Here is a 115,343-nt window from a genome sequence, read left to right as displayed (position 1 = left end):
AACTCTCGAAGCCATTGTGGGATATAGTAATGATTGTTAAAAACTTTTGCACTTCGTTCAATGAAATCCAAAACATTATTTGGTGATTTAGGGGAATTATTAATTGTTACAAGAGATTGCTCTGTAATGGTTGTTTCTCGAACCTTCAAGTCTCTCCCAAGTCCATACATGGATGGGCAACCAATCGCAATATGATCTACGCCTTCTTTAAATCCTAGTTTCGTTAAATAGCGTGAGGTAATATCTCCCCTCACCCCGATTATGCTTGATTTCTTTAAAACAGCCTTAACGAATGCTTTTACTTCCTCATCAAATGGGTAGGCTTCATCTAAGTTTGGTTCAAAATCCGTACTTAAGCCAACTCCAATTACATAAACTGGGATATTCAACCGATTAATCAATTCTGTATATTTGGCCAACTTCGATGCAAATTTAGGGCGAAAAGCATCTGCTAGCGGAATAATATAGCCATCATAGGTTTTATTAATATAGTCTGCATTTTGGGGTTCAATTTTATAATAATCTGGAGTCAATTTTACATCATCTGTAGAAAGAGTACGGTAAATGCTATATGCATAGACAAGGTTTCCAACATTACTGCCAATTGAGTTATTGACAATTTCATATGCAGGCGTAAAGTTGTCAAATGGTGACAAACCTGCACGTATTAAATAGTGTTTCAAAAAATGATTCTCCTTCCTCGTTTCCAAAAAAATTACAACTTTTACTGTAAAATCACCATAACATCAATAATGAGAATTTGTCTAATAGCCTAAATTAGTATAATACTCCGCATCCGTTAATTAACACATTTTTCCAAAAACACAACTAATAATTATACAAACAACAGTATAAATAGTGAATAAATATTCTTTTTCCTGAATTAATTTTAATGCAATTACATTTACATTACATTTTTATTTCTAATAATAAATTTATTAATTTTTGATGTCATGCTCAACATACCTTAATTAAACTATTAAGAATATGAACATTTTACGGTTATTTTTAAGAATTTCATATGAAATTAAGTATAATAATCATCATCCTATGTACTAATTTACCCAGAGGAGAATCTACTTTTTTACCTCGAGAATTTTACCAGTTTGTTTGATGCCAAGTAAGCCATTCTGTCTATTTCTTTTGGAAAAAAATAAAAATAAAACACCTCTAATTTGGAATCGGGTATAGATGAACTAGTTCCAAATTGAGGTGTATTTTTATAGAGATCCGACTTTCTAATGCTATGAAGTTACTACTTCTACAACAACATTTTCAAATATTTTTCAAAGTTAACGCCTGCTTCTTTCGGCGTTTCCGCCAAGGAAGTGTCATGGATTGCTGCAGTTAGAAAGTTTTCTGCAAGTTGGACGGATTTTCTTAAATCTTCCCCTCGCATCATGCCTCCCATAATGATCGACGCAAATAAATCTCCTGTACCGGAATAGCTTTTACCGTTGTACGGTATTGTACTATAAAATGTACTATCTCCATCCAAATACATATTTCCGATAAACTGTTCATCCGAATGGGATATGGGCAGATTTACTCCCGTTATAATGACTTGGGCACGCGTTTCTTGTTGCAAAGTCTTACCAGCTTCTTCTATTGCTTGAATAAAGTCTTTTTCATTTGAGTAATTATGTAGTTTGTCATAAGATAATCCCGTTAATAGACAACATTCCGTAACGTTGGGAGTAATCACATTAGCACACTTCACAAGTTCCCTCATTCGTAGGAGCAATTCATCTGTAAAAAGCTTATAAGCTTGCCCCATATCTCCCATTACTGGATCAACAAGTAAGCGTGTTTCTTTTGTTTGAAATGTATCTAAAAAACGGAAAATATTATTAATTTGCTCTCGGCCCGTAACGAAGCCTGTGTAGATACCGTCAAACGTTACATCCATCTTGCTCCATTCATCCTCAAAATAGTGCATTTTATCCGTAAAATCCTCGCAAAAAAAGCTTGGATAACCAGTTTGCGCAGACAGTATAGCAGTCGGCAAAGGACATGCCTGCACGCCCATTACCGAAAGAACCGGAATAGCAGCCGTTAATGAGCATCTTCCAAAAGATGATAAATCCTGTATTACCGCAACTTTTTTCATTGTACCAGTACCCTCCAAAAGGTGTATCGTGTTCCAACTTAAACTTTATTTATCGTATCATAAAAAAAGAATGTGGAAAATCCCTAATAAGAGATAAATAAGACGATATCTATTTAGCAAAAAAAAGGGTATTTAATGACACAACTATTACCTTTTTATTTACTCATTTGAGTTAAAATCATCAAAAATAGTATGGCCAGTATATGCATAATGGTCAACATTCCATAAAATAGTCCATCCACATTAATTACAAATAGATGTAAGGCAATAAGTAAAATAGTTTCCAATCCAAATAAGATGATTACAATCCCAATACGTTTTGCCATTAGTTTTTCGTTGTTTATCCTATCTTTCGCATATCCCGCTAAAAATGAAACACTACCTTTTCTCCAAATAAAAATTCCAAGAATGATAAAAAAACTACCAAGAAGAACACCAAAACCAAATTGTGCAAGCATATAATTCTCTCCTATCCTTAAGAAAATGTCTTAAACAGATAAGACTATATTCCAGTAACTAGGAATCACTTATAATTATTATATGTTGATAAAAAAGGGCAATCAATGCTTGAATTATATTTGGTGCTTTTCTACCGTTTTGCCAAAAAAATAACAAATTAGTATTTAAAAACATTTTTATTTTCTATATAATGGCAAATATATATGTGTGTAATAATTCAAAATACTCAGGAAAGGGTGATTATTATTGGATATAAACTCCCGTCAACCAAATAAGTCAATAGGATTATTCTTTATTACCCTTACGGCCTTTTGGTTTATTTTAATTTTTTACACTATCATTGCTGCCATTCCTACATCAGCAATTCCACTTGATTTGGAAAAGAGAACGCTTATCAGAACCATTTTAGATGTATTTAACAGTGAGATTGTAGCGTATTCGATTGGAGATTGTCAGGACACAACATTTGTATTGGATACACTGTCTCAAATCGATAATTTACCCGAAGGATGTATTCTTCATAGCGATCAAGGTTCAGTTTATACGTCATATACGTATCAAAGAGCAGTAAAAGCAAAAGGCATTACCATGAGCATGTCCCGTAAAGGAACGCCCGCTGATAATGCCCCAATTGAATCGTTTCATGCGACGCTAAAGTCAGAAACGTTCTATCTCGACGGATTAACTCGCACTACAACGGCCATTGTAGAGCAAACCGTACGAGAATATATAACTTATTATAACAATACTCGAATCCAAATAAAACTAAACAACCAGTCGCCGATTCATTATCGACAACTGGTTGGATGATGCTTTTTTGAGACTGTCTCATTTAAAGGGTTCAGTTCCACATATCTCTTATCTTTTTGTTTTTATTTGAAAATACACCAATTGTCAAGATAGATTCTTTTGTGAGTTCAATTAATCATTACTTTTAAAATCAAATATCCTTATTTGTATTTACATATTACTTTTCCAATCAAACCAAACAAATTTATGCTTAATCAACTTCTTTGTGGAGATCTTGCATATAGTGTATTACAAAATTAAAAGGAGGGGTCATGATAGTGAAACACGGAAATGCAACACCTGAACAATTTGAAATTCTAAGGGAGATTGGAAAACATCCAGATGGAACAGCACCTGGAATAATTTATAAGCATTTCGATTCACAGACATGGGAAGTTTTAAGAAGAGCAGAACATAACAATCCTGAAGAATTCGGTTCGGGTCAAGTATTTCAATTGTTATGTAAATTGGTGGCAGATCCGAAAATTTTCGAAAAAGTGGCAGAATCAAAAAAACATAAACGAATCACTTCACTGCCTGCCAATATACCTGAAAACGAGTTGGATCAAATTATTGAAGATGCGATTATTACCATGAACGAGGAAATCCAAAGTACAATTGAAGATATTAGTCAAAAAGTATTCAATGAAGTAAAAAATAAAATAAATAACGCCATATCAAATAAATAAAATTTGCAACTCGAATAATATGTCTCCAAATTTCTCGCAAAAGTAGAAAAGTAAAATTTCCGCTTTTGCGAGATTAATATTACTGATCTTCCAACTCTCCAATGACAAGTACTTTCAAAGTAAGATTCCCCTAATTCCCATTTTTTAAACCGAGTGCTAAAATTACATAAAAAAATTTCTATCATAATTTAACACTATACAAAACAGCTAACTGTTCTCACGAATCAGTTAGCTGTTTGAGTACTAATTAGTAATCATCTTTGAAAGGTATTATCTCCTTCTCACATACAAAACCTTAAACCACTGATTCACTAAAAACGGCATAAAGGATAATACATAAATAAAACCTAATTGAAGTCCACTAAGTTTTGCTACTTCAAACACACTTGTGAGCCCTGGCATAAATAATACTAAATGTAAGCACACAACCCCTATTATAAATGCTAGCCAAGTATATTTATTTGAAAATACCCCAATTGTGAAGATAGATTCTTTCGATCTGGAGTTGAAGCCGTGTACTAATCTTGACAAACATAGTGTTGTAAAGGCCATGGTGGTTGCTGTTATCGTATCGCCTGTGGCCAATCCCATTCGAAAAGCAATGATTGTAGAGATGGCAATTAATAAACCTTCGAGAAACACTTGGGTCGTAAATTTTTTATTTAGTAAAGGCATGTGAATATTTCTTGGCTTGTCCTTCATGATTTTTTTACTATGTGGCTCTAATCCTATGGCAATCGCTGGCAAACTATCCGTCAGTAAGTTAATAAATAATAGATGCACCGGTGCAAAAGGAACTGGAAGACCTAACACAGTTGCATATAGAACAACAAAAATCGCACCTGCATTCCCGGATAATAAGAACATGATGGCGTTTTTAATATTCGCATAGAGGCTTCTTCCATTTGAAATTGCTTTAACAATCGTAGAGAAATTATCATCCGTTAAGACCATGGAGGATGCATCTTTTGCTACCTCCGTACCGGCGACTCCCATCGCTACCCCGATATCGGCTTGTTTTAGTGCAGGTCCATCATTGACACCATCACCCGTCATCGCTACAACATTTCCTTTTTCCTGCCATGCTTTCACGATACGTAACTTATGCTCTGGTGATACGCGAGCGTAGACAGAGATATCTTGAACCTTTTCTTGGAGTTGTTCATCCGTTAATTCTTCAATTTCATATCCTTCGATGGCTTCGGATGGATTTTTTAAAATACCGATTTGTTTAGCTATTGCAGTTGCTGTAATTTTGTGATCACCAGTAATCATCACTGGTTTAATCCCCGCTTTTATACAGCTTGCAACGGCTGCCCTTGACTCCTCTCTTGGAGGATCCATCATTGCTATTAAACCAACAAAGGTTAAATCTTTTTCATCTTGTATATCAATTGATTGCTTTGCAATGTTCTTGTACGTAATAGCTAGTACGCGTAAACCGTTCTTAGAGAAGTTACGATTTACTATTTCGATTTTTTTACGATGTTCTTCTGTAAAATTACTAATTCCATTAGATGTCTCAATTTTTACAATTCTTGATAATAGAACATCTAATGCCCCTTTTGTAATCATGATATTTTGCTGATTGATACGATTCAATGTACTCATCAGCTTTCGATCTGAATCAAAAGGAATTTCAGAAATTCTTGGGTTGTTTTCTCTCACTGTTAACTCACTCAATTGAAACGCCCTGCCTAATTTGACAAGTGCCATTTCTGTAGGGTCACCAATTTCTTTTTGATCGCTTGTCACAGCATTATTACACAATAATGCTAATACTATGCATTGTTCCTGGATAGCATTGGATCTATTTAGTCGATCATATGGAATGATTTGTTGATCCACAAATACCTGCTGAACAGCCATTTTGTTTTGAGTGAGTGTCCCTGTTTTATCTGAACAAATAACAGATACACTTCCCAAACTTTCAACAGCGTAGAGCTTTCGTATAATGGCATTTTCTTTTGCCATTTTCTGTGTCCCAAAAGCTAGCACAATGGTAACGATTGAGCTTAAAGCTTCAGGAATTGCTGCAACTGCAAGCGATACAGCAAACATAAACGATTCTACTAACGCACGTCCTCGAACAAGATCAATCGTGAAAATGAATAAACAGATGATAGTTATTGCTAAAGCTAATTTTTCACCAAAATTATCTAAACTTACTTGTAATGGTGTTTTCTTCTCTTTTGCAGTATCTAGTAAATTTGCGATTTTTCCGATTTCGGTATCCATTCCAATTGCCGTAACAATAACAGTACCTCGTCCATTCGTGACAAAGCTTCCAGTGAAAACCATATTATTTTTATCCGCAATAGGTACATTGTCTTCGCTAATTGGATCAGTACTTTTCGCTACAGCTAATGATTCACCTGTCAACGAACTCTCATTTATTTGAAGATTATGGCTTTCTAATAATCTTCCATCAGCACTAACATAATCTCCAGCCTCTAAAAAGAGAATATCTCCTACTACTATTTCTTCCGAAAGAATCTCTATGATTTGATTATTTCGCATCACTTTTGCCACTGGGGAAGTCAATGCTTTCAGGTTATCCAAAGACTTTTCTGCCTTTATATGTTGAACAGTGCCAAGAATTGCGTTTAAAATAACGACAATCATAATGACAATCGTACTTCCCACTTCACCTAATAGAAATGAAATGGAAGCGGCGATTAATAAAATAATGACTAATAAATCTTTAAACTGACCAAAGAAAACGGCTAATATACTTGTTCTTTTACTTTCCTCCAATTCATTAAATCCATATTCTTCTTGTCTTATTTGGACGTCATAATCACTCAAGCCTTCATTTGTCACATCCAACAAATCCATAACTTCGACTGATGATTGTTGATGAAATTCTGACATATACTTCCCCTTTCTTTGTGATCATTAGAATATCTACGAATGAAAGAAAATTACAGCAGATACCCTAGTAGCTATAGATTCTAAAAAAATTCAAATGCATCATGGTGAATTCGCAAATTGATTGGAAGGAAGTTAACTATTAAACGATATACCCAGAGCAGTAGCATGCCAGTCCAATTGATTTAACGAAACCGTATCTTTGTTATTCACCTAAAACTTCACAATATTAAGTTGAAAGAATACTTCGATTAACTAATCTTTCAATTTGTAATCTGGAAGATTTCTATTATGTGGTTTACTTCTCTACCCCCAAATCACTGTAGCTCTTATACTATATTCACTGTATTCTTCCAGTATGATTAGAATAGATATAGATAAGAAATTAATTAAAATTTTGAATTGATATACTCCCATCTAACAAAGGTTTCGTATATTTTGGACACTACATTTTGACGGGGGACTTTTTGAAATGGGGTTAGCGATACATTAGCACATGGGCATTTATGCAAGATTATGTAAATGATTTTTACAACAATAAAAAATCCCCTCTGGATGTAGTGATTCATTCAGAGAGGATTTTTGTATAGAGATTAAATCATAAAGTTTGTACAGGTGATAGTGTGGAATTAAGTTTGATCAAAAATACCTTAGTAAATCATCTAATCTTTATTTACCTTAAGCCGCTTCTAATCTCTATCAATATTATCCCATATCTCCAACATAAGTTATCGATTTCTTATTTCTAAGACCATATTCTATTAAGAACGGTATTATTGCCTTTGGATAAAGATTTGTTTTTGGAAGGTCTTCCAATGGCAACCATTCAAGACTTAGCTGATCAGAATCAAGCTTTGACCCCTGTCCGAAAGAATTATCGTCATCAGGATACGGGCATTCGAAAAGATGAACAACCACATGCACTTGATTATCCCACTTAGCATGTTCATGGTTTTTTCCAATATACTCACTTACAAATAGCAGCTCTCCTACTTGAACTTTTAACCCAGTTTCTTCTATGCATTCTCTAACAACAGCTTCCTTTAAAGTTTCCCCTGGCTCTTGGCCACCACCAGGTAGGATGTTCATGAACTTGTTATAATCATATTTCTTAATCGTTAATATTTTGTTTTCATTAATTATAACTGCCTGTACCGAACTTCTAACTTTCACTTATAACATCCTCTCTTCTGACTTTCTGGATAATGTCTGTTATAAATTATGCGATTGTTTTTCTTTATGTATTTCTATCAGCTTCACTATAAAAAACTTCTTCTATTAGATAACTATATTTAAAGGGGGAAAACGAGGAATTTTTTACAAACAGCATATGGGGCGTCAACCTACACCAAAGCGAAAGGTGTATGGGCTCCATCCAACCTCCATCCACCTTTCGCTTCGCATTTTTAGGATTGGTAGCTTCTGACGGAAAAAGATTAGTAACAGGCATAGCTAATCCGATTATTTATCTAATCATCCATAATCCTTTTATCTTATGCAAAAACGCTTAATTTTTCATTCAATTTTTGGTAGATGATTTTCAAGTATGGTTCGCTGCATTTTTCAACTGCTTCGTCCAACGTCATCCATTGAATGGCGCTATTTTCATCGGGTTTGATTTTCGTTAGTTCGTTTTCATCTGCTTCGATTAAATAGGTCACGTTCAGGTGTACATGTGTAGCTACATGCTTGCCCTTTTTCACATGTCCGTCTACTCCGAGAATTTCCATCGAGTAGATTTCTTCAGATAAAGGTTTGATATTCGTTAAACCCGTTTCTTCTCCCGTTTCCTTTAGGGCAACGTGCAAAAGGTCGGGATCCCCATCCGCATGTCCCCCTATCCAAGACCAGGATTGATAAATATTATGATATGCCATCAAAACTTTTGTATGATTGTGATTCACAATCCAAGCAGAAGCCGTGAAATGGGCAAATTCATTTTCTCTCGTTAAAATATTGGAAAATGAATCGATATACTGCACCATAACTTCCCGTTCTTTTGCTTCTTGCTCATTGTAAGGTTGATAAGTAACTAGTTGATTTCTTAAATTCAAATGTCTCGGCCTCCGTTGATATTTCTTTATTATCGTTTTAATTGTAGCTTTGGAATAATATTTGGTCAAAATCATCTTGCTGAGACTCGTGAACTCGTGAGTACTAAAAAGGTTATCGTGAAACTGATTTAATAACAATAAAGCCCCATACCTTCTAATAAGGTATGAAGCTTTATTATCTATTCATTTGCATATTGCGTATCCAAACATATAATAATATTAAAACAAGATATATTATCATATATCTCTTTCTAAATTTAATTTTTTTAGAATAAAATATATATAAATATATAATAGATAAAATACCTAAAAATAATGGATACAGATCAAATAATTTATTCATTTTTACTGCCTCATTTTATCTGGACTTAACTGAATACACCAAAGCCGCTCTTAATGTTTAAGCTCATTCTCATATATTCATGCCATTCATCCTGAAGACATATAAACTTTTCTATAGTAAAATTACAGTTTTTTTACATATATTGACTTAATATAAAGGGCGCCAAATCCATCAGCTTTTCCTTCTAAATCATGTCCGTCTACATCACAAAAACGGATATTTTTTACTTTCGTCCCTACTTTAATATTCGAAGTTGCACCTTTGACGTTTAAATCTTTCACAACGGTTACGGTGTCGCCTTCTGTTAAAGGATTGCCTACGCTATCGCGAATAATGCTCGCCTCTACTGCTTCTTGTTGCTCATGTGCTGTCCATTCATGTGCACATTCCGGACAAACGAATAATGCTCCATCTTCATAGGTATATGTCGATTGACATTGTGGACAATTTGGAATTTGTTCCATTTACTTTCCTCCAATTGATTCTTTTTCCCCTCTAGCTTGCCATAAAATGCTCATTTCTACAATCTAATTCTTCAAACGTCATAAAAAAGATATAATTTCCGCTAAATAACCTATTTTTTTCAGAGTTCTTTAATAAAAATCATCTACAACATCTAATTTACTTGGCTTATTCATTGGGTAAAAAACTTAAATCTTTGAGTTAGGTAATATATTATTTAGAAATTAGTAAATACAAAAATCAAACTATTAGTCTAAAACAATTTTTTGAAATTTAAAGCATAAAACACAAGAAAACCTCAGTTGGTGAAATTGTCTTATACAACTTAATTAACGGCCTCTTTTATAAAAAAGGTCGAGTAACTCCTGCAATCACATTACAATGTGAATTTATGACTGGCGAGATCATCACTTTTGTTGGCCAAGATTCAATGATTTTGTTGTTACCTAAGTAAATAGCTACGTGCCAGATCGTATGTGTACCTGGTTGATAGTAGAAAATGAGATCACCACGTTGCCGTTGACTATATGGAACATGTTTAAATTGCTTTGATGCAAAAAGTTTACGACTATTCCATTCGTTTCCAGGGTGCGCATGTTGAATACTTGAAACAGGTACTGGATTTATCCCTCCTGCATAGAGTGCTTGAGTGACTAACCCACTGCAGTCAAGACCATAACTTGGGGATGAAGCTGCTCCAACAATATAAGGATTGCCTATATATTTATACGCTTGGCGAATCATGGCTTCGATATGTTCAGAACGGCCATCCCATCCATTGGCTTTTAGCGGTGCAATATAATTGTCTATGTTATACCATGAATTTTCACTAAACCCCAGTTTAATCCATGTTTTTAAATCCACATTTCCTGTAACCGGTAATTTATGCTTTGCTTGAAAGTTTCGAACAGCATAATATGTTGAATTATTATATTTTGCATAGCCATGTGTACCAATTATCCCTAATCTACGCATCACTTTCCATGTTTTTATACCCTCATAACCTCGTGATAAATTATAGCCAACTTTACCTGTTGGTTTGATCTGTTCGTATTGGACTTGGAAATATTGTTTTGGATTTTGATATCCTTTTGTTTTTACGATAAATTGTTTGTTTGCTGTAATATATTGACCGTTTGTTAGCTGTAAACGAGGTGTACCTTTTTCTGTTTCCACTACCCCTTTTACATGTAAATAGCTACCTTTTCTTAATATCTTATCCTTTTCTTTAAGCTCAACATCCTTGAATGAATAAATTCCAGATTTTACTTTTACAATTTTCGGATTACTATTATAATAGGGTGATTCTAATGCTTCTGCATGTACATTTGAGTGAGATATCGTCACACCCAATCCAATGACAGCTATTACTGCTAAACTTTTCATCCATTTGAAACTCATTTGTCTTACCCCTCTGTATTTTTAACTTATTAATATATGAAAAATTAGTATGAAAATATTAAAAGAACTATTTCACTCAAAACTAATATGCTTTCTTTATTCTAATTCTCTCAGAATCATTCTAATAACTAATTGTACGATACTTATCATCTTTACGATGTTGTTCTAAAGCTTTAATAGACATGCTGCTTTTTTTGCCAGTCCATGGATCATTGTAATAAGCCCTAGTGCTTGAATAGCCCGTTATAGTTAAGGCATGATTGATGAAGCCATCTACACCTGCAACCCATACGACAACTGGATGATTACGATTGATTTGTTTTTTTATAGATGTGAAGGATACTCCTGTCATATTAATTGAAGTACCTGCATGTTTTTTTACTAAATTCATCAATGCAGGTGGGAAAATCCACCATCCTGTAGTTTTATAGGGATTGCCCACAAAGCCAAGATTACCATCTAATGTGGCTGTTCTTGGCATTTCTTCTGCCAACTGAATTTTATTTACTTTTGTACCTGCATACTGCAACATCATAGTTACTGCTGTAATTTCACAACCCGTTGGCAATTCTGGACGTTGATTGATTACTTTAACATTTAATTTTTTGTAATTGGAGCTTAACCCGTTCCCTTCAATCCACCCTAGGTATTTTCCTTTATAAGAAATGCGGAACCAAATTTTACCGTTCACTTTTGCTGTGCGACTTACGAATACTTCTTTACTTTTATAATTGAAACTAAAATAACTTGGTTTTAGTGATTTAGCATCTACGTTATAAGGGTTATTTTTATAGATTGGGTAATTCTTCTTTTGGATTGTTTTCACCTGTAAAAAATAGTTTACTTTTTTCTCATTTTTTTTCTTATAGTAAATATGAGACGGTTTTTTATTATTTTTTTTATTATTCTTTTCATTATTATTCTTTTCATTATTATTTGGTTTGCTCTGATCAACTTCTTCGTTTTGAGGTGGTTTGTTGCTTACGTTATCATCCGTTGATTCGTCCTCACTAGACTCTTCATCACTTGTACTATTATCCGTTGAATCATCCTCATTAGACTGTTGATCATTGCTTGTACTATTATCTGCAGTGGCACTTGTTGATGCACGATCTAACAATTCCTTTTGACTACTATTCTTCAAATCCTTAATTGCTTGTGTATTTTGTAAAATCCTCTCTCTTTCTTTGTCACTTTTTGAATAATTAATTTCATTTTTTGTATCAGTTTTGCTAGTTGCTTTTGCCACGTCAACTCCACTGATGAGTGACTGAACTAACATCGCGATACTCAATATTAATGCTGTAAACCATTTCTTATTCACTACAATATCCTCCATAAAACATAATTATTATCTTATTCTTCTGAACTTTACATACATAATTTTTAACTATTAAAATCGGAATATAAATTATATACTTTTAACTTTTTTAGATTAAATTCCATCGCTACTATTCATAACATCGTTAATTATCTTTATGTACAATATATTAATATGTTTTTCAGGGAAAATGCTCTGCCCTGTCAGCGCGGAAAGCGAAACGTCTACCCACAGTAGGAATCACAAGTCTTATTTATCTGAATTATTTGTAAAATAAAAGTATGCAGGATACCTTCTGAATACTTTTGTGTTAAGATAGCTCGATCTAATCCATCAAATACATTATTTGTGATGACAATAACGTTATTGGCTCGTTATTATACTTACTCCAATTATGAGTGAATCCTTGATTCGAAAGGCCTGAAGTATCTATATTAAGCCTTCTTTGTCATGGCCATCGAATATCACAATCAACAAAGTAGATTGCTCCCAACGTTTAAAAATTCTTTTCTTACACTTCCTACTATTAAATTAGTTAAAATGAACCCCTGCCTTTCTACCTAATGATAATGCATATAAACCCCAAATTCCATAGTTTTTTATTGTCACAATTATTGCTACCCTACAATTTCCTTAGTATAACTTACATTTTCAGTATGTTCTCTATAATGTATATAGATGCGTAAATTCATCCCATATTCGATCAAATTTCCTAAATTAGATTACCAAATTTGCTCAGGAACTCTTAAAACCGCAAAAGCTCTGATTCCTCCATCCGGGAATCAGAGCCTTGTCTAATTTTCATTTTCACTTTTATCAACAATCGCGGCACCAACAATATCCCCTGTTACATTACATGTTGTAAAAATCATATCGGTAATTACATTCACGCCAGCAGTTAACCCAACAATTTCAATAGGCAATCCTGCTTGTGTAAATACAATCGAGAGGCCAATCATCCCTGCACCTGGAACTCCTGCAGTTCCAATGGCCGCCAATGTTCCTGCTAAAATGATGCCAATTATGGCACCGACACTAAATTCATAACCAACAACATTCGCAGCAAGAACAACACCGACTCCAAAATGAATGGCGGATCCATTCATATTCACCGTTGCACCAATCGGTAAGGTGAAATTCGCAACTGTATCACTTATACCCGCTTTCTTCGCGGATTTAAGCGTGACTGGCAATGTCCCTAAACTACTACAAGTCACAAAAGCTGTCATCATAGCTTCACGAACATCTTTGAAAAACTTAAAAACGGGAACTTTAAATAAGAGCAGTATGATAGGAAAAATAATCATTATTTGAATACCTACACCTAAATATGAGGCACCAACATATTTAGAAAGCGCATACAACGCTTCAAGACCTTGATTGCCAACTGTAGAAGCTGTGATCCCAAGCACCCCAATTGGAGCATATTGCAAGACTCCATTTAAAATGCGAGAACTCAATTCACTCCCTGCTTCCATCAACTTCAATAAAAGATTGCCCCATTCAGCAACGGTTGTCTCTTTAGAATGTCTCATGAATGAAATGGCAAAACCCGCAATTACCGCAACAAACACAATACTTAAAATCTCACCCTTTGCTAGCGCGTCAAAAATATTGGTCGGTACAATATTCAAAATGACATCGATTAGCGAAGGTGCATCCGGTACCTCAACTTCTGTATCTTTCGGTAACGTTAATCCCTCTCCAGGATTAATGAATATGGCAACCAACAGACCAATCCCCACAGCTAATGCTGTAGTGAGAATGTAGTAAGGAAAAATCTTCCCACCAATACTTCCCAGTTTCTTAGGATCCGTGGTATTGACTGACACCACCAAGGTGAATAAAATTAGCGGAACCACAACCATCTTCAACAGATTTAAAAAGAGTTTACCAAAAGGTGATAAAACACTTGCAGATGGACCAAAGATTAACCCAATAATAATACCGACAATAAATCCAATCGTAATCTTTAATGCAAATGATTTCTTATAATACCATTTCCATAATAATTTTATGGATTGTCCTCCTTTCAATTTCATGATATAAAGCTTTTGTAAATTTTTGTGAGATATCTAAAAATCAAATGAATACAGGATGTGAGATTTTTGTGAATGAGGTAAAGGGTTTAAAGTAATCATATTAAATATGATAGAAATTCATGACAAATTATTGAATATTTCATGAAGAAAAAAACACAGCTGATAGATCATCAGCTGCGTTTTTTTGTAGGTTCAATTATAACCAGTTGTCAAATAACATAGTTTCACTATTTAAGCAACGGATAGTTCATATTAATAATAATGAATATTCTCCAACACATATTGCCCGTTTTTTAATTGTGTAAATCTAAAATAAATTGTGACGGTATTCATTGGACTATAGTTTTCGGGTTGGAAATCGTATGAAAAATTAGCCCATCCATCTCCTTTATGTGCATAACTATTTTTCACTTTAGAAGTAGTTACTTTCATTACAGCTTTCGAGTATTTTGATATGGAATCTTTAGAATTTACTTTTCTGGTTCCTTTTACTTTTTTGCTGTAATCATCTTTTGTATATTGATGTCCAAGTAAATAGTCTGTTTTTGTATGTGGTGCTACGTGTTTGTTAACATATGAATTAAAAGTTGTTGTTTTTCCATCTTTAAGAGAACCACCGTAAATTTTAATCAGTTTTGCAGCTTCCGGTTTTAATTCGTTTTTTACTGTACTCGTTTTAAAATTTTTTGGAAGTGTCAGTACTCCTTTTTTCGAAACAGAAGTCGCTACAGTTTTTGTACTCGTAGATACAGCTGTTGCGTTCACTTTGTTTACTTCGACGGTTTTTGCTTCAGCCCATGTTGTGCCAAATAAAAGGCTACCTGCAACAATCGTAGAAATTAGCATACTTTTTTTGAATAAATTATTCCTTTGTTTAAACATGTTTTAATCACTCCTATTTTCCTTATAAAATCCCATTTCATTAAATATTTATTTATTTTATCACAAAAAATCTATTTTTTTACATTTTTAATAAAATAAGTATAAATTACTCAATTATTTATTTTTTATATGAATCGATGTACTTGTTTTTATTTCATCAAAAAATATATTTTTCAATGTCCATCGTCCAATTTTCTTATCTTCAGTTACTTTTCTACCAACCAGCACTTTATAAACCTAGAATTTTTTGATAAAAATATGAATTTAGTCATAAATTAAAAGTTATTTTTACCATTTCATTATCTTATTTTTACTAAATAATTTATCGAACAAAAGACTTTTTTTCATTTTATTCAATGCAATTCGAGGTATAATATTACTATATATTTCTAAAAAAGGAATGAGTACTTTATGTTAAGAGAACAAACAAGATATTCTCGTCTTGCGAATATAACGAAAATGATCAACACGAAGCTTGATTTACGTGAAGTGCTAAATCAAGTAACGGTCGCCATATCTGAAGAAATTGTTCAATGTCATTCTGTCTGCATCTATTTACCACAACAAGATGGTTCATTTAAGGGGTATGTAAGAAATGGTCATAAAATAGGTCTGCAAATAATTAATCCTGATAGTGATTTACTAGTAAAAGAAGCCATTGTAACAAAGAAAACAATCTATATTCCGGACACATCAAAGGATCATCGACCTGACCCACGAGCATTAGAAGAATTTCAGATTCAATCTTTATTAGTTCTACCTATCGCTTTTGAAGAAGAATTATTTGGTCTCGTTTTCTTATTCGATGATGGAATGCCTATGTGCTTGACTGAAACAGAAATCCAAACGATTGAGGCCTATGTGAATATGGCTGCTGTTGCTATTCAAAATGCAAACAATTTAACTTATAAAGAACATCTTATTAAAGAAAAGCAGTTACTGCTTGATGCAACAAGTGATTTATCAATGTGTTCAACCATGCAAGAGAGTATTGATAAATGTTTTTTCTATTTAGCGCAAGTTTTAGATACAAATAATATCGGTATTCATTTATTTGATCCGGTGTCTAGAAAAAAATTCAAGCCAGCAACCATAAGTAAAGATGGTGACTGGACTGAAGAAGAATGGCTCACTATACATAAAAAAGCAGATGTTGACCTAAGCAACGATGCTGTAATGCAAGAAGTATTTAAAACAAAAAAAGCGCTTTATATTCCTGATGTCTATAAAGATGAAAGGCCGAATCACTATGCTTGTCGTGAATTTGGTATGAAGAGTCTACTAATGCTCCCTTTAAACTCAATGGGTGTGAATTTAGGACAAATATGTGTTGGCATTCTTGAAGAAGAGGAAATTTATTATTCAGAAGCTGAATTTCAACTAGCACAGTCTATTATCGATGCGACAGCATCCACTTTATCAAATCTTCTATATATGGAGAAGCAAGCGGTAATTATCGAGGAAAGTACATCGGAAATAATTGTGAAAAATCAAGAACTTGAAAGTGTTGTAGCAGAATTACAACGACTAAGTCGAGAGAAAGAATTACTACTCAACTCTGCAGGTGAAGGAATCTTCGGATTAGACCTTAACCGAAATATTACATTCTGCAATCCAGCAGGAGCACATATGTTAGGTTACGAAACAGAAATCGAATTAATCGGAAAATCTGTACGCACTATTCAGGGAAATCAATCAGAAAGACCCAAAAGTATTTTAAAGCTTAACCCGAATAGTTGTATGAAAGAAGGGAAATTTTTTAGAAAAGACAATTCCAGCTTTCCTGTTGAATATGTTGTCTCTTTAATCAAGGAAAAAGGTGAAATTGTAGGCGAAGTTGTTACATTTAAAGATATCACGCGAAGAAAGCAATTAGAAAAAGAGATCACGTACCAGGCACATTTTGATAGCTTAACAGATTTACCTAACAGAATTCTATTAACAGAAAGATTAACGCAAGGAATACTGTATGCACAAGAGAACGCGGAAAAAGTAGCCGTGTTGTATCTTGATTTAGACCGTTTTAAATATATAAATGATTCGCTTGGTCATAGTTTTGGAGATCTATTACTAAGTGAAGTCGCTAGTCGTCTACGCGAATGCGTACCGAACTCAGCAACATTATCGCGTCAAGGTGGAGACGAATTTGCTATCTGTTTACCCCATATTCAAAGTGAAAATGATATTTTACAAGTTGTTAATCGGATTATAGCTACTTTTTCTAAGCCCTTTAATTTACTAAACAATGAAATATATATAAAAACGAGTATTGGTATCAGTCTATACCCTGATCATGGCGAAACGACTGAAATTCTAATCAAAAATGCCGACACAGCTATGTACAAATCAAAAGAAACAACAGGGACTAGTTATCATTTCTTTAGTAAAACAATGGATATGAAAACCTTTGAAAATATTAAATTAGAAAATGATCTTTACAAAGCTTTGCAACAAGATGAACTTGTTCTCTTTTATCAGCCACAAATTAACTATAAAACAAATCATCTTGAAGGCGTTGAAGCTTTAGTAAGATGGAATCATCCAGAACAAGGAATAATTTCACCAGATAAGTTTATTCCAATTGCGGAAGAAACAGGTTTAATCGTTCCAATTGGTGAATGGGTTCTTACAGAAGCTTGCAAACAGATAAAAGCATGGCATAATCAAGGTTTTCTATTAAAAAGTATGTCAGTAAACTTATCAGTACGTCAGTTTGAACAAAACAATCTATTTTCTATCGTTAAAAACGTATTAGACAAGGTGGGACTTTCACCTGAGCATTTACATCTAGAGCTCACAGAAAATCTGATTGTTAAAAATACAGTGTTAACCTTGCAAACAATGAAACAATTAAATAGTTTAGGAATTAACTTAGCGATTGATGATTTTGGCACTGGCTATTCATCTTTAGGATATCTAAAAAATTTGCCCATCTCTACTTTGAAAATTGATAAATGCTTTGTACAAGACATGATAAGGGATGAAGCTGCGATTACAAATACAATCATTACCTTAGCTCGAAATTTAAAGCTTGACGTGATTGCTGAAGGTGTCGAAACAAAGGAACAAGCAGAATTTTTATATACTCAAAATTGTTATTTGATGCAAGGGTATTTTTTCAGTAAACCATTGGCTGCGGAGGATTTTGTGGAACAATATTTTTCGAATAATTCTAAATTGATTAAAATATGATTTATTTATAAATGAAAAATACGAATATTATTTGCCTGATTTAGAACAAACGATCAGCTCTTCATTCCGCTACAGACGGACGCTTTCCGCGGGCAAGCATCAGATGTTTTCCTGCATCGAAAGTGTAACGGCAGATGCAAGCCTCCTCGGGCCAACACGATGTTGGTCACGAAGCCGTTGCCACATGATGTGGCGTTCTTAGGCTTTGTTCCTTAAAACCGTTCGTGCGGGGTCTTGATTCGCTTGCTTTTCCCGCAGGACTATGAATGAACCTCATTGAATTAACATCGCACGAAGGAAATGCGAATGCATTTTCGAGGAGTCGCCGTCTTTCGCTCCATTAGAAATATTTTATAGGATATGGAATGAAACAACGTTCATTCAAATGTATTAAGTTCATATTTTTACGGTAAACATCGAATTATGAAATTGATTCAATTATTAATAAAACGAAATAAATCATGAAAGTTACTCGGGATTCCCCTTCTCTAAATGATTCTTTGCAAGCAAAGGTACTGGCTACAAAATTAAACATTAGAAAACCTCACCATATCTACTTTTGCTGGTGAGGTTTTCTAATATACTTTTCATGTGAATACTAACTTCTATCAAATACAAGCGTGTTGTTTAGGATAAAATAGAAAGAATGTTCTTCTGTAATCTTACTTTCAAGATGCTTGTGTCTCATTGTTTATTGATTGTAGCGGAGGATCGCTCGACTCCCGCGGGAATAGCGTGACAACTGAGACCCTGCACGTAGCGTAGCGAAGGAAGCGGCTCAGCGCACGCCCGCAGGAAAGCGAGCGATCCGTAGCGGGTATCGGTTGATCATACTTTTTTAATGAATAATAAACACGCATGATCAAGATATAAATTAATTTGTAGTAAGGTTTACTCCTCTTATATCAAATATAGCTATAATTTTGCTGTTGTGATGCTTCAATTTTAGATGATAGTTCATCTGGTGATAAAGGTTTACCACACAAGTAACCCTGAATATAATCACAATCAAGTTTAGCTAAAAATTCAAATTGATCGATTTCTTCCACTCCTTCAGCAACGATTTTCAATTTAAGGTGCTTTGCCAAAGAAATAATCATTGAAATAAGTAACGCGTCTCTATCATTCGAGTGGATATTTTTTACAAACGCACGATCAATTTTCAAACAATCAATAGGAAAATCCTTCAAATACGATAAAGAAGAATAGCCAGTTCCAAAGTCATCGATTGCGATTTTAACACCTAACTGCTTTAAATTATGCAATGTCTCAATTGTATAATGTTTATCCATCGTCATACTTTCCGTAATTTCAAGTTCTAAATAATCCGGAGACAAATGCGTTTTTTCCAATGTATCTTTTACAATCTCTACTAAGTTATGTTGCAAAAATTGCCGAATGGATAGATTAACAGCCACACCTAAATTTGAATTTCCTTCATCATGCCATTTCTGGGTTTGTTTACAAGCCGTCTCTAATACCCATTCTCCAATTGGCACAATAAGACCCGATTCTTCTGCAATTGGTATAAAAGTAGCTGGAGAAATCACCCCTTTTTTTGGATGTTTCCATCGAAGTAAAGCCTCTACAAAGTCAATACGCCCTGTACCTACATCAACCTGAGGCTGATATTCCAAAAAAAGTTCACCGTTTTCAAGTGCATAATGCAAATCATGTTCAAGCAACAGACGCTCTTCAAGATGTTGTTCCATTTTTGGTTTATAAAATTTGTAACGTTTCACATCTTTTTTCGCTTTACGCATGGCAATTTGTGCATGTTTTAAAAGCTCTTCAATGCTTTGTCCATGGTCAGGATAAATAGTAACACCAATATTTAAATTAACTTTTAACTGAAAATGCTGTATCTGAAATTGTTCTTTCATAGCCTGATGAATTTGATTGCAGACAGTAAGAACATCATCTTGAGCTTTTATTTCATGAAGGATGATTGTAAATTCTCCACCACTTAATCTACTAATAAATATTTCGCTTGGAAGTGATTCCCGTAATCGAATGGATACTTCTTTTATAACTGTATCTGTAAATGTACTACCAAGTGATTCATAGATGACCTTAAGTCGATCTATCTTTAGCATTAGAATAGCTGTTTTCGTATCTTTCTTCTGAAGATCTGTTGTCAGTACTTCATTTAAGAACCTTGAATTTGGTAATCCTGTCAATTCATCATGATAAGCTGTATAGTGAAGAGATTCTTTAGAACTTTCCAATTTAGCTTTTGTCTCTATTAACAACTTAAAAGGCTCTTCCACTGATGAATAATATAGTGCCTTTAAGAAATAGTGGTAGCTCACTAATTGAATTACATGGCCGATAAAATTTCGTATATCGTATACATTATTATATGTAGTAAACATCACATCACCAAGAATCATAAAGATTGATCCTATTATGATCATTGTTTTTTCAATTGGACTTGAATTTCTATTTTTCCACAAATACACAATCAATGTAATTTGCAATAGAAGAGATAGAAATTGAAGGGACTTCTTTAATAAGGTTGGACCCACACCATCGATGAACAGTGGTGGGAGAAAATGGTTTGTGTTGAAAACCAAAAGCATCCAAATTGCTGCGTATAAAAATGCAAAACCATATGTAATTCTACGTTGGGCAGGCCTAACCTTTTTGGGCTTTAATATGTATATAATCAATAAACCAATAGGTAATGTTAAACGGCCAATGATATAGAACCAAGTGGCTGAATATGGTGAACTGTTTTCTATAAAAAATGGCATGCCTTTATAGGACAATGTATGAATAATTTCTATTAGTCCTAAAGAGAGAAAAAGAGCTCCAATATACAATCGTCTATTCGATAAAATATAAGGAACAATCAACCACGCCTGAATAGCAATCGAAAATGAAGCAACGATAATAAGTATCTCCATCATTAAATGAATAGCAACATATTTTTTTTCTCCAAAGATACTATAAAATTGATTATTATATATAAGGACTAGCGCAAGAAGAATAAGTATACACACTAGTTCCAATCGGTATTTTTTTAAAAAATCAAGAACGTCCATATTATTTGTTTATCTCCTTCACCTTCGCAAAATACAAAACGCCAATTAATCACAATTCATTAATTGAACATAGACATTTATCCCATATAGATCACTTTAACCAAATACATTATACCTATAAATAATACAATATTATATAAATAATATAATCATTTTCTTCATTTACTTATTTTATTCACGTTTTAGTCATTAATTAGCCACTAAATGATACTTGGTTTTAAATTGTAAATCATTCATGAGCTGTTATCTCCCAACTCAGGCATGAATAATTTTATAGTCATATCTCAAATGTTGGGGTAAGACATCAAATTATCTAATGCATCTGTTCCGGTGAATGCCCCCTGACTGGCTGACAAGCCTCCTCGGGGCAACAGGATGTTGGTCACGGAGTCGTTGCCACAGGACGTGGCGTTCTTAGACCCCGTTACTTAATTGCTCCTACGGTTACTCGTCGCGAAAATCCTTTCACACAGGTGTAACTTTGTAAAAAAGATTGATCATTTAAAATAACCTCTTCGGATAACTTATCCGTAAGAGGTTATTTTATTTTTTCTGAAAATGAGAGGTCGTTCTATCTTGTCTAATGAATTCGAGTGGCTACATTACAAATTAGAAGAAGGTGCATTAGTGCTTTTGAAAAAATTTTTTTTGAAACATTTGATGAAGACTATAAAAATTCCACTGTAGAGAATAGACACAATAGCTCTCTGTGCATGTCATAATCATTGCTTAGTAGTCTAGATAAGCCAATTATTGTTATCTATACCCCTCACCTTTTCTCCAATTCTGTGCTTTAAAATCTCAATGGGACGCATCATTTCGTGATCTTCATGCTCCAACATGTGACAATGCCATACATAACGCCCGGTGAAGGGTCCAAAACGGGCTATAAAGGACGTGACGTAACCAAAAGGTGTCCGAATTGTATCCTTTAATCCCCTTTCATAGGGATTAGGAGGAATGGGTGGTCCTGTAAAAATAAGGTTTCCGTTTTTTTGGAATTGAGAAACATCAAAAGGCTGGCGATCAAGAATTCGAAGGTCGACCAAATGGAGATGAATGGAATGAGGGTTATCATCGATTAAATTAATTATTCGCCAAATTTCAACGGTATCTACTTCAATTCTTTCAGATATTCGGTCTATCCACATTTTCCCATCCAATAAATTCAAAGATCGACCATATTCATCCTTGGTTTTGATAAGTGTCAAATCTCTTGTTCTTTTTGCCATACTTCTTGAAAGTTGTTTGATTTCCCCTAAATATAAAGGAAGGGAGCTGGTATCTGCCCTTTTTAAGGGAACGGATACTCTGAATTGCATGACATCTGTTGTTTCAGGAGATGCACTCTTGGTGACATTTTTGAGAGTAATAGTTTGACCGTAGTATTGAGAAAAATCAATGATCACATCTACTCGCTCGGCACTCATAAGAATAAATTCATTAATTTTCACTGTTGTTTCAAGTAAGCCACCATCCGTGCCAATTTGATAAAAGGGCTGATTAGTGTCCATTTTTAATGTAAGGGTTCGACTATTGGATCCGTTTAAAAATCGAAATCGGTATTTTCTTGGTTCAACGTCCAGAAATGGATAAACCTTCCCGTTTACTAGAATGAAATCTGCATCAAAAGGAGGGACAATAGAGGGATGAGGAAGACCTAGGTCGTTTTGATCCGGTTTATTGGGGTAGTAAAGTGATCCGTCTGGGTTGAACGAGCGGTCCACAATGAAAAGAGGGATTTCATATTTTCCTTTAGGAAGATTAAGTGATTGTTCATGCAAGTCGCGAATGAGATAGAATCCCGCGAGTCCCGCATAAACGTTTAATCTTGTTATTCCCACCGTGTGGTCGTGATACCATAGTGTAGTTGCCCGTTCAATGTTCGGATACGTATATATTTTCCTTTCAAACAAAGGTCCCGTTTGTTCAAAATTTCTCGTGAACCACGCTTCAGGGTAACCATCACTATGGGCAGGCGTCCTTCCTCCATGTAAATGTACAACGCTTCTCCCTTCTGGAAGAGTGATTTCGGACCCATGAATCGTTGTATCGACAGGAAGAAAGTGCTTATTGGGCAGATCATTCATCCATTTAACAAACACTGTTTCATTTCTCATCACTTCGAAGGTAGGTCCCGGAAATGTTCCTTCATAACCCCATAAACGGGTTGGTCCGAGGTCCCTGTGTAGCTTCTGAGAAAACTCCTTCATGTTCACTTCGTAATATGAACTATTATTATATCGCGTCTTAGGAGATAAGATGTTTGGAATAGGCAGTTCATCCACGAACTTTTGCAGCTTTATCTTTTCAGGCATAAGAATATAGAACCTCCTTACTGGTAAGAACTACTGAGTAAATATATGAACGTGAACTTGTTCATTATGTCTATACAAATGTTCCTTATCCTACGTACATTGGCTTTAGTTGAATAAGGATATCTAAAAATAACCAAACTTTATTATAAAGCTACATTCGGGGGCTCGGCTGCCAGTTTTTCGGCAGGTGCGTCAGGGCAAACACCCCCACTTTTATTCACAGAAAAAAACCGTTGATGCTTATCCATCAACTGTCAGTGATAATAGTTTGTTTCGAATTGATCGGCAGAAAATAGTGTAAGAACATCATCCAACTATAGTTAAAGAATGATTTATTTCATTCTTTCATTGCAGATGAAGTTGGAAATTCACTTATATTTTAGACTAAAGAAGATTATGATAGGTACCAACTCCGATACAGCTTATCTCTTTAACCAGTGGTAGACTTAAATTCTTCCTTTCTAATTCTTCTGAGCCATTAAAAAGTTCCTTCCAACCTTTACCAACTTCAACTTTCTTGATTATCCGTTCTTTTTAACAAACAAAAAAGGCACCCTATAAGGATGCCTTTTGTACTTAACGAATAAACGTTTTCGTAAGAATTAAAGTTTAGTTACGTTAGTAGCTTGTGGTCCGCGGTTGCCTTCTTCTACGCCAAATTCAACTTTTTGACCTTCTTCAAGTGATTTGAAACCTTCACCTTGGATAGCTGAGAAGTGTACGAATACGTCGTTTCCACCTTCAACTTCGATGAAACCGAAACCTTTTTCTGCGTTAAACCATTTTACTGTACCTTGTGTCATTTAAATGACCTCCATTATTGTTTATTAATAATTTATCTTCCAATAGATAAAAAAATCACCTATCAAATGCGATCGATACAAATACGATCACTTTTAACAGGTGAATGCTTTGTTTCCGATTAGCCGAATTAATTATTACATTCATTGTATAGCAGATATTACCATGAGTCAACAGTAAAATGAATTTTTTTTTTGCCAAATATAATCTTTTTTAATAAGGCTACTCTTTCTTCACTATAAGTATGAACGATTGATATTCATTTATTCATTGTTTGAATACATGAGTGCCAATTAGAGCTGCTCTAAATATATTTTATCCCGATGTTAATTGGGTAAGAGAACTCATCAAAAAGGGACTAAAAAGAATATCCTTTTTAGTCCCCACCTTCTCAATGTTTTGTAAAGCTGCCAATATCAGTACCTTTGACTTCACTCAATGCTACCCAATTTATAAAACTTGTTCTTATTTAGGTTTGAACGTTTTACAACAAGTATCTGCAGAATGACTAGCTTCTTTAGAAATAGCGTGGAAGTCAAAATCTGAAGCAAACTCTGTATTCATATTTTTGGAGCTGTAATCCATCTCTACTTCAATTTTTTCAGCCCCACAGATATTATCTTCCTTATGGAAAAAACAATCTGATACAGTACAGTTTACCTTTACATTTGGCATAGCGATCCTCCTCATTGATTTTCATGAAAAACATAGAAAAGAATTTTAAATTCCTCTTCCATATTCCTCATAATGTATTTTAACCATTCGGAGTTTTTTTATTTTCAACTGAATCAATTTAATAAATCCATTTTCAGTTTTTAAATACGAACATTTTAACAAATTTATTTTTTCATATTTAGCTTTGGCTGTTCCGCTACAGACGGCGCTTTCCACGGGCTTGGCTTCAATCTCCTCGTCACTACGTTCCTGCGGGGCTTTCAGCTCAAGCTTTTCCCGTAGGAGTCGCCGTCTTTCGCTCCACAATTAACAAAATTGAATAATATTAAATGTTCGTATATTTTATATGAATTTTGCATTATAAAATTGATTAAACTATATGAAGTTTTTTATGTTGAACACTACCAATTCCGTACAAAACATGAATTCGTTGAAATTATCAACGTATGCTTGAATGACCCCAAATTTACTTTCTTTCAAAAGTCTTTACTTATAGCAAGCGCACAATTCGAATCCAAAGTCGTGATTAATGTTACTGGTTTACGAGCGTTATTTCTTACATCATTCAATAAATCTAATACCATTGTTATTTGCCGTATTAATTAGAACATTGTCTATGAAGCGGAAGATGGCGACTCCTGCGGGAAAGCGAGACAGTTGAGACCCCGCAGTGAAGCACGGTACGTGCTTCCGAGGAGGCTCAACGCTCGCCCGCGGAAAGCGCCATCTGGAGCGGCATACTAAGTAAATACTGAAAATGAAATATTATCTGAATTATTGAGTTGTTATAAATTAGAAAACATTCATATTTTTTAACTAAAAAAGCATTTATGAAATTGACCCATTCAATAACTAAATATAAACAATTCTATTAGTACTAAATTACTTCTGTTTCCCCTTCATAAGAAACAAGAACAACGACCCTGATTTTGTCTAATTAGGACGAAAACAAGGTAAAAATTAACTATTAAATTAATTTTTAACACCACTTTAATATTAAATATGCTATATTCTATTTTGAGTTAATAGTCTCAAAATTGGCAAAAGGATGGGTGGAAGAAATGAAAGGCAATAAGTCAAAAGCTTTTAAAATTTTATCAAGTACACTTGCAGTAAGCATGTTGTTAGCGGCCGTTGCGTCAAGTGATGCAGATGCTGCTTCAAAACCTTCTAAAACCAAGGTTCAATCACCAGTCAAACTTCGTATTATGGAAACAACAGATGTGCACACAAATCTACTAGACTTTGATTATTACAAAAATAGCGTAGCACCTAAATTGGGTTTGGCTAAAACAGCAACGCTTGTAAAATCAGCGCGATCTGAAGTGAAAAATTCAGTATTAGTAGACAACGGTGACTTGATTCAAGGTACTCCTCTCGGAACATATGAAGCGAAAATTAATCCGTTAAAGGATGGAGAAGTTCATCCAGCCATTAAAGCTATGAATATCATGAAGTATGACATGGCGACACTTGGAAATCATGAATTTAACTATGGATTAGATTATTTAGATGAAGTATACGATGACGCGAAATTCCCTTTTGTGAATGCAAACGTATATGTGGATGATCACGACAAAAATCCAAAAAATGATAAAAACAAGTACACTCCGTACAAAATTGTCAATAAAAAAGTAAAAGATGAATCTGGTAAAACAACCACAATTAAAGTCGGATACATCGGTTTTGCTCCCCCTCAAATCAACGAATGGGACAAAGCAAATCTAGATGGTAAAGTTATTACCAAAAATATCGTAGAAACAGCAAAAAAATATGTACCTGATATGAAAAAGAAAGGTGCAGATGTAGTCATTGCATTAGCTCACTCCGGTTTCAACGGAAATTTAGACAATACAGAAGATACAATCTATTCTTTGAGCAAAGTTTCTGGAATCGATGCAATTACTTTTTCACATACACATAAAGTATTCCCTGCAAAAGACGTTGCGAGTTTAGACGCATTATTCAAAGATTCAAATGGACAACTATTGCCTGGAGTTAATAATGATAAAGGAACAATCAACGGCGTTCCTGCTGTTCAAGCTGGCTACGGCGGTGGTAATTTAGGCATTATTGATTTAACTTTGAAAAAAGAAAAAGGCAAATGGAAGGTATCTAATTCTCAATCTTCAACAAGAGCAATCGAAACTGTAACAGCTGACGAAACTGTTGCAAATGCAGTTAAAGCTGATCACGAAGCTACATTAAAATATGTCAATACACCAATTGGTAAGACAACTGATGATATCTATAGCTATTTTGCACTTGTACAAGATGATCCATCCGTTCAAGTCGTGACAAATGCACAAAAATGGTATGTAGAAAAATATATCGCTCTAAACAAGCCTGAATTCAAAAACCTGCCAATTCTTTCAGTAGGAGCACCGTTTAAAGCTGGTCGTAATGGCGTGGATGAATACACAGAAATTAAAAAAGGTGATTTAACAATCCGCAGTGCAGGTGATTTATACCTTTATGACAACACCTTAAAAGCGGTAAAAGTGAAAGGCTCAGTCGTAAAAGAATGGATTGAAATGTCAGCTGGTAAATTTAACACGATTGATCCTACAAAAACAACGGAGCAACAATTAATCAATCCCGCTTTCCCAGTATATAATTTCGATATAATTGATGGTGTTGAATACCAAATCGATGTTACAAAGCCTGCTAAATACGGAATAGATGGTAAACTAGTAAACCCAACTTCAAGTCGTGTAGTAAATCTAAATTATAACGGTAAACCAATCGATCCTGAACAAGAATTTATAGTCGTAACAAATAATTACCGTGCAAATGGAGGCGGAAACTTCCCTGGAATTAAAGGAAGTCAGTTAGTAGTTGATTCAGCCGATGAGAACCGTCAAATTTTAATGGATTATATTTCTGAAAAGAAAGAAATTACTCCAACTGCTGATGGCAATTGGTCCATTGCACCAATCTCACAAAACGTGAATGTAACCTTCACGACTTCACCAAAAGCTGAACAATATATCACGAAAGAAAGTCCATTCTCTTATACAGGTAAAACAGAATTAAGTGGTTTTGGGATCTTTAACATTAACCTTCATCGCTAATTTAAGATACAGTTTTTTTCTGAATACACTTAAACACATTACTTAATATTTCTCAATACACAGCATTCAAAACTCTATGCTGTGTATTTTTTTGTGATAAAAAAGCTTTTCCAAGCCATATTAAGAATGATCCACATTGAAAGGAGAATTCAACATATGGGAAGAGATAATAAACAAGGCAAAAGCAAGAATAAAAGCTCACTACCCCAAACACCGAAAAACGAAAAAATAGCGCCACAAGCCGCAAAAGAAGAGACTGCTCAGGAGTTACTTGAGCTAGAAAGCTTGGTTGCTAAAAATAAGCAAAAGAATAGGCAAAAATAGGAGGTCTTTATTTGGAATATCAACGTGCACAAGAAATAGTTGCCTCACCTAAAGAATATGAAGTGAGCTATAACGGCGTTTCTGTATGGATTGATAAGTTACTCAATGAAAGAACTGCAACTGTCCACTTAAGACATTCCTTAGAAGAACGTTCTGAAGTGGATATTTCGGAATTGAAAGAAGAATATTTGCTGCAGTAAATTGCTGATCCCATTGGAATGTTCCAGTGGGATTTTCTTTAGTGAGTTTATTTCAGTTTTAGTTGGTTGAAGATGTAAATAGTATTAGTATTATTCTGTTTTCTTAGGATATAAAAGATCTTGAACGATGAATTTAATGGATTGGCTGCTCTATTTCGTGAATTGAACAGTTTTATTATAAATACAAACATCCTCATACAAAATATCTCATTTTAATAATCTGAATATTTTGCATTTTCTAATTACTTTTGTTAATATATTATTAAGGAATCTTCATCATAAAGTTTGTACTTTAGTTGAAGATTAAATACTTTTCAAATTCAAAGGAGGTATATATACATGACAAAGGTAGTATTAGTAAATGGGCAATACTTAGCGATTATCAATGAATCACATGTCGTTGAGACAAGAGAATTACCAGAAGGCATTCAGCTTGGAGCAATGTGTGAAGTTGAATACGACCATATAACAGGTCAAATTATTGTAGATGGACAGATTCTATAATCTGAATCCATCTTTTTTTTGAGGAAAATTCATTGTTTTACATACTAAGTGTAGCTTTTAAAAAAATAATCCTAAAATACTTCTAGTAGATTTCCCTCTATTTTGTAAACAGTATTGATCCTGATAGCTTACGAAGCATACCGCATCCCCCATTTATCTCATATGTGTCCCCTGAAAAAGTGTAGTAATACAATTATTTATTGTATATATTGCTATTGAATGAAGATAGCTATACCAGATTTTCATCATAAATTTACATCTGTTTTTACTTATTCAGTGCCCTCTCTCATATGAAAATGGGATTAAAAGTTTCACCGATATTCCACTAACTTGCTCAGTTCGTAAAAAACTTTCCTATTTAGTTGTATAATTGCCCTGTTAATTCAAATAGTAAAGAAAACATACTCCCTCAGCATTTTTACTACTTTACCTCCTACTGGTATTTAATAAAGTAAGCTGCTAAAACATCTATTAGACTCCCCGTAGCTGCATCTCCTTCGAATTAACATAATCTGCAAAGTCGCGAATACTTCGATTTATACATTTAGAAAATAACTTCTACATTAACCTGTCCCCTACCTTCACTTATATTAAGAATCTGAATCACATAGTCCCTAACCATAACTAACAGTTCCTATCTTTAGTTTTTATACATCCATTAAAAAAAACGATTAAATTAATTTATAAAACTCTATTGTATAAAAATCATATTTTATGTATAATAACAACCTATCAAGAAACAATTTAAGTCATTCCATAAAGTTATTTTCTATATAAGATGCATTTTTGAATATTTTGACATAAGTTAGGAGCAAGGCTATGTTTAAGAAAAAGAAAGCAGGTAAAGGAAGTAAAGGTGTTAATGCATATGTATTAATCTTTGCTTTAATCGTAATATCTGCTATTTTAACGTATATTGTGCCAGCTGGACATTACGATACAAAAGTAGTGGATGGTAGAAGTGTTATTATGCCAGAGACTTTTTCATTTGTGAATAATCATCCAGTTGGTCTATTAGAATTATTTAGTGATATTCACAAAGGTATGGTGAATGGTGCAGGTACGATTTTCTTCGTATTAATTATTGGTGGTGTATTCGGTATTATTAATGCCACAGGTGCACTCGATTCATTTATCGTAACATTTGCACGCAAAATGAAAAACCGTGAGAAATTAGTTGTTCCGATTTTTATGTTGTTCTTTGGTATTTGTGGTGCAACAATGGGGATGTCAGATGAAGTGGCTGTTTATGTAGCACTTCTTGTCCCATTAACTATTGCATTAGGATTCGATGCCGTTACAGGCTTTGCTATTGTAGTAGTCGGCGCCTCAATGGGTTTCACAGCGGGCTTTTTAAACCCATTCTCCGTTGGGGTTGCACAAGGTATTGCCGAACTCCCAACATTCTCAGGGATTGGTTATCGCCTAATTGTTTTCGTTGTGTTCTACGCAACAGCAGCCATCTTTGTTTATCGTCATGCAATGAAGGTTAAGAAAAATCCTGATTTAGGAATTTACGGCAAATTTGAAAAGTTAAGTCCACATACAAAAGAAGATATGTCTATTACTTTCACATTACGTCATAAATTAGTGTTAACTGCCTTTTTATTAAACTTCGTGATATTAATCATCGGTGTTATGAAATATGGCTGGTACATTCCAGAAATCGCTGGGTTATTCTTAATGTTCGGTATTATTATGGGGATTGTCGGTGGTCTTGGAGCATCTGAAATTGCCGATAGCTTTGTAAAAGGAACATCAGAACTAATCGGTGGTGCTTTAATCATCGGGTTAGCACAAACTGTATTAGTCATCTTTAAAACAGGTGGTTTGATGGATACGATCCTACATTTTGCCTCCACTCTATTAAATGATCTCCCATCAACATTCACAGCTGTTGGTATGATGATTTTGCAAATGATCATCAACTTCCTAGTCCCATCACAAAGTGGACAAGCTGCACTGACAATGCCGATTATGGCACCATTAGCTGATTTAGTAGGAGTCACACGCCAAACTGCTGTACTTGCCTTCCAATTAGGTGACGGTATCGCAGCAAGCATGTTCCCTACTAACGGCGCGCTAATCGCGGCACTTGCAGTTGCAGGTATCCCTTGGAACAAATGGGTGAGATGGTACTTTAAATTCTTTATCATTATCTTCATCATTTCAGTGATTTTGTTAGTGATTGCAGAAAAGATGAATTATGGTCCGTTTTAATAGATAAAATAAAAACTCTAAAGCGAATGAGATTCGTTTTAGAGTTTTTTGTTTAGCTTTTTGGATATTTCAAATCATATTATTAGCAACAAACTTACGCTGACATGTCCTTGCGTTCGTTTTCTACATTTTTCGGTATGGCATCATTATACGGCATATTGCTATGTCCGTAGCTACGATGAATCATCATATACACTAAACCAATCACAACAACGACAACTGCTGAAACACTCACGATATAGTTATCATACCAAGCTACATCTGGTGTTCTTGGCCAACACATGTTGATCATAGCAATTATTCCGTAGACAAGCGCACCAATATTAATAGGTAGCCCCCACTTGCCTAATTGATACTTCCCACTTGGTTTCCATCCTTTTAGTCTAGCTCGAAGTGCAGCAAAGACAACCATTTGGAATCCAAGATAAATACCAAATGCCGCAAAACTGACTACCTTTGTAAGCGCATCTGTAGACACTTTTGATCCCAACACAATGATGGCTGGAACAATAGCTGCAAGAAGCAACGCATAAGGCGGTATGTGACGAGAAGTTGAAAACTTCTTTAACAATTTACTTCCAATAATCATGTCATCACGTCCATACGAATAGGCAAGTCTACTTGCTGCCGCCTGTAAACTTATTGCACATGACAGGAATGAAATTAACACAATACACAGTACAATTTTCGCGCCAACAGCACCAAATGCCTTGTTTAGCACTGTATCAACAGGCGTTACATCCTTACCAGAAATAACTGCTGGGATATCAGCAACTGAAAGTACTAATGAAAGACAAACAAAAGTTGCTGCAGCTCCACCAATGTAAATCGTCCGACGCATTGCTTTTGGGATAAGTACACCTGGATTCGGTACCTCTTCAGCAACATCACCACAAGCTTCGAACCCATAATATAAGAAAGCTCCAATTAATCCAGCTGCTGCAAATGCATACATGAAGCTATGATTACCTTGAGCTCCAAAAGAATCAAAGAGCACACTTAGATTATGATGCCTTTCTGTGATAAGCAACCAAAAACCAACTACAAGCGCACCAATAATCTCTGCAGCAAAACCAATAACCGCTGCAGTTGCGAGAACCTTTGTGCCAAGAAAATTGATGATAGTCGATAAGACAAGTAAACCTATTGCACAAAGAATCGTCGAATTCACCGATACTTCAAAACCCAAAACTTGGGCTATAAAAGGTCCAGCCCCGTATACTACACTAGCAATCGTCACAAGTAAAGCCATTAAGTAAACCCAACCAGTCATCCATGCCCACTTACGCCCCCATAGCCTTCGTGCCCAAGGATAAACGCCTCCTGCAACAGGGAATTGCGCAACAATCTCACTAAATACTAGTGCCACCAATAGCTGTCCTAGTCCACAGATGACAAGACTCCATATCATAGGCGGGCCACCTTGCGCAAGTGCGAAGGCAAATAGAGTGTACACTCCTACTACAGGAGAAAGGTAAGTGAACCCAAGCGAAAAGTTTGCCCATGGGCTCATGTCGCGGCGAAATTCAGATTCATAACCAAGTGCTGCCAATTGTGCAGCATCACTATCATGATGCTCTGAAGCAGATCCACCATTTTTGTTGTTCAAATTTTCTTGCATGTTTTTGAACCTCCTTTAAATGTAATTACATTTTTATAAGCAATTATTGTGCCAACATGCAGAGATATATGAACATTCAGTGAATTGTGCTTATGTAGAAGTATTCTTTAGAACTAAATTTCATTTTTGATATTATATATTCAATTTTGAATTAATTATTTGTATCAGTAGGATTCACTCACTATAATTAATCCCGCTTACATTATTACCATATAATATAGTTTTGCTCAAAACCCCTATGTTCCTATGATAATTTGAATAATTTATGCATAATTGCCTAAAACACGGAAAACAAAACTTCTGCTTCCATTTTTTCCAAGTCTCTTCGGACTACGATCTCAGAGTCTTCACTAATGAACATCACCTCAATTAAATATTAGGCATGTAAATATTGAGTGGAGTATGATATGGTATATTCTCGACAACTAATGATTTGAAGGTGAAGACTATGCTAGAAGTAAGTGAAAGTAAATTAGCACAGTATGTGGTACACCATGTAAGCGATGTGCTTGTTTTGGGAGAAGCGGCATTCTCTCAGCCAGAGGTCATGCTCGAAGCAGCATTTACCCAATTAGCGTTTAACAAAATTGATTGGGATCAGCAATATGAATGTTTTCACGAAACGGACATTGGATTAAATGAAGTGTACACATATGTGAAGTCTATTTTTGATAATGACAGTAGTTTCCTAGAACAATCAAAACATATCGCTACACACCTGCAAAGCGTATCCCAACATCCTAATATAAAAGATGGCGAATTGTTTATTGGATTATTCGAAAATTGCCTTTGGAATACAGAGATGAAAAAGGTCATTGCCATTGTAAAAATTGATGAAAAAGAAATATTCTTAGATGTTAAAAACGAACAAAACAAAGTGATTGTCAATGGCATCGATGGTATAAATGTAAAGAAAATCAATAATATGGCTGTCATCGTAGATATGGGACCAGATGAAGCGCCTGCTGTCTTTATCAAAACGAAAAAGAAAGAAGACGTAATCTATTGGCAGGAGCGCTTTTTAAAGATTAAGGTAGCGGATGAATGTTATCATAAAACGAATTTAGCGCTAACAGAATGTAAAAAATATATTTTAAAAGAAGAAAGTTTTACGAATACCGAGAAATTAGGATTTTTAAACAAAACGCTTGATTATTTTAAAAATGAAGAAGAATTCCAAGTTAACGATTATATTGACTCAGTTTTCGAAAAGGCTGAACCCGTACAAAAAGATATTATCGTAAATACGGTAAAGCCCTACGAAACAATTATTTCTGAAAGTGCGATTGAAAAAGCCGAAAAAAGTTATAAACGTAAAATTAAACTCGATTCCAATATTGAAATTCAGGTTAACGTACGTGATATCGAGCAAGTGGATGAACTAATCGAAGTCGGCTATGATGAAACAACAAATCGTAAGTTTTATAAAATCTATTTCCAAGAGGAAATATAATCAAAAAATGATAGAATATCGCAACTCGTGTAAGTGGTGATTCTTAAAGACTTTAGCAATAGTCACTTATACTCTTAAGCTATATGTACAGCGCACTCACAATGCTGATCATTGCAACGTTAGCGAATTAAATGAAAAAGACACCTGCCATTCCTAATCTCTACAGATGGCAGGTATCTCTTTTTGAATTCGATCTATTTATTTAAGATTCAATTGCAACTCTAAAGAAGGATGTTTATAACTAAACTATTTTACCTTTACATACGTTGCTTTACTTTTATTCTTCGCTTGATCAACTGCGTAGATTGTTAAGTTACTATTTTTCTTTTGTTTTGGAATTGTAATACGCACAATACCTTTTGAATTGACTGCGCCCTTTTTCACAAGATTTTTACCATTGTAAATGTAAATCTTCGCTCGCTTTTCGGCCTTTCCCGTAACCACCGTTGAGCTTGCCTTTACTGTATTGATTTTTGGTTTCACTGGTGCTGTTTTATCAAGCACCGTCATCATTTTCGGTTTACTGATATTGTTCAGTGGATCCTTTACATACACATTTATTTTGGTACCAGCTTTTTGCTTTGAAATTTTAAAGCTGAATTCCCCTTTTAATGATACGTTTCCAGAACCAATTACTTCATTGTCCTTTTTCGCATAGATTGTTGTATTAGGAGTAGCTTTGCCTTTCATCTCTATATGTGTATCGTCAATTGCATTGACGGTTGTCAAAGTCGGCTTCCCCTTGAAGATATTATTGATCGTAATCGACTTTGTTACTTGATTACCTGCTGTATCCGTTACAACAAATATGTAGCTCCCTGATTTACTCGCCTCAAAAGTAATATTTGATTGGTTTACTTCTTGTCCATTCGGTAATTGAATACTTTTTACAGCAACGTTATCGGAAGCTTGCACTGTTATCGTAATATCCTTATTCGTTGGTTTCGTAGTATTTTGTGACAGCAGCAACTGTGGTTTAGTTGTATCAATATTTGTTACTTTAACTTCTTGTGTTGAAGCATTTCCAAATTGATCTTCTACTATGAAAGAATAGATACCATTCTTTGTGACTTTATAATCTATTTGGGATTCGTTTTCTACTTCGCCCACCGGCATTTTAATTTTATAAATACCAGAATCATCTGATGCAGATAATTTGATCGTCACCGGCTGATTTGTCAACGTTTCCTTACTTAAACTCCAAGCAACTTTCGGTTTGTCAGTATCATTGACATCAGTTGTAAGTTCTCTAGTATAAATGACATCTGAACCTTTACTTTTAGCAGATACAAGCATTGTGTAGTGACCATTCTTTTCAGGGAACCATACAAATCTATTTTTTGAACTGAAAGGTTGCACAACTTTTTTACTGTTATCTTCACTCACTAAAGTAAATTCATATTGAGGATTTTCGCCAAAAGCCCATGCATCAAATACATAACTTAATAGATCATCCCCCTTACTTACATAAGCGTCAAAATGGGTAATAGCTGGAACCAGCGTGGTAAAGTGAATACTACTTGACTTATCAAGTATTGTGCCATCATAACCCTTTACTGCCCCAGCTCCAACATTCAATGTATACTTAGAGCTCTTTGTAAAAGGATCCTCAGGAATCAATTTCAATAAACCATCCGTCACTTCAATCTTGATCGGCAAATTCCCTTTAGGTCCTTTGACAGTAATTTTAGATGCATCTACTAATTGGATATTTTGATTGAAATATAAAATCAAATTACTCTTATACTCTACATTTCGTGTACCTTCGGCCAATTCTTTAGGAACGTACTTGCTATACTGCTTAAACTCGTATTTTGCTTTCATGAATTCAAAATGGTCTTTCTTATAGCCCTCAATCTTAGTTAATGAATACTTATCATCTTTATCTTTTGTTAATGCAACTAAATCATTATTATAAAATATTTTTTGGACATTAAGTTCTGGCTGTATTGTATACAAATATGTATTTTCACCGTCTTTATAAACATCAATACCTCCATCAACATTGGCGCCAAACATAAGACGATCCTTTGAACTAAAAGAAAAATCATTAAATGGATGATTTAATTGAAAATCAAAGACTAAATTATCCTTTTCATCTTTTGATAATTTAAATACAGTACCACTATTATTATATAAATTCAGACCGTTAGGTGATATTGTCGCATTTTCTTTTAATGTATGACTATCGGTTAATTGGGAATCTTTTACCGTTGTAATATCTCCTTTTTCTACTCCTAATCCCTCAATTGAAATAGGACTTACTTTATTAGCAATAATATACATATTGGATGCACTTTCACTATAGTAAATATTTGATAAATATCGATACTCTCTATTCTTCACATCTTGTACAGGCTTTTTATCCTTTAAATCATAAATTGCGATTAATTGAAACTGACCTGAACCGGGCGTGATATACAAAATACCATCCTTATCAACTGCTAAGTCATACGGATCTGCCTCAACATCAAATGTGTCGGCTAAAGTAAAATCGCTCGTATTCACTTCTGCAATAGCTCCATCATACGGACCATTATTGTATGTATAATGCGGTGTTTTGTGCTGTGTCACATATAACTTTCCTTTATACAATGTCATTCTTTCCGCTAAATACGGTAACGTCAACTTTTTCACAACACCTGTTTCATAGTTGGCTGCATAAAGTGTCTTACTATTTAGCTCTGTCATATAAACAATTGGTTGATCCGGATCTACCTCTGTATCGAATGGGACAAAGCCTAATGAAATTGATGGAGTAGCTGCATCTACAGATATAGTATGATTCACATTCACTATACCAAAAGCTAATACCATCATAAAAATTATAAATAAATTTTGACCTGACCTCTTCAAAAAAACCCTCCTACTTAAAATTAATCTATTAAATTATAGCATTTATGAATTATTATTATTAAAAAAATCAAATTATTATCTAAAAAACTATTATCTTAATTTAATTAGCCACTTAAAAGCCCAATAAAATTCCTATCCATACATTTAATTTAAAAACGGCTCAACTTTTTATATTTTTAAATATACAAAATTATCAAATTATTATAAAACTTACAATGGTAAATGATTTATAATGAAATAAAGGGGGCGGAAACATGATTAAACAATCAATCATTGAAAATGTATTGGAAGTGGCACTCTCTACGGGTGGAGATTTTTCAGAAATATTTGTAGAGGATAAATTTACTAATTCATTGGGCTTCGTGGATAACAAAATAGAAAACAGTATTTCGGGCCGTGATTTTGGCATCGGCATTCGTATTTTCTCGGGACTGCAAAGTATATATACTTATACGAATGATTTCTCAGATGAAGGACTACTTTTAGCGGCGAAAAAAGCAGCGCTTGCGATTCAAGGTGGTGGTTCGGGTACCATTCATCCGCTTCAAAAGGAAACATTTTCGCCCATTCACCAAATTGCTCAAACGCCTAAATCTGTAGAACATGCAAAAAGAGCTGCGGTTATGAGACAGGCAAACGACATTGCTCGAAACTACGATCCACGTATTAGTCAAGTTAGAGTTCGTTACTTGGACGAAGAACAAAATATTCTCATTGCTAATTCTGAAGGTAAATTCATTGAAGACACACGTGTTCATAGTCGATTAGCCATTCAAACAACAGCAACCGAAGGAAATGAATTGCAAACAGGTTTCTATGGCCCTGGTGCTCATGCTGGATTTGAATATATAGAGAATTTAGATTTGAATCACTATGCAGGAGAAGCTGCACGTATTGCTATAACGATGCTTCATGCAGATGAATGCCCAAGTGGTAAATTCCCTGTTATCATCGACAATGAATTTGGTGGTGTGATTTTCCATGAAGCTTGCGGACACGGACTTGAAGCGACAGCTGTCGCAAAGAACAATTCTGTATTTGCCAATCGAATTGGTGAAAGAGTCGCACCAGAGATTGTGACTTATATCGATGACGGTACTCTCCCAAATGAATGGGGTTCTCTTAACATTGATGATGAAGGCGAAAAAACACGAAAAAATGTCTTAATCGAAAATGGTATTTTAAAAGGTTACTTGATTGATAAGTTCAATGCACGTCGTATGAACGCTGAACCAACAGGCTCTTCACGCCGTCAATCCTATCGTTTCAGCCCTACATCACGCATGACCAATACGTATATCGCACCAGGTACATCCACTCCAGAAGAAATTATTGCTGATACCGAATACGGACTTTACACAAAGTATATGGGTGGAGGCCAAGTAAATCCTGCAACCGGTGATTATAACTTTGCTGTTGCTGAAGCCTATATCGTGAAAAACGGCAAAATTGAACGCCCTGTACGCGGTGCAACACTGATTGGAAATGGTGCAAAAACATTGCAGCTTGTGGATCGTGTTGGTAATAATCTTGCACATGGTGCTGGTATGTGTGGCTCCCAAAGCGGCAGTATTCCTGTTAATGTTGGTCAGCCTATGATTCGTGTTAGTGAAATTACAGTTGGTGGGACTAAGGGGGAATAAGCAATGAAACTGAAAGAATTCCAAGAACAATTATTGCACGTTGCTCTAAATGCTGGTTTCAAAGAAGTTGAATTATATTATGCACACAAAGAATCCTTCCAATGTTCGATTTTCGAGGGCGAAATTGATAGCTATGAAACGTCTGAAGATGGTGGTCTTGGACTTCGAGGACTTTATAATGGAAAGATGGGCTATTCTTATACAGAGAAAATAGATGAAGATTCCATTTCATTTTTAATCGAAAGTGCAAAAGCAAATGCAGCGATCCTTGATGAAGATGATGGTTCGGATATTTTTGAAGGTAGCAAAGATTACGAAGCTCATAACTTCTATAACGAAGAACTAGCAAATGTCCAAATTCCTGAAAAGATTGAATTACTTCGTTCGATTGAAGAGAAAATTCGTTCTTATGATAAGCGTATTGTCGCACTTGACGAATGCATTCTTTATGACTTTTCCACAGAACGCTTACTTGCGAACAGTAAAGGCCTTTCGTTAACAGAAAAAAAGAATGGCTTAATGATCTATATTTCAACTGTAGTGAAAGATGGCGAAGAAATGAAAACAGGCAGTTTTATGAAATCAACACGTGACTTTCATTCACTGAATCCAGTTGAAATTGCCAAAGAAGCTGCTGAAGAAGCCCTATCTTATCTCGATGAAAAATCGATTCCGGCAGGAAAATATCCAATCATTATGAGATATGACGCAGCGGCATCATTACTTGCAACATTTTCCCCTATCTTCTCTGCTGAGAATACACAGAAAAACCAATCGCTTTTAAAAGGAAAAATAGGAGAAAAAGTAGCTTCAGACACCTTCACTCTATTAGACGATCCATTCCATCCGGATGTAGTAGGTGGATCCAATTTTGATGGAGAAGGTGTGGCAACAAAAAAACAAGCGATTATTACAAATGGAACACTTAATACACTTCTTCATAACAGAAAGACAGCGAAAATAGATGGTTGCGAATCAACAGGTCATGCATCCAAAGCATCTTATAAAGGTACACTCTCTGTGGCACCTCAAAATATGTACATTGCTCCAGGAGAAAGAGCGAATGAGGATTTAATTAGCTCTGTATCAGAAGGAATCCTTGTAACACATTTATCTGGCCTTCATTCAGGTACAAATACAATCTCTGGTGACTTCTCGGTGGCCGCAACAGGCTTCCATATAAAAGACGGCAAGATTGTAGCACCAGTCAAACAAATTACAATCGCCGGAAACTTCTATGAACTATTGAATGATATTGAAGAAACTGGCTCAGATCTACATTTCCATCAAGGTGGATTTGGTTCCCCTTCTCTATTAGTGAAAGAACTTTTTGTAACGGTTGATTAGAGGGTTAAAAAAAAAAATAATGCCTGCTCCCTTACTTTGTTCGGGTGGCAGGCATTATTCTTTTCAAAAGTCAAACTCGGAATATAAGTGACTTAAAATTATCGATCATACAACTGTTTGGACTTCATTGATTTTCATATTAAATCGAAGCCCACATTAGTTCATCTATAAATAATAAATGAAAAATACTATAAATGATAAGATCGCAAGTATTAAAATCGTTAAAGTTTCTTTAAAGGTATCCTTCGCCCTAATATGCGTTACGATTCCACCTATCCCAGTAATCCCAAGAACAAGTGCTCCTGCCATCGCATAACTAGGTGCCCAATAACCTATGAGCAATAGTGCAGCACCCACTATTTCCACAATTCCTGTTAATACTCTAAACCATTGTGGTAATCTCCAATGTTCAAAACCTTCCACATGCATTTCAGAACCTACTACCTTGCCAATTCCCGCCATAGCAAACATGAGTATAAGAATTGCTTGAAAAACATAAGCTAATATTTCCATGTTTTTCTCACCCCTTTTTTGATTGACTATTACGCAAAAATTGTTACTACATAATATTCATTCCGACTTAATTTGATGTTGCAACACTTGCTACAAAATAAGTCTGCGGATGAACTTTCAATGAAGTAACTTTTCAAATCTTAAAAAGCGAAAGTATATCGATTTTCTAATATGGCTAGAATAAGTTGGGGAATTATCAAAAAAGAGGTGTTGTTATGGAAAAACATAGAGTCCTTCCGAAAGATCAGTGGCTTGAAGCGAGAAAAGAACTACTACGTAAGGAGAAGGAATTCACGAAATTGCGTGATGAACTGACACAACAGCGAAGGGATCTCCCTTGGGAAGCTGTTAATAAGTCATATACATTTGATGGTCCTAGTGGCAAGTTGTATCTAGCAGATTTGTTTTCTGGCAAAAGCCAGCTAATTGTTTACCATTTTATGTTCGGCCCCAGTTGGGATCAAGGTTGCAAGCATTGTTCCTTCTGGGCGGATCACTATAGTGGGATGATTCCCCATTTAAATCACCGTGATGTCTCATTTGTTTGTATTTCTCGTGCACCGGTGGAAAAACTAGAGACATATAAGAAACGAATGGGTTGGACATTCCCTTGGTATTCTTCGCAGCATACGGATTTTAATTATGATTTTCAAGCATCTTTCCCAAAAGAAGAAGTAGCTCATAAGAGCGCCCTTTACAACTACACTTTCCAGGATCCAATGAGCCAAGACAGAGAAGGCGTTAGTGTATTCTATAAAGATGAAGATGAAAACATATTTCATACGTATTCAACCTATGCTCGTGGTATTGATATGCTAAACAATACGTATCAATTTCTAGATTTGGTTCCAAAAGGGCGGCAGGATGACCGCGGGCTACGTCATCATGATCAATACGGAGCAAAGCTATAAAAAAACAAGCGAGCCCTTTCTCTCGCTTGTTTTCGTTTGGTAAGATTATCTTTTCAATATACTTGATTTTGAAATGATTGTTTTAAATACTGAAAATTTGGTTTCTGAGGTTCAACCACTAGTTTTAAATTAAGTGAAAGTTAAATACCTCTAATCCGTACTTTGATGATTTCCCTTCTGAGATACCATTAATGTTTCAAAATCCTCCACACTTAAGGGGCGGCTAAATAAATATCCCTGAAGTTCATCGCATTTTATTTCTTGAAGGAATGATTTTTGGATTTCATTCTCCACACCTTCTGCAATCACTTTGAAATTTAAACCTTTCGCCATCATGACAATCAATTTAACGATTGCCGCATCTTTCTCACTTTTCTCTAACGCAGAGATAAATGAACGATCTATTTTTAGATGATCAATTTGGAATTCACTTAAATATTGCAGAGATGAATAGCCAGTTCCAAAATCATCGATTGCTATTTGAAAGCCCATTTGTTTTAGCGCTGATAGTTGAGCGAGATTCTTTTCGATTGGGCCCATAGCAATACTTTCTGTAATTTCCAACTCAATATCATTTGGATTTGCACCAGTCTCTTTGATAATGCTTGAAACCATATCCATAAAGTCATTATGTTTAAATTGTAAAGAAGAAATATTCACTGCTATTCTTAGTTTTGAAAATCCTTTCTTCCTCCACGAAACGGACTGACGACATGCTTTCCTTAAAACGCTTTCTCCAATTGGCAAGATAAGGCCAGTTTCTTCTGCAAATGGAATGAAATCTGAAGGAGGTACAAGTCCTTGCCCAGGTCTTTCCCAGCGAAGTAAAGCTTCTGCACCAATAATTTCATTGTTATTCAGTGAGATTTGCGGCTGGTAGTGTATTATAAATTCATCCCGTTCAATACCTTTTCTTAACGAGCTTTCTAACTCCATCTTAGGTTCCATACTCATTGTCCCATTGTAAATCTTATAATTATTTTTCCCGTTATCTTTTACCTTGTACATGGCCGTATCTGCTTTCATTAAGAGGGTATCCCAATCACAACCATGGTCAGGATAAATCGATATACCAATACTAGGTGTGATGAGAAGTTCAAATCCCTTTATATTAAAAGTTTCTCTCAAGGTTGTTAATATGTTTGATGCTATTTTTTCTATCTTCTGCACGTCTGTATTTTCGATCAATAATGCGTATTCGTCTCCACCAAGGCGACAAACAACTTCGTTTGGTACGCATTTAACCAGTCTATCTCCTACTTCTTTCAACAATAAATCACCATATGAATGGCCAAGACTATCATTAATTTGTTTAAAACGATCCAGATCAAGGAGCATAAATACAATCTTCTTTTGATCTACATTCGAATTATTAATTGCTTGCGAAAGTCTTTTCTGAATATATCTGCGATTAGGCAAACCCGTAACCACATCATGATACGCAAGAAATTCCATTGAATTCACTGTCTCTACCAGTTTATTCGTTCTTTCTTTTACTTTTATCTCAAGACCTTCGTTTAAATTATTCAAATCTTTCACTAATTTATCGTTTTCTAACAGAGTGAATATTTGTCTCAAGATGACTAACAGGATACATATCACCAATCCGATAAAGACAGGGTACATTATATTCAGTTTAATCATGGTCATTATAAAATAAATCGAAAGAAAAAAGACACTCATATATGGAATAAAATATTTAATAAACAGGTTTTCGCTTTGTTTCGCATGAGTTGTTGTCTGCTCTTTCATTTGAAATGGCTCATGATCAATCCCTGCCAATCCAATCATAAGGATAGATAAGATCCAAAAAGGTTCATTTATGCTTCCTAAAGAATATGAATTGGTCATTTTCAAATACGAAAAAGTCGTATCTGCGATTATTTGAATTAATAAGCCACAAATCAAAAAGGAAGTTGCCTTTTTAGAAAATATGCTATTTGAAGCCATTAAAAGGCTTAAAACTCCTACCAAAACACCTAGGTCTAAAACTGGATAAAGTAATTCGGTTATGTAAAATTGAATGTTTGTATGTTGATTTAGTACTGGATTTATTAAGAAAATCCAACTAAACGTTGTTACTGCAGACATAACTATTAACATATCGAGGAAGTACCGAATCGTAAACAATTTACTTTTAATCGCATTCATAAGTAAAAGGAGGGCAATGAAATAGAATCCATTTTGCGCTACCCAAAATTTTTCTGATAGATAAGAAATGCCTTCACTACGATTAAGAATAAATTCATTAAAAATCCAAATCAACATTCCGGTTAGATAACTAAGAACGCCTAAACCAAGAAATAGCCAGAAACTTTTAGCTTTTCCTTTATACTTAAAAAAAGTAGTAGTGAGACATCCGATCGATGCACAGCATGCAATTATTTGAAAAGCCGCTCCGCCCCATTTGATAAAATCTTGGTTATTTCTAAAAACAATATTCCAAAGGATATTTGCAAGAATAAATATTACGATGAAGGAATATGCAAACCGCTTTGTTCTAAAACCGTACATCCTGTTTCTCCATTCTCGATTTACTCAAAACTATGTAATCTTTAATATATTTATTTAGTAGATACATTCCAGCTGTATTTTTCCTTATTTTGATATACTTCTTTAGAATAAATTATAGAAGGGATTACATAATCACCCTTGTAGTATATTTTTTCACTAACTGCTTCCAATGGAATTTTGTATACCAGTTTTAGTGCTTTGTAGAAAGATCTTTCAAGGAGAACAACACAATAATCTATATGATGAGCCTCTGTATATTTAGTGAACAATCGAATTAGTCTTTCAAGGTTTTTACCTCTATGTTTTTTTAATATAGCAACCTTATCAATTTCTATCACTGAGTTTGGATCAAGTTGAATCAATTCTTTCTGATGGAATGGATATACGGTGTTTATGTTATTAGTAGGATCTAGAGCATATTTCTTGAATTCAATAGTCCCCACTTTTTGATTATCTGAATCTGTGATTATATATCGATCTGATGGAACGGTTCCATTCTCCAGACCATATCCCTTTTCCAACCAACATTCCATCCAAATTTGATTAAAATCATTTAACAATGCCAAAGAATCTACTTTTATGTACATGACGTGCTCCTCCAATAAATAAAAAAATCATAAAAATGCTAATGTTTATACATACTAGGTCTATTATACCTAAAATTCACATTAAATTTAAAGTAGCATTGTTAAAATAAACATACATATATTTCCCTATTTTTAGATTTAACACTCCAAATAATAACCAAATACTGTGACAAAATAGATATTTTTAATTATTTCAAATAGGTACTTTTCTATTATAAAATTACCAACATAATAATTCCCATGTACGTAGGTAAATTAATATTCTAAGTTTTGTTTACAAACATTCGGTTTTTTTTCTATCAAAGGGTTTTCTTCTATTTTAATCCACGAATTTAGACCTTTTATCTTCAAAACAAAGTAGCATATCCACGAAGTTTCGAATTGTATCCAAGATAAGCACTTTTTATATCCTAACAAACACTTTATCCACTACAATTCCATATAAAAAACTGCTACCCATTTGGATAGCAGCTTCAATAGTTCTTACACTCAATCTAGAATTTTCGTATACCAAGCAGGGTGCCCTTTTGTTGTTTGACTACCTTTACTAATATATCGGAATGAAACATTACACGCTTCTAGTTTTTCCATAAATGGTTTTATTTCCTCGTTTGCTACTACCCAAAGACTCCCGTCTTGTAGTCGATAATCGACAATTTCAAAACCTAGATCATTTAAAAATTTTACTATCGATATTTTCCCTTGTATTAATACATTCTGAATGAGCTCTGGTGGAATGTCATTGATTGTAGATGCTGAGACTATTTTTGATTCATTTTTTTCCTTATTCGTATAAATCAATGTGGGATTTTTCGGTAAATCTTCTTTAATAGCTAGCTTTTTTACTACTTTTTTATATTCTTCTATGAATGAATGATTTTCATCGGTAATCTTCTCAGTAGTAAATTGATCACTCAATTTGTTTTCTTTAACAGGTTTAGTAGGTATTTTTTTATTTTGAGTTTGAAAGTGTATTTTGGGTGCTTGCTCAGTCATCATATTCACGCTGAAATCATGGAGTACTTTTGAAGTTTCTTCAGCACCTATAGGTAAAATCCCAAGATCAGAGAGCTTTGACCACAGACCTTCCATTACTTTCTTTTGATTGCAGTAAAAGTCCCTACCGTTAACATGCCAGAATCTCCACCCCGCTTGCTCGAGTGTTCCTTGACGTTGTTGATATTCTTCAAACTTTTCGGGACCTTTCCATTTCTCTCCATCGCATTCCACAGCCAAACGGTCATGCAAGCCCTCAATTACAAAATCAATTTTGGTAGGACCTACTTTTACTTTAGGGGTAACACGATAATCCTTTGATAAGATCATGTTGAGTACATCAATTTCAAAAGCTGATTCACATAGGCTTTCTAAGTCTTCAATCTGGCCCATTTCATTCTTTGGATTTTGGCTTTCATTAAGTAAATCTTCTTCCATTAATTCAGCAATTTCTACCGATGGGAAATTCTGCTCCGCGATTTCATATAAAGATATTTCACCATCAAATAAAGATCTATTTGGAACATCTTGAATATAATTATGCATTAATTCAGCTACAGCCTCACGATTTGCTCCAATTACTAGAGGATTAGTTTGTTCAGAATCCCCCACCACGATTACTTTTTCTCCTCTTAGTAAAGCATTTATAGTAAATAAATCACATTTACTACTTTCATCAATAATGATGACATCAAATTTTTCATTTGTAATTGGGAAGTTTTGAATCACTTGATCAATTGGCATCATCCAAACTGGAATAGATGATTGTGCCCGTTTCACAGCTTTGCGTGTTTCACGATTTAATCTAGTAGTATATTTCCCTTCGTCTTTTTCGATTTTTTGACTATAGGATTTCCAAGCTGATAAAGCTTCTTTTTCTTCATCAGTTATTCGAGCAAGTTGTGTAGCCCATGTTGCATCTGTTACGATTTCTCGAATGTATTTCTTTTGCGTATTTAATTCATTTTGAAGAAGTTCGTTCAAAGCATTACAATTCGTATCACTATCTTCATTTACCCATGTTTCCATTTTCTTCAACACAAATGCTTCTATATACTGATCCTTTTCCAGTTTCACCTCACCGAAGTTTTTATTTAATCCCTCAACGGTGAGTGGTAGTTTATATTCTAATTGATCAGTGAATTTTTTCCATTTCGTAATCTTTTTGTCCACTTTGTGTAATTCCTTTAGCTCCCCTATTAAAGCCTTCCAAGCATCATCGTCTTTAACTTGCATTGCATAAAGGAATTGTTTTACAATAGCATGCATATTTTCACTATTCACCAAAGCAGCTAACTTCTCAATTTCAACGTCATATTTTTCTTGCCATCTTTCTAATCTGATATAGTTCAATGTATGTTCGATTTCTCTTTTCAAGTTTTCGTAATATGCGAAATCAAAAATATTACTTAGTTGAAGCTGCTCAATTTGAAGTTTCGATGATAATTCATAATCTAGATCTACAAGGTCGATGATTTGTGATAAAACTTCAATTCTTTCTTCCAGTATTTGAGGGAAATCTTGCCACGTGATGTCGACGCCTGGAATACCCATTTCATTCATATTCCCATTAAATAATCTCGATAATTTTGTAATTAGATTCCTGTATTCTAGATGCTTTTGGATTGTCGTAACATCTTCTAACTTTTTAAGCGGTTTTCCGTCTAGAACAGCTGTTTGGAATAAATATTGAGTTGTTTTTCCTTTTCGAAGGAAGAACAATCGATTCGGCTTTTTACCTGAAAGGATCCTCTCTCTCGCGATAATCAAGTCTAATTGAATTTCACTATTTAGCTTTTTAGGCAACATAATTTTGTGATGGATTAACTCATGATATAAAGCAAGTGCTATTTCAGTATGCTGCTTTAACTCATTAACGAGTTGCACCCAAAACGCTCTTCGCTTCTCACTAGAAAGTAAATCCTGAATAAAGTTACTGAAATTTTCATCCTCAACTAGATGATGCTTGGCGATGATCTCCTCAACTAATGCTTTCATAATGAGTAGAGTTGATTTTTTTTCAGGTGTACGTTCTATCGGCATTATATATTGCAAGTCAATTTCATCGACTAATTGCTTCTCTTCCTCAAGTAACGCTTTAAATGTTGATTCATTTAAAATATCCGAATTAGTAGGCAATATGGTATCAATTAACGCATAATCTTCTTTTTTGAAAGAATTTTGTAATGTACAGAATTCTTCCCACTCGTCCTGATTCAAAGGAAATTTCATAATTAAAGGAAGATCGTCTTTTATCCATTGATAATGGACATCTGTTTCAGCTAGACGTTTTGCTACATCATATTTAAAAAGTTGCTGATCGCCGTATAAAATAGGCGTTCCTTCAGATTTCGCATATTGTTTCAAGCTATTTCTGTACTCTGCTTCATTTTGTATACTTTGATTTAATAACTGTTGATTTTGCTCTATATTTTCTTTTAGTTTTTGTAGATCTAAGGCTTCTAACTTTTCTCCAATTAGTCGAATGGATTGTTCGATTTCATTGAATGCATTTGTTTCCTCACTTAAGTAAGGTACACATAAATCTCGAATTTCTTCTGGAATCTTATTTTTCAATTCACTTAATTGACTATCTTCTTGAGTTGTAATGAGGATTTTTTTACCCTCAGCTAAATAGTGAGAAATGAGATTTGCGATTGTGTGTGTTTTCTCTGTTTCTGAAGACACATGAACCTTTACGCCATTATTTTGTTCAATACGTTTTACAATCTCTTTTTGCTGCTCATTCGCATTTAATGGGAAAAATACTTGATTTGGTAATGTTGATTTCAACAAATTCGATTTATTTATACTATTTGGATGATGTTGTTTAGGAATATCCCCTAAAATAGCATGGATCGAATCAGGAAGTTCTATCTTGTTTTGATCAATTGCAGAAATAATTTGTTGCAAATCATTTCTTATAATCCCAGAACTTTTTGCACGTACGATTAGCAATGACTGATTTATTATGACAGGTGCATGATTATCACTTGTTTCAACGTTACTATTTTCAATAAAACGTCCGTTTGGATCTAGTAAATGAACCAACTGTTTAAGTTCACTTGATAGGTCATCTGAAAAGCTGAAATTCTCAATATTGTCAATTAGGATATCGATTTGTTCTCTATTCAGTAGTGTCTTCCCACTAAACAATTCATTTTCAAACTTTAATCCTTTTGTTTCCTCTTTTAACGTAATCAAGTCAGATTCAGCATGAAGGGTAAACATCACATTTGTCGTAAACAATGGGAGCTCTATCGTTTCTCCTCCATCTGCTCCTGACCATTTCAATAATCCCTTTGATAGTACTAATTCGATTGAATCACTTTCCTGCTCTAATCTATCGATCAATTCGAGAAGCTCAGCATAGAGATTTTGGGCACGAGCTAACCGATTTTTCCTTTCTATCCACACTTTCCATTCTGATAAACGTTGTGAATCTAGTTTGATGTTTTCTTCGTTTTCACCAACATGAAAGACCGTTTCGTTTACCTTTAATGTGTGTTTGTAACTCGGTGTACTCGACTCTTTTTTATAATCGGCATCTATCATCCATTTGTCTAACTCAGGATATGGACTTGGACTTTTGAGTAATGCGTGGTCGATGGTAGGCTTATGTATTTCTAGTAGATTTGACGGTCGCCCACATCTATTTCCAATAGTGCATCCTTCAACTTCACCTAATTCGTCCCAAATCCATGTCTTTTCATAATCTTGAATCGAATGAATGGGTTTTCCATTCAATGATGAAAGTGCTAATAAATATTCAAAAAAACGTTTCGCTTTATCATTCAATTGCTCTTTCAATATCGACACCCCTATCTTTTATTCGTTTTCAATAAAAAGCCTAGAAGTATATATAAACTCCCTTAACTCTTAATGTATATGCTCTAGAAAATGGACTATGCCCTATTTTCTTTATTCGATCATTGTATAGTTGGATTAATTTCATGAATGCTTTACTAATAAAAATGCGAACATTATTCTCTTTATTTGAATAATTATTTAATGGTATTTCCGCTACAGACGGACGCTTTCCGCGGGCAAGCATCAAGCCTCCTCCTCACTACGTTCGTGCGGGGTCTTGATTTGCTTGCTTTTCCTGCAGGACTCTGAATGCACTTCACTGAATCAACCTCGCACGAAGGAAATGCGAATGCATTTTCGAGGACTCGCCGTCTTCCGCTCCCTCAAAAAGGTTTTGTTTATCAAATGTTGAGTTAATAAAGCAAAATATCTAACGAATCCGTTCTGATGCGTACTCCTGCGGTTACTTGTCGCAAAAATTTTTCACTGCGTGGTCACTCTGTCAGTTTTTCCGGCAAATCTTATTCGTATCAAAAACGATAGCGTCAGGTACTGAAATATCGGGGTATTCACCTCCACTTTTCTACTGCTTTTTGCTGGATTGAGAGAACACCCCAACATTTAGAATTGAACTAGATTTTGTATGCTGAATGTCAAAAAAGTAGCCTTACACAGTTTAGTTTCGTGTAAGGCTACTTTGATCTTTTATTAGCTGCATTTATTTTTGATTTTTCAAAAGCGCTTGAATTTCCTGTAAAGTTGGGAGCCCGGTCATGGCACCTTTTTTTGTCGTAGATAATCCTCCTGAAATATTTGCAAAGCGAATCATCTCGACAATTTCTGGTTCTGAATGGTCTTCTAGTGATCTGGCTGATTCATTTAGTGAATAGAGAATCCCAGAAACAAATGCATCACCTGCACCAGTAGTATCAACTGCCTGACATGTCAGAGCAGGAACAGTTCCAATCTTCCCTTTAAAATAATACAAACATCCTTCAGATCCTAACGTAACCAAAATCAGCTGCACTTTAGGTAATAGTGTGATTCCTTCTTCCATGCCACTGCAACCTGTTAAAAAGGATAGTTCTTCATCGGAAACCTTTAAGATATCCACATATGGAATTGTAGCAAGTATGGTTTCTTTGGCCTGTTTTTCGGAACGCCAAAGGTTTCGCCGAAAATTCGGATCGTAGGAAATCAGCATCCCCGACTCTTTTGCCTTCTTGATCGCCTCAAATGTCGTTGATTTAGAAGGCTCGTTAATTTGAGAAATCGATCCAAAGTGAAAAATCTTATGTTGTGTAAATAGCGATGCGTCTAATTCTTCTTTTTGCAAAAATTGGTCCGCACTCGGGTTTATGTAGAAACTAAAATGACGTTCCCCTGAAGCCTCAAGTGAAACGAACGTTACGCCAGTTCGTGCCTTTTCCGAAAAAATCATCGAACGAGTATTCACGCCGTACCCTTCTAAAGTTTCCTTCAAAAAATGTCCAAGCACATCGTCTCCAACTTTACCAAGAAAAGTCGCTTTCCCTCCAAGTTTCGCAACACCAACAGATACATTCGCTGGCGCACCACCAGGAGCTTTCTGATAGGTTAGATTGTCAGCATCCAGAGGAATAAAATCAATTAAAGCTTCTCCTAAACATAAAACACCTTTCATGAACATTACACCTCCTCATTTAGTTCGTGAAATATTCATCTATTTCAGCAGTTTTTAAAATTATGTAAAAAACTGTTGGCGAATCAAGAAGATCAACCAATCTGTACATAATTAGATTTCTCTTATTCATTCATTAATAACTTAATAACTATAATTATCAGTTTAACCACAATTTCACTCGCGCTTTTGGAGACTAACTAATCCTAATATAGTAAACGATACACTATTTTTATCTTTGTTAAAAACATTCCATTAAAGTTACATTATCTTTAATTGTAAGTGAAAAGGACTAACATTGCATTTTAATTTTTAAATAGATTTTTGGTTCCTATTGCCGATACTAAAATTATTTAGAAGCGATGACTGCTAAGGAGATTGTCCAATAAGAAGAATTTAATAAGAAATGTAGTTATTTAATTAGAAAAAAAATTGCTCTTCGACACTTTTGTGAAGAAGAGCAATTTTCTTTAAATTTTATAAAAAGTTGATTGGAGTGGAGGGTGGTGACTCCTGTGGGATTAGCGTGAAGGTTGAGACCCCACACGAAGCACAGCGAAGGAGGAGGCTCAACTCACGCCCCACGGAAAGCATCCACCCGTAACGGAAATCAACGGATTAGCACCACAAGAATTTACCTATTTATCTAGCTCTTAAACTACAAATAATCCTTTTTGTGTTTTTTTCAATTGCTCAGTTAACTCTTCAATTTTACCAATCACTTCGAGTCGTTGTTGTTTTTGCTCTTCAAGTGCAGTTTTCACAGTAGACTCCAAATGGTTATTCGTTTGTACGACAATATCTAGAATGGAACGGCTTGGAATACTGACTAACTCTTGTGATTTGTTCGTAATTTCTTGAACATTCGTTATCCAATTTGAAAATTGCTCGAATTGATTATTACTAATGACTTCATTTACACTACTTTGTACTTTTTCTTGTATTTCTTTTGTCGCTTTTTTTGAATCTTCCTCAATTGTGTTAATGGTCGTAACAGTAGATTCAATAAGGTCCTTTTGATAAGTGAATGCTTGTAATGTTTTTTCGCCTACTTCTAATTGAAATTGTTGCCATGTTTTTAGACTGTTTAACAAACCATCCCATAATATATCCACACTCTTTACTACTTGTTCGTTCGCCATTTACTATTCCTCCCATTTTTTCGTTCATTTATAATGAATGCAAACCATTGCATATCATCCAAATCATGCATCCTCTTCCCCTTTTTCTGGTGAAGACTGATTGAGGGTAAAGAATGGATTGTATACACTAAAGAAATTATTCAACAATGTTTGATACTGGCTTAATGAACCTGCCCACATGTCCAAATATCGTTCGCCCGCTTCAGTTATTGCATAAATACGTTTAGCAGGTCCCTTTGTTGTTGTATCCCATTCCGAAGACACTAAGGCGTCCTTTTCAAGCTTTCGAAGAAGACGGTAAAAATTCCCCTGATCAATAGAATCAACACCAAACTGCGTGATCTTCTCCATCAATTCATAACCGTGTGAATTCCAATTACGTAAATGTAACAACATAAGCGGAATTAAGAAATTTTGGGGTGCGCCAAGGTTTGAACTGTTTTTTTTATTCTTTCCTTTCCCTGATTCCATCACTCTCACCTCCCCATTCACTACTACACATAAGTGTAATTTACACCTATATATCCACATAGTATGTTGACGGCATAAAAAAAATTAATAAATTACTAATCTATTTTTATTCATATTTTTAAAAACAGAACCATAAGCTAGATTTATAAGTGCTTGAAAAGGTGCTTGAAAAGGAGATGATTTCCAATGAGTCAAACTGTAACACTCGATCCTTTTAAGATTTGGAAGGATATGTACGAAAAAACGGAAAGCACATGGCGAGGAGCGATCCAAGATACGCTTGGAACAGAACAATTTGCACAAGGTTTAGGGCAAATCCAAAATCAGTATGTACAATATCAAGAAGTAGTCAACACAATGACTGAATCCTATTTGAAACAAGTAAATATTCCTAGTCGTGAAGAAATTGCAAAAGTAGCATCCCTGATTATTAACGTCGATACAAAAATTGACGACATGGAAGACTTAATCGATGAACAAAAGGATTCTACTACTAGTGAAATTGATCAACTGAAAAAAGATGTCAACAATTTAAATCATAAATTAGATCAAGTCCTTGAATTACTAAAAAAATAAAGCAATAATCGCAATCTCTACCACTACTAACTGTTTATATCAAAATGAATGGTAGTTTCTAAAAAAAACGATAAATTGAGGAGTGAATTTTTTTATGTCAGCAATGGAAATAAGAGAATCAGGCCAGTCAAATCCTTTAAAACCACTTACAAATCAAGTAGCAATCGTGACAGGTGCATCACGTGGAATTGGTGCAGAAATAGCAAAAGTATTAGCAGAACAAGGTGCAACAGTTGTTGCTACTTATAGCTCATCTGAAAAAGAAATGCAAAAAGTCGTACATGAGATTGAAGAAAAGGGCGGTCATGCAATTGCATTAAAAGCGAATGTTAGTGAAGCAGACGATTCACAACGCCTTATCGAAGAAGTGTTAAAACAATTTTCTAAAGTTGATATTCTTATTAATAATGCTGGGATAACAAAAGATCGCTCATTCCGCAAAATGTCAAAAGACGAATGGGATCAAGTGATTAATGTCAATTTAAATGGGATTTTCCACACAACATCTGCAGTGATTAATCACATGATTGAAAGAAAGTATGGACGTATCATTAATATTAGTTCCATAATCGGCCAAGCTGGTGGTTTTGGTCAGACGAATTATGCAGCTTCAAAAGCTGGAATACTAGGATTCACAAAATCTCTTGCTTTAGAGACAGCTAAAAATGGGATTACCGTCAATGCCGTTTGCCCTGGGTTTATTGAAACAGAGATGGTTGCAGCTATGCCTGAAAATGTCAAACAAAACATTGTTTCAAAAGTACCTATGCAACGATTAGGCACCACTTGTGAAATAGCGGAAGCTGTACTGTATCTTATTCAAGCAAGCTTCGTGACTGGACAAGAGATTAATGTCAATGGCGGACTATATATGTAACGGATTAGAAATTTAAAGTATACTATACAAATTGAAATTATCGGAGGTATCATATGCTTGCTTCAAAATTAAAGTCTCCAACTGATGAAAGCTTGAAAAAGGTAAAAAGACTAACAGAAGTTTTCGTTATGGAACCGGAGCCACAAGTAGGCCAAACGCCAAAGGAAGTCATTTGGACAAAAAACAAAGCAAAATTATACCGCTATCAACCAGCAGTAAAAAAGACGAATAAAGTACCTATTCTCATGATTTATGCACTTATTAATAAGCCCTATATTTTAGATCTATATCCTGGCAACAGCTTGATTGAACATTTAACGAATAAGGGACATGATGTCTATCTTTTAGACTGGGGAGTACCAGGCAATGAAGATCATCATATGAAACTAGATGATTATATCGTAGACTATATTCCACGGGCTATCAAAAAAGTGCTAAGGAAGTCAGAAGCAAAAGAATTAACGCTGCTTGGGTATTGCATTGGTGGAACCATGTCAGCTATTTTTACTGCACTGAATCCACAGCTTCCCATCCGCAATCTCGTTTTATTGACTAGTCCAATTGACTTTACGGATGCTGGGCTCTTTACAAATTGGTTGGATAAACGATACTTCCAGCTTGATAAATTGGTGGATACGCTAGGCAATATTCCATTTGAGATGATTGATTTTGGAAATAAATTACTAAGCCCTATTTCAACTACGTATGGTCCTTATGTTTCTATTGTGGATCGTGTAGAAGACGAGAACTTTGTTTTAAACTGGAAACTCATGCAAAAGTGGTTGAATGATGGCGTTCCTTTCCCTGGTGAGGCTTATAGACAGTGGATTCGAGACTTCTATCAGGACAATAAACTCATAAATGATGAATTAGAAATTCGCGGAGAAAAAGTGAAGTTAGCCAATATTAAGGCAAATCTTCTCAACATTTCTGCTACGCGCGACAACATTGCTCTACCACATCAAGTTGCACCGCTAAATGACAAAGTATCAAGCCAAAATAAGACACTTCATAGCGTTGAAACGGGTCACATATCAGTTGTCACTGGACGCAAAGCAATCAAGGAAATTCATCCTTATATTGAAAATTGGATCACTGAAAATTCAAAATAAGTTAAGAAAAAGAAGCAACGGATACATCGTTGCTTCTTTCTCATTTCAACATTTAAATTGAATTTCTGATATTGTCTGGTTAACTGACACTATGATGTTCAGATAAATATCGCTAGGGTAAAAAAACTCCTGATTAGTATATATCTGCTATTGAATGAAGTGGAATTAGCTCCGCTTTCCGTGGGCGAACTGACAAGCCTCCTCGCTGCGCTCCGGGGTCTCGTCTAGCTCGTTTTCCCACAGGAGTCTACGCTAATTCCACTTCAACTAAGATGACAATACAAGATTTTTTTACTTTTTCAGTGGCCTCACGCTATTCTCATAGAAGTCACCTTTAACAAATTAAATTCCCACTAATTCCCTCTTATTATAGATAATTTCTCCATCAATCATAGTTGTTTCTACTTTTAAATCTTTAATCTGATCTGGGATGGTATTTAAAATGCTGTCATTTAGAATAACAAGATCAGCCAATTTCCCGATCTCTATGCTTCCTTTTATCTCTTCTTCAAAACTCGCATAAGCACCATTCCAGGTGTATAGTTTGATAGCCTCCATAACGCTTATGGATTGACTGGAACCAATCTCCATACCTGACTGGCTTTTTCTATTAACAGCCACATGAATTCCTAATAAAGAATTAAAGTCAGTAACTGGAGCATCTGATCCACCTGCTGCTATGATCCCACAATCAATAAAATCACGAGCTGCATACATATGATGAACGCGATCACCATAGTGATTTACATATATCTCTCCGAATTCGTACGGAAATGGAGGATTTGGAATCGGAATTATCTCAAGTTTTTTCATTCTCTCTTGTAAATCCGGCGATGATATTCCAGCATGCTCAATCCGATGTCGATGGTTTTTTCTTGGTGATTCCTCTAACGCCTTTTCTACACAATTTAAATACATTTCAATGGCTTTATCACCTTGTGCATGTACTGTGATTTGGTAGCCTTTTTTATGTGCTTCACCTAAAACTCGATAAATTTCTTCCTCACTATAATAAAGAATTCCATAATTGTTAGGATCACTTGAGTATGGCTCACGGGTTGCAATTGTAGGTCCGGTGCTACTTCCATCTGTAAACATTTTTGCTGGTCCTATTTTAAATCTTTCATCTCCTGTACCCGTTACCACACCAGCTTCGACCATTTTATTAACAAATTCTTGGGAGTTATTTATCTGACATATCATTGCGTATACTCTGACACGAATATCTCTACTTTTTACAGCCTGTTGTAGTAAACGATAACTATCAGGACCCTGTCCACCAGCCTCATGTACACTTGTTATTCCCGCTGCAACAAAATGATCTGATGCAATTTTCATACCCTTCCGTAATTCATCTTCTGTATAACTTGCAACCTCGGTCATTGCCATATTTGCTGCTTCCATTAATTTCCCTGTCAATCTTCCTTCCAGGTCCTTTTCAATAACCCCCCCAGCAGGATTCGGTGTATTCTCGTTTATTTGCGCTAATTCAAGTGCTTTACTATTTACCACACTTATATGGTTACAAGTCCGCGATATAATAATAGGATGTTCTACTGAAATTGCATCCAGTTCAGCGATTGTTGGATATCGCTTTTCCTTTACAGCGGTTTCGTTAAAGCCACAAGCGCGTATCCATTCACCCTTAGGAGTTTCTAAGGATTTCTTCTTCAAATCTTTTAATAGAGCCTCGATGGAATCTATATGTTCAGCCTTACAATTTACCGCCAGCTGATCCACCCCATAAAACATAAGGTGAATATGGGAATCTATGAATCCAGGGAGAAGTGTTTTTCCTTGCAGATCGATGACATTCGTTTTTTCTCCTATGAAACTCTTAACCTCCTGATTTAAACCAACAAAGACGATGCGATTATCTTTAACAGCTACAGCCTCTACTACAGTATTCTTTTGATCTACTGTGATAACTTCTCCATTTACAAATACAATATCCGCTTCCATAAACACACTCCTCATTAATTAATTAAAATGAGTCAATTTTATAAATCTATTTTCGGTTTTTAAATACGAACATTTCAACACTTAACTTTTCCATATTCAGATTTGGATGTTCCGCTACAGACGGGGCTTTCCACGGACTTGGATTTAGTCTCTCCTCGTCACTACGTTGAGAGCACTGAAAAACGATTATACCCCTAGCTTTTATAGACAAATCTGCTGTAACATGAAGTGGAATCAGCTTCGCTTTCCGCGGGCGAACCGACGAGCCTCCTCGCTACGCTGCGGGGTCTCTCTGGCTCGCTTTCCCGCAGGAGTCTTCGCTAATTCCACTTCAACAAATATAGCAATACAAGATTTTTATAATAAAATTTCATCTATTTTTACTTTTTCATTACCTTTTTCTACGTTCCTTCGGGCATTCTATTATTGTATTACCAATAAACGTAAAATCTTCTTCTGTGATGTTTAACGGATAACTTCTTCTATATTTATTTCATAGTTTAATTTATAATTCTTTTTCAAATAGGCTGGACAATCCCATTCACAGACAAGGTCTTTAGCCAAGAAAACCAGCCAGTCCTTCGTTATATGGTGCTTTTCTCCATCTACAGTGATAAATACTTCACCATCTGTTACATAGAAAACCTCTTGTTCTTCTAGATGCCACATTCCTTTATCCTGTCCGCCTACCCAAGGTTCCCACGTTTTCACGTCTAGTTGTTGTGCTTCTTCGGCTGTAATTTTTTTCGCAAAAAACATCATCATCATCTCCCTTTCTCATAGGTAATTATGGAAAAAGACGTTCTATAAACGTACTGCATTAACATTTATCTCTTTTAACTGTTTGAATTCCTTTCTTATAAAATAAATAGCAATAAGAACGCCAGGAATTTCTGAAACAGGACCTGCGTACCATATACCTTCTACACCCCAGAATTTCGGAAAGATAAACATAAACGGGAACGTAAACAACAGCGTTTTACTTACATTTATAAATGTTGCTCTCCAGTTTCTCTCCTGTGCTTCGTAATAGCCGGAGATAAGTAAACTAACTGCATTTAAAGTAAACATGCAATTAAATACGATTGTCGTCCAGATGCCGAGCTGCTGTAATTCCGGATCGCCACCCGAGAAAAATGACACAATTGGACTTGCAAAAATGATGAGTATAGCTGTTATCACTGTAAAGAAGGATAACGTAAAAATGAGCCCCATCTTAATTGCATCTCTAACACGATCATAATTGCCAGCACCGTAATTATAACTAATGATAGGTTGAAGTCCTGTCATCCCGCCAAGTGCTGCTAAGGCAAGCAGGTTTGTAATATAACCGTTTTGAATCGTGAAAGCAGCAACATGCAGGCCCCCACCGTAACTTTGCAGTAAATTGTTGAAGAAAATGATGGCAAAAAACATCATCAACTGACCTGAGAAAGAGGCAAATCCCGTCCAAGCGACTTCACCGATTGTCTTGAGGCTAATCATAATATCTTTGATTTTTGGCTTAAGTTTTGTTTTGCCAAACCAGAAATAAAAGATCAAGAGAACAGGAATTGATTGCGAGATTGTATTGGCCCATGAGGAACCCATCATCCCCATATCAAACTTCGTTACCATAATCCATTCTGTAATCCCCCCAACAGCTGCACCAACAAGCCAACTGTTCATGGATAAAATAGGTTTTTCATCAATATTGGTTAAAATACTTAAAACAACGGCCAATATAGTTAATGGCAAGGAAATCCATAAAAGACGGCTGTATTTCACGGCATATGGAAGTACTTCCTCACTCGCCCCAAACAATGTCATCATTTGATTTTCAAAGATCAATCCCAGTACAGCTATCAATACGGAGATGAAAAGTGTAAACCATAAAGTTTGTCCCATTATTGCTCTAGCTTCTTCAAGCTTCCCCTGTCCAAGTCGAAGGGAAATGACTGCTCCGGCACCCACTCCAAAAAGAACACCGAGCATACGAGTAATAACCATAACTGTAAATCCTATTCCAATTCCTTCAATTTCTAAAACTTGAAAGCCACTAACGAAATAGCCATCTATTACAGCTACAACCCCTAGAATTACGTTAGCCATAATTCCTGCCAAAGCAAATCGTAAATATAGTATTGGAATACTTTTGGTTCCCAGCATTGATTCATTTGCCGTCATCATTAATACTTCTGACCGTTCCTTTTCTCTCTCAGATGAAGGATGTTTTTTCTCTATTCCCATAGGCATATCCCCCTATTAATAATTTACGCAGCAAGTAGCACAATTAATTTGCATACCAACCTACAGGTTTGACATGACGATGAACATTGATTTGCTTCATTTCCATGAAATGTTCCAGTCCAACAGAACCTAATGATCTGCCGATTCCACTTTGCTTATACCCTCCCCAAGGGCTATCAACATAGGCAAGGTGATAACTATTAATCCAAGTAATTCCTGCTCGTAATTTACTTATAACACGTTTTGCTCGCTCCATATCTTCAGTAAATACTGCACCTGCTAATCCATAGATGGAGTCATTCGCCTTCTGAATGGCATCTTCCTCATCTTTAAATTTCTGTACGACAAGGACTGGACCAAAAACCTCTTCCTTAACAATTCGCATATCTTCATTTACATCAGCAAAGATTGTTGGTGCAACGAAAAACCCTCGCTCCAGCCCATTTTCCGTTAAGCGCTTACCACCGCACACTAATCTTGCGCCTTCTTCAATCCCACTTTTAATATAACTTAAGACTTCATTCATATGAAACTCATTTGTAAGCGCTCCCATTTCACTGTTCTCGCTTTCCCCGTTGCCCACTACAATTTTGTTTGCGCGCTCAGCCAACCTTTCCACAAACTTATCGTAAATAGTCTCTTGTACTAGTAAACGAGATGCAGCTGAACAAACTTGACCGGCATTATGGAAAATACCAAACATCGCATTCTCTACCGCTGCTTCAAAATCCACATCGTCAAACACAATAAGTGGAGATTTACCACCCAATTCAAGCGTTATTTTTTTCATATTGCTTGTAGCTGCATGCATAATACTTTGACCCGTTTTTGTTCCTCCAGTAAAGGAAACCTTGTCAACATCAAGGCTCTCAGCAAGCTCGTTCCCAACTTTTGATCCTGGTCCCAAAACCAAGTTCGCCACTCCAGCGGGAATTCCAACCTCTTCAATAATCTCAAATAATTTGAATGCGCTTACAGGTGTTAACTCAGAAGGCTTAAGTACAATCGTATTCCCTGCTGCGAGTGCCGGAGCAATTTGCCAAGCAGCCATCATAAGAGGGAAGTTCCATGGTACAATCAAACCACAAACACCAATCGGTTCATGAATAATCATAGTTTCTGAAGAATCAGCACGAATGTACGATTCCTTTTTTATTTCTTTAACCTGATCAGCGTAATAACGGAAGGTTTGTATCGCTACAGGAATATCCGCAGTAGTAGTAGCTCGAATGACCTTTCCATTATTTAACGTTTCCAAAAAGGCTAATTCAGTTGCCTTTTCTTCAAGTCGGTCTGCTATCTTATAAAGGTAAGCCGCTCTTTCTTCTGCCGATAAATTTGACCAAATACCGCTGTCAAATGCTTTACGAGCTGCCTTGATTGCCTTCTTTGCATCATCCACTGAACCATCAGCGGTTGATGCAATTACCTCTCCGTTTGCAGGATTTATAATGTTCTTTCTATCTCCAGATAACGCTTCTACCCATTCCCCATCAATGTACATGTTAATTTTCATGAATATCTCTCCTTTAACTTATCATGTCGAGCATTTTGAAACTAATATGCGCTAGATTTACCAGAAGTGTTTTTTGATTATAGAGCGGGAATGATTTGAGACGTTCTTTTTCAAATCGGAATCCACCCGCATCTCCCGTAATAATCCATTGAGCCAATAACTTACCAAATAAAGTCGAGAGGGAAGCACCATGGCCCGAATAACCTGTTGCAAAATATGCGCCTTCTTTGGATTTACCTATTAACGGGAATGTATCAACTGTAACCCCGATAAATCCACCCCAACGATAATCTATTTTGCTTCCGGCCAGTTTTGGCATTATTTTAACCATGGCATCATAAACACTTTGATACACTTCTTCCCCTAAATTAGGACGTATATCACCACCACCAAAAACAATCCGATTATCTGGTGTACGTCGGAAATAGTAAAGGAAATGGCTTGTATCGAACACCATACGATCTTTAGGAATGACGGAATCTACAACTGATTCTGGAAGCTGTTCAGTAGCAATAATACGCGCCGAAATTGGCAGTACCCCTTTGTTTAACTCACTTATGATTTTTCCGGAATAGCCATCTGTAGCCACAATAATATCTCTCGCAGTAACAGTCCCTTTTTCTGTTACAACTTTCACGTTGTTTTGACCATACTCAATAGATAACGCTTTCGAATGCTCAAAGATTTGTGCACCGACCGATCTAGCAGCTTCTCCCAAACCAATTGCATAGTTCAGCGGATGGAATGAGTAACTCGAATTGTCTACTAAGCAGCCATGATAAAGCGGAGAATCAATCTCTTTATGTAGCTGATTTTTGTCAAGCACGCTTGATTCGTACCCGAAATGTTTGTTTAAGTATTCGCTTTCTTTTTTCAATTCTTCAAAATGCTTAGGTTTGTAAGCGGTTACAATATGACCTGTCCTTCTAAAGTCACAATTAATTTGATGCTCTTCAATGATGTTTTTAACCAGTTGAACACTACGTAAAGAAAGATCATTAAGCTGTCTCGCTTCTTCAGGTCCATACTTTTTGGCAAGCTCCTGCATCGTTGGCTTATAGCCTGGCAATACCATCCCGCCATTACGACCGCTCGCGCCATATCCAATCGTTTCTTGTTCAAGGACAATGGCATTTCTCCCTAGTTTTTGCAAATGATACGCAGAAGAAAGTCCTGTGAAACCTGCACCAATAATGACAACATCGGCCTCTACATTTCCTTCAAGGGGCTTTCCATTTGTATAGCAGTTTGCAGTCGCTTTCCATAATGAAAGTGTATCCATTCGATCCATTTTTTTCATCACTTATTCCTTCTCCTTTCGTGACATGTATGTTACAATACTGTCAAAATTATTCTGACTATTCAAACTACTTGTCATTATAATATGATTTTGTGCTACCTCCACGTCAATAGTTTTTTTTACGCTTTTTAGATTTATTTTCATAAAAAAGTGGAGTAACTCCACTTTTTCCATAGGGGGAACATCTATGAAAATCGGTACATTTGCAAAGCTTTTTCATGTTACAACCGATACTGTTCGTTATTACATCGAACTGGGATTATTGCTTCCGGACAAAAAAAACACTCAATATCAAATGAACCAATCGTGCCACGATGACATGGCTTTTATCACCAAATTAAAAAAATTTCATTTTTCACTTCAAGAAGTACAAGAAATTCTATCGTATCAACGTGTTACAAATTTCTCGGACCATGAAGATATCAACTACTACAACAACTTGCTCATTGAAAAAAAGAACCAGCTAATCAAGAAAAAAGATGAAATATCAAAGTCAATCCAATTAATTGAAAAAGCGGTTCAAACCAGCTCTCTTACATCCAAAGAGGGAAATTTTACTGGAGTCCCGCTTTCCTTCGTAAATCTTCTCTATTGTCCAAAGTGCCAAATCCTGCTTGAAATGAAAGATGTGACGATAAAAAATAATTACATTCAAAAAGGTGGGTTAACTTGTACTTGTGGGTACGAGGCAGCTATTGAAGAAGGGATTATCATCACCACTAACTTATATGAGACATCTCCATATCCTTCTTATTTTTACGATATAGAAACGATTAAAGAGATGAATCACAGTATGATTAATTTATTTGAAAAAAGTAACTTTTGGTTTCAAAAAGTTCTGCAAAGTATAGATTTGAAAAACAAATTAATTGTGGAAACAAACATTGATGCTTTTGTGACACTTCCCAAATATATCGATACTCTTGATTTGAGCGCATCCTACGTATTCAGCGGCTACTCACTTGCGATGCTCAAAAAGGTTAGAAAAAGAATTGAGGGTAAAAATCCTAAGCTAAATGTCCTTTATATTTTGAATACGGATTTAAACCTGCCATTGAAACCTTTTAGCATCGATGTTTTTGTGGACAGTTACTCAACAAATGATTTTTCATTACTCAACCCACAGTTTCCTATAAATGTTCTAAAAAACTATTTCAAAAGCGATTCAATCATTGTTGGCGGATACTCTTATTATGACAACTGGTCCAAATCTTTGATAAACATTTCTTCCTTATATCCGAATTCTCATCAATACACTTTATATCCAAAATACATAGACGAGAATTTATCAGTTAACGGATTTCAAATAACACAAAGTGAAAATATCGGTTACTGTACAGATCCAGGACCTTTTTTTGATTATCATGTGAAGGATGATAAATTCCACATGTCAATGTATTTAGCCAGTACTTCAAGGTAGATTATAAAAAAGGCGTTCCTTAAAGGGCTAGCTTTCGGATAGGACCGCCTTTTAATATGATAGCGCTTACACCTTACTTTAATAATAGAAAACAAAAAAGGCCTGAAAAACTTTTCAAGCCTTGAGTCCGTTGGTATCCTGTTAAATATTAGAATTGAGAATGAATGAGGCTTATTAAATTTACTAATAAGTATTTCATTCAAAATTTAAAGCATCATTTATTTTATAATCTCTATAAAATGTTTTAATATCCTAGCAGTTAATCCCCAAATTGTATACTTTTCATAATCAAAAAACCATTCTTCCATTGTACGGGTTCTCCATTGATACTGAGAGCCGTTCACAATTTTTTCAAAAGGAAAATCTGGTGAAGGCACTGGTTCAAAGGATACTAAATGCATATACGGCTTGTAATCCAATAGCCATTTGATTGGTACCGTAAATACCTCTTCAACTTCTTCTTTGTTGTAAGAATGAATAATTTGATCATAATCAATGGTTGCTACAAATGGGAATACGACAAATGAAGGAGAGGCAATGTAAGGACTTAATTGTCCTATAATATTAACAGTGGTTGGATCGACTCCTAATTCTTCATTTGTTTCTCGTAAAGCTGCAGAAAATGGTGATGGATCTGTTGAGTCGATTCGACCACCAGGAAAACTAATATCACCTGGCTGTTTTCTCATCGTGTATGAACGTACTTCGAAAAGGACATGCCATTCGCCATGCACTTGAACTAAAGGGATCAAAACGGCTGAACGAAAAGCTGTTTCCTCTCCTATAAATAGTGGCTGATTTTGATTTAATTGTTGCTTTAGTTTGTCTATGAACATGAAATTTCGCTCACCTCAGAGTTTATGTTGTTATTTATCGTATCACTAATAGTTTGATGGATAAAGTATATCAGAATCCTTTGGTTTCATAATTTATTCTACTTGCAAGCAGTAAAACACTAGGTTTATTCCTTTACTATCGAATATTAATTTCCCATAAAAAAACAGCCTGATTTATTACTTAATCAGACTGTTTCGTTTATAAATATCCAAACCCCACTTACTTATGATACGGTTCACCTTAAAATATCTAACTGAAGTTTATATAGTAGACAAATATTTTCTCATGCCAGTAACTATCGACGTATTTCTTTTCTTCAGTAATAGACTTCTTCGTGGCACATCTATATAAATTTTTTCTATCGGCAATACCTATTTATACTTCCCTAGTTTCTTCTCTTAGCCATACTCTCTCTTCTTCATTTAAATAAGGAGCTAGCTTTGTGTATACCTCTTGATGATAATTGTTTAACCACTGCTTTTCACTCTCTGTTAACATATCTTTATTGATACCGGCTAAATCAATTGGGCAATACGTAATTGTATCAAACTTCATAAATTGACCAAATTCTGTTTTCTCGTCTTCAACTACTAACAATATATTTTCAATTCTAATTCCATATTTACCTTCAAGGTATATTCCCGGTTCATTCGTAATAATCATGCCTTTTTCTAATATAACATTATTATTATCATTCCTTATACTTTGTGGTCCTTCATGAACATTCAAGAAAAAACCTACCCCATGTCCAGTCCCACATTTATAGTCCAAACCATACTGCCAAATTGGTTGTCTCGCTAAAACATCTAAGTTAGAGCCTGTTGCTCCATATAAATATTTTACTGAGCTTAAAGCAATAAATCCTTTTAACACCAAAGTGAAATCTCTTTTTTGTTGATCGGTAAGTTTTCCTAAAACAATCGTTCTTGTAATATCTGTTGTTCCATCATAATACTGACCGCCTGAATCAATTAAAAAAAGACCTTCATTCTTAAGAGTATATTGCGTTTCTTTATGGGCTTTATAATGCATCATCGCAGCATGTTCTTTATAACCTGCTATCGTATCAAAGCTAGGTCCAACATATCCTTCCTGCCCCCTTCTGAAATATTCTAATCTTTCTTCTGCATTAATCTCAGTGATTTCTTCTTTATCTACAAAGTCTTTTAGCCATTTTATAAATTTCACCATAGCTAAACCATCTTTTATTTCACACGATTTTAAATTTTTTATCTCAACTTCATTTTTAACAGCTTTTAAATTAGTCGTGATGTCAGGATTTTCAATTTTCTTAGTATTACTGTTAATGGCATTATATAATCTAATATTTGTTTTATTCGTATCAAAAATAATGGCATCGCTGCTTGAAAGATTCCCCAGGAAATTTTGTATTTCATGATTCGCTTTTAACTCGATTCCTTCAGCCTCCAGTTCTAATTTTACCAAAGGGGGAACCTTGCAAGAATCAATAAATACATAACATTTATGTTCTGCTACGATTACATTAGCTATTACAACTGGATTGTTAGGCACATCGGCTCCTCTTATATTCAAAAGCCATGCAATGTCATCAAGGGAGGTTAAAATATAATAATTTGCTCCCTTATTTTTCATTTCTTTTCTTACTTCATTTAACTTTTCTACTCGTGATTTGCCTGCATATTTTACGTCATGAGTAAAAATTGGTCCTTTAGGAATCTCCGGTCTCCCCTCCCAAAGATCACCAATTAAATCTTGATTCATTTTTAATACGATTCTCTTTGCTTTTAGATCTTTTTCCTTCTTTTTAACCATATTAATTGAAAAAACATTTCCATCAAAGCCCACAATGCTTCCTTCTTTAAGAACATTTGCTAGCCATTCTGTATAAGATGGTACCCCTGGATCCATCATTCTAAATAATCTGATTCCTGAGCTCTCAAGCTGCTTTTCAGCTTGAATATAGTATCTACCATCTGTCCATAACCCAGCATCATCTAATGTAATAACTACAGTACCTGCTGACCCTGTAAATCCTGATATCCATTGTCTACATTTCCAATGTTCTGCTACATATTCACTCAGATGTGCATCATAACTCGGAATTATATAAGCATCCATTTGATTTTCTTTCATTAGCTGTCTTAACTTTTCGACTCTATCTCTGATATTCATTAATAATACCTCCATCTTCCTTAAGACTAAATTCTTTATTTTCACGATCATACAGCCATGCAGCTAGAACTAGACTAATTATTCCGGCTGTAAGCTTTGATATTATAAATGCGCCTAACATTTCTGGGGCTACTCCTGACACAAATCCTAATTGACCACCAAATACAAATGCTCCACTTACTCCAAAGGCAGTACATACCACTTTCCCTTTAGGATTCATTTCCTTATATGTTCCAAATACCAACAGATTACTAGCCAAATTCCCTAGAATGCCTGCTACTGACACTGAATTAATTCCAAATTTCTCCCCTATTTTTTCAAAACTATTTTTAAAAATTCGATTAATAAGTGCTAGCATAGGATATGCCCCAGCTAAAACAAATGCAATCTTGCCTACTATAACAGTAGATTCAGATAGTGGTGCTAATCCTGAGACAAGCCTTACACCAAATATCACATCTATTCCTTGTAAAAGTAATCCAACAGTACTCAAGCTTATGATAAGCTTTCCAAATACATTAAAAGCTTTTATAAAAACATGAGGAGCTTTTAATAATCCTGCCCCTAAAATAATGGCAAAAACAAATATAGGTACTAGATTCCATACTAATATATTGATATTTATTTTTTGCCATAAGCCTGCTGCAAGACATCCTATTGGTATAGTAATAATTCCAACCAACACACCTTTAGAAAAGTATTTTTCATCCTCTTTAGAAAGCATCCCTAACGCTACGGGTATTGAAAAACTGATTGTGGCTCCTAATGTAGATGCGATGATAATTCCTGAGAATTCCCCCATTTCCTTTGTCAAGGCTAGCTCATTAGCCATTTGATAGCCCCCCATATCTAAAGCTAAAAATGCTGCAGGAACGATAGAAGGATCTAGATGAAAAACTCTACAGATTGGAATGATCACTGCCGATAAAAAATTTGTAAATATAGGGGCTAAAGATAGTATTCCTATCATGCCAAGTCCTAAAGCCCCCATGGTCTTTATGCCTTCCTCAAATTTCTCACCCAGTTTCAAATGATTTCCGGTAATATAATCAATAGCTCCAATTACAAAAAAAGAACCGATTAGATATAATACAAATTTATCCATTGTTATTATCACTTTCTATTAACTTTATATAATGTCTTACTAATCAGCATCTGTATTATGAAACCTACTGTTGTAGATATAATTAGGTGTATTAATAGCAATAAGCTTGACCTTTTTGTTCGTATAATTAGCCCAATTGTGGGCAATATTTGAGTCCATATGAACACTGTCACCAGGATATACTTCATGCCTCTTATCATTTATGTAAACTGTTAATATACCCTCTAGAACATAAATGAACTCTTCTCCCTCATGCTTATAGGATAATATTTCTTCATCTTTCTTTTGAGGAAGAATTTCTATTAGCCTTGGAACAAGTTGTTTATTTTCCAAATCTGTACTTAAACTATACTTAATAAAGCCCCCTTCTACTGAATCCATCATTTCTTGTTCATAACTTCTTAAAACCATATCTTTCCTTTTATGAGGGTAATCAAAAAAATGTGTTAAATGTACTTCCAAAATATCAGCTAATTTTTCAAGTGAATCGACTGCTATGGTCGTAAGCCCTCTTTCTAATTGAGACAGAAATCCAACAGATAGTTCACTTTTTTCACTTAACTCTTTCAAAGTAATTCCTTTTTCAGTCCTCAATTTCTTTATTTCCATTCCTATATTCATCACTTCACCTCAAATTTCATTTTTGTGAATAATATAATATATATAAGAGTAATATGCAATATATTATGAAAAAATTTCATTAATATGAAATTCATTTAATGAATATTATCATATATTCACTCAAGAACAGTCCGTAGAATTATACAATCTGGTACAAAAAAGACGCAGGATCAATTAGATCCTGCGCCTAGATTTATGATACGGTTCACCGTAACCTCTCTCTATAACTTCAAATAAAAAAAGAACCTTTAATCCAAAAATAGATCAAAGGTTCTTCGTTTTGTTTTTATTGATAATTTATATGCTAGTCTTCGCTTAGACGAAGCGCCTTCGCTGTTGAAGCATGAAGTTCTTTGAATAGTTCTGGGTTTTCCACAAGTTTTAACCCATAAGAAGGAATCATTTCTTTGATTTTTGGTTCCCATTCTTTCATACGTTCTGGGAAGCATTTATTAATTATATTAAGCATAACTGGAACAGCAGTAGAAGCACCAGGAGATGCACCTAGCAATGCAGCAACTGAACCCTCAGCACCAGTAATAACTTCTGTACCGAACTGAAGTGTACCTTTTCCGCCAGCTTCAGTATCTTTAATAACTTGTACACGTTGACCAGCTACGACAATATCCCAATCTTCGCTCTTAGCGTTTGGAACGAATTCACGTAACTCTTCAATGCGTTTGTCTTTCGACAACATAAGTTGTTGAACTAAGTATTTTGTTAAATCCATGTTTTTGGCACCTGCCGCTAACATAGTGAAGACATTGTTTGGTTTTACAGAACCAATTAAGTCCATATTTGAACCAGTTTTTAAGAACTTAGGTGAGAAACCTGCAAATGGTCCAAATAATAATGATTTTTCGTTATCAATATAGCGTGTATCAAGGTGTGGTACAGACATTGGTGGTGCACCAACCGCAGCCTTACCATATACTTTTGCGTGGTGTTGTTCTACAATTTTAGGGTTTTTACATACTAGGAATAAACCGCTTATTGGGAAACCACCAACATGTTTACTTTCAGGAATACCTGTTTTTTGAAGAATTGGTAAACTTCCACCACCAGCACCGATAAATACAAATTTCGCACTATGGCTTTCGACTTGACCGTTTGCGTTGATTACTTTTACATTCCATGAACCATCGCTATTACGTTTCATATCTTTCACTTGGTGTTTATAATTAATTTCGATATTTTGATTTTTTAAGTTATCAAATAACATACGAGTTAAAGAACCGAAGTTAACATCCGTACCAGAATCGATTTTTGTTGCTGCAATCGCTTCGTTTGATGTACGTCCATCCATAATTAATGGAATCCATTCTTTCAGTGTTTTTGGATCATCAGAGAATTCCATACCTTCGAATAGATGATTTTTTGAAAGCGCTTCAAAACGTCTTTTCAAGAACTCTACATTTTCTGTCCCTTGTACTAAACTCATGTGAGGAAGTGGCATGATAAAGTCTTCTGGATTAGTGATTCTTTTGTTGTTTACAAGATAAGCCCAAAATTGTCTTGAAACTTGGAATTGTTCGTTAACGTTTACTGCTTTAGCTGTTTCAACAACGCCATTTTTTTCAGGTGTGTAGTTAAGCTCACATAATGCTGAGTGCCCTGTTCCTGCATTATTCCATTCGTTAGAGCTTTCTTCACCTGGTTTATCAAGTTTCTCAAATACTTTAATGTTCCATTCCGGTACTAATTCTTTCAGGAGTGTCCCTAAAGTCGCACTCATGATTCCGGCACCAATTAAGATAACATCTGATTTAGTTTGTTCGTTACTCATTTTTACCTTCCTTACATGCTAATATTTGCAGAAAGGATGTAGGCGCTCTTGCCTAGGCGTCACAGCAAGCCAAGGCGCAACCTAGTTACCCACCTTTTCTGTATCAATTATAACCTTTACATAGTGTAACACATTTATTTATAGATTAAAATATACACTCTAATATACATTAAAAGATGGTAAAAAGCGAGAAATCAGTCCATAAGGCCCTAAAAGCATGAAAAAACCAAGGCATTCCCCCACCTTCCCCCCACTATATATCCGTTTATTAAATAGTTGGATACTCCGATAACATCACGAATACAAAAGACTCTAGAACTTTTTAGTCCCAGGACCTCATAATCGACTCTATTCCATATGGTCTTTCGACATTCCTAACTTATCTTCAAACTAATTTTTGCCGTTACTTGTAGCATGGTTCACCCTAATATTGCTAGGTGAGATTTAATCATCACCTGCATTTGCCTTAACTTCGAGTATCCCAAACTACAATCACCGTGCCTTTGTCTAAACAGCTACATTCTAATTATGATCCTTAGCGCTCTTAATTATAACAATATGGATATCTTCTCTAATAATCCAACCTTTAGATTGCAAAGTGACTCCTGCAACTATTTGTACTAGTACAGCTAATAATATTTTTCTACATTAGCACACAAATATGCCCTTTTACGTTTAAATTTAATTTTTCCACAAGTTTTACTTTTTAACGAATCTTGTTAAAAACATCAAATTTTCTCTAGTTAATAACCTTGTTCGCTTTGAATCCGCCTAATCTATGGTTAATATGCGTGAGATAGTTTAAACTCAACACGTTCGAGAAAATACACAGCAAGAGTTAGGGGACGTTAGAGATGACACAATCAAACAACATCAAAATTGTAACAGCAGATCCATCTGGTATTGGTTTATTTGGTTTAGCAATCGTTACACTAGTTGCTTCATCAGTAAAGCTTGGTTGGACAGAAGGATTAGGTCTAGTAATTCCGTGGGCCATCTTTTTAGGGGGCATTGCACAATTTTATGCATCAATTTTAGATTCAAAACATAACAATGTTTTTGGCATGACAGCATTTGGAGCGTATGGTCTCTTTTGGATGGGAGTAGCGACAACTTGGTTTATCCAATTGGGTACCTTTGGTGAAGCACTGAAGAACAGTGCGGATGTTCATCAATTAGGCATTGTTTATTTAGGCTATCTAGGCCTTTCGGTTTTCATGACAATTGGCGCATTGGAAACAAACAAAGTATTATTTGGAGTCTTCTTCTTAATAGACCTACTATTTATCGGTTTAGGATTAAGCACTCTTGGTATTATGGAATATGGAATGCATCTACTAGCAGCATACTCTGAGCTAGCAATTGGTCTTCTTTCTCTATACGGAGCAGGTGCTAACGTGTTAAACAAACATTTTGGTTTCGAATTTCTACCAATCGGTAAACCATTTGGGCTTGTTAAGCCACGTGAAAAGAAGACTGCTACACAATTAAGTACTGAAAACTAATATAGCAGCTACGGCTTTGAGCAGGATATTCTCTCATAAGCCGTAGCTTTTTGTTTATAATTCTTAATTAAGTTTACCGTTATTTATGATACGATTCTCCGTATTTTGCTAATGCGGTTTTTGCATTCTTATTTTTTTATACCTACTGCTATCATCAGCATTATCAACAGTAATATACCTCCTTAATAGTTTTCTGCTAACTCTGCTTTCTTATTGGCCTGATAATCAGTTATTTAATAAGAAAGAGTTTTCCTCGCAAAAATATTTTATGGTATGATGTTTAGGCTGTGTATCTACCCATGAGGCACATTTCATTCACATTCATCTAAGAAAAGAGGTATTTATGCACCCCACAAAATTATCCAAGCGACATTGGTTGCTCATTCTAACACTTACTTTATTGACATTTGTTCTCGGGACAAGCGAATTTGTTATTGTCGGAATCTTAACCGATATTTCCTCGAGCCTTCATATAACAAATGCAAAAGCAGGCACACTCATTTCTGCGTTTGCGATTACATTCGCAATCGCCACTCCACTAGTGATGTCAGCAACAAGTCATTTCCCTAAACGTAAATGGATGTTATTTTTGATAGGATTATTTATCATCTTGAATGCTTTGTGCGTAATTTCGACGAGCTATATCATGCTCCTTGTACTTCGGATGTTGACGGCAATAGTAACAGGAGTATTAATCTCCCTAGCTATGATTGTTGCAAGTGAAACCATGCCGATTGAAAAACGCGGACTTGCTATATCATTCGTTTTCGGAGGTTTCACACTTGCAAATGTCGTTGGAGTGCCAATTGGTACTGTCATCGCCGAATTGTACGGTTGGAATGCCACTTTCGTGTTAACTACTTTCCTAGGAGGATTGGCGTTTTTGGCATCCTTTTTTGTCTTGCCTAATAAACTCAGCCTAATACGCAGTTCGATACGAGATCAGTTTTCTTTATTGACCAAGCCAAGAATTTTAATGGCTTTTTTCATTCCTGCTCTCGGATTTGGCGCAACTTATGTAGTCTTTACGTACCTTGTTCCTATCTTAAAGGGAATGGAAGTGCCAAATCATTCAATTAGTTTAATCTTGTTTGGCTACGGATTTATCTCGATTTTCAGCAACATCCTCGCCGGTAAAATTGCCAGCCATAATGCAATCGGTCGCCTTAGGTTTGTTTTTCTCGTGCAGGCAGTTGTTCTGACAAGTTTATTTTGGACTACAAATCATCATATTTTAGGACTTGTAAACATTGGCTTAATGTCGTTAATGGGCATCCTCTTAACAACATCTACTCAGCTTTATTTAATAGACCTTGCCGGAATTTATCAGCCAAAAGCAACAGGACTTGCTGCTTCGCTTATGCCAGTGGCAAGCAACGTAGGTATCGCCTTTGGTTCTGCATTAGGCGGATTAGTATATCATCAAGGGAATTTAATGAATGTCACATGGGTCGGCGGGATAGTTGCAGTCTGTGCAAGTCTTCTAACTTTCTTTAGTCATCACTTAGATCAACAACTAAAGAAATAAGCATATGAGGGAGGCAAAAAGTGCACGGCATGCTTCGTATTGTATCAATTTTACCATGGTATAATTAATGAGAATAAAGTATCCCTGGTATTAGACATGATTTCTATTTCTATCATTAAAGATTTATAGTACAGTGAAAACACTCCTAAAGCGACATTTAGGAGTGTTTTAAATATCTGTTTATCATTCCACGAATACTTTGGTTATACCTCATTAGGGATATAGAGCAACTAATTTCGAAATTATTGAGAAACAGGTGATAATACGATTCGGTTCCTCTTTTGATAATAAATTTTCTGACGTAATTTTGTCTCAACAACAATTACGATGCATGAGTTTTCTCTTTTCTTCGGAATTGTTTAGTTTTTATTATTCGGCCTTGTTAATTAATTTTTTCATCACTGCCTCATTCATTGGACCTTCAATGATGTCAACCATGTTCCCTTCTGTATCAATTATATAAGTCGTTGGCAGCGTAAGAACTTGATATGTACTACCTACAAACCCTTCTTCATCTAACAAAACTTCAAAAGTTAGTCCATGTTCTTTCACAAATTGAGCAATCGCTTCTTTTCCCTTATCCTTATTGGTTACGTTAACAGCTAAAATTTCAACACCTTGATTTTTATACTCTTCATAAACCTTTTGCATATGTGGTACTTCTTCATTACAAGGTGGACACCATGTTGCCCAAAAATTTATAATCACCTTTTTACCTATATAATCCGATAAACGTACAGTTTCACCTTCTAACGTTTTCAACTCAAAATCTGGTGCTACATACTCTACTTGAGATGTCGTATCCTCTTTTTCATTAGTAGATGCTGTTTCAGTTTTTTTAGCTGTTTTAGCTGTTTCGGCTGTTTTCACTGTTTCTTTCCAATCTATCGGCTTTTTCTCGTTACCCAGAACATTCATTGCAACCATCGTTATTAATCCCATAATAATAATGATGGACACCCAATTCTTAACCAATGGAATACCTCCAATTTTGTAAATGAATAAGAAATAAATCCTAAAAAGGTAGTAATTATAAAGTGAAACTTCCATCAGTGGGGTTTTCTTTCCCACTGAAATATAGGAACTCAGGTTAAAAACGCCACGTCCTGTGGCAACACCTGAGTGACCAACATCTTGTTGGCCCGAACCAATCGGGCTTTTACGGGCTGTTATCCCCCACCTATCTTCTTCATTTCTTTCAATCTTGAGGTGGGGGTCTTACTGCCCGTTAATGCGGGATAAAACAAATTGTTTCAACTAATGACAAAGCGAAAACTCCTAACGTGATTTGTCTCAACGACAATTACGATACATGAGTTTTCGCTTTTCTATAAATCCGAAAGGTAATATTTAAATTTTTATTATTTAAAATTACTGTGCGGCTTTATCAACCTCGTATTGATAATCCATTCCCTTATTATTCGTTTTCGCATATTCACTGATATTTTCTAATTTTTCAGCTACTACATTTTCTTTGCTCACACCTAGATAGTTTGCTGCACTTGATAAATCTGTGAAATGGAAAAGTTTCCAACCCATGATTCCTTTAGCTGTTTCATCAGCTCTATATTTTACAGTTACTGCATTTTCAACTGCAATCCAATTATTTAAGCGTGGGGCTGTTGCACCATAATCACGAACATATTTATTAGTAAATGCTATACCATTTGCATGTTGTTGATGATACATACATCCAATTCTACAAAAATAATGTGTATATCCTTCTTGGTCAATCGCTTTGGCAGTATACACTTTATTTGGGTCAGTGTTATAAAGATCCATACGACATACTTCACAATGTACACCCGTTTGCGTTATTTCTGAAAATCCAGAAATTTTATCTACAGTAATTGTTTTTACTGCTTTATTCCCCAATTTGTCCTCAGCGTACACTGTATAAACACCATTTTTTAGTGTGATAATTTTATCTTTTTGATTCGCATTTTGTAATGGTGCTATTCTTGAACCTTTATCAACGAAATATTCTACACCCTTATTTCCATATGCCCATTTTTGATCTTGAATCCCATTATCATCAGTAGTTGAAACTTGTATTTTTTTACTTACGGCTGTTACATCACTTTCAGGTATTGAAAGTGTGATTGTTGGTGCCGTTTTATTGATATTTGAGATTGTGATTGTATGAACGAGCGTATTTCCTGCACTGTCTTTGGCGAATACTGTATATGTTCCATTTGTTTTAATATTGAATGTATTGCTCGTAAATTTTGTACCATTCTTTGTGAAATACGTAGCTGTTTGATCACCACTTGCCCATTTTTTTGATACTACTTTCACATTATCAATAATCGAAGCAGTTACTGTTACATTTTCATTTGTAGCATTCGTTGTACTTGGGCTTAATGAAATAGTTGGATTTGTTTTATCGATATTTGAGATTTTTATTGATTTCGTTCTTTTATTACCATTATTATCTAAAGCATACACTGTATATGTCCCATTTTCACTTACTGTAAATGAATTATCTGTCAATTCTGTACCTGCAGTTGAAAATTTATTTGCTGGCTCTACACCGATTGCCCATTTTTTAAGGGACACTTTCTTATTATCTGTAACAGCTACATTCACTGTGACATCTTTATTCGTTGGCTTTGTTGTACTCGCTTTTAATACAATACTTGGTGCTTCTTTTTTATATTTTACTTTGGCATTAGCTTTAATTGTTTTTAATTTAACCTTTTTTAATGTTACGTTGTTTTTCTTTTTATAAGTTTTAATATATTTCTCTGCAGCTGCTACTTTAGAGAAATAAATATTTTTTGAAGCATTTATTTTAACAATCGTTACTGAATCTAACTCAACCCATTTTTTTGTATTATAGTCCTTAACCTTTTTTGTGAATGTAACCCCTTCATTTAATTCATCATATAACAATGAATTTACACCCTTATAGTAAACTACTTTTCCATTCTTTATAGCTTGCACATCTGTATTTGCATCTGTAGCTGCTGCAAATACACTCGAATTATGATTACCACTTAAAGTCGCTATTAAAATTACACATAACAGCAATCCGAATCCTAAATATTTTCTCATTCTCTATATTCTCCTTTTTACTTGTGTTTTTAAATATACTTATTGATATTTCTGAATACTCTCTTTTTGAACGGTCTGAAATGGGACAATTTTTGTACCTGAATGTTTGGCAGTATAATTCTTTCCTTCTACTACTTTAGCAAAATATATATAACCATCGTCCATTGGTGAAGTTAGAAATGTTTTAACATAAGTTGCCTTTTTAGCTTGAACCCAATTCAATGTTTTGTAATCACGAACGTACTTTTTATTCGTTTCGCAATTCTTCACTTCATCGTAAAGCAAGCAACTAATATCATCGTAATAGACAACTTTTCCATTTTTTTTGATAGCTTGTGCTGAAAAAACACCTAAAGGAACGTTTTGTTGATAAACAACCATATTGCAGAATGCACAATCCATATTCTTCGGCACATCTTTCTCTAAACTTGATAAAATCGTAGGTTCACTTGGCTTTGTTGAAATCTTTTTTTTTTCACATCACTACTAAATTGACCTTTATATCTGTCGATTGCTCTTTTTTTAATTGTACTAAGCTTAACAATTTTACATTTTTTGTGTTTAGCAATATATTTCTTTGCTTCCGATTTGCTAGCAAAGGAGATATAGCCCCATTCCATAGGAGAATGCAAGTTTGTCTTGACGTATGTCGCATTCTCCGCTTTGATCCATTTTAGAGTTTTATAATCACGAACATACTTTTTATTTTTTGTTTTATTTTTTACTTCATCGTATAAAAGACAACCAATATCATCGTAATAAACAACCTTACCATTCTTTTTAATTGCCTGTGATGAGAAAGCACCCATTTTATCTTTCTTTTGATATACAAACATATTACACAATGCGCATTTTGAATTTTTAGGTACATCTTTTTTTAAACTAGATATAGCTGCCTCAGCATCCATTTTGTGCTTATTGGCAATAAAACTTACAGAGATAATACTTAACAACATAATTCCTAATACAAATAGTTTTTTCATTTTTTACAATAATCTCCTTTCAATTAAATGTCTGTCAATTATTCATAATACAAAACAGATGTGAAATAAGATGAAAAGAACTGTGAAATAACAGTTAAATTTTACTAAAAATAGTTGATAACATATGAAATATTAAATATTTACTATTTTTGAACAGAAAAAAAAGCGAAAACTCATACATCGTAATTGTTGTCGAGACAAATTACGTTAGAAGTTTTCGCTTTGTGTTATCAGTCTATTAAACTTACTTTACATAAAGGTGCAACACCTAAGATAAAAAAAGAAGACTATAACGACCTCGTGTAAAATGTAGTTACTACAACAACAGTCAAAACGGAGGAATCATTATGAACTACTTATCATTCTCCATATACAAACTAAACTGAATTGGCGATCTTAAATCAAATAACCTTGTTATAGGGCTATTTGTGGAAAGGTTCCCCGCAATTATTTAACTGGCGGTTTGTAACCTCTTACTAACGGCCCCTCCCCGCCTTTTAAACGTCCAAATGCTCTTTTTTTATTCTTATTGACCTAAGTAACAGTCCAATTCCGAGGAATAATATGGTTGCAACCACTCCGCTAACAGGATTCAACCAAAAGTCACCGTTCTTAGTAAATGTAATAACACCACTGATTGTTACCAAAACAGTAGGAAATGCATCAGCACCTTTATGATACGGTTCTCCGTAATAAATCTAAATGAGGTTTTTATTTTGAGAGCTTTCACTAAACACCGAATTCCTCGAGGATCCAGAACAGTTTAATTAAACAAAGCTTGGATAACAACACAACCAAGCTCTGATAAAAAACATATCTTATAAGGATCATACAAAAGGAGGTGATAAAATGGTGCAAGTTCTTGATTACCAAGCTTCTGAACCCCTAAGCAGTTTTAATCCAGGAAATGCTTTTACAATTCCACAAGCTCCATTTAAAGCTCTTTTAGCTTCGATTCAAATAACAATCCCAGCCACTGCAACAAGAAATAATAACGTTGAGCTAGTTTCAACCGTGGGCGTGTCAGGGATTACTAATATTTCCCAAATTGTATTTAGAATCTTCCGTAATGGGAAAGAAATCTTTAATACTCAAAATGGAGTAGAATCAATTGGTTCAGAGCAAAACTACGCCTTTACATTCCAAGCCATTGATTCCAATTTAATAGCTGGCGCTAACTTCTATCAACTTACCGTTGAGAATATTACACCCAACACACAAGCAAACATTGTTGGCCCCATTTCTTTCAGTGGCCTAGCTATAAAAAGTTAACTAATAGCTCTTTCTATGCATCTTGACCGTTTATGCCCAGTACAAATTTATGGCATACACTATCAATTTTTGTGGCACATTGTATAAAGATTAAAAATAGGCTGTATAGAAGTCATTAAATTTCAAACTTCCTATACAGCTTATTTTAATCATTTATATTATAACTTCCCTAAATCTAAAAACTATTAGAAACAGATTAACAAATACCAAAATTTCATATACTTAAGATACAGTTCACCATAATTGGTCTATGTGCGGTATATGATAAAGCTTAAGAAAACAGCTAAGGATTCATAATCTAATTTATAATCTTTGGTCATATAATGACCTCCAAAGATAAAAGATAGCATAGCCTGCCAACCTTCCCCTTTGAATAAGTTTTTCTAACATGGGACGCGAAAAGTCTGATAGATCAAGAAGGTGGGATTGTTCGGGTTAAAATAGCACTCGGTTTTTATCGATTGCCAACATCTTATTTTTATGCTCGAAAGCTTTCTGCATATTTTAATGCAAGCTGCGTTCGGGAAGTTACTTGAAATTTTCGATACAAATTTTGCAAATGCTTCTTTACAGTATTTTCACTGACATATAAATAACTGGCAATTTCTGCGTTTTTAAATCCCTTACATAAATACATTAACAGCTCTTTTTCTCGTTGTGTAATTTGCATTGACTCGCCTGGCTGAACATATTGATGTAATAAATAAACATTTTCAATCATCCGCTTTACATGCGATAACTTTTGACTATCCTGCTCTGTAAATGGTATTTCCCCTTCTTTTCGCAAAAAGCCAATAGCCGCTATTGGCTTTTGCTGATTGTACAGATACATACCCATTTCATCTATAAAATCATTTAATTGTAAAAAGCGCTCAACATAATACCGTTTCTTCTTCATCGATATTACTTCATTTCGTTGCATTAATTGAATATCGGGCTGATTTTCCATATTCACTGGGTGCAAAGGATCATAATATTTATATTCATGTAGATAATTTTGTACCGTATATGTCTCTACATTGAAACAGACAGGCTGTTCATTTAACTCCCCATCTGCGACTTCCCAAAAAATCATATGCTCAAATTGAAAACATTCACTCAATACTTGTAGCATATTCAATTTAAAGTCTTCACTTGTTTGTTGCATATTCATATTCGAAATCCTAAACGTTGCTTCTAATAAATCCCCCACCTCTTTATGCTCATACAATACTAATTCCTCCTTATTTCTATTAAATTCATATTCTCGTTCAAAACAAATTATCCTTTTGGGTAATATCAATTTTTTTCATCTCAATTTAATATGAATTTGTAAGTCAAAACTATTATGAGGTGATCAAATGAATTTACAAGAATATGCATCATATGATGGTCTTGGATTAGCGGAGTTAGTAAAAACAAAGCAAGTGACACCACAAGAACTTACAAAATTAGCGCTACAAGGTATTGAAAAGGTCAACCCTTCGATTAATGCCGTTGTCAGCGTGTTAGAGGAACAGGCTGAAAAAGCAATTCCAACTTTAAATGATAATCAACCATTTGCAGGTGTACCATTTGTAATTAAAGAACTTGTACTCCATGCGGAAGGTGTGCCACATAGTATGGGCAGTCGTGTTGCAGAAAATGCGGTAATGTCTGTCGATAGTGAATTAATGAAACGTTTTAAAAATGCTGGTTTAGTATTAAGCGGTACAACCACAACACCAGAGTTCGGCTATAATGCCGCAACGGAAGCTGTCATTTATGGTCCAACACGTAACCCATGGAATCTAGACCATAGCCCTGGTGGTTCAAGTGGCGGTGCAGCCGCTTCTGTCGCAAGTGGTATCGTTCCAATCGCGCATGGTAATGATGGAGGCGGATCCATTCGTATTCCTGCATCATGCAGTGGTGTCGTCGGCTTAAAGCCTTCACGTGGTCGCGTGCCAATGGGACCTTATAATAGTGAGGCATTAAATGGACTAGCAATTGAATTTGCGCTGACAAAAACTATTCGTGATACCGCTACATTACTGGACCAAGTAGCTGGGCCAGACTTAGGATGCTACTCGATTATTCAAAGCCCGGAAATGCCTTACAGTAAAGCAATTCAGCAAAAAGTACGACCACTGAAAATCGCCTGGACTACAGAAACAAATTCTGGTGCATTCGTTGATCCGGAATGTATCGAGGCCGTACATAAGGCCGTAAAATTATTAGAAGAGTTAGGGCATGAAGTAGTCGAAGCTCGACCAGGTTACGACGAAGCACCATTTTCACGCGCAACGGTAAATATTTGGACAGCGAATATTTATAAAATGATTGCAGGGGCAGCAGAATTAACAGGTAAAACACCTTCACGCGATAAAATTGAAGCAGCCATTTGGCAATGCTATGAATATGGCAAAGACTTAAAAGCTAGCGCACTTTTAGAAGCCATTAATACAAATGCACTTGTATCACGTCAAGTAGCGACATTCTTTGAAGATTACGATGTGCTTTTAAGCCCAACAATCGGCACATTACCAGCGAAAATCGGTGAGCTAAATGCGGATAATCCAAATATCTCGGCGATTGAATGGACAGAGCAGATTTTCACATACGCGCCGTTTACCAATTTGTTTAACGCAACAGGTCAACCATCGTTATCATTGCCACTTGCGATGAGTGCGTCTGGCTTACCAATCGGGCTGCAATTTACAGGACGCTTCGCAGATGAGTTAACCCTTCTACAGCTTGGGAAACAATTAGAAGAATCTGCTCCATGGAAAGATCGTAAACCACCCGTACATGTGGGTGCAGAAGTTAAGGAAATTGTGACACCATAAAAAAAGTAGGTGCAAGATTATTTCTTGCACCTACTTTTTGCTAGTTTACGGACGTGTACGATATTCCATTAAAACGTTGCTATAACAACGTATTATTAGTTCTTATCAGTTCTTGAACTAACGAAAGTTTAACCAAAAATGGTCCACCATATATTGAATCACACTAATTAATACGACAAATATAAAGTATATTCTATTTACAAGGAGTGTACGAAAACAAAGTCTTGTGCATTTTCTCCATCAGATCGATATCTCCAAAACAACTTTTGCACCAAACAGCTTTTCTGAATTACTTAAGAAAATATTACCACCATGTTGCTTTACAAAGTTTTTGGCAATATATAGACCGATTCCATGATGATTTTTTGAATTTCTACTCCTATCTCCTCTATAAAACTGCTCTGTAGCTGAATTCATTTCTTCTTTTGTAAATCCTCTTCCTGAATCCTCGACAATAAATCGAACTTTACCATCAATAGTTTCAATTGAAAAAATCAAGTCACCATTTACTGGAGAATATTCAATTGCATTCATGATTACATTCATAATCGCTCTTTTCAAAGTAGCTTCATCAGCATAAATAAAATTCGGTATGCCCTTAACCATTTTGATCAGATTTAACTGTTTGTCCAAGGCACAAATTGCACTTTCCTCCATAATATTATGAATAAAGTTTTGGAGGTCTATTTGCTTAAATTGAAGTGCAATACCTTCCTCACATTTTGTAATATCAAGCAAAGATTTCATATACATTTCCATTTCATCAACACTTTTCAAAATATACTCATTATATTTCCCCTGATTCGAATCCAGCATTAATTCATTTAGTAGCTCGGCATTCCCTCTCAGTATAGTTAATGGCGTTTTGATGTCGTGTGCTAAAGCAGCAATCTGTTCTCTTCTATTCGTTTCCATATCCCACTGTTTACGTAAGGAATCGTTCAATTCATCTTTCATTTTTACTAAAGAATTTAATATTTCATTCACTTCTATTATTTTAGATTGCTCTACTGGAAAATCTAAATCTTCCATTTGAATTTTATCAGTTACCTTTTTCAAAATTTGCATTTCCTTTGACAATGATTTGCCAAAATAACGAGATAAAAATAACACCTCTGCAACAAATAATAGGATAAAAAGGACAAGCAAACAAACTTCCGGGTTAGGTAAATACTTCTGCAAAAAAGGATTTTTATAATTAGCATGCAAAGTATATACAACAACACAAATGTCTTTATTTCGCTTCATAATTGCATAGTGGTATTTCCCATCTCCTATTTCATTGTTCTGTATGTTATCCCATATTTGGCCCGCATAATTTTTATTAATATTCCCTTGAATGATTTTTCCTGAAAAGTCATACATAACATATTTATATTGTTTTAGAATGAGATCATCGCCCTGTTCAGCTCTTACTATGGCGTTTCTTTGCGATTCAATCTGTTTCTCATAATAATTTGCGGGAAGTATTATCTCTGTGTTAATTCCAATTTGAAACAGGATAAGTAAAAAAGCAACTAAAGCAATCGTACCTATTGAAAATGCGAAAATATACCGTATAAAAATTTTGCGAAGATTTACTTGCTTTTTTACTTTTTCCATTTATATCCGATTCCCCATACTGTTTCTATTGGATTCATGTCATATTTAGATAATTTATGACGGATATTTTTTATATGTTCCACAATAACTTGATTATCACTTTCTCCATCATATCCAAATACATTTTCGTAAATCTTTTCTCTTGAAAATACTTGACCATGATTCAAAGCTAAGTACTCACAAATTGCGTACTCGCTTTTTGTAAATGCGATAACTGTATCGTCATACCATATTTCTTTACACGATAGTTTAAATTCAAGACCTGACAGTAAAAATGCATTTTGCTTTTCTCTATGTTCACGTCTTAAATGTGCTGACACTCTTGCACGCAGTTCTCCAATTCCAAAAGGTTTTGTAATATAATCATCTCCGCCAAGGCTAAGACCTGTGATAAGATCCTTTTCCATTGTTTTGGCAGTTAGAAACAGAATGGGACTATCTACCAATTTCCGGATCTCCTTACATAGTGTAAATCCATCTATTTCAGGCATCATCACATCTAATAGAATTAAATCATAATGACAAAATTTATCCTTTGAAATAGTAAGGGGATTATGAACGGCAATTACCTCATGCCCTTCTTTCTCTAAAGCGCTTTTTATGATATATAGGATGCCTTCTTCATCATCAATTGCTAATATTCTTGCCATACAGGATCCCTCCTCTTGATTCCATTATAATGTTGCCTTTACAAAATGTGTTTATATTTCTTGACGTCCTTCATAATAGGAAAACCATATAAGCGAAAAAGCAATTATAATGATCGTGAAGCAAATACAAATCGCTACTCCCATTTCGGTATCTAATTGTAGATCAGGAAAAGAATCAGGCTTCAATCTGTATACAAAAAAACTCTCACACAATCTCACGCTCCATCCGCATGGAATGTATTTCCAAATCACATCCCCCAGCCCTGTAAGCATTAAAGCAGCTAGCAAGCTTTCTGTAATTCCAATCCCAATGGAAGCACCTTTACTAAAGCGAAAGTTTAGGAACAGATGAAATATATACATGAAGATTTGACATCCAAAAAGGATTAAGGAAGTCTCAAAATAGAAAGATAGTGGAAGTTCATTCTGCCCTAGCAGAAAATGAAAACCTGCCTCAAATCCAAAGACTGCTAATATAGTAGAACAAAGCCCGCATATTAAAAGCAAGCATACTTTACTAATAAATGCTCTATACCTTCCGTTTTCTGTTGATAAAAGTTCTTTAAAATTCCCTGCCAAAGCTTCCTGTTCCACAACAGAAGAACACACAACACTAATTAGCAACGGAAAAGTTATCGATAATACTTGTATATAGCCTGAAACCTTATTAATAGAATCCAATTTTGAAAAGGAATAATAACTTAAAAAAAGAACAATCCCGATTATTGGCATCGCTACATGTATCCAGAAAAAAACCGTGTGTTTCATTTTTAGAAAATCAGCTCTTAATACCCTCGACAGAACTCCCATTTTAATTTGCCTCCTGCTTTTCAAACCATTTTGCCGTCGCATAAGTGAAGAAAAGGAACAGCACTACAGTAATCACCACTCCTGGCAGTATTACATGATAGGAAAGGAGTTCTGGAGTAAACGTTACACTTCCTGGTTCTGCATACAAACCATTCGGTAGTATTTTTAATATAGGAATCATGAGTCTGCTTGGATATGCATATGGACTAATCATCCAAATACTTTCTGTTGCAAATAGAACCCCAAATATTCCATTTGCTGCTATATTCAATAGAACCGTCGGAAATACACCTATTTTGTTACCTAAAAACAAGCATATAGGAATTTGCCACATAAAAGTAAAGATCAAAAGAATACTTCCTAATAATGCATTCATCATAGGAATGATTCGGAAATACTCTTTATTTAATAGTAAACTAGATAACTGTGTTCCACAGAAAAAAATCATACAGGAACAGATCAAGATTCCTAAAATCAGTAATACTTTAGAAATCCATACTTGTTTTAATGAAACGGGTAAAGATAAAATGGCCCGGTTATTCATTTTTTTATCCCTCTCCGTAAGAAGTACACAACTTAAAGAAAGCATTCCTGGAAGAATGAAAATATACCACCAGTTGTAACTAGATAATTGAAAATAATCCTTCGATAATAAAAACGCAAGCAGCATTGTAACCAATGGGGCTAGACATATAAGTTTATTTAGAAAAGTATGTCTGATTTTGATTTTTTCGGATGCAAGATATGGAATCATTTCTTATGCCTCCCTTCTATATTTCCCAGCCACTTGTACAAATAAGCTCTCCAAATCTGTATTCTTATTCAGTTCTCCCTGATACCCCAATACACCGTTCGATATAATCCCAACATGATCTGCAACCTGGCTTACTTCGCTTAAAATGTGACTGGATAAAATGACAGTCATTCCTTTACTAGGGAAAGAAAGGATCAATTCTCTTAATTCCTGTATTCCAAAAGGATCCAGTCCATTCATTGGTTCGTCTAATATTAAAAGCTTTGGATGATTAAGCAATGCAATGGAAATTCCCAATCGCTGCTTCATTCCCATAGAAAATTTCCCTGCCTTTTTCTTACCTGTATTCTCTAGCTCCACAACATGCAATACCTCATCAATCCTTGATTTAGGCAAACCTAAAGCAGTCGTGCGAACCTGCAAATTTTCTCTTGCTGTTAAATTTTCATAAAGCGGAGGGGACTCAATCAAAGCACCGATAGAATGTAAATCGTGCCGTGTCCATTTATGACCATCAAAATAAATTTCACCAGAAGTAGGCGTAAGCATGCCCGTTATCATTTTCAAAGTAGTCGATTTCCCCGCTCCATTAGCACCTAATAATCCATAAATCGAATTTTTAGGCACAGAAAGTGAAATATCTTGTACCACCCTTTGCTTTCGAAATGTTTTGCAAAGATTTTTTGTTTCTAAAATCATCTCATTCATTCTAAACGTCCTCCTCCTATATTGTGAGTTTAGAATAAATGACAATTATAAGGATTCTATAAGGAAAATAAAAAAACATAGCTATTTATAGCTATGTTGATTATGGTATTTCTATAAAATTGGTGAAACAAATCTAATCTTTTGTTTTTAATTTGAAGAGACTCGTTATGTTCTAAACCTGGTTAGACTGTGCATTTGACAAAGCCCAAAACCGCCTTTACTAATAATAAGGTTCACCTTGTTTAATTCTATATCCCCTACAATTTTATTATGATTACCTTCAAACTTTATTATAAAATTCTTAAACAATACAAAAAAAATAGCCCCACACAATCAATTTGTGCAAAGCTACTTTTTCCATAGAGGTAAATTACTCGCTTAATTCTTTTTTCATCTCTTCAAGCTCTTCAATTTGTTCTTGAGTGAGTTGAATTAATTCGGCTGTTTTTGGATCAATCTCTTGTGAAGCTTGTAGTTGTTTCAATGTTTCTTTTGCATCTTCTAGCATTAATACGATATTTTCTAATTTTAGAATGCCCATATTTCATATGACTCCCCATACTGTATCATTTTTATGCTTTCTCATTATAGCTTACTTCTCTAATTATCGCATGAAGAATTCCATATAGTAATTTTTAGTTACAATCTTAAAGTTTTCTAATAAAATAAAAGATAAAGGACGATTCAATAGTTGTTGAAAAGTACAAAGAAAGGCGCTGAACCTATTGAAAACAATAATACCACCATTATTGGCCTATTTGATTATTTGTATAATTGCCATCTTAGCTCCTGCATCTGAAGGTTATGATACCGTCAGTTGGAAATTACTTGTTGGACAAATTTATGCAATTCCCGTTTTAATTGTTGTAGCTTTCGTCACCTTTTATATGAATAAAAAACGTGCAAACAAATAAGAAAAATTCAAAGGATAGCAATGGCTATCCTTTTTTTGGTAAAACAATTGTCAGAATATTAAATTATGCATTAGGGGGTAAATCAATTGGAACTCATAGAAGAATTGGAGACGTTTCATTTTACTGACTTAGAAATGAATGATGAACAAGCAGAATTTGCTTCAGCTTTAAAGTTAATTACAGAAGGAAAAGATAAATTAGCTGCAGAGAGTTTGAAACATTTATTTTGTATTTCGAATTAGTTGTTAAAACACTACAAAGGGCCTTATTAGGTACAATCCATATTAAATAAAAGAGCATGTTTTGATCCATCTATATCAAAACACGCTCTTTCTATTTGTTCTTATATGGATCAATTTCATAATTCAAAGATTTGATAATAAACACGAACATTAAATGGGCCATTGTTATATACCCTATCTATTAGAACATTGTCTATGAAGCGGAAGATGGCGACTCCTGCGGGAAAGTGAGACAGGTGAGACCCCGCAGTGAAGCACGGTACGGGCTTCCGAGGAGGCTCAACGCTCGCCCGCGGAAAGCGCCATCTGGAGCGGAATATCCAAATCTGAATATTGAAAATTCAATACGTTGAAATGTTCGTATTTAAAAACCGCTATTCTCCCCTGAACATTCCCCATATACATTCCTTTTAACCTTTTGTCTAAAAATCATAAGATTTTATTACCTTTTGTAAATATATTAGGTAATCTATTTTTAGTAATATTAACGAATAGACTACCACACTTGTGGTTTTCTGAATATTCAAACTAAATAACAAGGGGGATATTTATGAAAGCAAGCATTGTTTTTTTGAATGGTGAAGTAATTACTGTAGATGAACAAGACTCTATCCAAGAGGCTCTAGCAATTTCTGATAATAAAATACTAGCAGTTGGTTCAAATGATGAGATTAAGGGTTTTATTGACGATTCTACTCAAGTAATTGATTTGGAAGGAAAATCACTGCTCCCTGGGATTATTGATGCTCATTTACATTTGGTTATGTATGGTGCTTTTCAACTCAACATCAGCTGTAAAGAACCTGGTATGGAGTCAATCGATGCGATTTTGACTGCATTAAAAGAAAGAGCTGCTAATACACCAAAAGGACAATGGATTCGTGCATGGGGTTTTAATGAAAATACCGTGAAAGAAAAACGATATCCTACTCTTGAAGAATTGGATGCCATTTCAACAGACCATCCAATTAATATTACACGAACTTGCGGCCATATTGGCATAGTCAATTCAGTTGCCTTAAACCTTGCTGATATTGATGAAACAACTTCAAATCCACAAGGAGGTGTTATTGAAAAAGATGCTCAAGGTAAATTAACTGGACGCATAATTGAAAACGCTTATATGCAATTGAATGAACAATCTGCTTACACAAATGAAGAGATCCATCAAGCGATTCAAATTGCCCAACAACATTTCTTAGAAGTTGGAATTACAAGTGTTCACGAAGCTGGAACATTTTCAAAAGAAAGTTTCCGTTCTCTACAACAAGCCTCCCAAAAAGGCAAATTAAAAATTCGAGTCTATGCAGTGATCGCTAGTTTAGATGACTGTACGCAGTTCACATTAAATATGATGGAATCTGGCGTAGTAACTGGAACTGGGAACGAATTCTTTAAAGTGGGTCCGGCTAAAATGTTTACAGATGGTAGTAGTACAGGCCCAACCATTGCTACTCGTGAAGGTTATACAAGCAATCCTGAAAATCATGGAATTCTCTATTACACAGAGGAAGAAATTTATGAAGTTCTTGGCAGAGCACACGAATTAGGCTATCAAATTACCGTACATGCTCAAGGTGACAAGGCGATTGAGATGTATTTGAATGTTGTCGAACGTGCTCTAAAAGAAAATCCTCGCGAAAATCATCGTCATCGTATCGAACATGCTGGTATTTCAAGCCCTGATTTACAGCAACGTATGAAAGAGTTAAAAATGATTCCAATACCAAATCCACCATTCCCCTATGAATTTGGTGAAAGTTACTTAACGAACTACGGCGAACGTACGGACTATATGTACCCTGCACGTGACTTTATCGATCAAGGTATTATTGCTGCTGCTGGTTCAGACTCACCTGTTACAACCTATAATCCGTTCATCGGAATTCATGAGGCAGTTAATCGTGTCACTGCAAATGGAATACCTTTTGGTGGCAAACAAAACATTGACGTACTCGAGGCAATTCGTCTGTATACCTATAATGGTGCATATGCAAGCTTTGACGAGGATATTAAAGGTAGTTTAGAGCCTGGGAAATTAGCAGATGTCATTGTACTTGACCGTAGCATTTTGAAAACGCAACCACAAGAATTGAAAGATATTCAAGTTGAATTGACCATTCTTGATGGCGAGGTTCTATTCGAACGTTCGAAAACGAATATTTAGTAAAGTGACATATTCCAATTACGAGAATGGAGGACTCCAATGTCAATAAAAGTCTCATGCTGTCAATTTGAATTGCAAAAAGTAGATACCTTCTCTACCTTTAAAGACCAAGTTTTACGAGCATTTGACGATGTTCCACTTTCAAGTGATTATGTACTGTTACCAGAGTTATTTACGATGTCTTTACTCACAACATTTAAGGATTACGAACAATTTACAGAAAAAGATAATAAGAAACTGGGTGTATTTTTAAAAGATTATATTCAGTTTTTTAATGAGCTTTCACAAAAGAGAAAACAAATTATTATCGCAGGTTCTACACTTGAGCCCACTGATCAAGGTTATTACAATACAGCCTATATCTTTGATGGTGAAGGCAACATATTTAAGCACCGGAAGACGCATATTTTCCCGGCTGAATCTGCTTGGGATACTATTGAGGGTGATGACTTAGAAGTATTTAACATCGGTCCTGTAAAATTTGGCGTTGCCATTTGTTATGAAATGGAAATCCCAGAAATTGCACATATCTATAGTCAAAAAGGGGCCGACATTATCTTCTGCCCTTCCTATACTTTCACTGAATATGGTTTCTGGAGAGTCCGCCATTGCGCTCATGCCCGAAGTATTGAAAACCAACTCTACGTTGTTCACTGCCCTACGATTGGTGAATTATCCGGACCGATTCATAACGGTTTTGGGACAACTGCCATTATGGGGCCGGCTGACTTACCATGGACAACAAATGGCGTGATTGCAGAGGCGACAAGTACCTCAACTACAGTCGTTACGGCAGAGCTGTCTATTGAAGATCTTTATGAAAATCGTAAAAATGGTGCTGCTACAACATATAAAGATCGTGTACGTAGAAAAGAGATTTATACAATTAAAGCTCCAATCAATTGAAACTCAATACCATTGTTTTTTGTTGAACGAATGCTTTTACGGGTAGTTGCTCCCCCACTCATCCTTTTAATTTACTTAAGTCTTAAAGTTGGGGGCTTACTGCCAGTTTATGCGGGATAAATTAATGCCAAATTCAGAGGGGGATATTATGAAGAACATTAAACTATTATTATTTATTCCGTTTATCGGAATGTGCCTCTTTTTGCCCTTTGCAAATAAAATAGAGCCTTATGTAGTCGGTTTACCATTTCTCCTTTTCTGGATTATTTTATGGATGATTTTATCGTCACTCCTGTTAGCAATTGTATATAAACTAGACCCTGAAAACCAAGGAGGCGATGAATAATGAATATTGCTTTAATTATTATCTTTGCGTTTGCAGCGATTGCCCTTTTCCTTGGTATTAGAGCGACACATGGTAAGAAAATGAATGTCGAAGAATTTGCAGTTGGAAATAAGGGATTTGGTACATTATTCATTTTCCTTTTAATTGCAGGCGAGGTTTATACTACTTTTACATTCCTCGGCGGTAGTGGTTGGGCCTATTCAAATGGGGCAGCTTCTTTTTACGTACCTGCGTATATTTGTTTAGCATACGTTTTATCTTATTGGATTGCACCGAAGATTTGGACCTATGCGAAAAATAATAATATTATTTCTCAGCCAGAATACTTTGCTTCTAAATATAAAAGCCCGATCTTAGGATTAGTTGTTTCATTTTTGGGTGCTATCGCATTAATCCCGTATATCGTTATACAGTTAAAGGGATTAGGCATTATTGTTTCGGAGGCGTCATATGGGGGCATTAGCTCCATTATGGCAAGTACAATCGGTGCCATTATCATTACAATCTATGTCACCATTTCGGGTATCCACGGCTCTGCATGGACTGCAGTGTTAAAAGATATCATGATTTTAGGAGTCATCGTATTTTTAGGAATTTATATTCCATTCCATTACTTTGGCGGCGTACAACCTCTTTTTGAAGCCGTCGAAAAAGTAAAACCTGAAAGCTTAACCCTATCTAACTCAGGATTGAGTATTTCTTGGTTTGTCTCAACAATAGTTTTAAATGCATTTGGATTCTACTTATTACCAAACTCCTTCTCAGTGGTTTTGTCAGCTAAAAGCGCCAAGTCATTAAAGAAAAATGCGATTACCCTACCTTTGTATACACTGTTACTTCTATTCGCATTTTTCATTGGATTTGCTGCCATCATCGAGATTCCAGGATTACAAGGAGCTGAAGGTGATCTATCTTTGCTTCGATTAACGATTCAAACATTTGATCCATGGATTGTAGGTGTTGTCGGAGCTGCAGGCTTGCTGACTGCATTAGTACCAGCATCTGTCATGTTAATGTCCGCTTCCATTGGATTAATGACTGGATTTTACAAACTCGTGAAACCAAAGGCAACAGATCGCCAACAATTGCTTGTTTCAAAAGTCTTCGTTTTTGCAATTATCGCTGTAGCTTTCATCTTCACGATTACTGGAGGAAATGCACTGGCAATCTTAAATATTATGTCATACAGCCTAATCACACAACTCGTTCCAGCACTACTATTTAGTTTCTATAAAAACCGTATTCTGAATAAAATCGGTGCTATGGCGGGGATATTCGCAGGTGTCTCGGTCGTCCTATATGGTGCCATAACATCTCATAAACTAATCGACTTCTTCCCGAACATCCCGCATGTACTTAATGACATCAGTACTGGTATGATCGCAGTAATTATTAACTTTTGCGTAGCGATTATAGTAAGCTTAGCAACTAATCATCTAGTTGCTAAAGAGAAGGAAAAAGTAGATACTCTTGCTGCATAAAGAGATATTCATAAAAATCGGGCGTTTATTCACAACGATGAATAAACGCCCTAATTTTGTACTATCAGATTTCAAAGGTTCGATACCAAATGAATTTAAAGATAATAAAGTCTATAAAAAAATAACCATCTTATCGAATAAATATATAGTAATAATTTATTTTATTCTTGCAAATAACGGTTTGAATCTTTTGGATTCTTTTGGATTGATTATAGTTACTTTACTTGCTTTCATTATCAGCTTATTAATAGATGTTGCTCTATTTCACGAATAGTTCTGGTTATTCAACCATCTTTGCATTAACATAAACAACTTCCATTAATAAAATAGCCACCGTAAACATAATTAAATATTCAGTCTGTTTGATACCGATTAAGCCGCAAATTAATAGCAAAATGCCGAGAATCGCCATTGTACTACCTACTAAACGTGCTAATTTGAATTTATCTTTTACTCTTTTTTCGTTATATCCTGCTAATAGCCACGTTTGTTTTTTAACACCTACTAAATAACCCAATACTAGAAAGACTAAACCTATTAATACTAAATTCATTTCCATCTAAACCAACCTCCTAATAGTGTTTGATAATTGCAGGTACAATATAGAAAGGAATAAAAAGAGTTGACAACAGATACAATAAAATCATATCCACATCGAATTCCATCTTTAAAATTCCTTGATTATCAATAAATAAAATAATTATCAATAAAGCATTTAACAAAAACATACAACGCAATGACCACTTTGAAATGTTGGCATTCACTCGATCATCGAATTCTACTTCTTCTTTTTGTATATTACTTCGCTTATATTTAGCAAATACAATTAAACATACTATACCTCCGAGAAGCACCCACTTTATTAAAGAATTATCAAGAAACACCAGCACGATAAAAAAGAAAAGAATGGGTATATATGTAAATAACTTAGTCATACTTCCTCCTCCATCCAAAATAGTTTTTCAATTGATGTATCTAATGCAGCAGCAATTAATAAACACACCTTAATCGTTGGATTATATTTTTGCGCTTCGATTAAGTTCATTGTTTGTCTCGTGACACCAACAAGCTTAGCTAAATCCCCTTGTGTTAAACTTCCAATTTCAATTCTTCTGACTTTAACATTGTTCTTTACTTGAACATCTTTCAACCTAAGGCCACCTTCCATAAAACAAAAGTTCGATGTCACTTTGTTTCCGTTTCGCAATAGGATTTCTATAAATGTAAAAATTTACCACCATTTGAATTGTAACATATAATTTACTTTTGTCATATATACACGACAATTTTTCTTAAAAAAATTGACTTGCAACAATCTACAAGTCGATTTCTTCTTATATATTGTCTTTTAACCTCGGTTGAGTAATTATATATGCATACAAATAACGCTTAAAATAAGTGAAAATGATCGTCTAAAGAGACAACGTGCACAAATAGATACAAGAAAAAGCCTCATTTGAGAAGAATCAAATGAGACTTTTCTATTAATAGGCTAGGCTTTTCAAATATCTTTTAATTTATTCGCAAATGCTATAGCTTTATCTTTACTTTTACAAATTGCAAAAAAGGATACTTGCCATACTATGAGAGGATAACCTTTTCAAGAGCTCTTTTGCTATATTGAAGTCTATTAAATAATTTGCAACTATATGTTTCTTTTAATGACCCATTGTCGCTTTTAAATAACGTCACGGTGTTTATAAAAAAGACACGATGTTTTGAATAAAGTCGCGATGTTTTGTCCCTTTGGATCTGGCTTGATGGGCATGGGGTTTACCCTCTTACAGAGTTAGAAGACAACTCTTACGTCTCTGTTACTCTGGTTGCTGACCATCGTACTGCTTTTTCTTCATTCTTGTGCCCAGTAAGATGAGGGCGACATAGATTACGATGGCAATCGAATCTATAAGCGTATCCGTAAGCCCCGATACGTCAAGCAATGCCGTTACACCAAGAATAACCATTAGTCGGACGATCAGGATCGCCGCGATCAACCATGCGGCAAACCGGTACTTTGATTGCTCAGTTTGAAATGACATGAAAATGAAAGCGATGCCGAAGACCAGATTTTCCGCCGTGATGATGTGCCAGACATACGTGAATACTGTCCGGGTATCCACGGATATCGCCTCAATGTTGAGCGTCGGTAGCACAGCGGATTGACCGTTCCATGCGTGCGTGAAGGCAAACAGCATCGCGAGGACGCCTGCAATCAGATAATAAAAATTCCTAACCTTGATCTTCACCACAACCTTCCTTGGAAATTCTCGGTTCCTTCTTTCTCTTTTTCATTTACTTCTTTATTATTTTTATTTCCTTAAATTGATTTTTATTCACTTTAATGCAGAAAGAACTTTACTTTAAATAAAGTGGCTCATTTCCGTTATCTTGTCATTTTATTCTACAAATAGGCGCGATTGTTGAGCAAACACTGGTAGAAAAAGATTAAATTTTTTATAAAAAATTATTCACTAGCAACAAACAACCCAAGCATTTTGACCAAACTTTTTTCAAAATGTTTGGGTTTCTTCTGTTGAAAAATCAATTTTTGTAGCTTGCTTTTGATTAAACTTTATTACAAACCAACACCTACCATCTGAAATTGAAATTCCATCTACCCTTTTTCATATAAAGTTACGACACATGCTCCGCCAAGACCTAAATTATGTTGCAATGCAAGTCTTGCATCTTCTACTTGTCGATCTCCCGCATCTCCACGCAAATGCCAAACTAACTCTGTACATTGTGCTAAGCCGGTTGCACCTAGAGGATGGCCTTTTGACATTAAGCCACCCGAAGGATTGATGACATATTTTCCTCCGTACGTATTGTCCCCATCAGTAATTAATTTTGATGCTTCTCCTTCACCACAAAGTCCCAATGCTTCATAGGTGATAACTTCATTTGGTGTAAAACAGTCATGTAGTTCGATTACATCCACTTCTTCTGGACTAACTCCTGATTTTTCATAAACCTCCTTCGCTGCCCGTGCTGTCATGCCTGCGCCGACTAAATGGAGATTATCTTCAATGCTATCCGGCTTATCGGTTGTCATGGATTGAGCTACAATTTTCACTGATTTATGGATATTATGTTTTTTTGCAAAACGATCACTACAAACAATGACAGCTGCTGCTCCACATGTTGGTGGACAAGCCATAAATTTTGTGAGTCCTGGATAAACAATTGGCGAATCCAGGACCTCAGCGAGTTGTAGTTCTTGTGTAAATAAAGAATAGGGATTGTTAACGGCATGCTTTCTTGATTTTAAAGCCACCTTGCCAAAGATATCCGCTTTCGCATCATATTTTTTTAGGTACTCTAAACCTGCAGCTCCAAATACTTTTAACGCAATCGGTCCATCTGGTAAATCAGGGTTTAATTCCTCAAAACTGTTGTTAAGCCATTGGAATGGCGATGTCCGATCTGTCCAATTATCACCTATAACACCCGGTTTCATCTCTTCAAAGCCAAATGCAAGCACACAATCAGCTGCACCTGATTCTACTGCTTGGCGTGCCATGTAAAGAGCAGTTGAACCCGATGAACAATTATTATTTACATTAATGATAGGAATGCCTGTCATCCCAACTAGGTATAGTGCTGATTGGCCGCAGGTGCTATCTCCGTACACATAGCTCGCATAAGCTTGGTTGACTTCTTGTAAGTCTATTCCTGCATCAGCGAGTGCTCCTCGAATAGCTTTTGATGCCATAATTTCATAGGGTTCATTTCTCCCCGGTTTCTCAAACTTAACCATGCTTACTCCAATTACATTTGCTTGACTTTCCATAAATACCCTCCTATTTTTTCGAATTATGTTTGATCATTTTACAACACATCACCAAATCACAGTTTCCTTTTATCGTGGTGACATTCGGATGCCACCGTCTAAACGAATAACCTCTCCATTCAAATATTCATGCTCCATGATAAAAGTAGCAAGCTCCGCATATTCGTGAGGTCGTCCTAGCCGTTTCGGGAACTCCACACTTTCTGATAATTTCTGAATCACCTTTTCGGATAATGTATCTGCCATTGGTGTCATAAATAATCCGGGTGCGATGGTATTCACACGAATGCCAAACTGAGATAAATCACGGGAAACTGGTAATGTCATCCCTGCTACGCAAGCTTTACTTGCACCGTATGCTGCCTGCCCCATTTGTCCATCAAAAGCAGCTACAGAAGCCGTATTTACGATTACGCCTCTTTCTCCAGAGTCGGTAAGTGGTTGGTTATTTTTCATTTCATTAGCTGCTAATCTTAACACATTAAATGTACCAATTAAGTTTATTCCTATGACTTTATTGAAATCTTCTAAAGGTAATACACCTTTTCTACCAATGGTTTTTCCTGATGTACCAACACCTGCACAGTTTACACAAACATGAATCGCTCCAAAAGCTTCAATTACTTGGTTGATCCCATTTTGTACTGATTCATCATCAGCTACATTGACCAATGCGTACTGAACATTTTCACCAAATTGTTCGACTGCTTCCCTTGCCTTCTCTTCATTTACATCAAAAATAAATACCTTTGCGCCTTTCTCTAATAAACTTGTTACTGTCGCTAACCCTAAACCTGAAGCCCCTCCTGTTACTACTGCTACCTTATCTTGTAGATTCATTTTCCAACAACTCCTCTAATTTAGATTGCTTACCCAAAATCCCTTGTTCTGCTAACCTTTTGATTGCTTCGGTATCAAAGCCTGCATCTTTTAAAATTTCTACCGAATGGGTTCCTGTTTGTACACCCGTGAAAAGGTACTCTGCTGGTTGAGTCGAAAACCTGATTGGAAATGCAATTTGTTTTTGTGTACCACCAGCTAGTTTAGGAACTGTAACAACTAAATCCCTTGCCTCAATTTGAGGATGTTGAACTGATTCAGAGAATTTCAAAACTGGCTCAACACAGCCGTCAAAATCATCTCCGAGAATCGCTAACCATTCATCAAATGTTTTTTCTTTGAAAGCAATTGTTAGAATCTTTTTGAATGCTTGCTGATCCTTTAAACTTTCACTACTACACAAATCAAGTAACCTACGATCTCCAATTAATTCACAAAGCTTTACCTGAAATTGTGGTTCCAAACTGCCCACCGAAAAATAGCGGTGATCTTTTGTCTCGTAATAATCGTAGAACCCTCCACCATTTAATAATGATGATTCAGCTTCAGGTTCAATTTCACCAACCAAATAGCCGGATCCATACATAGCATTTAATGCAAAAACGGTATCGGTTATACTTAAATCGATATATTGACCTTCACTTGTTTGTTCTCGGTGATAGACGGCTGCTAATATGCCAACCACTGCTGGAAGTGAACCCCCTGCAAGATCTGCAACCTGAATCCCAGAAGGAACAGGGACTTGATCTTTTCTAAAGGAATAGCTTGTTGCACCTGCTAATGACAAATAATTAATATCATGACCTGCTCTGTTTCGAAGTGGCCCAGTTTGACCAAAACCCGTAATCGAGCAAAAGATAATTCTGGGATTAATCTGTTTCAGCTTTTCATAGCCAATACCCAATCGATCCATGACATCTGGTCGAAACTGCTCAACGACAATGTCGTAATCCTGAACTAATTTATAAATGACTTCCTTTGCTTCATCATTCTTCAAATCCAATGCTAAAGATCGTTTCGAGCGGTTAAGATGTCCAAAAGCTGCTGACACATCGCCATCCATCGGGTGCAAGACTTTCGTAAGATCTACACGATTTGGTGATTCCACTTTCAGTACATCAGCTCCCATATCTGCCAGCATCATCGTCGCAAATGGACCTGGCAATAGGGTTGAGAAATCTAAAATTTTCAAACCTGATAAAATCCCCACATTTAGCCCTCCCCTCGTATTGCTACTTTGCATCACGAAACTATGTTTAGAACTTCCTAGCCTATGCTATTTCCCCAATACATCCTTACTAATAATTTCCTTCATAATCTCAGATGTTCCCCCATAAATACGTTGTACTCTTGCATCTGTAAAAGCTCTTGAAATTGGATATTCCTCCATATAACCGTATCCCCCAAATAACTGTAAGCATCCATCCGCAATCCGACCTTGCGCTTCTGTTGCAGATAGTTTTGCAATACTTGCATCTGCAGTAGACAGCTGGTTATTTTCCAAAAGCGCTAGACATTGATTGACATATGCACGATTGACTTTTGCTTCGGTTGTCATTTCGGCGATTTTATGACGAATCGTTTGAAGTTTGCTAAGAGGCGCTCCAAACGCCTCTCTTTCATGCAGATATTTCACCGTGATTTCCAAAGCCCCCTCCATAGCACCACATGCACCAACAGCAAGAATCGTTCTTTCTCTTGGTAATTCATGCATCAATGTGATAAACCCACGATCTAGTTCCCCTAAAACTTGTCCCGTGGATGCCAAGACTTCTTCAAAAAATAATTCAGAAGTATCAGCAGAATGAAGACCGATTTTCTTTAATTTCTTTCCTTTTGTTAGCCCTTTACTAGTAGCATCAACTATAAAAAGCGTCGTTCCTTTAGATGCAGGGACTGATGGATTTGTTTTGGCCACCACAATGGCAAAATCGAAATGTTGACCATTCGATATAAATGTCTTCGAACCATTGATAAGATAATCACCAGTTTCTGCATTTTTGACCGCAGTCGTTTTAATTCCTTGAAGGTCACTACCAGCACTAGGCTCAGTCATAGCAATTGCACCAACAAGTTCTCCAGATGCCATTTTAGGTAAATAATATGCCTTTTGTTCTTCCGTCCCCGAATTAAGAATGTAATAGGCTACGATATTTGAATGTACTGCTAAATTTCCTGAAATTGAATTAAATCCAAGCCGACTGAATTCGTCAATAATGCTTGCTGAAAAATGGAGAGGTGCTCCTAAACCACCATATTGCTCTGGAATATCTACACAAAGCAATCCTTCATCACCTAGCTTTCGCCACAGCTCTTTTGGAATAATTCCATCCTCTTCCCATTTACTGTAGTGATCTACAATTTCTTTTTTGGCAAACGCCTGAATTGTTTTTTTAAACAATGTGATTTCTTCTTCAATCGCTATTGAATTTTTCATTTTTAGTCCTCCTCCGGTGAATCTTTCAATCTATTTAAACTGCAAATTCCTTGCCAAGTTTTTATTCTGCTAAATAAAGCTTTTTATTCACTTATGGTGTAAACTATAATTAACGGAATATTGTAAATTGTAAATGAAATTAACAAGATATGTTAACTGCTATTGCAAATGTATTTGAAAGGATTTGATGGATGTGCTCATTTCTGATCTCATGACAACGAATTTTAAATCCTGCACCAAAGAACAAACCTTAAATGAAATTCTCCCACTGTTTACACAAACTCAATCTAATATTCTTCCAGTGGTGGATAAGGACCATAAATTGATAGGAATCATTACGAAGAACAAAATCTTTCAACTATTAACCACTCAACCATCTTTTGATATGACGATTGAACAATATTGTAATGATCGTCCCATTTTCCTTCGTCCAACTAATGATATTGATGAAACAAGAGCTTTACTTTTGAAACATAATGTCGGTCACGCACCAGTTGTTAACGAAGATATGATTCCCATTGGAGTCATATCAACTGAGCAACTGCTTTTTTCATATAATGTTGTCTATAGTCAACTATCCTCTATCCTTGAGATTGCCTATGATGCGATTATTCTCGTTAATCAAAAAGCAGAAATTACGATGGTTAATAAAGGGTTCACTGATTTGTTTGGATTAAATAGTAAGGATGCTTTGGGTAAATCTACTACAGATTTGTTTCCAGAATTAGCGATTGAAAATGTCATCAAAAGTGGGATTAGCATTCACAATACTCCACAGATTATCGAGGGACAACATTCCCTTATTTCGATCTTGCCGATCAAAGAAAATGGCAAATCAGTTAGCGCCATCTGTAAAGTTACTTATCGCGGCTTAACGCATTTACACGAAGCCTTAACGAAAGTGAAAAAACTTGAGAAACAGCTATCTGACTATAAAAATGAAATTAGTGAAATGAAAGGAACAAAGTACACATTATTTGATATTGCGGGTGAATCAGAAGCAATTCAAAAAGTAAAACACGAAGCAACTTTAGCTTCTAAAAGTATGTCTACCATTTTAATTATTGGAGAAAGCGGGACTGGAAAAGAGTTATTTGCTCAGGGAATCCATACTGCTTCAAAGCAGCAGGGATCCTTTGTCCAAGTCAATTGTGCTGCGATACCACCTGAATTGCTTGAATCAGAATTTTTTGGTTATGCAGATGGGGCATTTACTGGTGCTAAAAAAGGTGGCAAGAAGGGTAAATTTGAATTAGCACAAAACGGCACCATCTTTTTGGATGAAATTGGTGATATGTCTCTCACTCTTCAGACGAAAATCTTACGAGTGCTACAGGAAAAAGAGTTTCAACCAATTGGCAGTTCTAAAACCATTCATCTAAATACGAAAATCATTGCTGCCACCAATCAAAATATTGAAAAACTCGTTGCAGATGGTAAGTTCCGAGAAGATCTCTATTATCGACTTAATATTATGAGGTTAAATATTCCACCTTTAAGAGAAAGAATGGAAGATCTCCCCGACATCATTCAGGCAATTATAAAACGATTGAACCAAAGTGGATTTTATATTCGAGGTGTCACACATTCTGCTCTAACAAAATTGATGAAACATTCTTGGCCAGGAAATGTACGAGAATTGCAGAATGTTATAGAAAGAGCCGCAAACCTAAAGTCTGGTGATTACATTGATGCGGATAATATTGCGGTTATCAACACGCTCACGAAGGAAGAAGAAATACATCCTAGGGCAACCTCTACGTATAAAGATATGCTTGATACTACAGAAAAAGACCTCATTATCTTAGCCTTAAAAGAAGCCAAAGGAAATAAAACAAAAGCGAGCCAATTACTAGGCATCAGCAGACCATGGCTCTATGCAAAAATGAAGAAATATCATATAGAATAGAATTTCGTTATAACATATATAACTAAAAAGAGATTGTCCTAGTCCAGAAAGTCATTAAACACCATTTAAAATTAGAGAGAATAGTAATTTTTCGTGGTGCTAATCCGTTGATTTCCGTTCCGGGTGGATGCTTTTCGTGGGGCGTGAGTTGAGCCTCCTCCTTCGCTACGCTTCGTGCGGGGTCTCAAGCTTCACGCTAATCCCACAGGAGTCACCACCCTTCACTCCAATCAACTTTTTATTAAATTTAAAGATAATTGCTTTTCTCCTATAATTGTGTAAATAGGATTTAGCAAGAGTAATTAACTTTTCACGTCCGATATTACCTCTTATTTCAAAATTAATACCTTGGTCTTGATTGTTTTTTACTACCAGCGTAATCATTTTTCCATTAATAAAAATTTGAATTGATATTTATAAATTTCCTCTTTAATCTAAGTTATATTAACAATCGTGTTTAACAGGTAGATAACATAAAAGGATGAAACGATACGCTCGCTCCATCCCTATATGTTTTCGGTTCTTTTATGCTATGTTAATCTTTATTGTTGTTTATAAATATAAAATAAGAACTGTTAAAAATATGATGATAACAAATGCAATGATCGTATAGCCAATATATCTAATACCTTTAGGTTGTTGTTTTAAATGCCATTTCTTATTACTAGATGGAAAACCCATTGCCTCATTGTCTGACTTTAAAGGGTTGAAAATTTCATTCTCACTAGATGTTTTATTTTCCTTCATGCGAATCCCCCTTTATTTGCAAATCCTCCTGTTATTTTGAAACTAACGCAGAAATATCTGCTTTTAATACCAATTCGCCATCGTTTTTAAAGGATAATAAAAGCAACGTAACTTCCCCATCTTCCTTTCTTTCTTGCTTTTTAATAACCTCAGTCGTGACATAAAGGACATCATCTGGAAATACTGGTCGAACAAACTTTAATTGATCAATCCCTGTCCCAGCGATGAGATTATCACCCAATACGTTTAGATCCGTCCATAGCTTAAAGGAAACGTTAATCGTATGTAGCCCTGATGCAATAATTCCTTTAAACCTACTTTGTTTTGCCTTTTCCTCATCAACATGTATATATTGTGGATCGAACTGTAATGCAAAAGAGATAATTTCATCTTTGTTCATCTTATAAGATTTTGTCTCAAACTTTTGTCCAATTTGAATGTCTTCAAATTTCATATCATCACCTCAATCCATATCCTTGCAATTACCATGCCAAATAATACTCTTGTAGCTTATTTAAGAATACAAAAACAATCTGTAAAGCATTCTTAACGACTAATGTTTAGAATACTTTACAGATTGTAAATAGTTTATTACACAGCTTTTTACCATAAAATTAAAATAATAATATCAATTTCCTTTATAAGAAAATATTTGATAAAATAAATTTTGTAAAATAACACAAATTAACAGTGGGCTATTAGGAGTGATTAAGATGTTGGGAAATTTAGCTATTGTTCTAATAATAGTTGCAATTGTATTTGGGGGATACCACTTATTAACGAAAAATAAGAAAAAACTGAAAAAATTTAGGGAAGAATGGGAATCTGGAGAGTTTTTGCCTCGTAGAGAAGATGATCAATCCGTATCAATGTACTGGGAAAATAAAAAAAATCATAATCCCAATTATGATGGTGTTGACCAGTTGACATGGGATGATTTAAATATGCACACTGTTTTCCAAAAAATCAATTACACACAGACTTCGGTCGGATCAGAATATTTATTTAATCAGCTTCGAGATATTGATCCAACTCTTGAAAATATACAAGATGAAGAAGAACTATATAAATTGCTTGGAAACAATCCGGCATTAAGGGAAGAGATGCTATTAATACTATCCGGACTTGGAAAAAAGGATTATACAAACTCTTCTTCATTTTTCTATGAAGAGTACAGTAAAATTAAGTATGCCGCTATTTATGTACTTCTTGCATTATTACCATTTGCTTCGATTTTTCTGATGTTTTTCAACCTAAAATACGGGATTCTGAGTTTAATAGGATCTTTTCTAATGAACACTACAATATACTATAAAAACAAACTGAAATTAGAAAATAGTTTGTATTCCATATCTTATATAGCATCCATCATTCATACTGGGAAACGCTTTGCTTCTGTTAAACATCCACAATTTACATCCTTAGCAAACAAGTTTAAGAAAAATGTGGAACCTATCAAAAAGGTTTTATTTTTGGATAGATTAGCTTCAATTGGTAGAGGCGAAGGAGATATCGATGCTTTTTTTGAGTATATTCGAATAATATTTTTATTGGACTTTATTTCATACAACAATATCATTAAAACGATTTCAAATAATAAAGTAGAATTCCATGAATTATGGGAACTGATTGGACAACTGGATGCAGCTATAGCTGTCGCTTTTTACCGTAAATCTCATTATACATATTGTACCCCTACTTTTGTGGAGAAAGAGGAACTCTCGTTCAAAAATATGTATCATCCACTTATTAAAAATCCAGTGACAAATTCATCGATATTAGGAAAGAGTACACTCATTACCGGGTCAAACGCATCAGGAAAATCAACATATATTAAGGCAATTGCAATTAATGCGATTTTGGCTCAAACAATTAATACAGTTTTAGCAGAAAGCTGGACAATGAAACCAAGTTATATCGTAACTTCAATGGCAATTCAGGATAATGTACTAGATGGAGACAGCTACTTTATAGCTGAGATCAAATCACTTAAGCGTATAATTCAATTGTGTGAACAAGGTAAACCAAGTATCTCATTCATTGATGAAATACTGAAAGGAACAAACACAATTGAAAGGATAGCAGCATCCGCTTCAATTATGGAATGGCTTTCTTTAAACAAAGGCATGAATATCGTTGCTTCACATGATATTGAATTAACTGTAATGGCTAGTAGTGTATATGAGAATTATCACTTTAGTGAATCAATTGAAAATGGCCAAGTTTATTTTGATTATACAATTCATCCTGGACCATCGAAAACAAGAAATGCGATTAAACTTCTTGAAATACTGGATTATCCAGAAAACATCACTTACAAAGCGAACAAATTAGCTGAGTATTTTACTGAGAAGCATGAATGGGAAGAAATGAAAGAAAGTAAGTAGATTCCTACAATAAGAAAAACGATAGTCGAATGTTGTTTATTTACAATTAATGAAACAAATCATTCTCTTAGAACGTATTAAAAATAAAATACAATTTGTGAGGAGACAAAAAATGAGTATCGCTGTTAAATATCAAGAAAGAGTTAAACAGGATTTAGAACTAAATGAACAAATTATTGATGTCTTCGCTGGAAGAACGGCCCCTACTAATTGGGTAATGAAACTTCTTCCTGAAATTTCTTGGCTTACAAAAGAGAATATGCCAATGGTATTAGCTATTACTGACCAAAGATTACTTGTCTATAAACTACAAATAAATTTGGACATTCAGCTCGCTATTGGAATACATCGTTTTGATATAACTGAATGTAAAGAAGCAAACGGTCTACTAAATGGAGCAGTTCAAATAACACTGAAAGATAATCAATCTTTCAAGTTTGTTTTTAAAAAGGAACTTGTTCCCACTATTTTAAAAGAAATAAACAAGTAATTGCCAAAAGAGGACACTGAAAAAACAGTGACCTCTTTCTATTTTTTTATTATCAACAACAATTATTTATAGAGCCTACATAAAAAAAGACCATAGAGAAACTCGTATTTCTTCGAGTTTCTCTATAGTCTGAATCGAGCGCATATTGACCTTAGTTCCTTCTACATCACCAATCCCACTTGTACCTTTTCTCCATCTATCTTCACTTCAAAAGCTGATTTTACTTCAATAACTTTGTTGAAATAAAGGGTGTTTACTAATAGTGATTCTTTTAGTAAATCTTTGAATTTTTCAATCACTACTGTGTTACCTTCAAATGCTAGATCAATATATTGCTCGACTGGTAGGTTCAGCTGTTTTCGTTTTTCCTGTACCTGTCGGATTAGTTCACGGATTTGACCTTCCTGTTTTAAATCCTCTGTTAATCGAATATCAATCAAGACTTCATATAGCTCTTCCTCAGCTAAAGAAAATCCTTCTGGAACATGAACATCTTTGAGGATATGCTCACTACGCAATGTTAGTAGCGTTTCATCTATAGTTAATTCAAGCTTTCCTTCTTGTTTGAAGACTTTTTTCTGATCTTCTTCAAGATGTGTAACAAGTTCCTTTATCCTATTCACATTTTTGCCAAATGCCATCCCAGCTGTTTTAAAGTTGAGCTTATACTCGACTGTTAAAAATTCTTCTAAGCTAGTCACCCATTGAATTTGCTTTATATTTAATTCATCCTGAATAATAGGTGAATACGATTCAAGTCGTGAAATTGGTGTAACTACATTCATCGTGGCTAAAGGTTGTTTTACTTTAATGCCCTCTGTATTCCGAATTCTACGACCAAGTTCCACAATTTTCAGTACAGCGTCCATCTCTTCCTCTAACTGAAGCTGAATTGCCTCTTCATGAACCTTTGGATAATCAGTTAAATGTACTGATTCCCTTGTCAGTGTGGAATAAATTTCATCTGTAAGATAAGGTGTAAATGGTGCCGCTAGCTTACTTACAGTTGTTAAAACTTCAAATAAGGTACTGTATGCAGCGACCTTATCGTCAGATAGTCCATTTGCCCAGAAACGAGCGCGTGAGCGGCGGATATACCAGTTACTTATCTGTTCCAAAAAATGTCCAATTTCTCTACTTGCCAGTGTAAAATCATATTTCTCCATCGCCTTTTCAACAATTTGAACTGTATGATTCATACGAGAAAGAATCCATTCATCTAGCTTCGTCCGTACACCCTGTTTTCCAGCATCATATTGATAACCATCTATATTGGCATATAACTGATAGAAATGAAATACGTTTTCAAGTGTATCAACAAATTTTGATTTCGCTTCCTGGACTGTTTTATGTGAGAATCGCTTCGGATTCCAAGGGGCACTGTCCGTCATAAATGCCCAGCGAAGTGCGTCTGCTCCATACTCCTGTATCATTTCAACTGGATCTAACGCATTCCCCTTACTTTTTGACATTTTGCGTCCTTCACCATCTAACACATGCCCAAGAGATAATACACTTTTATAGGGTGCCTTTCCCTTGTATAAGGTAGAAACTGCTAAAAGACTATAGAAAAATCCTCGTGTTTGGTCAATGCCTTCGATAACTACATCTGCTGGGAAATGCTCTGAAAACTTAATTTCTTGATTAAATGGATAATGTTGCTGCGCAAATGGCATAGAGCCACTATCAAACCATACGTCAATCACTTCAGGGGTACGATGCATATCTCCTGAGCAGTTTGGACAACAAACTACAACCTCGTCGATATAAGGCTTATGCAGCTCAACATCTTCTAAAGGATTTTTTGAAAGTTGCTTCAGCTCTTCCATACTCCCTGGCGCTACCTCATGTCCGCACTCATCACATTGCCAAACATTTAATGGTGTACCCCAATAACGATTTCGGCTAATATTCCAGTCAATCACATTTTCTAAGAAGTTTCCAAATCGACCGTCCTTTATATGATGAGGATACCAATCTACTTCTGCATTTAAATTCAATAATTCATCACGATGATCGGACATTTTAATAAACCAACTATCTGTTGCGTAATAAAGAAGTGGTGAATCACAGCGCCAACAATGCGGATAACTATGCTCATATTTTTCCTTATCAAACAATACGCCTCGTTCTGCAAGCATTTTAATAATGTCTACATCACAATCTTTTACAAATCGTCCTTCTAGTGGAGGAACTGCTTCTGTATAATGCCCTTGCCCATCCACAACATTGACAAAGGACAGTTTATTTTTTTGAACAACTTTATAGTCATCCTCACCGTAAGCTGGTGCAATGTGTACAACTCCAGTACCAGATGATTCAGTCACATAATCAGCCAACACGACTTCATGACCTTTTTCAACTTGAACAAATTGAAGAGGTGCCACATATTTTGTTCCCTCGTAATCCTTTCCAAGCTTTTCATCTAAAATCACCGCATTTTCACCAAATAGTTTTGGCACTAATGATTTAGCTACAATGAAAATTTTAGCGTCTTTTTCTACACGTACATAAGTTAAATCTGGATTTACTGCTAACGCCACATTCGCAGGTAATGTCCAAGGAGTCGTCGTCCATCCAAGGAAATACTCATTTTCTTTTCCAACAAGTTTAAACATAGCTGTTAATGATAAATCTTTTACATCTTTATAACCCTGTGCCACTTCATGTGAACTCAATGATGTTTGACAACTCGGGCAATATGGTGAAACGCGATGTCCTTTGTATAGCTCTCCAGATTTATGAACATGGCTAAGAATTGCCCATACCGATTCGATATAATCATTTTCAAGTGTGACATAAGGATTCTCCATATCAATCCAATAGCCTAATTGCTCAGTAAAGCTACGCCATTTTTGTTCATAGCGAAAAACAGATTCTTTACATTTATTTATGAACTCCTCGACACCATATTCTTCAATTTCTTGTTTACCCGAGATGCCTAGTTCCTTCTCAACCCCAAGCTCTACGGGTAAGCCGTGTGTATCCCAACCAGCCTTACGTTCCACATAATACCCTTGCATCGTTTTATAACGTGATACAATATCCTTCACTGTCCGACCAAATGCATGACCAACATGTGGCATGCCGTTTGCTGTTGGTGGTCCTTCATAAAAAACGAAGGGTTTCTTACCTTTGCGATTAATAACGGACTTCTCAAATGTCTGTGCGTCATGCCAACGTTCTCTTACTCTAGTTTCTCGTTCAAAAGCTGATTCTTTCATCTGTAATTCCTCCTATACACATTGTATAAAAGGCATACAAAAAACACCGCCCCCTTCTTCGCAAAGAAAGGGACGGTGTTACCCGCGTTCACCCTAATTCTATTGAATAATCCGATCTCAATAGCACTCAGCGACGTACAATCATACGCGTTCCTTTTAACGGTAGAACCCCGAGTTGACTTACTGTCCATTCAGCCAACTATCTCAGAGACGATTTTCATTATTTGTTTGAACACTGATTCACACCACTCATCAGCTCTCTGTTGATCAACACAAATAACTACTTTTTCTCTTCCACGACTTTGTATGCTTTTATTAGTAAACAATTATAAATGGCACAATTGCCAAAAGTCAAATTCAAATTACTTAAAATTAAGAATTATAGATTTATTCCACGAGAATTTCACTCTTCATCGAATTAGAAAGTTCACATTTTTAAGTTTTTGTTTAGAAATTTCGTTTAAAACTCCTCTTTTGGATCCTCTATGTTGATTCTTATATCAACGATTCCTTAGTTCCCAATCAGTACTTGTAAACTCAGGCGTGATATTTTTTTGATCCGTTTTAATTTTAGGTTGCAACACATACCATCCTCTTTCATTTACAGTGCTGTCAGTAGTATATTGAAAGCGAATAAACTTCGTTCCCTCTGGTATTTGGTAAGATTGTTCTTGCCATTGATCACTAGCTCCTGTAAAGAATCCAAGCTCATTCCATGTTATTCCATCTAAAGATATTTCAACATTTCCGATATCCGAACCTTCTTCCATTCGGTACCACGTTAGAAAAGAAAGAATGGATGGCTTTTGAATGTTCACTTCAGCTTGTAATATGGCATTTTTTTTGTCACCATATCCGGCAAACCATGCATTTTTATTTCCTGGAATAGCGACAGGGATGGCATCTGCAGCCTGTCTTGCCACAAGTCTTCTCGTTTGATTTATTGATTCGGTATTACGTGTTGGATGTACACGATTGGTTAATAAGATAACGATGGCTTTATTTTTGGGGCTAATGACTAAAGAAGTACCTGTATAACCTGTGTGCCCTATTGTATTCACATCCGTTAATCCATCCATATACCATCCTTGATTTAAATCGAATCCAAGACCATGGTCATTGCCAGGAAACGCTTGATTCATATTTTGCTCCATTAATTTAACCGTCGAAGGTTTTAAAATGAGCGCTTTACCATATTTTCCATCATTTAAAAACATCTGTCCTAAAATTGTCAAATCATGTGCGGTAGAGAACACGCCTGCATGGCCAGCGACACCATCTAAAGCCCATGCATTTTCATCGTGAACTTGCCCCCATACAATGCCTCTTCCAGTCCAAGGCTGATATTCTGTTGCAGCAATTCTAGGTTGTAAAGAGATGTCAGGATTGTACATAGTATCTTTCATACCTAATGGATCCGTAATATATTGTTTAACATATTCATCCAGTCTTTGCCCTGTCAATCTTTCAACAAGAACACCCAATGTAATCATATTTAAATCACTATACGTATACTTCGAACCTGGTGGATTCGTTAGACTATGTTTTAAAACGATTTTTAAGCGCTCTTCTCTGGATCCTCTCATTTTATATAACTCGATTCCTTGTTCAAATCCTGATGTATGGGTCATCAGTTGACGAATTGTAACGTTTTCTTTCCCGTTTTCTGCAAATTCAGGTATATACTTTGCTACTGGATCGTCGAGTTGAAATTTTCCTTTCTCATATAATTGCATTGCTGCAATGGTTGTAAAAATCTTACTAATTGAGGCAATATCAAAAATAGTATCTTGTTTCATTAGAATAGGTTGGTTTGTTTCAGTAAATTGATCATCCAAGTATCGGTAGGCATATCCATATGCTTGCTCTTTTACTGTGATACCTTTTCTTGTAACTGAAACAACTGCACCAGGCATCACTTTTTGGTTGATTGCATTTTGAATAACTTGATCGATTTCGTTCAAAGGTGCCTCAACCATTCCTGCATCCTTTGGTTTACCATCACGTAAAAGTTGTGCTGATGAACCTGGATGATCCCATGAAAATTGATCATACTGATAGTTCACCTCAATTTTTTTAAGTTTTGATGCATTAGTAAAGTCTAGAATTCCTAATGAAAATGTCGCACTTATTATGCCAATTGAACATATCTTCCAGAACCACGTTTTCAAATGAATCCCCCCTATTTATATTGCAGCCCAAATCCAAAATCATATAGTTTAGGTATTGTTACGGGTAACTTTCCATTTGGTTGAATCTCCCCTGTTAATACTTTAGTTAGTGCTAGTGTTGAGATATCACGATTACCATATGTTAAGATATTTGCATCTACTTCTGGAAAGGCCATAATGTCATAAGGGTTTCTCATAGATGCTACAACAACAGGTTTTCCTGTTTGTTTCAAAGCTTTTACGAGTGATTGTTGTGCACTATTCGTATTAGCATTATAGGTCGTCACAATAATAACATCCACATTTTGAGCTTTAGTCACTGCTGTTTGAATTTGATCAGAAGAAGGGGATGTACTGGTACTAGAATCAATTGAATTCCTCCCTTTTTCTAAGAGAAGCGTAGCTAATCTTTCTGAATTTGCAACTGTTGGTCCTGTTACTAAAATTTTTTTACCCTTATGTAGCGGTAAGATTTGATGATCATTTTTAATTAATGTAATGCTAGTTTCAGTCAATTTATCTGCGACCTTTAAATTTTCAGATACTCCAATGCTGCCTATAGCTTCTTTTTTAACAAAAGGCTGTTGAATGATTCCACGTTTATATTTTGCTAGCAAAATTCTAGAAACAGACTGATCTAATCGTTGCTTGCTTATTTCTTTTGACTTTACAGCTTTTAGCACGGCATTATATGCGACTTCTACATCCGGTGGATTAAGTAAAATATCTGCCCCCGCTTGAAATGCTTTTATAGGTATTTCATCCATTGGCAAAACATTTGCCCCGGACATATCTAAACTATCCGTAATAATTAACCCATCATATCCTAATTGTTTGCGTAGGACTCCTGTCATAATTGGTTTTGATAAAGTCGCAGGAAGCCCAGAGTTATCAAGAGCTGGAACAACTATATGTGCCGTCATGATGGCATCAATGCCGTTTTGAACGGCTTTTTTAAATGGTTTTAAATCCACATTATTTAATGTTTGCAGATTATGATTCACTATTGGTAACCCATAATGGGAATCTACATTTGTATCTCCATGACCTGGAAAATGCTTTCCAGTTGCAATGACATTTTGACTTTGAAGCCCATTGACCTGGCTGATCCCTAATAGAGCAACTAGTTCTGGATTTTCAGAATAGGATCTCACACCGATTACTGGATTTTCAGGATTTACATTTACATCTAAATCAGGAGCAAAGTCCATATTAATGCCTAAGCTTTTTAATTCTAATCCCATAATTTCAGCTGATTTCCCTGCTAAATCTGCAGATCTTGTTGCACCAAGTGCCATATTACCTGGGAATACGGTAGCAGGTTCTGTAATACGTGCAACAACTCCCCCCTCTTGATCTGTAGAGATGAATAAGGGAATTTTGGACCCCTGTTTAAGAGCAATTTCTTGTAATCCATTTGACAATGATTGCACCTGACTCAGCTCAACAGGGGTTCCAATGTTTTGAGACCAATTGAAGTATATGACGCCACCAATATGATATTTCTCAATGATTTCCTTAAAGTTTGCCCCGCCACGTTTTTTCTCTATGTTGATTGCATCATAATCTGGGTCAAAAGGTGTTTTTCCGTAAGCATGTACGATAAACAGTTGTCCTACTTTTTCTTCTATTGACATGTTCTTTACTTTCTCTTTAACCCACTTTTTTGCCATTCTTTCCTCATTCCCATTTGAATTTTTCTTCGCTTGAGACATAGGAACATTTGATAATGTAAAAAGAAGCATTAGTGTCAAAATGAAAATAACAACTCTTTTCCCCAATTAATCTACCCCTTCGCTCAATATTTTAGTCCTTGCTTTCAAGTCTAACAATTCATTTATATTGATCAATTCAACTCTGTACCATTTTATCAGAAAATTTATAATATTTTAAATTTTATTTATGGAATTTTTTATTGATATTGGAACCAGGGCTAGTGATAGTGACTTAGTTTGCTTACCAGTTGGTTTATTTAAGATGTTGATGTGTCGATTCATCTTTCACAGAAAAAAATTAATTTCAATTAATGTTGTAACAACATTAGTGTACGACACATAGTATATGAGTATACTGTATCACATATAGTAAATAAACAAGGAGGTGGGTGTGGTGTATGAGTACTTTATTGAATTCATTAACGACAGAGCTTAGGAGAGGGACATTGACTTTAGCTGTTCTAAGTCAATTACAATCTCCTCAATATGGATATTCACTTGTTCAGTCATTGGAAGAATATGGTATCACAATTGATCAAAGTACATTATATCCTTTGCTTCGCCGATTAGAAAAACAGGAGTTAGTATCGAGTAATTGGGATACTGCTGAGAGTAGACCTCGTAAGTATTATATTTTAAGTGAATATGGATTAGATATTTTCATGCAGTTAAAAGAGGAATGGATTAAAAATTCGAAAGTTCTGTACGGATTATTAGACGAGGAGGAAGATAAATGAATCTGATTGATATTTATATACAAGAAGTTACTAAGAGACTTCCTGAAAATAATCGTGAAGATATTGCGCTCGAGTTACGGTCAACTATTGAGGATATGCTGCCTGTTGATTACAGTGAAGAAGATACAAAGGCGGTTCTTGAAAAGTTAGGGAGTCCTGTCACATTAGCTAGCGGTTATTTAGATCGGCCTATGCACTTAATTGGTCCACGCTACTTTGATGTATATATGACGCTACTAAAAATGATTTTACCGATTGCCGCTGTTATTTCGTTAATCTCGATGTTTGCTGAACATTTTATTGGATATAGTGGAGAACAAGTGGTTATAAATGTTGTTTTTAGTCTTATAGGCGAAGGTATAGGAAGAATCATCGAAGTAGGGATCCAAGTATTCTTTTGGCTTACACTTGTGTTTGCTATTTTAGAAAGAACCGATAAAGTTAGTGATGAGCAGCCATTAACAGCAAACCTTAAAAAATGGACTCCTGATGATTTAAAAAATATCCCTTATATCCCTAAGAAAAAAGCGATTTCAAAGGGCGAAATATTTGGATTTTTAATGTGGACAGCGATTTTTTCAACTCTTTATTTTTATGCGAATCATCTTGTAGGTGTATATGAACAGGGCAGAGACGGACTTGAATTTGTTACTCCAACTTTTAATCAGGAAGTTTTACTTGGATATTGGCCAATTGTTCTTGTTGTAATTTGTTCCCAAATAGCACTAGCTCTTTATAAATTATTAAAGGGGCAATGGACAAAAGGAATAGCAATTTGTAATACTGCAGTCGAGCTTATTGCAACTATTGTATTCATTATGATCTTAACAAATCCAAATCTGATGACCCAAGATTTTATTTCCTATATGGCTGATTTATTTACCACAACAGCTAATCAATTTGAATCATGGATAGTTAGCGGCGGAATTTTCATCTCTATTTTATTTGCAGTAATCAGTGTATTTGATGGCTTCCGCAAGTCTAAAATCAATATGCATTGAATTTTAAAATCGTACGATTACCTTCCCTTCAATTTCTAATCTGCAAATGACCGAAAATAGACAATTGTTTATACATTTTTAATGATTCAGCATAAATTATAGTCAGATTATTTTCAGGGGAGTACTTCTCCCCTTTTTAATTATAAGAAAAACTCGCTTTTCTCCCCTCTCTACTGCTTTTGTAACACATTTTATTTCGAAAAGTATACAATCTCCTGTTTAGTTATTTGCTAAGTTAATGCTCTATGATTCGATCAAACTGGTAACACAGTTCAAATCTTTGATATTTCCACCCAACATTACATACCGTTTCAATTAAACGACATCCAAATTGGAAACCAAAATAATTATTAATATTGGTTATATTAACACTATTCCCGTACATATTATATTAAATATATTTTTTTATGAAATGAAGAAGGAGGTGTCGAACTATGACAAAAGTAGTTTTAATAAATGGCAAGTATTTAGCCATCTTAAATGAATCACAAGTTGTTGAAACAAGAGAATTACCAGAAGGTGTTAATCTAGGTGCAATGGGAGAAGTTGAATACGACCACCAGACCGGTCAAATTATCATTGATGGACAGATTATTTAATCTGACTCCATCATTTTTTATTCCTACAAGCCTCTATTCAGAAATCCTCACTAGAATAATGTTTGCTTTTCTATTTATTTAGCCGTTTAGAATAAATTGAGCAAATAATAATCATTAACCACCATAAAATGAAGCACTTTTGGATCTAGCAAATCATTATCCACGGAAAATCATGTTCAATCCGCGAATTAAGTATTCCAATCCACGAAAATTCGTGTTCTATCCATGAAACAGACAAAAAAAAACCCAGTCATACTTTGTAAAATTAAAGATAAGTGAATGTATGTTTGTATTTTAAGAACAGTATTATCTTTAATGTTACACATTATATGATAATCAGTACATCACTTATACTCAGTGGTGTATTTTTTTGTTTATAAGAACCCTTGAATGACCTCATTTACTACTATAACAATATAAAAAAATAATACGGAAAAACAGTACCAATTAGCCTCAAAAATAAATATATTTTTTCAACTGGATAATTTCCCCTTTTTCAACAAAGTTACAATTAGATTACCATAACTTGTTCAAATTATTGAAGATTCCTTTACTGAACACTCTGGCCCTTAAATGAACAAAGCGCTAATCCTAATTATTCAAGGATAGCGCTCTTTAACGGAATATTATAATGTTATATTTACCATAAAAAGCCCATTAGACAAAGCACATCCTAAGGAGAGCAAAACTTCGCGACTTTGTTTTAAATCCACAACCTTAAGGACGACCTGTTACTATCCGCAATAATAGGTCAACTTCCGGCA

General features: G+C 35.2%; 90 protein-coding genes, 2 pseudogenes and 1 other annotated feature (2 of these 93 running past the window's edge). Of the genes and pseudogenes, 32 read left to right on the top strand and 60 right to left on the bottom strand.

Features of this window, described 5'->3' with window-relative positions; genetic code table 11:
* From ACIQ4I_RS13285 to ACIQ4I_RS13275, 3 genes are all read right to left on the bottom strand, one after another.
* A protein-coding gene (locus tag ACIQ4I_RS13285) for a polysaccharide pyruvyl transferase family protein (RefSeq protein WP_403096525.1) crosses the window boundary here: on the bottom strand, window positions 1-683 show its beginning. 688 nt of this gene lie to the left of the window's left edge; 683 of the gene's 1,371 nt are visible here — the first part of the coding sequence; the start codon lies at window positions 681-683; the stop codon falls past the left edge of the window.
* Window positions 684-1,261: 578 nt separating this feature from the next.
* Window positions 1,262-2,110, bottom strand: coding sequence for a pyridoxamine kinase (locus ACIQ4I_RS13280; RefSeq protein WP_403096523.1), 849 nt, complete (start codon window positions 2,108-2,110; stop codon window positions 1,262-1,264).
* A gap of 155 nt (window positions 2,111-2,265) precedes the next feature.
* On the bottom strand, window positions 2,266-2,568 hold the full coding sequence (locus tag ACIQ4I_RS13275) for a hypothetical protein (RefSeq protein ID WP_403096521.1): 303 nt from the start codon (window positions 2,566-2,568) through the stop codon (window positions 2,266-2,268).
* Between the two features lie 400 nt (window positions 2,569-2,968).
* Here ACIQ4I_RS13275 and ACIQ4I_RS13270 point away from each other — a divergent pair.
* A pseudogene (locus ACIQ4I_RS13270) lies at window positions 2,969-3,379 on the top strand (DDE-type integrase/transposase/recombinase); the annotation flags it as partial.
* 257 nt (window positions 3,380-3,636) lie between these two features.
* Window positions 3,637-4,047: a hypothetical protein gene (locus ACIQ4I_RS13265; protein ID WP_403096520.1), complete on the top strand. Its 411-nt coding sequence runs from the start codon at window positions 3,637-3,639 to the stop codon at window positions 4,045-4,047.
* Window positions 4,048-4,317: 270 nt separating this feature from the next.
* On the opposite strand, the gene ACIQ4I_RS13260 is transcribed toward ACIQ4I_RS13265, so the two are convergent.
* From ACIQ4I_RS13260 to ACIQ4I_RS13225, 8 genes are all read right to left on the bottom strand, one after another.
* Window positions 4,318-6,921 (bottom strand): cation-translocating P-type ATPase, encoded by a 2,604-nt coding sequence (locus ACIQ4I_RS13260; RefSeq protein ID WP_403096519.1) that lies wholly within the window; start codon window positions 6,919-6,921, stop codon window positions 4,318-4,320.
* A 702-nt stretch (window positions 6,922-7,623) separates the two neighbouring features.
* On the bottom strand, window positions 7,624-8,091 hold the full coding sequence (locus ACIQ4I_RS13255) for an NUDIX domain-containing protein (RefSeq protein ID WP_403096518.1): 468 nt from the start codon (window positions 8,089-8,091) through the stop codon (window positions 7,624-7,626).
* A 320-nt stretch (window positions 8,092-8,411) separates the two neighbouring features.
* Complete coding sequence (locus ACIQ4I_RS13250; RefSeq protein WP_403096516.1) at window positions 8,412-8,972, bottom strand: NUDIX hydrolase; 561 nt, start codon at window positions 8,970-8,972, stop codon at window positions 8,412-8,414.
* Between the two features lie 465 nt (window positions 8,973-9,437).
* A complete protein-coding gene (locus tag ACIQ4I_RS13245) occupies window positions 9,438-9,779 on the bottom strand; it encodes a zinc ribbon domain-containing protein YjdM (protein WP_403096515.1) in 342 nt (113 codons plus the stop codon).
* 340 nt (window positions 9,780-10,119) lie between these two features.
* A complete protein-coding gene (locus ACIQ4I_RS13240) occupies window positions 10,120-11,178 on the bottom strand; it encodes a DUF5776 domain-containing protein (protein WP_403096514.1) in 1,059 nt (352 codons plus the stop codon).
* Between the two features lie 121 nt (window positions 11,179-11,299).
* Window positions 11,300-12,502, bottom strand: coding sequence for a C39 family peptidase (locus ACIQ4I_RS13235; protein ID WP_403096513.1), 1,203 nt, complete (start codon window positions 12,500-12,502; stop codon window positions 11,300-11,302).
* 791 nt (window positions 12,503-13,293) lie between these two features.
* The gene (locus ACIQ4I_RS13230; RefSeq protein ID WP_403096511.1) at window positions 13,294-14,541 is read right to left on the bottom strand and encodes a dicarboxylate/amino acid:cation symporter; all 1,248 of its coding nucleotides are present in this window, start codon (window positions 14,539-14,541) and stop codon (window positions 13,294-13,296) included.
* A 252-nt stretch (window positions 14,542-14,793) separates the two neighbouring features.
* A complete protein-coding gene (locus ACIQ4I_RS13225) occupies window positions 14,794-15,423 on the bottom strand; it encodes a hypothetical protein (RefSeq protein ID WP_403096510.1) in 630 nt (209 codons plus the stop codon).
* 411 nt (window positions 15,424-15,834) lie between these two features.
* Between ACIQ4I_RS13225 and ACIQ4I_RS13220 the strand changes: the two genes are divergently transcribed.
* Complete coding sequence (locus tag ACIQ4I_RS13220) at window positions 15,835-18,615, top strand: bifunctional diguanylate cyclase/phosphodiesterase (RefSeq protein WP_403096508.1); 2,781 nt, start codon at window positions 15,835-15,837, stop codon at window positions 18,613-18,615.
* 905 nt (window positions 18,616-19,520) lie between these two features.
* Here the strand turns inward: ACIQ4I_RS13220 and ACIQ4I_RS13215 are convergent.
* The 4 genes from ACIQ4I_RS13215 to ACIQ4I_RS13200 all read right to left on the bottom strand — a co-directional run bounded on the left by ACIQ4I_RS13215 (window position 19,521) and on the right by ACIQ4I_RS13200 (window position 25,456).
* Window positions 19,521-21,662 (bottom strand): bifunctional diguanylate cyclase/phosphodiesterase, encoded by a 2,142-nt coding sequence (locus ACIQ4I_RS13215; RefSeq protein ID WP_403096507.1) that lies wholly within the window; start codon window positions 21,660-21,662, stop codon window positions 19,521-19,523.
* 737 nt (window positions 21,663-22,399) lie between these two features.
* Entirely contained in the window at window positions 22,400-23,980 is a 1,581-nt protein-coding gene (locus ACIQ4I_RS13210; protein ID WP_403096506.1) for a multicopper oxidase family protein, read from the bottom strand.
* 602 nt (window positions 23,981-24,582) lie between these two features.
* Window positions 24,583-24,783: a cold-shock protein gene (locus ACIQ4I_RS13205; RefSeq protein WP_397538098.1), complete on the bottom strand. Its 201-nt coding sequence runs from the start codon at window positions 24,781-24,783 to the stop codon at window positions 24,583-24,585.
* A 463-nt stretch (window positions 24,784-25,246) separates the two neighbouring features.
* Window positions 25,247-25,456 (bottom strand): DUF1540 domain-containing protein, encoded by a 210-nt coding sequence (locus tag ACIQ4I_RS13200; RefSeq protein ID WP_403096504.1) that lies wholly within the window; start codon window positions 25,454-25,456, stop codon window positions 25,247-25,249.
* 1,061 nt (window positions 25,457-26,517) lie between these two features.
* On the opposite strand from ACIQ4I_RS13200, the gene ACIQ4I_RS13195 reads away from it, so the two are divergent.
* From ACIQ4I_RS13195 to ACIQ4I_RS13175, 5 genes are all read left to right on the top strand, one after another.
* Window positions 26,518-28,530, top strand: a complete 2,013-nt coding sequence (locus tag ACIQ4I_RS13195) for a bifunctional 2',3'-cyclic-nucleotide 2'-phosphodiesterase/3'-nucleotidase (protein WP_403096503.1) — start codon at window positions 26,518-26,520, stop codon at window positions 28,528-28,530.
* 156 nt (window positions 28,531-28,686) lie between these two features.
* A complete protein-coding gene (locus ACIQ4I_RS13190; protein WP_403096501.1) occupies window positions 28,687-28,854 on the top strand; it encodes a hypothetical protein in 168 nt (55 codons plus the stop codon).
* An 11-nt stretch (window positions 28,855-28,865) separates the two neighbouring features.
* A complete protein-coding gene (locus ACIQ4I_RS13185) occupies window positions 28,866-29,054 on the top strand; it encodes a small, acid-soluble spore protein, H family (RefSeq protein ID WP_403096500.1) in 189 nt (62 codons plus the stop codon).
* A 339-nt stretch (window positions 29,055-29,393) separates the two neighbouring features.
* Window positions 29,394-29,558 carry a hypothetical protein gene (locus tag ACIQ4I_RS13180; RefSeq protein ID WP_403096499.1) on the top strand — a complete coding sequence of 55 codons (165 nt, stop codon included), beginning with the start codon at window positions 29,394-29,396 and terminating at the stop codon, window positions 29,556-29,558.
* A gap of 819 nt (window positions 29,559-30,377) precedes the next feature.
* Window positions 30,378-31,778 carry a YfcC family protein gene (locus tag ACIQ4I_RS13175; RefSeq protein WP_403096498.1) on the top strand — a complete coding sequence of 467 codons (1,401 nt, stop codon included), beginning with the start codon at window positions 30,378-30,380 and terminating at the stop codon, window positions 31,776-31,778.
* 94 nt (window positions 31,779-31,872) lie between these two features.
* On the opposite strand, the gene ACIQ4I_RS13170 is transcribed toward ACIQ4I_RS13175, so the two are convergent.
* Window positions 31,873-33,399 carry an APC family permease gene (locus ACIQ4I_RS13170; RefSeq protein ID WP_403096497.1) on the bottom strand — a complete coding sequence of 509 codons (1,527 nt, stop codon included), beginning with the start codon at window positions 33,397-33,399 and terminating at the stop codon, window positions 31,873-31,875.
* A 448-nt stretch (window positions 33,400-33,847) separates the two neighbouring features.
* On the opposite strand from ACIQ4I_RS13170, the gene ACIQ4I_RS13165 reads away from it, so the two are divergent.
* The gene (locus tag ACIQ4I_RS13165; protein WP_403096496.1) at window positions 33,848-34,852 is read left to right on the top strand and encodes a nucleoid-associated protein; all 1,005 of its coding nucleotides are present in this window, start codon (window positions 33,848-33,850) and stop codon (window positions 34,850-34,852) included.
* Between the two features lie 246 nt (window positions 34,853-35,098).
* On the opposite strand, the gene ACIQ4I_RS13160 is transcribed toward ACIQ4I_RS13165, so the two are convergent.
* A complete protein-coding gene (locus ACIQ4I_RS13160; RefSeq protein ID WP_403096494.1) occupies window positions 35,099-37,708 on the bottom strand; it encodes an Ig-like domain-containing protein in 2,610 nt (869 codons plus the stop codon).
* Window positions 37,709-37,962: 254 nt separating this feature from the next.
* On the opposite strand from ACIQ4I_RS13160, the gene ACIQ4I_RS13155 reads away from it, so the two are divergent.
* Window positions 37,963-39,351 (top strand): TldD/PmbA family protein, encoded by a 1,389-nt coding sequence (locus ACIQ4I_RS13155; protein WP_403096492.1) that lies wholly within the window; start codon window positions 37,963-37,965, stop codon window positions 39,349-39,351.
* A gap of 3 nt (window positions 39,352-39,354) precedes the next feature.
* Window positions 39,355-40,698, top strand: a complete 1,344-nt coding sequence (locus ACIQ4I_RS13150; RefSeq protein ID WP_403096490.1) for a TldD/PmbA family protein — start codon at window positions 39,355-39,357, stop codon at window positions 40,696-40,698.
* Window positions 40,699-40,863: 165 nt separating this feature from the next.
* Here ACIQ4I_RS13150 and ACIQ4I_RS13145 read toward each other — a convergent pair whose 3' ends face one another.
* Entirely contained in the window at window positions 40,864-41,211 is a 348-nt protein-coding gene (locus tag ACIQ4I_RS13145) for a DoxX family protein (RefSeq protein WP_403096489.1), read from the bottom strand.
* 215 nt (window positions 41,212-41,426) lie between these two features.
* On the opposite strand from ACIQ4I_RS13145, the gene ACIQ4I_RS13140 reads away from it, so the two are divergent.
* Window positions 41,427-42,122 (top strand): DUF899 domain-containing protein, encoded by a 696-nt coding sequence (locus ACIQ4I_RS13140; protein ID WP_403096488.1) that lies wholly within the window; start codon window positions 41,427-41,429, stop codon window positions 42,120-42,122.
* Between the two features lie 150 nt (window positions 42,123-42,272).
* Here the strand turns inward: ACIQ4I_RS13140 and ACIQ4I_RS13135 are convergent, their stop codons facing one another.
* From ACIQ4I_RS13135 to phaQ, 6 genes are all read right to left on the bottom strand, one after another.
* Window positions 42,273-44,636: a putative bifunctional diguanylate cyclase/phosphodiesterase gene (locus tag ACIQ4I_RS13135; protein WP_403096487.1), complete on the bottom strand. Its 2,364-nt coding sequence runs from the start codon at window positions 44,634-44,636 to the stop codon at window positions 42,273-42,275.
* A gap of 50 nt (window positions 44,637-44,686) precedes the next feature.
* A complete protein-coding gene (locus ACIQ4I_RS13130) occupies window positions 44,687-45,223 on the bottom strand; it encodes a hypothetical protein (protein WP_403096486.1) in 537 nt (178 codons plus the stop codon).
* A 489-nt stretch (window positions 45,224-45,712) separates the two neighbouring features.
* Window positions 45,713-50,029, bottom strand: a complete 4,317-nt coding sequence (locus tag ACIQ4I_RS13125; RefSeq protein ID WP_403096485.1) for a hypothetical protein — start codon at window positions 50,027-50,029, stop codon at window positions 45,713-45,715.
* A gap of 718 nt (window positions 50,030-50,747) precedes the next feature.
* On the bottom strand, window positions 50,748-51,692 hold the full coding sequence (locus ACIQ4I_RS13120; RefSeq protein ID WP_403096483.1) for an aminoimidazole riboside kinase: 945 nt from the start codon (window positions 51,690-51,692) through the stop codon (window positions 50,748-50,750).
* Between the two features lie 650 nt (window positions 51,693-52,342).
* Window positions 52,343-52,831, bottom strand: coding sequence for a hypothetical protein (locus ACIQ4I_RS13115; protein ID WP_403096482.1), 489 nt, complete (start codon window positions 52,829-52,831; stop codon window positions 52,343-52,345).
* Window positions 52,832-52,894: 63 nt separating this feature from the next.
* Window positions 52,895-53,302 (bottom strand): poly-beta-hydroxybutyrate-responsive repressor, encoded by a 408-nt coding sequence (phaQ, locus tag ACIQ4I_RS13110; RefSeq protein ID WP_403096481.1) that lies wholly within the window; start codon window positions 53,300-53,302, stop codon window positions 52,895-52,897.
* Window positions 53,303-53,488: 186 nt separating this feature from the next.
* Between phaQ and ACIQ4I_RS13105 the strand changes: the two genes are divergently transcribed.
* The 3 genes from ACIQ4I_RS13105 to phaC all read left to right on the top strand — a co-directional run bounded on the left by ACIQ4I_RS13105 (window position 53,489) and on the right by phaC (window position 55,867).
* Window positions 53,489-53,878, top strand: coding sequence for a polyhydroxyalkanoate biosynthesis repressor PhaR (locus tag ACIQ4I_RS13105; RefSeq protein ID WP_403096480.1), 390 nt, complete (start codon window positions 53,489-53,491; stop codon window positions 53,876-53,878).
* 103 nt (window positions 53,879-53,981) lie between these two features.
* The gene (fabG, locus tag ACIQ4I_RS13100; RefSeq protein ID WP_403096812.1) at window positions 53,982-54,755 is read left to right on the top strand and encodes a 3-oxoacyl-[acyl-carrier-protein] reductase; all 774 of its coding nucleotides are present in this window, start codon (window positions 53,982-53,984) and stop codon (window positions 54,753-54,755) included.
* A gap of 53 nt (window positions 54,756-54,808) precedes the next feature.
* Window positions 54,809-55,867, top strand: coding sequence for a class III poly(R)-hydroxyalkanoic acid synthase subunit PhaC (gene phaC / locus ACIQ4I_RS13095; RefSeq protein WP_403096479.1), 1,059 nt, complete (start codon window positions 54,809-54,811; stop codon window positions 55,865-55,867).
* Window positions 55,868-56,209: 342 nt separating this feature from the next.
* Here the strand turns inward: phaC and ACIQ4I_RS13090 are convergent, their stop codons facing one another.
* From ACIQ4I_RS13090 to ACIQ4I_RS13070, 5 genes are all read right to left on the bottom strand, one after another.
* Window positions 56,210-57,829 carry an amidohydrolase gene (locus tag ACIQ4I_RS13090; protein WP_403096477.1) on the bottom strand — a complete coding sequence of 540 codons (1,620 nt, stop codon included), beginning with the start codon at window positions 57,827-57,829 and terminating at the stop codon, window positions 56,210-56,212.
* 465 nt (window positions 57,830-58,294) lie between these two features.
* Window positions 58,295-58,588 carry a cupin domain-containing protein gene (locus tag ACIQ4I_RS13085; RefSeq protein WP_403096475.1) on the bottom strand — a complete coding sequence of 98 codons (294 nt, stop codon included), beginning with the start codon at window positions 58,586-58,588 and terminating at the stop codon, window positions 58,295-58,297.
* 45 nt (window positions 58,589-58,633) lie between these two features.
* Complete coding sequence (locus tag ACIQ4I_RS13080) at window positions 58,634-60,058, bottom strand: MATE family efflux transporter (protein WP_403096473.1); 1,425 nt, start codon at window positions 60,056-60,058, stop codon at window positions 58,634-58,636.
* A 43-nt stretch (window positions 60,059-60,101) separates the two neighbouring features.
* Window positions 60,102-61,574 (bottom strand): aldehyde dehydrogenase family protein, encoded by a 1,473-nt coding sequence (locus ACIQ4I_RS13075; protein ID WP_403096472.1) that lies wholly within the window; start codon window positions 61,572-61,574, stop codon window positions 60,102-60,104.
* A gap of 13 nt (window positions 61,575-61,587) precedes the next feature.
* Window positions 61,588-62,874 carry an NAD(P)/FAD-dependent oxidoreductase gene (locus ACIQ4I_RS13070; protein WP_403096809.1) on the bottom strand — a complete coding sequence of 429 codons (1,287 nt, stop codon included), beginning with the start codon at window positions 62,872-62,874 and terminating at the stop codon, window positions 61,588-61,590.
* A 187-nt stretch (window positions 62,875-63,061) separates the two neighbouring features.
* Between ACIQ4I_RS13070 and ACIQ4I_RS13065 the strand changes: the two genes are divergently transcribed.
* On the top strand, window positions 63,062-64,294 hold the full coding sequence (locus ACIQ4I_RS13065) for a MerR family transcriptional regulator (RefSeq protein WP_403096471.1): 1,233 nt from the start codon (window positions 63,062-63,064) through the stop codon (window positions 64,292-64,294).
* Between the two features lie 218 nt (window positions 64,295-64,512).
* Here ACIQ4I_RS13065 and ACIQ4I_RS13060 read toward each other — a convergent pair whose 3' ends face one another.
* The 5 genes from ACIQ4I_RS13060 to ACIQ4I_RS13040 form a co-directional block, all read right to left on the bottom strand.
* Window positions 64,513-65,130 carry an NUDIX hydrolase gene (locus ACIQ4I_RS13060; RefSeq protein WP_403096470.1) on the bottom strand — a complete coding sequence of 206 codons (618 nt, stop codon included), beginning with the start codon at window positions 65,128-65,130 and terminating at the stop codon, window positions 64,513-64,515.
* Between the two features lie 376 nt (window positions 65,131-65,506).
* Window positions 65,507-67,285, bottom strand: a complete 1,779-nt coding sequence (locus ACIQ4I_RS13055) for an aminopeptidase P family protein (protein WP_403096469.1) — start codon at window positions 67,283-67,285, stop codon at window positions 65,507-65,509.
* Window positions 67,269-68,390 (bottom strand): ethanolamine utilization protein EutH, encoded by a 1,122-nt coding sequence (eutH, locus tag ACIQ4I_RS13050; RefSeq protein ID WP_403096467.1) that lies wholly within the window; start codon window positions 68,388-68,390, stop codon window positions 67,269-67,271. The genes ACIQ4I_RS13055 and eutH overlap by 17 nt, the downstream gene beginning before the upstream one ends.
* Window positions 68,391-68,429: 39 nt before the next feature.
* The gene (locus ACIQ4I_RS13045) at window positions 68,430-69,011 is read right to left on the bottom strand and encodes a helix-turn-helix domain-containing protein (protein WP_403096466.1); all 582 of its coding nucleotides are present in this window, start codon (window positions 69,009-69,011) and stop codon (window positions 68,430-68,432) included.
* Between the two features lie 304 nt (window positions 69,012-69,315).
* On the bottom strand, window positions 69,316-70,797 hold the full coding sequence (locus ACIQ4I_RS13040; RefSeq protein WP_403096465.1) for a malate:quinone oxidoreductase: 1,482 nt from the start codon (window positions 70,795-70,797) through the stop codon (window positions 69,316-69,318).
* Window positions 70,798-71,651: 854 nt separating this feature from the next.
* Between ACIQ4I_RS13040 and ACIQ4I_RS13035 the strand changes: the two genes are divergently transcribed.
* Window positions 71,652-72,302: an acetate uptake transporter gene (locus ACIQ4I_RS13035; RefSeq protein ID WP_403096463.1), complete on the top strand. Its 651-nt coding sequence runs from the start codon at window positions 71,652-71,654 to the stop codon at window positions 72,300-72,302.
* A 343-nt stretch (window positions 72,303-72,645) separates the two neighbouring features.
* On the top strand, window positions 72,646-73,830 hold the full coding sequence (locus ACIQ4I_RS13030) for an MFS transporter (protein WP_403096462.1): 1,185 nt from the start codon (window positions 72,646-72,648) through the stop codon (window positions 73,828-73,830).
* A gap of 369 nt (window positions 73,831-74,199) precedes the next feature.
* On the opposite strand, the gene ACIQ4I_RS13025 is transcribed toward ACIQ4I_RS13030, so the two are convergent.
* The 5 genes and pseudogenes from ACIQ4I_RS13025 to ACIQ4I_RS13005 all read right to left on the bottom strand — a co-directional run.
* Window positions 74,200-74,805 carry a peroxiredoxin family protein gene (locus tag ACIQ4I_RS13025; RefSeq protein WP_403096461.1) on the bottom strand — a complete coding sequence of 202 codons (606 nt, stop codon included), beginning with the start codon at window positions 74,803-74,805 and terminating at the stop codon, window positions 74,200-74,202.
* Between the two features lie 396 nt (window positions 74,806-75,201).
* Window positions 75,202-76,887 carry a nitrous oxide reductase accessory protein NosL gene (locus tag ACIQ4I_RS13020; RefSeq protein WP_403096459.1) on the bottom strand — a complete coding sequence of 562 codons (1,686 nt, stop codon included), beginning with the start codon at window positions 76,885-76,887 and terminating at the stop codon, window positions 75,202-75,204.
* 39 nt (window positions 76,888-76,926) lie between these two features.
* The gene (locus ACIQ4I_RS13015) at window positions 76,927-77,301 is read right to left on the bottom strand and encodes a nitrous oxide reductase accessory protein NosL (RefSeq protein WP_403096457.1); all 375 of its coding nucleotides are present in this window, start codon (window positions 77,299-77,301) and stop codon (window positions 76,927-76,929) included.
* Between the two features lie 8 nt (window positions 77,302-77,309).
* On the bottom strand, window positions 77,310-77,870 hold the full coding sequence (locus ACIQ4I_RS13010; RefSeq protein ID WP_403096456.1) for a nitrous oxide reductase accessory protein NosL: 561 nt from the start codon (window positions 77,868-77,870) through the stop codon (window positions 77,310-77,312).
* A 497-nt stretch (window positions 77,871-78,367) separates the two neighbouring features.
* Window positions 78,368-78,547, bottom strand: a pseudogene (locus tag ACIQ4I_RS13005) (CPBP family intramembrane glutamate endopeptidase); the annotation flags it as partial.
* Window positions 78,548-78,719: 172 nt separating this feature from the next.
* Here ACIQ4I_RS13005 and ACIQ4I_RS13000 point away from each other — a divergent pair.
* Window positions 78,720-79,142, top strand: coding sequence for an exosporium protein C (locus tag ACIQ4I_RS13000; RefSeq protein ID WP_403096454.1), 423 nt, complete (start codon window positions 78,720-78,722; stop codon window positions 79,140-79,142).
* 478 nt (window positions 79,143-79,620) lie between these two features.
* Here ACIQ4I_RS13000 and ACIQ4I_RS12995 read toward each other — a convergent pair whose 3' ends face one another.
* Window positions 79,621-80,352 carry a response regulator transcription factor gene (locus ACIQ4I_RS12995; protein ID WP_403096453.1) on the bottom strand — a complete coding sequence of 244 codons (732 nt, stop codon included), beginning with the start codon at window positions 80,350-80,352 and terminating at the stop codon, window positions 79,621-79,623.
* A 130-nt stretch (window positions 80,353-80,482) separates the two neighbouring features.
* Between ACIQ4I_RS12995 and ACIQ4I_RS12990 the strand changes: the two genes are divergently transcribed.
* On the top strand, window positions 80,483-81,949 hold the full coding sequence (locus ACIQ4I_RS12990) for an amidase (protein WP_403096452.1): 1,467 nt from the start codon (window positions 80,483-80,485) through the stop codon (window positions 81,947-81,949).
* Between the two features lie 240 nt (window positions 81,950-82,189).
* Here the strand turns inward: ACIQ4I_RS12990 and ACIQ4I_RS12985 are convergent, their stop codons facing one another.
* From ACIQ4I_RS12985 to ACIQ4I_RS12960, 6 genes are all read right to left on the bottom strand, one after another.
* A complete protein-coding gene (locus ACIQ4I_RS12985) occupies window positions 82,190-83,551 on the bottom strand; it encodes a sensor histidine kinase (protein WP_403096451.1) in 1,362 nt (453 codons plus the stop codon).
* Entirely contained in the window at window positions 83,539-84,201 is a 663-nt protein-coding gene (locus tag ACIQ4I_RS12980) for a response regulator transcription factor (protein WP_403096450.1), read from the bottom strand. Before ACIQ4I_RS12980 ends, ACIQ4I_RS12985 begins: the two co-directional genes overlap by 13 nt.
* A gap of 51 nt (window positions 84,202-84,252) precedes the next feature.
* Window positions 84,253-85,011: a lantibiotic immunity ABC transporter MutG family permease subunit gene (locus ACIQ4I_RS12975; protein WP_403096449.1), complete on the bottom strand. Its 759-nt coding sequence runs from the start codon at window positions 85,009-85,011 to the stop codon at window positions 84,253-84,255.
* Between the two features lies 1 nt (window position 85,012).
* Complete coding sequence (locus tag ACIQ4I_RS12970; RefSeq protein WP_403096447.1) at window positions 85,013-85,765, bottom strand: lantibiotic immunity ABC transporter MutE/EpiE family permease subunit; 753 nt, start codon at window positions 85,763-85,765, stop codon at window positions 85,013-85,015.
* Window positions 85,766-85,768: 3 nt separating this feature from the next.
* A complete protein-coding gene (locus tag ACIQ4I_RS12965) occupies window positions 85,769-86,473 on the bottom strand; it encodes a lantibiotic protection ABC transporter ATP-binding protein (RefSeq protein ID WP_403096446.1) in 705 nt (234 codons plus the stop codon).
* 370 nt (window positions 86,474-86,843) lie between these two features.
* Complete coding sequence (locus tag ACIQ4I_RS12960) at window positions 86,844-87,014, bottom strand: hypothetical protein (RefSeq protein WP_403096445.1); 171 nt, start codon at window positions 87,012-87,014, stop codon at window positions 86,844-86,846.
* Between the two features lie 184 nt (window positions 87,015-87,198).
* On the opposite strand from ACIQ4I_RS12960, the gene ACIQ4I_RS12955 reads away from it, so the two are divergent.
* From ACIQ4I_RS12955 to ACIQ4I_RS12930, 6 genes are all read left to right on the top strand, one after another.
* Complete coding sequence (locus ACIQ4I_RS12955; protein ID WP_403096443.1) at window positions 87,199-87,387, top strand: DUF4017 family protein; 189 nt, start codon at window positions 87,199-87,201, stop codon at window positions 87,385-87,387.
* 86 nt (window positions 87,388-87,473) lie between these two features.
* On the top strand, window positions 87,474-87,629 hold the full coding sequence (locus ACIQ4I_RS12950; RefSeq protein ID WP_403096442.1) for a hypothetical protein: 156 nt from the start codon (window positions 87,474-87,476) through the stop codon (window positions 87,627-87,629).
* Window positions 87,630-88,179: 550 nt separating this feature from the next.
* Window positions 88,180-89,796, top strand: a complete 1,617-nt coding sequence (locus tag ACIQ4I_RS12945) for an amidohydrolase (protein WP_403096441.1) — start codon at window positions 88,180-88,182, stop codon at window positions 89,794-89,796.
* Window positions 89,797-89,835: 39 nt separating this feature from the next.
* Window positions 89,836-90,702: a nitrilase-related carbon-nitrogen hydrolase gene (locus ACIQ4I_RS12940; RefSeq protein ID WP_403096440.1), complete on the top strand. Its 867-nt coding sequence runs from the start codon at window positions 89,836-89,838 to the stop codon at window positions 90,700-90,702.
* 148 nt (window positions 90,703-90,850) lie between these two features.
* On the top strand, window positions 90,851-91,048 hold the full coding sequence (locus ACIQ4I_RS12935; protein ID WP_397538048.1) for a DUF3311 domain-containing protein: 198 nt from the start codon (window positions 90,851-90,853) through the stop codon (window positions 91,046-91,048).
* Window positions 91,048-92,529: a sodium:solute symporter family protein gene (locus ACIQ4I_RS12930; protein WP_403096438.1), complete on the top strand. Its 1,482-nt coding sequence runs from the start codon at window positions 91,048-91,050 to the stop codon at window positions 92,527-92,529. Before ACIQ4I_RS12935 ends, ACIQ4I_RS12930 begins: the two co-directional genes overlap by 1 nt.
* Window positions 92,530-92,809: 280 nt before the next feature.
* Here ACIQ4I_RS12930 and ACIQ4I_RS12925 read toward each other — a convergent pair whose 3' ends face one another.
* The 8 genes from ACIQ4I_RS12925 to ACIQ4I_RS12890 form a co-directional block, all read right to left on the bottom strand.
* Window positions 92,810-93,088, bottom strand: a complete 279-nt coding sequence (locus ACIQ4I_RS12925) for a DUF3784 domain-containing protein (protein WP_403096436.1) — start codon at window positions 93,086-93,088, stop codon at window positions 92,810-92,812.
* Between the two features lie 13 nt (window positions 93,089-93,101).
* Entirely contained in the window at window positions 93,102-93,464 is a 363-nt protein-coding gene (locus ACIQ4I_RS12920) for a hypothetical protein (protein WP_403096435.1), read from the bottom strand.
* The gene (locus ACIQ4I_RS12915; RefSeq protein WP_403096434.1) at window positions 93,461-93,679 is read right to left on the bottom strand and encodes a helix-turn-helix transcriptional regulator; all 219 of its coding nucleotides are present in this window, start codon (window positions 93,677-93,679) and stop codon (window positions 93,461-93,463) included. The genes ACIQ4I_RS12920 and ACIQ4I_RS12915 overlap by 4 nt, the downstream gene beginning before the upstream one ends.
* Window positions 93,680-94,343: 664 nt before the next feature.
* On the bottom strand, window positions 94,344-94,778 hold the full coding sequence (locus ACIQ4I_RS12910) for a hypothetical protein (protein ID WP_403096433.1): 435 nt from the start codon (window positions 94,776-94,778) through the stop codon (window positions 94,344-94,346).
* 365 nt (window positions 94,779-95,143) lie between these two features.
* Entirely contained in the window at window positions 95,144-96,322 is a 1,179-nt protein-coding gene (locus ACIQ4I_RS12905) for a lipid-transfer protein (protein WP_403096432.1), read from the bottom strand.
* 69 nt (window positions 96,323-96,391) lie between these two features.
* A complete protein-coding gene (locus ACIQ4I_RS12900; protein ID WP_403096431.1) occupies window positions 96,392-97,162 on the bottom strand; it encodes an SDR family NAD(P)-dependent oxidoreductase in 771 nt (256 codons plus the stop codon).
* Complete coding sequence (locus tag ACIQ4I_RS12895) at window positions 97,146-98,372, bottom strand: CaiB/BaiF CoA transferase family protein (protein ID WP_403096429.1); 1,227 nt, start codon at window positions 98,370-98,372, stop codon at window positions 97,146-97,148. Before ACIQ4I_RS12895 ends, ACIQ4I_RS12900 begins: the two co-directional genes overlap by 17 nt.
* A gap of 66 nt (window positions 98,373-98,438) precedes the next feature.
* Entirely contained in the window at window positions 98,439-99,599 is a 1,161-nt protein-coding gene (locus ACIQ4I_RS12890) for an acyl-CoA dehydrogenase family protein (protein ID WP_403096428.1), read from the bottom strand.
* A 193-nt stretch (window positions 99,600-99,792) separates the two neighbouring features.
* Between ACIQ4I_RS12890 and ACIQ4I_RS12885 the strand changes: the two genes are divergently transcribed.
* Entirely contained in the window at window positions 99,793-101,508 is a 1,716-nt protein-coding gene (locus ACIQ4I_RS12885; protein WP_403096427.1) for a sigma 54-interacting transcriptional regulator, read from the top strand.
* A 552-nt stretch (window positions 101,509-102,060) separates the two neighbouring features.
* Here ACIQ4I_RS12885 and ACIQ4I_RS12880 read toward each other — a convergent pair.
* Together ACIQ4I_RS12880 and ACIQ4I_RS12875 are read right to left on the bottom strand one after the other, a co-directional pair.
* Entirely contained in the window at window positions 102,061-102,255 is a 195-nt protein-coding gene (locus tag ACIQ4I_RS12880; RefSeq protein WP_403096425.1) for a hypothetical protein, read from the bottom strand.
* A 31-nt stretch (window positions 102,256-102,286) separates the two neighbouring features.
* Entirely contained in the window at window positions 102,287-102,709 is a 423-nt protein-coding gene (locus ACIQ4I_RS12875) for a MaoC/PaaZ C-terminal domain-containing protein (RefSeq protein ID WP_403096424.1), read from the bottom strand.
* Between the two features lie 259 nt (window positions 102,710-102,968).
* Between ACIQ4I_RS12875 and ACIQ4I_RS12870 the strand changes: the two genes are divergently transcribed.
* Together ACIQ4I_RS12870 and ACIQ4I_RS12865 are read left to right on the top strand one after the other, a co-directional pair.
* On the top strand, window positions 102,969-104,642 hold the full coding sequence (locus tag ACIQ4I_RS12870; RefSeq protein ID WP_403096422.1) for a MutS-related protein: 1,674 nt from the start codon (window positions 102,969-102,971) through the stop codon (window positions 104,640-104,642).
* A 112-nt stretch (window positions 104,643-104,754) separates the two neighbouring features.
* Window positions 104,755-105,132: a hypothetical protein gene (locus tag ACIQ4I_RS12865; protein WP_403096421.1), complete on the top strand. Its 378-nt coding sequence runs from the start codon at window positions 104,755-104,757 to the stop codon at window positions 105,130-105,132.
* Between the two features lie 161 nt (window positions 105,133-105,293).
* Here the strand turns inward: ACIQ4I_RS12865 and ileS are convergent, their stop codons facing one another.
* From ileS to ACIQ4I_RS12850, 3 genes are all read right to left on the bottom strand, one after another.
* Window positions 105,294-108,356, bottom strand: a complete 3,063-nt coding sequence (gene ileS, locus ACIQ4I_RS12860) for an isoleucine--tRNA ligase (protein WP_403096420.1) — start codon at window positions 108,354-108,356, stop codon at window positions 105,294-105,296.
* A 65-nt stretch (window positions 108,357-108,421) separates the two neighbouring features.
* Window positions 108,422-108,662, bottom strand: a binding site (T-box leader).
* A 194-nt stretch (window positions 108,663-108,856) separates the two neighbouring features.
* Window positions 108,857-110,464 (bottom strand): serine hydrolase domain-containing protein, encoded by a 1,608-nt coding sequence (locus tag ACIQ4I_RS12855; protein WP_403096806.1) that lies wholly within the window; start codon window positions 110,462-110,464, stop codon window positions 108,857-108,859.
* A 74-nt stretch (window positions 110,465-110,538) separates the two neighbouring features.
* On the bottom strand, window positions 110,539-112,308 hold the full coding sequence (locus ACIQ4I_RS12850; RefSeq protein WP_403096419.1) for a glycoside hydrolase family 3 protein: 1,770 nt from the start codon (window positions 112,306-112,308) through the stop codon (window positions 110,539-110,541).
* Between the two features lie 332 nt (window positions 112,309-112,640).
* Here ACIQ4I_RS12850 and ACIQ4I_RS12845 point away from each other — a divergent pair, with 332 nt between their 5' ends.
* The 3 genes from ACIQ4I_RS12845 (at window position 112,641) to ACIQ4I_RS12835 (ending at window position 114,579) form a co-directional block, all read left to right on the top strand.
* The gene (locus ACIQ4I_RS12845; RefSeq protein WP_403096417.1) at window positions 112,641-112,979 is read left to right on the top strand and encodes a PadR family transcriptional regulator; all 339 of its coding nucleotides are present in this window, start codon (window positions 112,641-112,643) and stop codon (window positions 112,977-112,979) included.
* Window positions 112,976-113,980: an HAAS signaling domain-containing protein gene (locus tag ACIQ4I_RS12840; protein WP_403096415.1), complete on the top strand. Its 1,005-nt coding sequence runs from the start codon at window positions 112,976-112,978 to the stop codon at window positions 113,978-113,980. Before ACIQ4I_RS12845 ends, ACIQ4I_RS12840 begins: the two co-directional genes overlap by 4 nt.
* Window positions 113,981-114,414: 434 nt before the next feature.
* The gene (locus ACIQ4I_RS12835; protein WP_403096414.1) at window positions 114,415-114,579 is read left to right on the top strand and encodes a hypothetical protein; all 165 of its coding nucleotides are present in this window, start codon (window positions 114,415-114,417) and stop codon (window positions 114,577-114,579) included.
* Between the two features lie 717 nt (window positions 114,580-115,296).
* Here ACIQ4I_RS12835 and ACIQ4I_RS12830 read toward each other — a convergent pair.
* Window positions 115,297-115,343, bottom strand: partial view of a TetR/AcrR family transcriptional regulator gene (locus ACIQ4I_RS12830; RefSeq protein ID WP_403096412.1) — the 3' end only. It continues 550 nt past the right edge of the window; 47 of the gene's 597 nt are visible here — the last part of the coding sequence; its start codon lies off the right edge, out of view; it ends in the stop codon at window positions 115,297-115,299.

The sequence above is a fragment of the Rummeliibacillus sp. NPDC094406 genome (assembly GCF_044763875.1).
GTDB lineage: Bacteria > Bacillota > Bacilli > Bacillales_A > Planococcaceae > Rummeliibacillus.
Note: the sequence above shows the minus strand (reverse complement) of the source record. Positions and strands in the feature narration are given on the sequence as shown.

Bases quoted from the DNA above. Each gene is read 5' to 3' on its own strand.
- ACIQ4I_RS13280 (WP_403096523.1), bottom strand. From the start codon at position 2,110: ATGAAAAAAGTTGCGGTAATACAGGATTTATCATCTTTTGGAAGATGC.
- ACIQ4I_RS13275 (WP_403096521.1), bottom strand. From the start codon at position 2,568: ATGCTTGCACAATTTGGTTTTGGTGTTCTTCTTGGTAGTTTTTTTATC.
- ACIQ4I_RS13260 (WP_403096519.1), bottom strand. From the start codon at position 6,921: ATGTCAGAATTTCATCAACAATCATCAGTCGAAGTTATGGATTTGTTG.
- ACIQ4I_RS13245 (WP_403096515.1), bottom strand. From the start codon at position 9,779: ATGGAACAAATTCCAAATTGTCCACAATGTCAATCGACATATACCTAT.
- ACIQ4I_RS13240 (WP_403096514.1), bottom strand. From the start codon at position 11,178: ATGAGTTTCAAATGGATGAAAAGTTTAGCAGTAATAGCTGTCATTGGA.
- ACIQ4I_RS13230 (WP_403096511.1), bottom strand. From the start codon at position 14,541: ATGAAATTGAAAGGAGGACAATCCATAAAATTATTATGGAAATGGTAT.
- ACIQ4I_RS13225 (WP_403096510.1), bottom strand. From the start codon at position 15,423: ATGTTTAAACAAAGGAATAATTTATTCAAAAAAAGTATGCTAATTTCT.
- ACIQ4I_RS13220 (WP_403096508.1), top strand. From the start codon at position 15,835: ATGTTAAGAGAACAAACAAGATATTCTCGTCTTGCGAATATAACGAAA.
- ACIQ4I_RS13215 (WP_403096507.1), bottom strand. From the start codon at position 21,662: ATGGACGTTCTTGATTTTTTAAAAAAATACCGATTGGAACTAGTGTGT.
- ACIQ4I_RS13210 (WP_403096506.1), bottom strand. From the start codon at position 23,980: ATGCCTGAAAAGATAAAGCTGCAAAAGTTCGTGGATGAACTGCCTATT.
- ACIQ4I_RS13205 (WP_397538098.1), bottom strand. From the start codon at position 24,783: ATGACACAAGGTACAGTAAAATGGTTTAACGCAGAAAAAGGTTTCGGT.
- ACIQ4I_RS13200 (WP_403096504.1), bottom strand. From the start codon at position 25,456: ATGCCAAATGTAAAGGTAAACTGTACTGTATCAGATTGTTTTTTCCAT.
- ACIQ4I_RS13195 (WP_403096503.1), top strand. From the start codon at position 26,518: ATGAAAGGCAATAAGTCAAAAGCTTTTAAAATTTTATCAAGTACACTT.
- ACIQ4I_RS13190 (WP_403096501.1), top strand. From the start codon at position 28,687: ATGGGAAGAGATAATAAACAAGGCAAAAGCAAGAATAAAAGCTCACTA.
- ACIQ4I_RS13180 (WP_403096499.1), top strand. From the start codon at position 29,394: ATGACAAAGGTAGTATTAGTAAATGGGCAATACTTAGCGATTATCAAT.
- ACIQ4I_RS13175 (WP_403096498.1), top strand. From the start codon at position 30,378: ATGTTTAAGAAAAAGAAAGCAGGTAAAGGAAGTAAAGGTGTTAATGCA.
- ACIQ4I_RS13170 (WP_403096497.1), bottom strand. From the start codon at position 33,399: ATGCAAGAAAATTTGAACAACAAAAATGGTGGATCTGCTTCAGAGCAT.
- ACIQ4I_RS13165 (WP_403096496.1), top strand. From the start codon at position 33,848: ATGCTAGAAGTAAGTGAAAGTAAATTAGCACAGTATGTGGTACACCAT.
- ACIQ4I_RS13155 (WP_403096492.1), top strand. From the start codon at position 37,963: ATGATTAAACAATCAATCATTGAAAATGTATTGGAAGTGGCACTCTCT.
- ACIQ4I_RS13150 (WP_403096490.1), top strand. From the start codon at position 39,355: ATGAAACTGAAAGAATTCCAAGAACAATTATTGCACGTTGCTCTAAAT.
- ACIQ4I_RS13145 (WP_403096489.1), bottom strand. From the start codon at position 41,211: ATGGAAATATTAGCTTATGTTTTTCAAGCAATTCTTATACTCATGTTT.
- ACIQ4I_RS13140 (WP_403096488.1), top strand. From the start codon at position 41,427: ATGGAAAAACATAGAGTCCTTCCGAAAGATCAGTGGCTTGAAGCGAGA.
- ACIQ4I_RS13135 (WP_403096487.1), bottom strand. From the start codon at position 44,636: ATGTACGGTTTTAGAACAAAGCGGTTTGCATATTCCTTCATCGTAATA.
- ACIQ4I_RS13130 (WP_403096486.1), bottom strand. From the start codon at position 45,223: ATGTACATAAAAGTAGATTCTTTGGCATTGTTAAATGATTTTAATCAA.
- ACIQ4I_RS13120 (WP_403096483.1), bottom strand. From the start codon at position 51,692: ATGAAAGGTGTTTTATGTTTAGGAGAAGCTTTAATTGATTTTATTCCT.
- ACIQ4I_RS13115 (WP_403096482.1), bottom strand. From the start codon at position 52,831: ATGGCGAACGAACAAGTAGTAAAGAGTGTGGATATATTATGGGATGGT.
- phaQ (WP_403096481.1), bottom strand. From the start codon at position 53,302: ATGGAATCAGGGAAAGGAAAGAATAAAAAAAACAGTTCAAACCTTGGC.
- ACIQ4I_RS13105 (WP_403096480.1), top strand. From the start codon at position 53,489: ATGAGTCAAACTGTAACACTCGATCCTTTTAAGATTTGGAAGGATATG.
- fabG (WP_403096812.1), top strand. From the start codon at position 53,982: ATGGAAATAAGAGAATCAGGCCAGTCAAATCCTTTAAAACCACTTACA.
- phaC (WP_403096479.1), top strand. From the start codon at position 54,809: ATGCTTGCTTCAAAATTAAAGTCTCCAACTGATGAAAGCTTGAAAAAG.
- ACIQ4I_RS13090 (WP_403096477.1), bottom strand. From the start codon at position 57,829: ATGGAAGCGGATATTGTATTTGTAAATGGAGAAGTTATCACAGTAGAT.
- ACIQ4I_RS13085 (WP_403096475.1), bottom strand. From the start codon at position 58,588: ATGTTTTTTGCGAAAAAAATTACAGCCGAAGAAGCACAACAACTAGAC.
- ACIQ4I_RS13080 (WP_403096473.1), bottom strand. From the start codon at position 60,058: ATGGGAATAGAGAAAAAACATCCTTCATCTGAGAGAGAAAAGGAACGG.
- ACIQ4I_RS13075 (WP_403096472.1), bottom strand. From the start codon at position 61,574: ATGAAAATTAACATGTACATTGATGGGGAATGGGTAGAAGCGTTATCT.
- ACIQ4I_RS13070 (WP_403096809.1), bottom strand. From the start codon at position 62,874: ATGAAAAAAATGGATCGAATGGATACACTTTCATTATGGAAAGCGACT.
- ACIQ4I_RS13065 (WP_403096471.1), top strand. From the start codon at position 63,062: ATGAAAATCGGTACATTTGCAAAGCTTTTTCATGTTACAACCGATACT.
- ACIQ4I_RS13060 (WP_403096470.1), bottom strand. From the start codon at position 65,130: ATGTTCATAGACAAACTAAAGCAACAATTAAATCAAAATCAGCCACTA.
- ACIQ4I_RS13055 (WP_403096469.1), bottom strand. From the start codon at position 67,285: ATGAATATCAGAGATAGAGTCGAAAAGTTAAGACAGCTAATGAAAGAA.
- eutH (WP_403096467.1), bottom strand. From the start codon at position 68,390: ATGGATAAATTTGTATTATATCTAATCGGTTCTTTTTTTGTAATTGGA.
- ACIQ4I_RS13045 (WP_403096466.1), bottom strand. From the start codon at position 69,011: ATGAATATAGGAATGGAAATAAAGAAATTGAGGACTGAAAAAGGAATT.
- ACIQ4I_RS13040 (WP_403096465.1), bottom strand. From the start codon at position 70,797: ATGAGTAACGAACAAACTAAATCAGATGTTATCTTAATTGGTGCCGGA.
- ACIQ4I_RS13035 (WP_403096463.1), top strand. From the start codon at position 71,652: ATGACACAATCAAACAACATCAAAATTGTAACAGCAGATCCATCTGGT.
- ACIQ4I_RS13030 (WP_403096462.1), top strand. From the start codon at position 72,646: ATGCACCCCACAAAATTATCCAAGCGACATTGGTTGCTCATTCTAACA.
- ACIQ4I_RS13020 (WP_403096459.1), bottom strand. From the start codon at position 76,887: ATGAGAAAATATTTAGGATTCGGATTGCTGTTATGTGTAATTTTAATA.
- ACIQ4I_RS13010 (WP_403096456.1), bottom strand. From the start codon at position 77,870: ATGAAAAAACTATTTGTATTAGGAATTATGTTGTTAAGTATTATCTCT.
- ACIQ4I_RS13000 (WP_403096454.1), top strand. From the start codon at position 78,720: ATGGTGCAAGTTCTTGATTACCAAGCTTCTGAACCCCTAAGCAGTTTT.
- ACIQ4I_RS12990 (WP_403096452.1), top strand. From the start codon at position 80,483: ATGAATTTACAAGAATATGCATCATATGATGGTCTTGGATTAGCGGAG.
- ACIQ4I_RS12985 (WP_403096451.1), bottom strand. From the start codon at position 83,551: ATGGAAAAAGTAAAAAAGCAAGTAAATCTTCGCAAAATTTTTATACGG.
- ACIQ4I_RS12980 (WP_403096450.1), bottom strand. From the start codon at position 84,201: ATGGCAAGAATATTAGCAATTGATGATGAAGAAGGCATCCTATATATC.
- ACIQ4I_RS12975 (WP_403096449.1), bottom strand. From the start codon at position 85,011: ATGGGAGTTCTGTCGAGGGTATTAAGAGCTGATTTTCTAAAAATGAAA.
- ACIQ4I_RS12970 (WP_403096447.1), bottom strand. From the start codon at position 85,765: ATGATTCCATATCTTGCATCCGAAAAAATCAAAATCAGACATACTTTT.
- ACIQ4I_RS12965 (WP_403096446.1), bottom strand. From the start codon at position 86,473: ATGAATGAGATGATTTTAGAAACAAAAAATCTTTGCAAAACATTTCGA.
- ACIQ4I_RS12960 (WP_403096445.1), bottom strand. From the start codon at position 87,014: ATGGGCATTCTAAAATTAGAAAATATCGTATTAATGCTAGAAGATGCA.
- ACIQ4I_RS12945 (WP_403096441.1), top strand. From the start codon at position 88,180: ATGAAAGCAAGCATTGTTTTTTTGAATGGTGAAGTAATTACTGTAGAT.
- ACIQ4I_RS12940 (WP_403096440.1), top strand. From the start codon at position 89,836: ATGTCAATAAAAGTCTCATGCTGTCAATTTGAATTGCAAAAAGTAGAT.
- ACIQ4I_RS12935 (WP_397538048.1), top strand. From the start codon at position 90,851: ATGAAGAACATTAAACTATTATTATTTATTCCGTTTATCGGAATGTGC.
- ACIQ4I_RS12930 (WP_403096438.1), top strand. From the start codon at position 91,048: ATGAATATTGCTTTAATTATTATCTTTGCGTTTGCAGCGATTGCCCTT.
- ACIQ4I_RS12925 (WP_403096436.1), bottom strand. From the start codon at position 93,088: ATGGAAATGAATTTAGTATTAATAGGTTTAGTCTTTCTAGTATTGGGT.
- ACIQ4I_RS12920 (WP_403096435.1), bottom strand. From the start codon at position 93,464: ATGACTAAGTTATTTACATATATACCCATTCTTTTCTTTTTTATCGTG.
- ACIQ4I_RS12905 (WP_403096432.1), bottom strand. From the start codon at position 96,322: ATGGAAAGTCAAGCAAATGTAATTGGAGTAAGCATGGTTAAGTTTGAG.
- ACIQ4I_RS12900 (WP_403096431.1), bottom strand. From the start codon at position 97,162: ATGAATCTACAAGATAAGGTAGCAGTAGTAACAGGAGGGGCTTCAGGT.
- ACIQ4I_RS12890 (WP_403096428.1), bottom strand. From the start codon at position 99,599: ATGAAAAATTCAATAGCGATTGAAGAAGAAATCACATTGTTTAAAAAA.
- ACIQ4I_RS12880 (WP_403096425.1), bottom strand. From the start codon at position 102,255: ATGAAGGAAAATAAAACATCTAGTGAGAATGAAATTTTCAACCCTTTA.
- ACIQ4I_RS12875 (WP_403096424.1), bottom strand. From the start codon at position 102,709: ATGAAATTTGAAGACATTCAAATTGGACAAAAGTTTGAGACAAAATCT.
- ACIQ4I_RS12870 (WP_403096422.1), top strand. From the start codon at position 102,969: ATGTTGGGAAATTTAGCTATTGTTCTAATAATAGTTGCAATTGTATTT.
- ACIQ4I_RS12865 (WP_403096421.1), top strand. From the start codon at position 104,755: ATGAGTATCGCTGTTAAATATCAAGAAAGAGTTAAACAGGATTTAGAA.
- ileS (WP_403096420.1), bottom strand. From the start codon at position 108,356: ATGAAAGAATCAGCTTTTGAACGAGAAACTAGAGTAAGAGAACGTTGG.
- ACIQ4I_RS12845 (WP_403096417.1), top strand. From the start codon at position 112,641: ATGAGTACTTTATTGAATTCATTAACGACAGAGCTTAGGAGAGGGACA.
- ACIQ4I_RS12840 (WP_403096415.1), top strand. From the start codon at position 112,976: ATGAATCTGATTGATATTTATATACAAGAAGTTACTAAGAGACTTCCT.
- ACIQ4I_RS12835 (WP_403096414.1), top strand. From the start codon at position 114,415: ATGACAAAAGTAGTTTTAATAAATGGCAAGTATTTAGCCATCTTAAAT.